Genomic DNA, 115343 nt, shown 5'->3' on the forward strand with positions numbered 1-115343 from the left:
TTCTTCCTGTAGAATGCCACCGAAACCTCCCTTGCGAAGCTGAGGCCGAGTGCCTCATCTCCATGAGAGGCAGGAAGGCGGAGAAAGGATTCGCCCGACGTCCAAAATTTTTTCAGAAGGCCCCACGGACGGCGCCGCTCGACCTGTCTTGCGCCTGTTGGATGTTCTGAAACGCGCGGAGCGGCATACCCCGCAGCAACCGCCGGTTGGCCGCAGGAGAGCGCTGATGGAATTCTCCTGCGATCCTAAACGTCTGTGGAGAGCGCCCCGGCGCCGTGCTCAGGTTTCTGGAAACCGCGCCTAAAGCGCTTATCCTTGGATGTGCTCTCGCCCTCCCGGGGCGGGAGAGGGGATACGCTTCACCCGCTTAAGCGCCGGCGCGTTGGTATAGGGGAGGCTTGACCGGGGCCGGATGGCCGTCACCTTTCTTGGACCGTCAATGTTCCACGACAGGAGCAGCCACCATGCGTGCCAGCCTGACGCGTACCAGCCTCGCCGCCGCGGCGCTCCTCTTCGCGCTGTCGGCCTGCGAGTCCTTGCAGCCGGACTATAAGAAGTCGTCGGCCACCCAGCTGAAGGGGAGCGAGATCTCGTCCCTGCTCACCGGGAAGTCCATCAGCCTGTCCAACGCGCGGGGCCGGTCCTACACCAACACCTTCGGCCGCGACGGGCGGGTGTTGATTTCCGGCGGCAAGGGCAACCTGTCCGGCGACTGGAAGGTGGCCGGCGACCGCTATTGCCTGACGCTGGACGAGGACAAGCGCGAGCAGTGCATGGACATCTACAGCGTCGGCGACGGAACCTACCAGATGGTCAATTCCGACGGCACGCTGCGGAATACCTTCAAGGTACAGTAACCGCCGTCACCAGATCGTACGGGCCAGCCGGTCGCCCTGCTTATTGAGGTTGTCGAACAGGCGGCGGGCGGTCGGCTCGTCGGTCCAGTCCTGGGGCTGGACCACGGCGCCCACGGTGTCCGGCCGGTCAGGCGCGCTTGGCCTTTGCTCGCCACCGGTCTCCCGGTTTGCTGATTCCAGCCCGTAGGCTCGTCCGTCCCGCACCTCCAGGACGGCGAAGCGGTTGTCCTGCTCGATCAGGCGGAAGCTGCCGTTTTCGGCGACGGTGCGCGCGTTGGCCATCGTTCCTGCCACTCCCTGTTTGTGGGTCCCCTCGACAACGATGCTGCAACCATGCTGCGGTGCGTTCGTCGCGGCACTTTTTTGCTGTGCAAATGAGAGTCGTTCGCACTATACAGGAGATGCACACCCCAGGGACGCCCGACCGCCATGCTCCAGACCGTTACGCCCCACGTCGCCACGTCGAAGACCACCAAGTTCCGCGCCATCGCCGCCACGGCTGGAGCCTACCTGCTGCCCGCGTCCGCGTGGGCGCAGGACAACGTGCCGCCTGCCTTGCCGACGGAGGTGCCCCCGGTCGCCACGGCGATGCTGCCGCATGACCTGTCGCCCTGGGGCATGTTCATGTCGGCAAGCCCCGTCGTGCAGGCGGTCATGACCGGGCTGGCGCTGGCGTCGGTGGCGACCTGGACCATCTTCCTGGCGAAGTCCGTCGAGCTGTCCAAGGCCAAGCGCCAGGCGCGCGCCGCGCAGGCGGCGCTGGAGCAGGCGCGGAGCCTGACCCAGGCGGCGGAGGCCATCGGATTCGAGAAGAGCCCAGCGACCGCCTTCCTGCGCGCGGTGATCGCGGAAGCGCACCAGTCCGCCGACGCCCCCTCCCTGGACGGGCTGAAGGAGCGCGCGGCGTCCCGCCTGGAGCGGATCGAGGCGGCGGAGGGGCGGCGCATGATGCGCGGCACCGGCATTCTCGCCAGCATCGGCTCCACGGCTCCCTTCGTCGGGCTGTTCGGCACGGTCTGGGGAATCATGACCAGCTTCGTCGGCATCGCGAAGACGCAGACGACCAACCTTGCCGTCGTGGCACCGGGCATCGCGGAGGCTCTGCTCGCCACCGCCATCGGGCTGGTCGCGGCCATCCCGGCGGTGGTGATCTACAACGCTTTCGCCCGGTCCATCGGCGGCTACCGCGCCCAGTTGGGCGACGCGTCGGCGGCGGTGCAGCGGCTGCTCAGCCGCGACATGGACCGCCGTGCCCTGCCCCGCATGTCCTCCAAGGCGGCGGAGTAACGGCGATGGCGGCGCGCCTGGACAACGGGGACGACCTGTCCGAAAGCCACGACATCAACGTCACGCCCTTCATCGACGTGATGCTGGTGCTGCTGATCATCTTCATGGTGGCGGCCCCGCTGGCGACGGTGGACGTGCCGGTGGACCTGCCGGCCTCCACCGCCCAGCCGCAGCCCCGTCCCGACAAGCCGCTGTTCCTGACCATCCAGGGCGACCATTCCCTGTCCGTGGGGGACGCGCCGGTGGCGCGCGGCCAGCTTGCCGCGGCGCTGGACGGCGTGACCGGCGGCGATAAGGGCGCCCGCGTCTTCCTGCGGGCCGACCGCAGTGTGGACTATGGCGCGCTGACCGAGGTCATGAACGACCTGCGCGCCGCCGGTTACCTGAAGATCGCGCTGGTCGGACTTGATGGTTCGGCCGCCAAATGAGCGCGGCACCCTTCCATGACGAGGATGGTCGGGACGGCCGGCCGCTGGCCCGCTGGGGCGGTAGCCTTCTGCTGGTGCTGGGCGCCCACGCCGCGGTCGGGATCGGCGCCATGTCCTGGCGCGTCGCCATGGACGAAGCCGCGGCTCCGCCCCCCGCGGTCATGCTGGATTTGGCCCCGTTGCCCGAGGTGGCCCCGCCGCCGCCCGCCGTGGAGCCGGTGATCCCGGAACCCGAGCCGCCGCCGGAGCCGGTGATCGAACCGCCGGAGCCGGAGCCCGTGGTTGAACCGGAGCCGATTCCGGAGGTGAAGCCCGAACCGCCCCCGCCGGTTCCGACCGAGGTGTCCCTCCCCGAACCGCCGAAGCCCAAGCCCAAACCGAAAGAACTGCCCAAGCCGCAGCCGCCCAAGGTCACGCCGCCGAAGCCGCAGGCCCAGGTGAAGCCGGCACCGACCCCGCCGCAGGCGACCACCGCCCAGGCCACCCCTTCTGCCCCAGTCGCCGCGTCGTCCCCATCGCCGGCACCCGCGGTCGCGCGCAACAGCACGGCGGTTCCGACCTGGCAGGGGCTCGTGCTCGGCCACCTGGAGCGGCACAAGCGCTACCCCCGCAGCGCCCAGCTGCGCCGCCAGCAGGGCGTGCCGCAGGTCCGCATCGTCATCGACCGGTCGGGCAAGGTGCTGTCGGCGAAGCTGGAGAAAAGCTCCGGCGTGGAGTCCCTGGACGAGGAAACCGTGGCCCTGGCGGAGCGCGCCTCCCCCCTGCCCGCCCCGCCGCCGGAGATGGCGCAGGACCGGATCGAGCTGGTCGTGCCTGTGCAGTTCGTGATGCGGTGAATACCCCCTCTCCCTGCGGAGCAGGGCGAGGGTTGAATCGCTGTGACCGCAGGGTGACAGGGATGGGGCATTTGGGAGTGCGCGGTTGACAGGGCAGTGGGTCTGACCCACCTTGTGCGGTGCAGCAAAAACAAGAACCCATCTCCTGGGGGAGACGCCTTCTCAATCCTTTGAGGAGGTCTCTGATGAACACGCCATTCAGCGTTGCGTCCGCTCTTCCAACCCAGCGTGAAGAGCGTGTCATCCGCCGCAAGGCAGCGTCTTTACGCGCAGCCCATATCCGTTCCCTGATCCGCCGCCTGGGCGCGGCGTTTGGCGGCCCGAGGGCCGACTTGGATACCGTCGTTCCTGGGACGGCGGGTGCGCGGCGGGCATAGCGCCCGCCCATTTTTTCAACATCACGGTGTACGCCCGGCGGCGGACCGCGCATGCGGCGCCGCGTGGGCTTGTTGTTTCTATGTGTGGAGTTTCAACGATGGAGAGACGAGCGGTCGCCCTGGGCGGCTTCGGTGGTTTCAACCTGCATGGTGCGGGCGTGCTGACGGCGCTGGGGCGCCTGGACGTGATGCCCGACCTGTTCACGGTGACCTCCGGACAGATCGTCGTGCTGGCCTCCTGGCTGCGCGGCGAGGACGTGCGCAGCCTGCTCCTGAATCACAAGGGTGCCTCCGGCGGGCTGCTCCAGGCCTGGCGGACGGCGATATTCGGCCACAGCGGCGTGTTCCGCCCGACGCTGCAGGAGCACGCCCGGCGCTGGCTCGACGTGCCGCTGTCGCCGGACGCCATGCTGGAGCGGCTGATGCCGGCGCGCCAGTATGCCCCGGTACGCGACCCCGACACGGTCGCGGAGGTTGCCCGGACGCTGAACGAGGCGGAGGTGGGCGTGGTGTTCAACACCTACGACTTCCGCGCCGGTGAGGGGATCCTGCACGGCAACCCGGCCGCCAAGCGGTTGATGGCCGGCGAGGTCGGGCTGGAGGACATCACGGCGGAGGCGGTGGAAAGCGCGCTCTGGCTCTACCTCTACGGCTTCGAGGAGGCGCCGGGCGGGCTGATCGACGGAGCCTACCACCGCAGCGTCATCCTGGCGGAGCTGCACGGCTTCGACGAGGTGACCGTCGCCGCCCCCTTCCCCGTCTCCTGGCTGGGCCCGGTGCCGCGCAACCAGCTGGAGGTCGAGAACTGGAAGATCCGCCAGTGGTTCGCGAACTCCTACAAGGCCGAGGTGGCGCGGCTGCGCCGCGTGATCGAGCTGATGGAGCGTGGCACGCTGAACGACCCCGCCTACCGGATCCGCAGCCTGACGGAGTTGCCGCTGCGCCGGCACTACGGCTATTTCGACTATTTCACGGAAAAAGAGGAGGTGTTCGAGGACGCCCTTCTCCAGGCGCTCGACCGGTTCGGCGAGCCGATGCAGATGTGCGTCGGCGCGGAGTGATCCGACAGCCCGGGTTGGGTGGAGGACCTTCGCGGGCGCTCCACCCGGCCCTTGCGGGTTAAGAGGGCCTGTCGACGGATTCGCTGACGACCGGGACGCCGTCGAGGTCGCGCGGCAGGTCGGCCGGGACGCCGGTCCGGAAGCGGACCGACAGGGCGTAGCCGTCGTCGACCTTCGCGACGTCGACCCGGTCCATGCCCGGCAACTGGCTGAGGGTCGACAAGTAACGGTCACGAGCGGCTTCAGCGGCTTCCTTGGCAACTGGCATCTGGACCTCCCAAGCTTTTGTAAAAAGTTGGTGACCCAAACAATATCAGTCAAGACCGTTATCCTTACGGAATCCGCCCGCATGGTCCATCCACCGGGCACGGGAAACCGTTGCACCGGTTCCGCCGTTCATTACAGGCGAATGTGACAACCCATCATGCCGGCGGATCGGAAGAGAGAGGCTTTATGGACGCGTTGGACCCCGTTGCCGAGGCGCGGCGGCAGGCCGGATTGGAAATCCAGGCGCTGGCGGAGGATTTCGAGCGCAGCGACGAATCCGCCTTCCGGCGCACCCGCATCGTCTGCTGGGTGGCCGTGGCGGTGGTGACGCTGATTTTGCTGGTTCTGCTGACGGCCGGCGCGGACTGGCGCTACCTGCTGGCCTTCTGGGTGGTGATCGTCGGCTTCACCGGGGCGGCCTACGCGGTGTCCACCCACCGCCAGCGGCAGCAGACCAGCCGCCTGCGCGCCCTGGCGACCCGCTGGCTGACCGGGGGGCTTACGGGCGGCGAGGCTGTTCCGCCGGTGTGAGGGCCGCCGGTTTGACCCCTACACCGTGTGCGAGCCGCGGCGCTTGCGGCGGGTCTGGAAGCGGTGGATGCGCTCGATGACGTCGCCCAGTTCCGCCGCCTCCTCGACCTCGCCGAGGTGGAGCAGGACGCGGATGTAGGTGTCGAGCAGGCCGAGCACGGCCTCCTCGTCGGTCACGCCGTAGGCGGCACGCCCCAGCGCGTCGACGATCAGCGTGCCGCTGTCGGCGAGCGCTTCGGCGACCACATTGATGGCCTCGTCGAGCGCGTCGTCGTCGTCCGCCGGGGCGTCGAGGACTGGGTCGAGGATGTCGGGGAAGGAAAGCCGGTCGGCGGGATCGGGATAGCCAGCCATGGGCAACTCTCCGGTGTCAAAGGCAGGAAGGCCCGCCGCGGACGAACGGTCGGTTCGTCGGCGTCAGGCGGCCTCCTGCAGGGGTGACTGGCGGGCGAGGCGCAAGGCCTGCTCCTGGGCCGTGCACAGGTCCGGGTAGCTGGCGGCGGGCCGTCCGTCGACGACGACGGCCCAGCCGCTCCGGATTCCGGCGGCCCTATACTGCAACGTAATGCTCCGGCCGGCGTCTTCCAGTGCCATGCGGAGCGGGGTCGTGAACGACCATGTCGGATGCTGCTGTGCCATGATCCTCCTCCTTCGAGGATCGTCGGGGGATACGGAAGGCCGCCTCAGGCGGCCACCCGGTCCGTGACGGAAGCCTCCCCGGCCTCCGCCTCTTCAGGCAGGCCGGCCCAGGGGACCAGTTCCCGCCCAGTGTTGGCGAGGCGCTTGGCCTCGATGTGGCCGACCACCGCGGTGCCTTCCTTGGCGATCCGCAGGATGTCGCCGTCCTCCGGGATCAGCGCCCGGTCCACGCCGCTGGCGCGGGCGAGGCGGGCGTGCGCCTCCAGATGCTCGATCGTGCCGTGCACCGGGACGGCGAAGCGCGGCCGGACCAGATCGTACATGCGCACGAGGTCGTCCCGCTTCGGGTGGCCGGAAACGTGGACCGGCGCGTCGGCCGGGGTCACCACGGCAACGCCCTTGGCCTTCAGATGGTCCTGGATGTCTTCCAGGGTCGCCTCGTTGCCCGGAATGGCGCGGGCGGAGAAGATCACCGTGTCGCCGGATTCCAGCCACAACTCGCGGTGGGCGTCGCGGGCGAGCCGGCTGAGCGCCGCACGCTCCTCCCCCTGGCTGCCGGTGCACAGGAACACGAGGTTCCGGCGCGGCGTCCAGGACGCTTCCATGATTGAGATGAACTCCGGCGCGGTGTCCAGGTAGCCGCTGGCGCGGGCCGCCTTCTCCATGCGCAGCATGGACCGGCCGACCAGCACGACCTTGCGGTCGTTGGCCTTCGCCGCCTCGGCGACCGCCTGCATGCGCGCCACGTTGGACGCGAAGCCGGTGACCGCGATGGCGCCCTTGCGGCCGCGGAAGGCCTCCATCAAGCCGGCGCGGGCGTCCGCCTCCGACCCCGTGGTGCCGTCCACGTTGGCGTTGGTGCTGTCGCACATCATCGCCAGCACGCCCTGGTCGCCCAGCCGCTTCAGCGCGGCGACGTCCATGGTCGGGCCGACCAGCGGGTTCGGGTCGAACTTCCAGTCGCCGGTGTGCAGCACGGCGCCGGCCTTAGTGCGGATCGCCAGCGACACCGGCTCGGGGATCGAGTGGGTGACGGTGATCGATTCCACGCCGAACGGGCCGACGTTGAAGGACGCCCCCGGCTCGAACACCCGGATGCGGACGTGGCGCAGGGCACCCGTCTCCTTCAGCCGGTCGCGGATCACGTGCGCGGCGAAGGGGGTCGCGTAGATGGGGCACTCGAGGCGCGGCCACAGGTGGTGGATGGCGCCGATGTGGTCCTCGTGCGCGTGGGTCACGACGAGGCCCACGACGTCGTCCATCCGCTCCTCGATGAAGGAGGGGTCGGCCATCAGGCTGTCGACGCCCGGCGCCTCGTCACCCATGAAGGCGACGCCCGCGTCCACGATCAGCCATTTCCCGGCGTGGCCGTAGAGGGCCATGTTCATGCCGATGCGCGAGCAGCCGCCCAGGGGGAGGAACAGGATCTCGTCGTCACCGGGGACCGGGCCGGGAGGCGGTCCAGAGGGAGTGCGCTTTTGCGGCGCACGGTTCTTGTTGTTGTTGCCGGCGCCGCCGTGGTCATGCGGGCGGTGCGGGAACTGGGGGCGGACTCCGCCCTTCGGCGCCGCACGGCGGCGCTTATTGTCAAACGTCATTCTACCTTCAGCTTCGTCACTCTCTGTGCCGGCATTCAACGCTGCCGGACGGGCGTGCATCGCGTGTCGATGCGGATCTGGACCTCCCCGGTCTGGCCAGCGGCGCCATGACACTGGGGAGGTGTCGAGGCAGCCTGCCGACGCGGGGGCCGGGGAGGAGGGGTTTCGAGCCAATATTTCAGGCGTTCGCGTCAGTCAAAGACCCATTACAGGTCGAAGACCGGGCAACGCAACCGAAAAAACGGCTCGGAAGGGAGATCGCCGAAAAGTACCGTCGTCTGCAACGGCCGTTTTCCGACAACGAAGCATATATGCGCCTCGCAACGGATGTTTCAAGGGACACGGGAAAGAGCGGCGACGGCGGTCGTCATGGCTGCCCTGCAAGAGGTTTATAAGGCCGGGTTTATAAGAAGCTGTGCATGTGTCAGGCGGAGCAGGACCCACCACCGAGCACGCAGAACTTCGCGCAGTGGCGGTGGTTCAGCTTCACCGCCCCATGGTCGAACTGCCCGCCGTGGGCGCGCGCCGCCTCGGCGAGGCTGTTGCCCATCTCGAAGCGGGGGTCGTAGGGCAGCAGCGTGCAGGGCAGGACGACGGCGCGCTCCGCCCCCTTGCGCTTCACCACCATGCGGCTGGAGGCGCACATCATCGCATCGGGCCTGAGCTTCAGGATGCCCCAGCAGGCGGTGGTGATCTCCGGCACCTCGGCCGTCTCGTCCATCTCCGGGAAAAGCACGAGCGCGTGCGGGTCGGCGGCGTCGAGGGCCAGGCCGTGCTCCGCGAACAGGCGGGCGTAGCCGGCGCGGAGCGCACCCTGATCCTCACGCCAGCGGGTGCGGCCGGCCACCGCGACGGAAAAGCCTTCGCGGACCAGCCAAGCCAGCCCGGTCATCGCCTTGGCAAAGCTGCCGGCGCCGCGCTCCTGGTCGTGCAGGGCCGCGCTGTGGTGGTCCAGGCTGACGCGCAGCTGCAGCCTGTCGCCGTGGCGCTCCCGCAAAGCCGACAGGGCGGCGCGGACCACGGGGCGCTGCATCGGGCGCATGGCGTTGGTCAGGACCAGCACGCGGAACCCGCGGTCGAGGCACAGGCCCGCCAACTCCGCCATGTGGCGGTTCAGGAAGGGCTCCCCACCCGTGAAGCCGATCTCCCGCACCGGCATCCGGTCGGCCGCGATCTCGTCCAGGAAGGGAAGGACGTCGCCCGGTTCCAGATAGGCCAGCCGGTCGTTGCGCGGGCTGGACTCGATGTAGCAGTGGCCGCAGGTGATGTTGCACAGGCTGCCGGTGTTGAACCACAGAGTCTCCAGCGCCGTCAGCGGAACGCTCGCCCGCCGCTCCCCCTTCGCGGTCCAGTCCGGGTCGGTGAATTTGGCGATCGGGGCTTGGGCAAGCGGGGCATCCAACGTCATCCTGGGTCCTGTGGCGGTCTTCGTCCAATCGTCGAGTGAAGATGGGCCGACTGTGCCCCACCGCCACTCACAACAGCGTGTGCCGGGTCCGGCCGGGAACCGCCCCCGGCGGGGATCGGTTGCGTCAGTCAGCAGAAGGGAGAGCGACATGTACACCCTGAAGGTGAAGGGCATGACCTGTGGGCACTGCGCCCAGAGTGTGACCCGTGCGCTGGAGGCGATACCGGAGGTGGAGCGGGCGCTGGTCGACCTGGACCGCGGAGAGGTCACCGTGGAGGGTAAGGCGGATCCGATGATGCTGGCCCGCGCCATCACCGAGGCCGGCTATGAGGTGGCGGAGGGATGAGACGGCGCGACCCTTCGGCGTGGCCCCTGTTGTCAGGGCACGCCCGGCAAACGGGCTCCGCAGAACGGACCATAACGGATTCGGGAGAAGCATCCCATGGCAGACTATGACAGCCGTTGGAGGAACGACCAGGGCTACCGTCGTGATGACGACCGCTGGAGCGACCGCGGGCGCAGCGACGATCAGCGCATGGGCCGCGAGGATTACGGCCGGTACGGGCGCGACAGCATGAGCGGTGCCGGCGGGCGGCAGCCCGGCTACGGCTATGAAGGTCGAGGGCGCGAAGGCTACGACTACGGCCGCGATTATTGGCGGCAGGAGGAAGGCCGCGGCGGATTCGGTCAAACCTCGGGTGGCCGCGATTACGGAAGCCGTGATTATGGCGGCCAAGGCTACGGCGGCCAAGGCTACGGCGGCCAGGATTACAGCAACCAGGGTTATGGCGGCCAAGGCTATGGTGGGCGCAGCTTCGGCAGCCGGGATTATGGCAGCCGGGATCGTGGCTCCATCGGCCAGGACTACGGCTCCCGCGGCTATGGATCCCGCGACTATGGGTCCGATTACGAGTCCCGTGGTGACTATGGCCAGGATTTCGGCGGATCCTATGGCTCGCGCGGCGGCATGGGCAGCATGGGGAGCGGCATGGGCGGCTTCGGCCGGTCGGATTACCGCGGCTCCGGCTATCGCAGCTCGGATTACAGGGGCTCGGACTACCGCGGGTCGTCCGACTATGGGCGCAGCCGGGATTACCGGGGCGACCAGGATCGCGGCTTCTTCGAACGCGCCGGTGACGAGATGGCCTCCTGGTTCGGCGACGACGACGCGGAGCGCCGCCGCCGGATGGACGCCCAGCGCGGCGACAGTGGCGCTGAGCATCACCGCGGCCGTGGTCCACGCGGCTACGCCCGCTCCGACGAGCGGGTCCGGGAGGACGTCAGCGACCGCCTGACCGACGATCCCTACATCGACGCGTCGGAAATCGACGTGACCGTCAGCAACTGCGAGGTCACGCTGTCCGGCACCGTCGACGACCGCCGGACCAAGCGCCGGGCCGAGGACATCGTGGATGCCATTTCCGGCGTCCGGCACGTGCAGAACAACCTGCGCGTCCGCCAGCAGACCTACGGCGGCAGCGGCACGACGGCCGGCGCCTCCGCCATGGCGGGTCTCGGCACCACCGGCACCGGGTTGGGCAGCATGAGCGGCACGGCCGGGACCACCGGGACAACGACCGCCAGCACCACACGGATGGGCACGGCGCGTTGATATAACCCCCTCTCCCAGCCCTGCTGGGAGAGGGAGGGGCCCGCCGCAAAGCGGTGGGAGGGTGAGGGAAAGGTTTCTCGGGGTGACCTAGCCCTCACCCTCCCACGCCGGAGGCGTGGGTCCCTCCCTCTCCCGCCGGGGGCGGGAGAGGGGACAGGTTTGCGGTTTGAGCCCTTACTTCCCCCCATTCCCATTCGTCTGGGTGCGCTGCTTGGCAGGTTTGGCGCCGCGGGTCAGGTTGTGGGCGGTGGTGACGAGGGCGATGTGGGAAAATGCTTGGGGGAAGTTGCCGACCAGACGCTTCGTGGTGCTGTCGTACTCCTCCGACAGGAGGCCCAGGTCGTTGCGCAGCGCGAGCACGCGCTCGAACAGGGCCACCGCCTCGTCCTGCCGTCCCTGGAGGACGTAAGCGTCGGCCAGCCACAGGGTGCAGGGCAGGAACACCCCCTCCCCGTCCGGCAGGCCGTCGTCGGCCTCCTCCGTGCGGTAGCGGAGCAGGAAGCCGTCCTGCAGCAGGTGCTTCTCCACGGCGGCGATGGTGCCCTCCACGCGCGGGTCGGTGATCGGCAGGAAACCGACGAGCGGGATGGCGAGCAGCGCTGCGTCCACGTGCTTCGCCCCGTAATACTGGACGAAGCTGTTCATGTCCGGCGAGAAACCGTGCTCGCAGACGTTCTGGTGGATGGCGTCGCGCAACGCCTGCCAGCGGTCGAGCGGTCCCTTCAGCCCGAACTTATGGGCGCTCTTCAGCATGCGGTCCACCGCGACCCAGGCCATCACCTTGGAGTGGGTGTAGTGGCGCGACTGGCCGCGCACCTCCCAGATGCCCTCGTCCGGCTGGTTCCAGACCGTTGCCAGATGGTCGATCAGCGCGCATTGCAGGCGCCAGCCCTGGTCGGTCACGCCAAGACCGCCCTGGCGCGCTTGGTGCACGGCGTCCATCAGCTCCCCGTACATGTCCAGCTGGAGCTGGCCGGCGGCGGCGTTGCCGATGCGGACGGGGGACGCGCCTTCGTAGCCGGGCAGCCAGGACACCTCCCATTCGTGGAGCCGCCGTTCCCCGCCAATGCCGTACATGATCTGGATCTGGTTCGGGCTGCCGGCCACGGCGCGCATCAGCCATTCCCGCCAGTCCCGCGCCTCTTCGTAGAAGCCGGCGTTCATCAGGGCCAGCAGGGTCAGCGTGGCGTCGCGCAGCCAGCAATAGCGGTAATCCCAGTTCCGCACGCCGCCCAGCTTTTCCGGCAGGGAGGTGGTCGGGGCGGCGACGATGCCGCCGGTCGGCCGGTAGGTCAGCGCCTTCAGCGTCACCAGCGAGCGCATCACCGCGTCGCGCCAGGGCCCCTCGAAGGTGCAGTGCGCGCACCACTCGTCCCAGAACTGAAGCGTGTCGCACAGGGCTGCCTCGGGATCGACGCATTCCGGCGACGGCAGGTGCGAGGGGGAGTAGGTCAGCACGAAGGGGACGCTCTCGCCCTCCCCCACCGTAAAGTCGGACACGGTGCAGAGCCCCTCGCCGCGGAAGAGCACAGGCGTGCGCAGCGTCACCATGTCGGGACCGGCGATGGCGCGCAACGTCTGCGGGCCGATGCGCGACACCCAGGGAACCGTGCAGCCGTAGTCGAAGCGGATGGTCATCTCCATCCGCATCGGCACCCGGCCGCGGCGGCCGCGCACGATGCGGACGATGTCCGACGCCTGCCCGCGCGGCGGCATGAAGTCCACCACCGTGACGGCGCCGTCGGCCGTCTCGTAGTCCGTCTCCAGGATCAGGCTGTCGCCGCGGTAGCGCCGGACCGGCCGGGCATTCGCGTCGCAGGGGCGCAGTTGCCAACGCCCGTGGTCGGGCGTGCCCAGCAGGGCGGCGAAACAGGCGTCGGAATCAAAGCGCGGCCAGCACAGCCAATCGATGGATCCGTCCCTCGACACCAGGGCCGCGGTTTCGCAGTCCCCCAACAGGGCGTAGTCCTCGATCCGGGCCGGCATGGATGTATCCGAACGTGGTTTATCGAACGTGCAACCCCTGCAACGACGGCCGGGGTCCGCGGGTTCCGCGCCGGGATCGCAATGAACGACTTGTCATGGAACCGGCCGCGCCCCGGCTGGTTGGCTCGGAAAAGCCTTTTCCTTCCGACCCGACAAGACGGAGAATCCCATGGCGAGCACGGCGTCCGACATCCTGGTGGACGTGCTGGTGAACTGGGGCGTGGACACGATTTTCGGCATCCCCGGCGACGGCATCAACGGCATCATCGAGGCCCTGCGCAAGCGCAAGGACGAGATCCGCTTCGTCCAGGTCCGCCACGAAGAGGCCGCCGCCTTCATGGCCTGCGGCTACGCCAAGTTTACCGGCAAGCTGGGCGTCTGCATCGCCACGTCGGGGCCGGGGGGCATCCACCTGCTGAACGGGTTGTACGACGCGAAGCTGGACCACCAGCCGGTGCTCGCCATCACCGGGTTGCAGTTCCACGACCTCGTCGGCACCTACACCCAGCAGGATGTGGAGCTGGACAAGCTCTATCAGGACGTCGCGCTGTACAACCAGCGCATCATGGGCGCCGCGCATGTCCGCAACATCGCGACGCTGGCCTGCCGCACGGCGCTGGCCCATCGCGGCGTCGCCCACATCACCATGCCCGTGGACTTGCAGGACCAGACGGTCAGCGAGGACATGCGGGCCCCGCGCAACGTCAAGGGGCACAACACCGACCTGTTCGCGCCTGAGTTGCCCGTCCCGTCGGAGGAGCAGACCCGGCGCGCCGTGGACATCCTGGACGCCGGGCAGCGCATCGTCATCCTGGCCGGCCAGGGCGCGCTGCGCGCCACCGACCAGCTGGAGCGGCTGGCCGACAAGCTGGGCGCGGCGATCGTCAAGGCATTGCTGGGCAAGGCGGCGGTGCCGGACGACAGCCCCTTCACCACCGGCCAAGTCGGGCTGCTCGGCACCGCGCCGTCGCAGGAGGCGCTGGAGACCTGCGACACACTGCTGATCGCCGGGTCGACCTTCCCCTACATTGAATATTACCCGAAGCCGGGGCAGGCCCGTGCCATACAGATCGACATCGACGCCGCCCGCATCGGCCTGCGCTATCCGGTGGAGGCCGGGCTGGTCGGCGACTGCCGGCTGGCGCTGGACATCCTGACCGAGCGGGCGAAGCCGCACCCCGACCGCTCCTTCCTGCAAAAGGCGCAGACCGGCAAGGCGGAGTGGATGAAACTGATGGAGGAGCGGGGGACGCGCACGGAATCGCCGATGAAGCCGCAGGTCGTCGCGTGGGAGCTGGGCAAGCGCCTGTCCGACACCGCGCTGGTCGCCTGCGACAGCGGCACCATCGCGACCTGGTGGGCGCGGCAGATTCCGGTGAAGCGCGGGCAGATGCACACGCTGTCGGGCAACCTCGCCTCCATGGCGCCCGGCCTGCCCTACGCCATCGCCGCGCAGATCGCCCACCCGGACCGGCAGGTGGTGGCCTTCGTCGGCGACGGTGGATTCTCCATGCTGATGGCCGATTTCGCCACGGCGGTGAAGTACGGGCTGCCGATCAAGGTGATCATCAGCAACAACCGCTCGCTCGGCCAGATCAAGTGGGAGCAGATGGTCTTCCTCGGCAACCCCGAGTATGTCTGCGACCTCCACTTCATCAACTTCGCCAAGGTTGCGGAGGCCTGCGGCGGCAAGGGCTTTACCATCACCGACCCGAAGGACTGCGGCGCTGTGCTGGACGCCGCACTCGCCCACCCCGGCCCGGTGGTGGTGGACTGCATCGTCGATCCCAACGAACCGCCGATGCCGCCCAAGGTCCAGGCCAAGCAGGCGATGCACTTGGCGGAGGCGCTGGCCCGCGGCACGCCGGACGCGCTGAAGATCGCCGCCACCGTCTTCAAGGACCGCGCCCGCGAGATCATCTGATACCGAAGGCGTTTGATGGCTTCCATCAAACGCCTTCGGTTCAAACCCGACAGCACATGGCGCAGCCATGTGCGAAAGGGTCATACGGCCGGCCATGGAACTGTTCATGCGCCGGCCGTATGAGGCGTTCGATTTCCTCATGTCGCCTTGCCGGGCGGGTGACGGGCGACGATGCACACCGCTTTTGACCGGCTTGATTGGCGGCGTTCTTTCCAGGGAACGCCGCCCCGTTTCGTGCGTTGGATCTTGCGGCACCACCGGCCCGGTTCGTCATCCCCCGGGCCGAAGCCCCGCTTTACTGGCGGGGTACGCCTGTTGCGCCGCAGCAAAGCCACCCGACTTGCGGTGGTGCCCCATCTCCCGCGCATTGGACATTGGGATACATCCTTCATTCTTGGGTGGATGGTCGGTCGCTCACGACGTCATCACATAGACGTATCATCGGTACGAAGACCAGAGGCAGGCGACGGATGCCGTGTTGTCGGAGTAGGTATTCGTGAACCGGCCCCGGACGGCCATTTGCGTCCTTGTGCGCATTTACGCCCATTTTCATTCTGATAAAGTCCAATTCTGTTCGCTGCTGGATCAACGTCTTCAGCGCTGAACGGGGCGCCAACGCGTCGGCCGGTTTGGCCAATTCCATCGTAAGCCGCGTACGGTATCGCGATCCATGGGGGGCGCCGTGTCGTCCACAGCCGCTTCGGCCATTCGCCGGAGCGGGAGTGGGTGGAGCATGGCGCAAGGAATGCGCCGCCTTGCGGCCGCCGAGGTTGTGCCGGGGAATTCCAATCACGGCAACGGCCAAAACACAGCAAAGGCAAAACTGCCGGGCACGTTCTGGAATCGGGGGCTGGACATGACAAAAGAATCGGCAATCAGAATGTTTCCGAAGGGGGGCGTGTCGGCCTCCTCCATGGCGCGCGGGGAAGACAGCGCCGTCGGCACACGCCGGTCGTCGCTTTTGCTCATCGACGGCAAGCCGATGACGCTGGAGAGCAGCGCCGCCTGGCTGGCCAACCATCTGCCGGGCCTGTCCGTCGTCCCGCTTCCGTCGGTCGACATGGCCTTGCAATCGCAAAAGCGGATGCACGATGTCGACGGGGACCATGTGTCCGTCATCCTGCTGAATATCGGAGCGGCCTACACGTCGGACCCGCGCGTCGCCGACGATCTCAGCCGGCTTGACGATGAATTCCCCAACGTCCCAGTCATCGTCATCTCGGACCGCGAGGAGGTCGAAGCCGTCGCCGAAGCGCTGGAGTGCGGCGTCCGTGGCTATATCCCGACGAGCATCTCGCTGCCCGTCGTCGTCGGCGCGATCTATCTGGTGCAGGCGGGCGGGATCTACGCCCCGCCCTACGCCCTCATGGAGACAAGCCGGCGGAGCACGTTGCGCCTGACGGACCACGCCATGCCCGGCAACAGCGCGATGCCCGGCTTCACGCGCCGCCAGATGCAAGTGCTGGCGTTCCTTCGCCAAGGCACCCCGAACAAGATCATCGCGCACGAGCTTGCGATGTGCGAGAGCACGGTCAAGGTCCATGTGCGGCACATCATGAAGAAGCTGCGGGCGACCAACCGCACGCAGGTCGCCTTCCTGACCGCCAGCCTGTTCGGCGAAAGCGGCGCCGGATACGTGTCGGAGCATGAGCACTGAACGGGGCATCACCGTTGCCCTGACCGAGGTTCCCGCAACGAAAGATGGCCGAGCCTGCGTCCGCGTCTCCGACGTGCGGGCGCAGCTCCCGCGCGGCTGCGTTCCGTGCGCATCGATCAAAGGCTTCGCGCAAAGGCTTCGCGATGACATCCATGTTTGACCTTCACGGGCGTCGCGTCTGGGTCGCGGGGCATCGCGGCATGGTGGGCTCCGCCGTCGTCCGGCGGCTCGCCCGCGAGCGTTGCAGCGTCCTGACCGTGGAGCGCTCGACCGTCGACCTGTGTCGGCAATCCGACGTCGAGGCCTGGGTCGCCGAGGCGCGTCCGGACGCGATCGTCCTCGCCGCAGCCAAGGTCGGGGGCATTCATGCAAACGACACCCGGCCCGCCGAGTTCATCCACGACAACCTCGCGATCGAGACGAACATCATCCACGCGGCGTGGCGGTCGGGGGTCGGGAAACTGCTGTTCCTCGGTTCTTCCTGCATCTACCCGAAATTCGCGCCGCAGCCGATGACGGAGGATGCCCTCCTGACCGGACCCCTGGAGCCGACCAACCAGTGGTACGCCGTCGCCAAGATCGCCGGCATCAAGCTCTGCCAAGCTTATCGGCGCCAATACGGGTGCGACTTCATCTCCGCGATGCCCACCAACCTGTACGGGCCGGGCGACAACTTCAGCCAAACGTCGAGCCACGTTCTGCCCGCCTTGATCCGCAAGATCCACGAGGCTGTCGCGCACGGGCAGGAGACGGTGGAGATCTGGGGCACCGGGCGTCCGCGGCGGGAGTTCCTGCACGTGGACGATCTGGCCGACGCCCTGGTTTTCATGCTGCGCCACTATTCCGGCGAGGAGCACCTGAACGTCGGCACTGGCACGGACGTGAGCATCGCGGAGCTGGCCCAGACCGTTGCCGATGTCGTCGGCTATCGCGGCCGCTTCTCGTTCGACGCATCAATGCCGGACGGAACCCCGCGCAAGCTGATGGATGTCGGCCGCCTAGCAGGTTTGGGTTGGCGCGCGCGCATGGATTTGCGCACCGGCATCGCCGAAACCTACGACTGGTACCGGGCCGCCCTCAGGCAAGGGTTGGTCCGCGCGGCGGCCGAGTGATCAGGCTGACCGCCGCGACGGTCCAAACGTCCCGACGCTTTCGTGCCGAACATCCATTGGGGGAGCACACGGCTCCACAGCAACATGAGGATTCGAACGTGAGCAAGACTGCGCTGATCACCGGTGTTACCGGGCAGGACGGTGCCTATCTGGCCGAGATCCTGCTGGACAAGGGCTATATCGTTCATGGCGTCAAGCGCCGCTCCTCATCCTTCAATTCCGCCCGTGTCGAACACCTGTACCAGGACCCGCACGAGAGCGGCGTTCGCTTTTTCATGCATTACGGGGACCTGACCGACGCGACCAACCTCATCCGCCTGGTCCAGGAGGTGCAGCCGGACGAGATCTACAACCTTGCCGCACAAAGCCACGTGCAGGTGAGCTTCGAGACGCCGGAATACACGGCCAACGCCGACGGGATCGGCACGTTGCGCCTGTTGGAGGCCATCCGCATCCTCGGCATGGAGGAACGGACGCGCTTTTATCAAGCCTCCACGTCCGAACTCTACGGCAAAGTGCAGGAGACGCCACAGCGCGAGACGACGCCCTTCTATCCGCGCAGCCCTTATGCGGCGGCGAAGCTCTACGCCTATTGGATCACGGTGAACTACCGCGAGGCGTATGGCATGCACGCCTCCAACGGCATCCTGTTCAACCATGAGAGCCCGATCCGCGGCGAGACCTTCGTGACGCGCAAGATCACCCGGGCCGTCGCCGCCATCCAGCACGGCCTGCAGGATGTGCTCTACCTCGGCAACCTGGACGCCAAGCGCGACTGGGGCCACGCCCGCGATTATGTCGAGGGGATGTGGCGCATGCTCCAGCAGCCGGACGGCGGCGACTACGTCCTGGCCACCGGCGAGGCCCATTCGGTGCGCGAGTTCGTGGAACTGGCCTTCGCCCGCGTCGGGAAGGCCATCGAATGGCGCGGCAAGGGCGTGAACGAGAAGGGATACGACGCGAACACCGGCGCGCCGCTCGTCCGCATCGACGAACGCTATTTCCGGCCAACGGAAGTCGATCTTCTGCTGGGCGATCCGTCCAAGGCTCACCGGGAGCTTGGCTGGCGGCACAGCACAAGCTTCACGGATCTGGTTAACGAGATGGTGGACGCCGACCTCCACCAGTTTGCGGTCAGCCTGGAATACGCCAAGCACCGGTTCGACTGACGGACGCTGCAACGGCATGCGGGCTGCGGACCGGTTGGTCCGCAGCCCGCATTTTTTTGTCCTGCGCCGTCCGCAGTCCCGATTACGACCGTGATCCGACAGGCTGCGATCCGACCGGCTGCGATGGGCGGCCGATGGAGTTGTAGCTGAAGCCGGCCTTCGCCATGTCGCCGGGATTGTAGATGTTGCGCAGGTCGATCATGACCGGCCGCTTCAGCAGCTTCTTGACCCGCTTCAGATCCAGCGCGCGGAACTCGTTCCATTCCGTCAGGATCGCCACGCAGGAGGCGCCGTCGAGCGCGGCGTAGGCGTCCTTGGTCCACTCCACGCCGGGCAGCAGCTTGGCCGCCTCCTCCATGCCCGCCGGGTCGAAGGCGCGCACGTGGGCGCCGGCCGCCTGCAGCGCCGCGATGATGTCGATGGCCGGGCTGTCGCGCATGTCGTCGGTGTTGGGCTTGAAGGTGACGCCCAGCACGCCGATGGTCTTGCCGTCCACCAGCCCGCCGCAGGCGGCGATGATGCGCTCGGCCATCTGCTTCTTGCGCTTGGCGTTGATGTCCACCACCGTCTCGATGATGCGCAGCGGGCTGCCCATCTGCTGCGCCGTGCGGACCAGCGCCAGCGTGTCCTTGGGGAAGCAGGAGCCGCCGTAGCCCGGGCCCGGGTGCAGGAACTTCTTGCCGATGCGCCCGTCCAGCCCGATGCCGCGGGCGACGTCGTGCACGTCCGCCCCGACCTTCTCGCACAGGTCGGCGATCTCGTTGATGAAGGTGATCTTGGCCGCCAGGAAGGTGTTGGCCGCGTACTTCGTCAGTTCCGCCGTCTCCAGCGAGGTCACCACGATCGGCGTCTCGATCAGGTACAGCGGCCGGTAGAGCCGGCGCATCACCTCGCCCGCGCGTTCGGAGGTGGCGCCGATGACGACGCGGTCGGGGCGCATGAAGTCGCCGATGGCCGAGCCCTCGCGCAGGAACTCCGGGTTGGAGGCGACGTCGAAGTCGGCGTTGGGACGGACGCGGCGGATGATCGCCTCGACCTCGCGGCCGGTGCCGACCGGGACGGTCGACTTGGTGACGACCACGGTGTAGTGGTCGAGGGCGGCGGCGATCTCCTCTGCGGCACCGAAGACGTAGGACAGATCGGCGTGGCCGTCGCCGCGGCGGGTTGGCGTGCCCACGGCGATGAACACGGCGTCGACGCCCTGCATCGCCTCCTTGAGGTCCATGGTGAAGGACAGGCGCCCCGCGGCGACGTTGCGCGCCACCAAGTCGTCCAGCCCCGGTTCGTAGATCGGAATCTCGCCGCGCTTCAGGCGCTCGATCTTGGCGGCGTCCTTGTCAACGCAGCAGACGTGAACGCCGAACTCCGAGAAGCAGGCCCCGGACACCAGCCCGACATAGCCCGTACCGATCATCGCAACGCGCATGGAGTCCCCTTTCCTTATTCTACACGCGTGTCGCACCAACCCTTCGCCCGCTTGGGACCGGCAGCATCCGGTCACCGACTGGTGTCCGGGGCCGGGGCTGGTGGGAGCGTGCCGCACACCCGTGCGTTCGTGGTTTCCGCGCAGCGGTCTTTGCGCAAGCAGCGTGCTGACCGGGCTGTGCCGCTGGGGCCGCGCCGCCACACGTCCAGGCGGCCGGCCGATGAAGGATGGCCAATGACATGTGAGCTGAAGTTTTGCACGGCGCCAACCGAACGGAGAAGTCGTCCAGAGGTCCTAATTACATTCCGACAATGATTTACTGCATGGAATTACTTCAGCGACCATGTACGGCATAGGGATGCTACGCATTTTTTGTGAATTGCCGGGCCGATGTCCCGGTTCCATCGCAACGACCGGGGCGCGCATCCTCCCTTCGGAGGAGGCCGGTCATCCGTGTTCATGATGCGCAATGCGTATTCGAACAAAGTGAGGAATGGCGCCGCGTCGGTTGCTGGCTGAAACTTGCAAACACTGAGGTTCGGCCGCGGCTTGTAGTTACGGGCCAGGATGCACGAAACGCCGAAGTGGGCGTTCATCCGCGTCGTTTCGTGTTCCGGAGCATCCAAAAGCAGCCATGGGCCACGTCGTTCGGGTGCCACTTTGTTCGAGTGAACGTGCGGCGGCGATCCCTTCCATAAGGAATCACCATGAAAGTCCTGATCTTTGCCCATCGCCTGGAAATCGGGGGCACGCAGTTCAACGCCATCGAACTCGGGGCGACCTTGCGGGACCAGCACGGCTTCGACGTCCTTCTGTGGGCCACGCCGGGACCGATGCTGTCGCTGGTCGAGCGGAAGGGCCTGCGCTATGTGGCGGCCCCGGACGCCCGGCTGCATCCCTCGCCGATGCGGATGCAGGCGCTTCGCGCCTTGGTGCGGCAGGAAAAGCCGGACCTGATTCATGCCTGGGATTGGTGGCAGGGGCTGGAGGCCTATTACGCGACCCACCTGCCCATGCGGGTGCCGTTGCTCGTCACCGACATGATGTTCGATTTCACCCGGGTGCTTCCCAAGGCGGTGCCGACCACCTTCGGGACACCGCAACTGGTCGAGCGGGCTGCGAAGGCGGGTTGGAAGCGCCCCGAACTTCTGCTGCCGCCGGTGGACGTGGTCCAGAATGCGCCCGACGCGGTGGACGCCCGCCCGTTCAGGGAACAGTTCGGGGTGCGCGACGACGAGATCACGCTGGTCACCGTGTCGCGCCTGGCCGAGTTCATGAAGGCCGACGGGATCATACGCACGGTCGAGGCCGTCCGCCGGCTTGGCCGGGATTTGCCCTTGAAAGCGCTGATCGTCGGCGACGGCGCGGCGCGTCCCCGGCTCCAGGCCATGGCGGACGAGGTCAACGCGGAGCTGGGGCGTGCCGCCGTCGTGTTGACCGGACCGCTGAACGATCCGAGGCCGGCCTACGCGGCCGCGGACATCGTCATCGGCATGAGCGGATCGGTCATGAGGGCCATGGCCTTCGGCAAGCCGGTGATCATCCAGGGGTGGCGCGGGTTCGCCGCGTTCTTTTCGCCGGACACCGCCTCCACCTTCCATTACACCGGAATGTATGGAACCGGCGATGGCGATCCGTCAAACCAGCGTCTCTCGGACGCGATCCGCCAGCTTGCGGGTGATGCGTCGCTGCGCGCCGAACTGGGGCTATTCGGTCGGGACTTCATCCTGCAGAACCACGCCCTCGACGTCGTGGCTCCGCGCCTGGCCCAATTCTGCCGGTCCGCGTGCGACGAGGCTCCGCGCCTGCCCGTGATCGCCAAGGATGCCTTGCGCACCGCGATGATTTACTGCCGGGAACGGCGATTTCTCACCCCGTCGCGCGACCTCCTCCCCACCGATCGCAAACCGCTCTGGAAACTTTCTTGAGCCCTGGGTGAGGGCCCTGGGCGTCGGTCCAGGCCGATCGGTGGCCGGTTGCCATTGCCATGGAGGGTCCGTTGAACTGGAGGTGGAACGACGCGGGGATCAGGCGTCGAGCGCTGTTCCTTCGATCCCCACGGATGCCATGGCGCCGCCCGCCCCAGGGACGCACCGCGTTCGGGGAGCAGGCCGACGGCGAAGGGGCGGTCACCGGCGTTTCCGCCTCGGCCATGCCGCATCACGCCGTGGCGGACGTCTCCACCAGCGAGATCAGGACGCGGTCCGTCCATGGAAGCGGCTTCGTGCTCGCGCTCCAGATGGTGCGGCTTTTCGTCCGGCTCGGTTCGATGGTGATCATCGCGCGCCTCCTGTCACCGGCCGATTTCGGCCTGGTGGCTATGGTCCTTCCGGTGGTCGCGTTCGCCAGTGCCTTTCAGGAGCTTGGGCTGGGGGCGGCGACCGTGCAGAAGGCGTCCGTGACCTTCCAACAAATCAGCACCCTGTTCTGGATCAACGCCGCGGCCAGCGGCGTGCTTGCCGCGCTCCTGGCCGTCGGCGCGCCTTACGTCGCGGCCTTTTACGGCAACGGGCAACTGACCGACATCACCATCGCCTTCGCCGGAATTTTGCTCGTCAGCGGCCTGGCCGCCCAGCATCTTGCACTGTTCCGGCGGCAGATGCGGTTCGTCGCCCTGTCCTTCATCGATTCCGCTGCGATGGTGACGGGCGTGGCCCTTGGGCTTCTGGCTGCTTGGTTCGGTGCCGGCTTTTGGGCGCTGGTCGTCATGAACGGGATGGAAGCGGCCCTTCGATTCATCCTGCTGTGGATCGTCAGCGGGTGGACGCCCGGCCGCCCCGGAAACTGGCGCGGCGTGGCGCCCATGGTCGCCTTCGGCGGCAACATGGTTGCCTCCACGGTCATCTTCTACGTTGTCCGGCACCTGGACAACATTCTGATCGGCAAATACTGGGGCGACATTGCCCTGGGGCTGTACAGCCGGGCCTACAATCTGGTGCTGCTGCCCATCGCCAACATCACCGATCCAGTCAGCGGCATCGTCATCGCCGCGCTGAGCCGCCTGCAAAACGATCCGGACCAGTACCGCGCCTATTTTCTGCGCGCCGTCTGTCTGACAGCGAGCCTTGGCATGCCCGTCGCCGTGTTCTGCATCGTCGAGGCCGAACTCGTCATCGGCATCGTGTTCGGGAAGCAGTGGCACGACGCCGTACCGATCTACACCGCGCTCGGCCCTGTCGCGATCGCCGCCACGTTCAATTCCTCCACCTACTGGGTATACGCCAGCCTGGGGAGGGCGGAACGGCAGCTCCGCTGGGCGGTGATCGCCAGTTCGACCTTCGCCCTGTCTTTCGTTCTCGGCCTTCCCTATGGGCCGATCGGCGTCGGCATCGCCTACAGCGGCGCCTTCTGCCTGCTCCAGCTGCCGAGCCTCGCCTACTGCTTCCGCGGGACGCCGATCCGGCTGAGGGACTTCCTGCTCATGGTCAGCGTTCCGGGCTTGGCGTCACTGGCGGCATCGGGTGCAACGCTGGTGGCACACCGGATGACGACCGTCGAGAGTCCGATCGCCGCGCTGGGAATAGCCGGCACGGTCTTCTCCGCCACCTACGGCGCGGCGTATCTCGCCCACCCCATCGGGCGGCAAAACCTGCAGCATATCCGAGGCATTCTGGAGGAGTTGAAAAGCCGCGTTCGCTGACGGGCCGGTGCGGACGTGCTTCGGACGCAGTTCAAAGCGGATCGCAATCCGCTTTAAGCGGTACGCAGAAACTACCACCCGGTATCGACCATCCTGCAAATTGGCAATTTGCCAATAGCTATATATTGCGATAGCGTTTTCAAATATAATTACGAAAGCCGTGCCATCCGGCGTTTAAAAAATAGCCATTACCGAGGACTTGCATCGACTGAAATTTTGGTCATCAGCACGATTTATGAAATGGTGGAAGCGCCCAGCGATTATCGGCGTCCGATGTTAGCCCAAATCCCGCAGAGGTTCAGTCTCAAGAACCATTGCTACACCGGCCAGGTCTCCGGCGAACGTCAAGCAACCGCAATCACCGGCCTTTGATGTGACCCCAGCTTGACAACGGATATGCACGCCAAAGGAGGAATGCAGAAATGATGGAGAGTCAGGCGCCGCAATCGAAACTTACAATCATGTTCGTTGACGAAAATAGTCTGACGCGTGATTGCTTTTCCTTGAGCATGAGTGTGCTGGACCGGGGCATTACGGTGCATGCCGTGCCGGCAATGGCGGACGCTCGCCAACTGGCCGGGCAGATTCCCCATGTCGACGCCATTCTCTGCAACTTCGGATCGAATAGGGATATCAAGCCGGCCATCCCGCAGGCCGTCCAGGAAACCGCGGCGGCCTTTCAGGGTGTTCCGCTCATCGTCGTGTCCGATTCCGATGACATCGCGACGATCCTCGAATGCCTCCGCATGGGGGTACGCGGCTACATCGTGTCGAGCCTTGGCCTTGGCGTGGCGCTTGAGGCCATCCGCCTCGTGGTGGCCGGCGGAACCTTCATCCCGGCCAGTTCCCTGAGCAAATTAGCGCCGATGCAGACCGGGAACGCCCCGGTCGGTCCTGCGGACGTGGACGGAATTGGTGGGCTCACCCCGCGCGAGATGGCCGTCCTCAACTGCCTGCGCGAGGGAAAGTCGAACAAGATCATCGCCTACAAGTTGGGCATGTGCGAGAACACCGCCAAAGCGCATGTGCGCAATGTCCTGAAGAAGCTGGGCGCGACCAACCGGACCGAGGCCGTCTACCTGGCCCATACCCGGCTTTCCAGTCCCTCGAACGCCGCCAACGGATGATTGGCCCGCGCTGAACCCCGCGCTCAACAAGGAGTTGGCCCATGGACAAGCGCATCGTCCCCGTACTGCTGTCGGGCGGAGCCGGCGTTCGCCTCTGGCCGATGTCGCGCGAACTGTACCCGAAGCAGTTCCTCAAGCTCTGCTCGGACAAGTCGCTGCTGCAGGAAACGGCCCTGCGCGTGGCCGACCGCGAACGCTACGCCGCGCCCATCGTCGTCTGCAATCACGAGCACCGGTTCATCATCGCGGAGCAGATGCGCGAGATCGGCGTGCAGCCGGACGCCGTCATCCTGGAACCGCACGCGCGCAACACGGCGGCCGCCTGTGCCGTCGGCGCCCTGCGCGCGCTGGCCGTCAACCCGGATGCGCTGATCCTCGTTCTTCCGGCCGACCACACGATCGGCAATCTTGCCGCCTTCTCGCAGGCGATCGACCGCGCGGCCGAGGCGGCGTCCGCCGGCCATCTGGTGACCTTCGGCATCGCTCCGACCGGGCCGGAGACCGGGTACGGCTACATCCGTCGCGGATCGCCCCTGCGGAACCAGCCGGACGTGCACCACGTCGTTTCCTTCACCGAAAAGCCGGAACGCGCGGTGGCGGAGCGGTACCTCGCGGAAGGCTCCTACAGCTGGAACAGCGGCATGTTCCTGTTGCCGGCCTCCACACTGGTCGACGAGTTGGCCCGATACGCTCCCACCGTCCTCAACGCGGCCCGCGCCTCGCTCGACCGCGGGCGGACGGACCTCGATTTCTATCGCCTGGACGCCGACTCCTTCGCGCAGGCACCGTCCATTTCCATCGATCACGCGGTGATGGAGCAGACCGACAAGGCGGTGGAGGTGCCCTGCGACATCGACTGGGCGGACGTGGGCAGCTGGGCGTCGCTCTGGCAGGTCGGATCGAAGGACCGGGACGGCAACGTCACGCATGGCGACGCGCTCACCTTCGGCGCCCGCGATTGCTACGTTCGCAGCGAGGGACCGCTGACCGCCGTTCTCGGCGTCGACAACGTCATCGTGGTCAACACCGGAGACGCCGTGCTGGTCGCCGCGCGCGACGAGGTGCGGAACATCAAGGCCGTGGTGGAGCATCTGCAACGCGCCGGTCGGACGGAACCGACCACCCATCGCCTCGTGCATCGGCCGTGGGGAAGCTTCCAGTCGATCCACGCCGGCGAACGCTTCCAGGTCAAATGCCTGACCGTCAACCCGGGAGCACGCCTGTCGCTTCAAAAGCACTATCACCGGGCAGAGCACTGGGTCGTGGTGAAAGGAACGGCGTTGGTCACGCGCGATCACGAGGAGCGGCTCGTCTATGAGAACGAGTCCGTCTACCTGCCCATGGGGTCCGTCCACAGGCTGGAGAACCCGGGCAAGGTGCCCTTGCATTTGATCGAGGTCCAATCCGGTTCCTACCTCGGCGAGGATGACATCGTCCGCATGGAGGATACTTACGGCCGGAATTAGAGACCGGGAATTAGAGTCCCGAAATCAGAGTCATTGCCGGCGCAACGGATGCGGCTGCATCCGCTGTGCCTTTTTTTTATCCGCGCCCCAGGATCGACGTCCAAATGACCATACTCTTTTCGAAGGATCGTGACGTTCCACCATGACCCACCATGGCGGTATTGCGTCGAATTACTGAATATATTCGCCCCGGCCGCGGCCCTAACATCGCAAAGCATCGCGGTGTCTTCGCAGGATGCCGCAAACCTCTTTTCTAGAATCCCGGTGTATTCATGAAAAACGACACAATGCCGTTTGTCGCTACCCGGCGGTCTGGGACAAGAACGACAGTGGACGCGGACGGTCACGCACCAACGCCGACGCCCTGGATCAATCTTTTGGGGGTGCGCGTGTCCGCGATCAACATCCCGACGGCGGTGGAGCGGATATTGACGGCCATCGATGCCGGGCAGAAAGGATACATCTGCGTCCGCGACGTCCATGGCATGGTGCGATGCCAAAAGGACACGCCGTTCCGGCACATCCACAATCGCGCCTTCCTCGTCACACCCGACGGCATGCCGCTTGTCTGGGCGCTGCGCCTGTCCGGTCACAAGGACGCGGACCGCGTCTATGGGCCGGACCTGATGCTGGCGCTTTTCGACCATGGCCAACGGCAGGGCATCAAGCATTTCCTCTACGGCGCGTCACCGCGCACCGTCGCCCTTTTGAAGCAGAAGCTTCTGGAAAAATTTCCCCACGCCAGGATCGTGGGCACCTATTCGCCTCCGTTCCGCGACCTTACCGACGACGAAGAGCAGACCATCGGCGCCATGATCAACGAATCCGGGGCCGATGTGCTGTGGGTCGGGCTGAGCACCCCGAAACAGGAGCTGTGGATGGCGCGCATGCGGCAGCACCTCTCGGCGTCCATGCTCATCGGTGTCGGAGCGGCCTTCGACTTTCACGCGGGCGTCAAGCGGCAGGCGCCGCGCTTCATCCAACGCAGCGGCTGCGAATGGATCTTTCGCCTCGCCTGTGAACCGCGCAGGCTGTGGCGCCGCTACGCCGTTGCCATACCCAGCTTCATCCTGCTGACCCTGTCGCAGCTTTGCAGGCTCAAGGAGTTCCGCATCGATCCGGAGGCGGCGGGCGACGTGCCGGTGCCCGCCGGCCGCAGGGAGCCTCTGGATCGATAAGAACCGCACCGATGATGGATGCTTCATCGGTGCGGCGCAGTGGCATGCCGTTCTTGTCCGGATTTCGCAAGCCGGATTTCGCACGTCGGATTTCGCTAGTTCGATCAAGCGCAAACGGCGCTCCTGCACACGTCGACCGCGAGCGTCGCCTCGTCATTCTTCGCAGAAAATCGCTCGTCAGTCTTTTGGCATGCCAAACGGATATCGCGAAAGCAAAAGCGTTGGGAGGTTCGGATGCCGAATGCGGATGAGCAGAGGATCGACCTTAAGGTCGCTGCGGATCATCACTTTGCGCGCGACTACAGCGAATCCCGGAGCGGCCCGCTCGGCCGCGCCGTCACCCCGACCATGGGACATCTGCTCGTCAACACGTCATTGCTTTTGAGCGACGTGGCGTCCCTTGTGGTTTGCCTTTCGATCGTGAAGGCCGTGGTCGGCGATACCGTCGATCTGGACATGCTGACGCGGACCGGCGCACTGATCAGCATGATCTTGCTGGCTCTGTTCTATTGCGCGTCCCTTTACCCGGGATATCGCATGTACGACCACGAGCACCTGAGCCGGCGTCTGAAGATCTTTTTCGACGTCGGCGCCGTATCGTTTCTGATCTTCGCCATTTCGTTGAGAGATTGGCCAACCGCCTTTGCCATCCTCGGCTTCCTGGTTCTTGCGTCGATGGTCCAGCCTCTGGTTCGGTCGGCCGTCCGTGCCTTGCTGCACCAGGCCGGTTGCTGGGGAGAGGGAACGGCGCTGATCGCCGGCCCGGCACTGACGCCTGTCCTGCGCGAGTATTTCCAGAAGAATTGGCACTATGGCGTGAATCCGTTGCCATGGACCTCCGCCCACGGCTGGCCGCACACCGCTGGCGGCTCGTCCCAGCCCCCATGGTATCGGAAGCCGGACGTCGTGCTGGTGGCGCCGGACCAGATCGCCCATTTTTCGGATTTCGGCGCGATCCGCCGGGAGTATCGCGAGGTCATCGTTCTGGCGGATACCCCGCACGTCAAGATATCGGGCCTCCAGCCCAGCCAAGTGCGGGGGCACATCGGCCTGCGTCTCGGCAGTTCGCCGGAGGGCCGGCGCCACCGGCTGCTGCGCCGCGCCACCGACATCATGATCGCCCTGCCCGCCATCCTGCTGTTTGCCCCGGCGTTGCTGCTTGCCGGCCTGGCGATCTGGATGGTCGATCCCGGCCCGGTGATCTACCGGCAAGCGCGCGTCGGATTGGCCGGGCGCATTCTTCACATCGTGAAGCTCAGGACCATGTACCGGGATGCCGATGAACGGCTCCGGCATCTGCTGGAAACCGACGAGGCTGCGCGCCGGGAGTGGTCGACCTATTTCAAGCTGAAGAACGACCCCCGAATCCTGCCCTATGTCGGACGCTTCCTGCGGGCGACGAGCTTCGACGAGCTTCCCCAGCTGATCAACGTTCTGGTGGGCGACATGAGCATTGTCGGTCCCAGGCCCTTCCCCGAATACCACCTGGATGCCATGCCCATCGAGTTTCGCGACAAGCGAAGCACCGTCTCTCCAGGACTTACCGGCTTGTGGCAAATATCGGACAGAAGCAGCGCTAGCGTCGAGACCGCGCAATGCCTGGACTCGTTCTACATCGACAACCGATCCATCGCGTTTGACTGGCTGATCATCATCAAGACCGCGCTTGCCGTCATTCGTTGCAAGGGCTCTTGAGGAGATCCGGTCGCGCCTACGAAACGAACCGGCACAAGCCCCGTGCGCTGCCCGGCCGGCGGGCGTCCCGATCACACGGATCCGCCCCCGACCCAGGGCGGCAACGAAGAGAGGAAATCAGGTTATGCACGAACGGAAGCGAGTTCTTGTTACCGGTGGCGCCGGGTTCCTCGGCTCCTTCTTGTGCGAGCGGCTGCTTGCCGACGGGCACGAGGTCCTCTGCGTCGACAACTATTTCACGGGGTCGCGCGAAAACATCGCCCACCTGCTTGACGACCGGAACTTCGAGGTGCTGCGCCACGACGTGACGTTCCCGCTCTACGTCGAGGTGGACGAAATCTACAATCTCGCGTGCCCGGCTTCGCCCATCCACTACCAGTTCGACCCCGTCCAGACCGTCAAGACCAGCGTGCACGGGGCGATCAACGTGCTCGGCCTTGCCAAGCGGACCAAGGCCAAGGTCTTCCAGGCTTCGACCAGCGAAGTGTACGGCAACCCGTCCATCCATCCGCAGCCGGAGTCCTATTGGGGCAACGTCAACCCGACCGGCCCCCGCGCCTGCTATGACGAGGGGAAGCGCTGCGCGGAGACGCTGTTCTTCGACTACCATCGTCAATACGGCGTCCGCATCCGCGTGGCGCGCATCTTCAACACCTACGGGCCGCGCATGCACCCCAACGACGGCCGCGTCGTTTCCAACTTCATCGTCCAGGCCCTGCGCAACGAACCGGTAACGATCTATGGCGAGGGCACGCAGACCCGCTCCTTCTGCTATGTGGACGACCTGATCGAGGGCTTTGTGCGGCTGATGAAGGCCGATGATGACGTGACGGGCCCGATCAATTTTGGAAACCCCGGAGAGTTCACCGTCCGGGAATTGGCCGAGATGGTGATCGAGATGACCGGGTCCCGATCCCGGATCGAGTTCAAGGCGTTGCCGCAGGACGATCCCCTGCAGCGGAAGCCGGACATCACCAAGGCCCGCGAAAATCTCGGCTGGCACCCCACCATCCCGCTCGCCGAGGGGCTCGAAAAAACGATCGCCTTTTTCGAAAAGAGGCTGCGGGACATGCGCTAGGCGCCGCAACCGGCCTTATGCTTTCCAATCCCTTGTTGGGCCTGCGTTTTCGGACGGGGACGCAACGATTGGCCGCCTGATTTCCGACCCGTCCGCTTCCCCGGAAAGGCGTCTCCGCGGCCTAAATTAAGCGGTATCTGAGACATATTTATGATAAAATGAGTCTTGTTTGTGAAGCAATAAAGTGGTAAACGAAATGATTCATAAATCGTTAATTTGTCGATTTCTATGTTCATGCGACGTTATTGCTTTGCCTGTTCGCTTGGCATCGCGACTAACAATAGCAAACATTGGAATTGGAGTAATCAGATGGCCAAGTCTACTCTTCCCGTTCGTTGGGCCCCGCCCGCGCTGAAGGCCGGTTACACGGTGATCGACCTGAGCAAGACGGGATCGCAAGACTGGTTCCAATTCGCTCCGGACGAAGATGTTGTGTTCATCGCGTCCAACACCACGCGAACCCTTCCGCGCCTGCAGACCAGCGGCGGTCACAACATCGTTGTGGTCGGCGGGGAATACACCCCGGCTGCCGGGACCTCTGCCGACGCCACGCTGAAGTTCACCAATGTGACCGGCGAGGTATGGGTCGAGGGCGTCCATATCGACAATAAGAATGTCGAGCGCGATGCGATCGCGGCGTCGAGCGCCAGCGGCAAGAACGCCACCATCACCATCCAGAATTCGCGCATCGACAACGTCAGCGGCCACCAGTCGGGCGTGCACGGCGACGTCTTCCAGCCGCACGGCCCCATCGGCGACCTGCGCATGTTCAACGTCACGGGCGAGACCTCCTTCCAGGGCTTCTTCCTGGCGCCGCAGAACCACATCAGCTCGGTGACGATGGAGAACGTCGACATCGACTATCTGCCGGGCGTGGAATCGCAGAGCTGGGCCTACTACTTCGTCGACAATTCGACGATGGGCTCCCTGTACCCCGTCTCGCTGAAGAACGTGTACGTCGACGAGCGCTCCGGCCAGCACGCCGAGCAGAACTCCGTTTTCCCGCCGGCTTCCCTGGGCGGCGCCGTCCGGTCCGGCGACACCATCACCTGGCCGACGCTCCCCTACAAGGGATCCATGACGGTGGGCGATCCGAAGACCGCGACCGGGGACTTCGTCGACAACTCTTCCGTCGGCCTGGGCTACACCCGCGACCTCAGCGCGCAGGTCGTCTATGCGCCGACCGATGGATCGACCACGCCCACCTCGCCGACCTCGCCCACTCCGCCGACGTCCCCGACCCCGCCGACCGATGGTTCGACGACGCCCACCACCGGCTCGACGAGCATCACGGTCAACGCCTCGGGCATGGCCGCGGGCGGCGTGAACGCCCACTTCAAGCTGCTGGTCGACGGCAAGGCGGTCGGCGAGGGCACGACCACCAGCACGGCCAAGGATTTCATCTTCAAGACGGACGTGACTTCGGGCCAGGCCCACAAGGTGCAGATCCAGTACGACAACGACGGGGTGGTCAACGGCGTCGACCGCAACCTGATCGTCAACAAGATCACCATCAACGGCCACGCCGTGAACCCGACCGACAGCAACGTCTCCTACGACAAGGGCGCGCTGGACGGTGTGGACGTGATCAAGGGCCAATCGGGCATGTGGTGGGGCGGTACGCTGATCGTCAGCGCCGACCAGTCCTACTTCCCGACGGGATCCACGACGCCGACGGCGCCGTCCACCGGCACCACGAACGCGGCCGCGATCACCGTGAACGCGTCCGGCTCCTCGGCGGGCGGCGTGTACGCTCACTTCAAGCTGCTGGTCGACGGCAAGGCGATCGGTGAGGGCACGACCACCGGCACGGCCAAGGATTTCACTTTCAAGACGAACCTGACCGCCGATCAGGCGCACAAGGTGCAGGTGCAGTACGACAACGACGGTTCCGTCAACGGCCAGGACCGCAACCTGACCGTCAACAAGGTGACCATCAACGGCCACGCGGCGAACCCGACCGACAGCAACGTCACCTACGACAAAGGCGCGTTGGACGGCGTCGATGTGGTCAAGGGCCAGTCCGGGATGTGGTGGAACGGCACGCTGGTCGTGAGCGCGGATAAGAGCTGGTTCCCGGCCTCCGCCACCACCGCCGGCACGGCCACCGCCCAGTCGCTGGACGGCGCGACCAACCTGTGGACCCACGTGGCCACGCAGGACGCGCAGGCGGCCAACAGCGGCACCGCTGATGCGGCGGTCCACTACGACCTGCACAACAGCACGGCCGTTGGTGAAACGGCGGCGCACACGCTGGCGCTCGATCACGACCACCTGCATCATCACCAGGACTTTGCCGCCTAAAGCGAACTTCCGTTCGCTTTAGATTCAAATGGCCTCATGTGCCGGCCGGGCTCCGGCCGCACGTGCGGCCGGGACTGCGGTCGCAGTCCAAAGCGAACTTCCGTTCGCTTCAACACCAGGGCATCGAAAACTACGGGAACGCCGGCAGTCATTCTGCCGGCGTTTTCTTTTTGCTGCCGCTCATGGCCGCGAATGGCCACGGCGGGCCGCGGAAGAGGCCGCCGCGCCCGTCCATGGGCCGCTCTTTACGTCCCAGGGCTTAGCCAACCTACAACCACCGGCCTTCCTGCGGATTGGGATCGTTTCGACGCAGCCCCGACACGATAACGTGGAATCGAAACAAACGCCTTTCGCATCGGAATAACAAACATGCCCATTTCAAACGACGTGCGTCTGGGCGACAACACCCGCATCTTCCAACCTGATCTTGTGAACCTTTACGGCTGCACCATCGGAGACGAGACGAAGGTCGGTGCTTTCGTGGAAGTACAAAGGGGCTGCTCCATTGGCGCCCGCTGCAAGATCTCCTCGCATTCCTTCCTGTGTGAAGGCGTCGTCATTGAAGACGAGGTGTTCATCGGCCACGGGGTGATGTTCATCAACGATCCCTTCCCCCGTGCCACCACCGCCGAAGGCCGGCTGCAGGACACGGCCGACTGGGCGGTCGTGCCGACCCGGGTCCGGCACCGGGCGTCGATCGGGTCGAACGCCACGATCATGTCCGGCATCACCATCGGGGCCAATGCCCTTGTCGGCGCCGGGGCCGTGGTGACCCACGACGTCCCGGACCATGCAATCGTCACCGGCGTGCCCGCCCGGGTCGTCGGCGACGTCCGCCACCGCTCCGACTGAGTGTCCGGCGGCCTGCTCCGCTCCACGAAGCGGATGCCTCGGTTCGGCGCAGCCGGTCATGGAACCGTCCGGCGCTCCGACGGAATGCCATCAAAAAGCCGGTTCGGCACCGGCGGACATCATGCGAGGGTCTGATGATCAAAATCGGCATTATCGGCTACGGCTATTGGGGCCCCAACCTCGCCCGCTGCTTTTCCGAAGCGGACGGTTCCCAGGTCGCCGCGATCTGCGACGCGTCGCCCGAGGCCCGGGCCCGTGCGGCCAAGCGCTATCCCGGCATCTCCATCGTCTCCGATCCGCAGGAGGTGATGCGCGATCCCACCATCGACGCGGTTGCCATCGCGACGCCGGTCCGCACCCATTACGGCATCGCTCTGGAGGCGCTGTGCAGCGGCAAGCATGTGCTGGTCGAAAAGCCGATGACGGAAACCTCCGACCAATCACGCCGCCTGATCGATGAAGCGGCAAAGCGCAACCTCGTCCTGATGGTCGACCACACCTTCGTCTACACCCCGGCGGTCCGCAAAATCCGGGAGCTGGTGGCGCGCGGCGACCTGGGCGACATCTACTACTACGACTCCATCCGCGTGAACCTGGGCCTGTTCCAGCGCGACGTGAGCGTGCTGTGGGACCTCGCGGTCCACGACCTGTCGATCCTGGAATATGTGCTGGGCGACCAGCCCGTCGCGGTGTCCGCCAACGGCGCCTGCCATTTCGTCGGCACGCAGGAGAACACGGCCTACGTCACCCTGTTCTTCGGCTCCGGCACGATCGCGCACGTCAACGTCAACTGGCTGGCGCCGGTGAAGGTGCGGCAGACGCTGATCGCCGGCAGCCGCAAGATGATCATCTACGATGACCTGGAGCCGGACGAGAAGGTCAAGGTCTACGACAAGGGCGTCACCGTCGCCAACAGCACGGAGCAGATTTACGAGTCGCTGATCGGCTACCGCTCCGGCGACATGTGGGCGCCGCAGCTTGCCACCACCGAGGCGCTGCGAACCGAGGCGGACCACTTCATCGCCTGTGTGCGCGACGGGGAGACGCCCATCACCAACGGCGCCGCCGGACTGCGCGTGGTCAGCCTGCTGGAGGGGGCCAGCCTCTCCATGAAGCATCGCGGCGGCCCCATCGATCTCGACGTCATGCGGAGAGCCTCGTGATCCCCTATCTCGATCTTCAAAGCCAGTACCGCTCGATCCGTCCCGAGGTCGAAAAGGCCGTTCTGGATGTTCTGGCGAGTGGCCAGTATGTCCTCGGGGCGCCGGTTGAGGATTTCGAGAAGCGGTTCGCCCGCACCTGCGGCGTCCGTCACTGCGTGGCGGTCAACACCGGAACGTCGGCCCTGCATCTGGCGCTGCTGGCGGCCGGCATCGGACCGGGGGACGAGGTCATCACCATTCCGATGACCTTCATGGCAACGGTCGCGGCGATCGTCTACACCGGAGCAAAGCCCGTTCTGGTGGACATCGATCCCCACAGCTGGACCATGGATCCGGCCAAGGTGGAGGCCGCGATCACCCCCCGGACCAAGGCGATCCTGCCGGTGCACCTGCACGGCCAGATGGCCGACATGGCGCCCCTGCTCGACATCGCCCGCGCCCATGGTCTGACGCTGATCGAGGACGCCTGCCAGGCGCACGGCGCCCGGTACCGCGGCCAGACGGCCGGGAGCCTCGGCGATGCGGGCTGCTTCAGCTTCTATCCCGGCAAGAACCTGGGAGCGGCCGGAGAAGGCGGGGCGCTGGTCACCGACCGGGACGACATCGCCGAAAAGGCGCGCCTGTTGCGCGACTGGGGCCAGACGGTGCGATACCGCCACGACGTCATGGCCTTCAACTACCGGATGGACGCCATCCAGGGGGCCGTCCTTGGCGTCAAGCTGTCCCACCTCGACGGCTGGACCGAGGCGCGCCGCGCCGCCGCCGCCCAGTACGACGAGCATCTGGCCGACGGAGGGATGGCGCTTCCCGCCCGCATCGAGGGGCGCCGCCATGTCTACCACGTCTACGCCGTTTGCGTGCCGGAGCGCGACCGGATCCGCGGGCTGCTCAACGAGGCGGGGGTCAGCACCGGCATCCACTACCCGATCCCCATCCACCTCCAGCCGGCCTGCGCCGATCTCGGCTATGGCCCCGGCGACTTCCCGGTCACGGAACAGTTCGCGCGCGAGACGCTGTCGTTGCCGATCTTTCCGGAAATGACCGGGGAGCAGATTGCCGACGCTGCCAAGGCGCTGCGCAGCGCCGTCGCGACACTGGCCGGCTGAGCGGCCGGCAACGGGGAGATGCGCGGATGACGACGCTTCCGCCAGGAGCCGCTCCGCCGGGATTCAACCCGGCCCGGCTGGTCGCCCTCATGCGCGCGGGGGTTGAGCGGTGCGGGCTCGACCTCCGCGGCATCACCGTCCTCACCGAAGCGGCGTCCGGTGCCTACGCCAGCACGGCCATCCTCGCCGCGCTGGCCGGGGCGGACCGGGTTCATGCGGTGGTGAAGGACACCGCCTATGGCTCGGCGGAGGCCGTGCGCGCGGAGGTCGAAGGTTTGGCCGCCATGGCCGGCGTGGCCGACCGCCTGCGGATCGCCACCGGCGATCCCGTGGAGCTTGCCGCCGGCGCCGACCTCGTCACCAACAGCGGCCACGTCCGGCCGATCGATGCCCGGTTCATCGAACGGCTGCCCGACCACGCCGTGATCGCGCTGATGTACGAGGTGTGGGAGTACCGGCCGGCCGACATCGACCTTGCCGCCTGTGCGGCGCGCGGCATCCCGGTGGTCGGCGTCAACGAGCGTCACCCGTCGGTTGACGTCTTCTCCTTCCTCGGGCCGTTGGCGGTGCAGGAACTGCACGCGGCGGGGATTCCCATTTACGGAAGCCGCATTGCCCTGCTGTGCGACAACCCTTTCGCTCCGTTCATCGAACGCGGTCTGACGGGAATGGGGGCGGAGGTGCTGACGGTGGACCACCCCGGCTCCCTGCCGTCCAGATGCTGGGACGCCGTGCTGGTTGCCCTGCGTCCGCGCGGAGCGCCGGTGTTCGGGGCCGACGACGTCGCGCGGGTTCGTCGTCAATCCCCCGGAACGGTGCTCGTTCAGTATTGGGGGGACGTCGACCGCGACGCGGTGCATCAGGTCGGCCTGCCGCTGTGGCCCCCGGCCGCACCCCGTCCCGGTCACATGGCCGTCCTGCTGTCCGCCATTGGCCCGGACCCCATCGTGCGCCTGCAGGCCGGCGGCCTGCGCGCCGCGGAGTGGGTGCTGCGCAACGGCGTGGCGTCCTGCCCGCCCGGAGGCATCGCGGAATTGCTGCCCACGCCTTCGGCCTCCTCGTCCCCAACGGGGGATGAGAAGGCCTGGGCGTGAACCAAAAAACCAACCATATCGCTGGAGACGTCGCAAGATGGACCTGAAGAACAAACGGATCCTGGTGACCGGTGGGGCGGGTTTCGTCGGGTCGCACATCATCGACCTGCTGCTCGATGAGGGGTGCAGCCGGGTGTATGCCCTCGACAACCTGGTCCGCGGCAACCTCGGCAACCTGGCGCCGGCCCTGGCGTCCTCGCGTGTCGAATTCGTGCAAGGCGACATCCGCGACCGGGCTCTGGTCGACCGGCTGGTGGGCGAATGCGACGTGGTGTTCCATCAGGCGGCGCTGCGCATCATCCATTGCGCGGCAGAGCCCAGGCAGGCGATGGAGGTCATGGTCAACGCGACCTTCGACCTGCTGGAGTCCTGCGTGAAGCACAGGATCGAGAAGGTCGTGGCCGCGTCCTCCGCGTCCATCTACGGCTTGGCCGAAACCTTCCCGACGACCGAGGGGCACCATCCCTACGCCAACCGCACGCTGTACGGAGCCGCGAAGCAGTTCAACGAAGGCCTTCTGTCGTCCTTCAACGACATGTACGGGCTGGATTATGCGGCGCTCCGCTACTTCAACGTCTATGGCCCGCGCATGGACATCCACGGCAAGTACACCGAAGTGCTGATCCGCTGGATGGACCGGATCGCCGCCGGTCAGCCGCCGGTGATCTTCGGCGACGGCTTGCAGACCATGGATTTCGTCCATGTCCGCGACGTGGCGCGTGCCAACATCCTGGCCGCGCGGACCGACTTCGGCGACGCCGAACCGTCGGGCCGCGTCTTCAACGTGGCGAGCGGCATCGAGACCAGCCTCCTGCAACTGGCGCAGGCGACCGCCAGGGTCATGGGCCGGCCCGATCTGGTTCCGGTGCACGAGGAGGAGCGCAAGATCAACCCGGTGTCGCGCCGTCTCGCCTCCACGGATCTGGCGCGGCGCGTTCTCGGCTTCGAGACGTCCATCAGCCTGGAGGAAGGCTTGGCCGGTCTCGTCGCGTGGTGGCAATCGCAGAAGGTGGATGCGGCATGATCCCCCTCACCAAGCCCATGGTCGGGACCGCCGAGGCCGAGGCGGCCGCAACGACCATCCTGTCCGGCTGGCTGACCCAGGGCCCGGAAGTGGCGGCGTTCGAAGCCGACTTCGCCCGCACGGTCGGCTCGCCGCACGCCTGCGCCGTGTCGAACTGCACCACGGCGCTTCATCTCGCGCTGCTGGCGGTGGGGGTGAAGCCCGGCGACGAGGTGATCACCGTCAGCCATTCTTTCATCGCCACGGCGAACGCGATCCGCCAGTGTGGGGCGGTCCCGATTTTCGTGGATGTGGAGCCGGACACCTTCAACATGCTGCCGGACGCGGCCGAGGGGGCGATCACGCCGAAGACGCGCGCCATCCTCTGCGTCCATCAGATGGGCATGCCCTGCGACCTGACGCGGATCGCGGCGATTGCCGCGGCCAACGGCGTTGCGCTGGTGGAGGACGCGGCCTGCGCCATCGGAGCGGAGATCCGGATCGACGGCGCTTGGCAGCCGGTCGGCCAGCCGGTCGGCGATGTCGCATGCTTCTCGCTCCACCCCCGCAAGGTCATCACGACGGGGGAAGGCGGCATGCTGACCACCCGGTCGGACGCTCTGGACCGCCGTTTCCGCCTGTTGCGCCAGCATGGCATGGACATCAGCGACCGTGAGCGTCACTCCGCCCGCGCCGTGACCTTCGAGTCCTACGCCGAGCCGGGTTTCAACTACCGGATGACCGACTTCCAGGCCGCCATCGGCCGCCACCAGTTGCGGCGTCTTCCGGAGATCGTGGCGCGCCGGCGGGAGCTGGCCCACGGCTATCGGCAACGGCTGGCGGATCTGGTCCCGGAGGTCGCGCCCGCGCACGAGCCGGAATGGGCGCGTTCCAACTGGCAGAGCTATTGCCTCCGCCTTCCGACCAGGGTCGACCAAAAGGCGGTGATGCAGGCCATGCTGGATGCCGGCGTCGCCACCCGCCGCGGCATCATGTGCACCCATCGCGAGCCGGCCGGCGCCGACATCCCCGTTCGCCACTCCCTCCGGCAGTCGGAGTTGGCGCAGGACCACGGCCTCATCATTCCGCTCTACCCGCAGATGACCGATGACGACCTCGACCAAGTGGTGGACGCGTTGCGTACCGCCCTGGGCAGGGCCGCTTCCGCGCCGGGGGCCGGCCATCCGGGCGCTGGCCGTCCGGGCGCCGCCCGCGCTCGCGTCCCCGTCAGCAATCTACGGACGACCGCGTGAGGAAACCCCCGAACCCGGAGGCGAGCGCGATGCCACGCCCCACCTACAGCGTCATCATCAACAACTACAATTACGGCTCTTTCATCGAGCGGGCCGTCGACAGCGCCCTGGCGCAGGATGCGGAGAATGTGGAGGTGATCGTCGTCGACGACGGCTCCACCGACCATTCCCGCACCGTGCTGGAGCGGTACCGGCCGCAAGTCCAACTGGTTTTCCAGGAAAACCGCGGCCAAGCCGGCGCGATCAACGCCGGCGTTCTGGCCAGCCGCGGCGACATCCTGTGCTTTCTGGACGCAGACGATTGGTGTGCCATGGGAAAGCTGTCCGCGATCGGAGCCGCCTTCGCCGCCGATCCGCGCCTCAGCCTCGTCTACCATCGCCTCCAGCCGGTGCTGTCCGACGGGACCTTCACGCTGAAGCCGATCCCGCGGACCCTCTGCTCGGGTGACCTGAGGCGCCGTCTGGCCCGGTCCGCCGGCTGGTGGCCCTTCCCGCTGACGTCGGCGGTCGCCATCCGGCGCGCGGCGTGGAACGAGGTCGGCCCCATTCCCGAAAGCTTCCGGATATCCGCCGACGCCTGGCTCGTCGGCATCTACCCGTTCGTCGGCCGGGTGGCCGCGCTGCCGGAGGTGCAGGGCTACTACCGGATCCACAACAACAGCTGGTATCGGAGCGTCGACGACGCGGACATGCTGCGCAAGCGGATGTCCCATTGGGAGAGCACCGTCGAGGTGACCAACCGCTTTCTGGCGGACCACGGCCAGCCATGGCGGCTCAACCTCGACAACCACTTCCCACATCGCCTCGCGGCCCTGCGGCTGTCCGGGGGCGATCCCCTGCAAGGCATGCGGCTGCTGGTCCAGGGCCTGCGCTTTGGCGGCGAGCCCAACCTGTTGCGCCGCGCGCGCAATGTGCTCCGCCTGGCGCCCGAACTGATCGGCACCGGTCCGCCCGGCATAAGGGAGCATTCCTGATACCGGGTTTGCGGATCGATCGCACGGAATTTTCCGTTTCCGACAAATGCTCCAAAAATCGTCGCTGCATCATTCAAGTACTCATTTTTGAGGAATTGGGCATTCCGAAGATATGGACGATGCTCGTCGCCTGACGCACCCAAACGTTTGGGGCGCCGGCGCAAGCTTGGTGGGAGTCTCGGTATGGCGGTTGTCGAACGCGTGCCTTCATCGCCCCTGAGTGCGACGTACAATCCACCGTCCGACAGGGACTTGTCGGTGACTCCCTGGCTGTCCCGCATGATCCGGATGTACTGGCAACAAAAGTACATCCTCCTTGCGTCCGTCGTGCTGTTCGTCGGCATCGGTTACGCGCTCGTCCAGCGCATGCCGCCGCTGTATCGCGCGACGGCGACGCTGATGCTGGATCCTCATCAGCGAACGGTGATCGACGTGGCCCAGGTGGTCACGCCGTTCCGGCCCGACGAACTGTCGATCGAGAGCGAAATCCAGGTTCTGCAGTCGTCAGACATCGCCCTGAAGGTCATCGCCAAGGCACGCCTGGACCAGTCGCCCGAATTCAGCCCGGCGGCCGAGCGCGCGTTAATCGCCAGGGAAGAGAGGGAGGCGGCAAGGCGCATGAGCAGCCTTGAACCGCCCACGACCCTGGAGGCGTTGCTCACCGACCTTCGTGACCTGTGGGCGGAGGGCAAGCGGCAGCTCGGCGCGCTCTGGGGCGTCGACGTCGAAATCCCCAATCCGGCCCGGGACGCGCGGCGCGACCAGACCGTCATGCTCGAACGGTTCGAATCCGCGCTCCAGGTCGGCCCGCTGGGCCACTCGCGCGTGATCGGGGTGACCTTCACGTCGCAGGATCCCGTGCTCGCGGCCAGGGTCGCGAACACCATCGTCGAAACCTACCTGGCCCAACAGGCGAGTGGCCGGCTGAAGGACACGGAGAAGGCCAACGACTGGCTGGAGCAGCGCGCCCATCAGTTTCGCGGCGAGGCCGAGCAGGCGCAGAAAGCCTATCTCGACCGGCTGACGAAGGCGCAGCCGACCGCCGGCGTGGACGTCGAGCTGCTGCGCAGCCAGTTGCTCGACCTGAACCGCAGCATCGCGCAGGCCGAGGCCGACTACAAGGCGGTCCGCGACCGGCGGGAACGGCTGGAAAAGATGGTGGCGAGCGGCGACCTCGGCAAGCTGGCGGCCGAGTCCAAGTCGGAGAACCTGGAGGCGATCCGCCTTCAGACCGTCATTCTGGAACGCCGGCGGGCCGAACTCGCCCGGCAACTCGGCGACCGGCATCCCACGATGTCGGCCTTGAACGCCCAGATCGCCGCGATTCGCCAGTCCATGAACGGCGAGGCCCAGCGGCTGGTGTCGGACACCGCCGCCGAGGAAGGGGCGATGAAGAGCCGCCTGCAGGCGCTGCACGAAAACGCCCAGCGAACCCAGGAAAGGCTGCGCATCTTCCAGGAAGCCAAGGCCGAGATCAGCACGCTCGAACGGGAAGCGCGGAGCAGCGAGGAGATCTACAACACCTTCCTGACCCGCTACAAAGGAACGAGCGCGGCCCCGCTGGTGCAGCCGGAGGCCTGGGCCGTGTCCACGGCGCTGCCGCCCGCCGATCCCGCGCTGCCCCGGGGACGGATGATCCTCGTCCTCGCCGGGCTGTTCGGGCTGGGCCTCGGCGGCGCGGGCGTCACCCTGCGTGAACTGCTGCAGACCGGGATGAGGAGCAACGACGAGATCGAGGACCAGTGCGGTCTGCGTGGGCTGGGTCTGTCCCCGTCCCTGCCGCGCCGCGTGGCCAGCCGTCGAGACGTCGTGCGGTATGTGCTGGAAAACCCGCGCACTCCCTTCGCGGAGTCCATTCGCATCATCACCAGCAACACCCTGGCCCTGCTTCAACCCTGCGACCGCGGCGTCGTCATCAGCGTGGGGTCGGCGTGGCAGCATGAAGGCAAGTCGACGGTCGTGGCGTCCGCCGCGACGCTGCTCGCGATGAGCCGCTTCCGCGTCCTGGTGATCGACGGCGACATCCGCAAGCCGTCGCAGCACGACCTCTTCCGCCTGCCCAACGGTCCGGGCCTGAGCGAATACATGAGCGACACATCGGACGAAATGCCGGTCCCGCAGATCAGCCCGGAAACCGGCATCCATCTGGTGACCAGCGGCACGGTCGGCCTCACCGACGCGCGGGCTCCCCTGTACCTCAACCATGGCGACAAGCTGCAGCGACTGATCGATTGGGCACGCCACTACTACGACATCATCCTGATCGACATGCCGCCCTGCATGCCGGTGGTGGACGCCCGGATCATGGCGTCGTTGAGCGACCGCTGCATCTTCGTGTCGCGCTGGCGCTCCACACCGGTCAGCAAGATCAAGTATTCGCTGCGGGAACTGAAGGCGGCCGGCGCCGACATCGCCGGATTGGCGCTTGTGCAGGTGGATGTGCGCAAGCATGCCGCATCCGAATACGGCGACAGCGGCATCTATTTCAAATACGGCCGCCAGCGACCGCGGGAGCACTGACGCCCTAGCCTTCCCATAGAAAGAATCGGCTTCTGACAATACGCCCGGCGGAAGGGGAAACCATGCACCCAGAGATCACCGACGCAGCGCGCAACGTCGGCCCCACCACGGCCGTCCCGGCCAAGGTCGCGATCGTCTACCGGATCGTCCCTCACTACCGCGTCGCCTTCTACAAAGGGCTGAGCGCCTTCCTGGCGCGACGCGGGGTGGAGTTGACCCTGTTCGGTGGGCAGCCCCTGCCCGAGGAGGCGTTCGAGGACTGCGGCGGGCACATCGACTGCCACGTCGTCGCGCCCAACCGGTACGTCCACAAGCAGATTTATTACCAGCCTCTGTTCAACAGGCTGAAGGACTTCGATCTTGTGGTGATCGAACAGGCGAATTCGGCCCTGTTGAATTACCCTCTGTTCCTGCGCCGGATGCTGGGCATCGGGCCTCGCCTGGCCTTCTGGGGGCACGGCGACGACCTGCAGCAGCAGGCGCCCGCCCGCCTGCGCCGCGCGATGAAGCGCTTCCTGTCCTGCCGCGTGGACCACTGGTTCGCCTACACGGACTCCGTGAAGTCGATCGTGCGGGGCATGGGCTTTCCGGACTCCCGCATCACCGTCGTGCAGAACGCCATCGACGTGTCGACGACCCTGGCCCTTGCGGAGGAACTCACACCGGCCGGCCGCGGTGCCATACGCGAACGGCTTGGGCTGCCCGACGCACCGACCGCCGTGTTCTGCGCGCGCCTGACGGAAGGCAAGGGACTGCCCTTCCTGATCGCCGCGTGCGAGCGCGCCCGCGCGCGCATCCCCAACCTGCATCTTCTCGTGGTCGGCGAAGGGCCTCTCGGCCCCTGGCTGGACCGGCAGGCTAGGGACAAGCCCTGGATCCGCCCGCTCGGTGCGCGTTACGGGCGCGAGAAGGCGGAGATACTCAGCACGGCCGAGGTGTTTCTGCTGCCGTCCTTCGTCGGGCTGTCGATCCTCGATGCCTTCGCCGCCGGGTTGCCCGTCCTCACCGCCGACTTCCGGAACCACAGCCCGGAGGTGGACTACCTCCAGGACCGGGTGAACGGGCTGTTCGTCATGGGCCAGCCGGACCCGAACACCTACGGGGCCGCGATCTCCGGCGTCCTCACCGACGACGCGTTGCGCGGACAGCTCCGTGAAGGCGCCTTCCAGACGGCCCGGCACCGAACAGTGGACGCCATGGTGAGCAACTTCGGAAGCGGCATCCTCCAGGCCCTGGACGCGGCCGGCCGGCTCAGGCACCGCGCCGAAGAGCCGGCCGCATCGACATGGTCCGTGCCATGAGCCCGTTCCGCCAGTCGGGCGCGGGCCAGTCGGGCGCGGAGGCCGATGCCGCGCCGCGCCTGACGGTCCTGTCCTGGCCTTACCGCCGGCGGGGCGTCACCAATCCCTACACCCGTCGCCTGGGGGAGGCGCTGTCGGACCAGGGGCTGTGCGTTCGCGAGTTTTCCGCCTGGGCTCTCCTGACGGGCCGTGTGGACGTGTGGCACATGCATTGGCCGGAGGGCACGCTGCGCAGCCCGAGCCGCTTGCTCGGCCTGCTGCGCCTGACCCAGTTCATGCTGCTTGTGGCCGTCGCCCGGCTCCGGAACGTGGCCTGCGTTTGGACGATGCACAACCTGGAGAGCCACGAGCGCGCGCACCGGGATCTGGAACGTCGGCTGTGGAGATTCCTGATCCCACGGCTCGACGGGATCATGCTGCTGTCGCGGGCGTCGCGCGACCTTCTGCTTGAGCGCCATCCCGCGGCGCGGGAGGTGCCCTGCCACGTCATCCCGCACGGCCATTACCGCGGCAGCTACCCGGACACCGAGACCCGTTTGTCCGCGCGCGCGACCTACGGCTGGACGTCGGGCGAGCGGATCGTCGCCTTCGTCGGGCGCGTGCGCGCCTACAAGAACGTGGACGCACTGATCACGGCCTTCCGGGCCATGCCCGACCCCGATCTGCGCTTGGTGGTTGCCGGCGACGCCGACGATCCGGACGTGGGCCGGCGCCTGCGGCAGGCCGCGGCCGACGACGCGCGCGTTCGCCTCGACCTCGGCTTCGTGCCGGATGACGCGATCCAGCGTCCGCTCAGGGCTGCCGATCTTGCGGTCCTGCCGTACCGCGACGTCCTTAATTCCGGCTCCGCCATCCTGGCGCTATCCTTCGATTGTCCCGTGCTGGTGCCGGAGCGCGGCGCCATGGGCGAATTGCGCGAGCGCGTCGGCGCACCGTGGGTGCAATGCTACACCGGCGCGCTGACGCCTGAGACGCTGCGCGATGCGCTCGATCAAGCCGCCCGCCGGCCGGAAGGTGCGCCGGATCTCTCCGCGTTCGAGTGGTCGGCCATCGGCCGGCAGCTCGCGTCCTTCTACCGGGCCATCCATCGCCGGAACGACGCCGCGCGGCGGGAGTCGCGCGCGCGGCCGATCGAGCCGAACCACGAACTCTGATCAGGGAGCCCCGCGCTTGGCGTTGTCTGACTGGAATTCCGCCGTTTCCGGCGATGATCCGCGGTACGGCACCGCAACGGCCAGCGGAATCGACCGCCGCGCATCGTCCCGCAGCCGCGATGATCTGGCCATGGCGTGGGGGCAGGTCGTCCTCGCGGCGAGCCTTGCCTACCTGATCCTTCAGCACAGCCCGTTGAGCGGCGACGGGGGCGAGTTCGCAACGGAAAGCTCCGGCAACGGCACCCGCCAGCTGGTGTGGATGGCCCTGTTCGCCGCCTCGGTTCCGTTGGCGTGGCTGGCGCGCGAGCGGCTGCGGTCGGCGCTGCTGCGGCTCTGGCCGTTGTGGCTGGCGCTCGCCTGGTGCTGGACGAGCGTGGCGTGGTCGGCGGCACCGTCCGTCAGCGTCAAGCGGCTGGTGCTGGCGACGATCATCGTGCTCGTCTGCGTGATCGCGGTGAGCGCGGTCGGCCGGCTGAGCGTCGTCTGGAGGACCATCGCGCTGACGCTTGCGGGGATCGTCGCGATCGACATCGCCGTCGCGCTGCTCGTGCCCTCCCTGGGGCGGGCGCCGGACGGCAGTTTCGTCGGCATGCACACCACCAAGAACACCGCGGGTGCCTTCGCGTCCATCACGATCCTGATCTGGTCCTGCTGGATGATGACGGCCGCAGGGGCGCGATGGTGGCGGGCGTCGATCATCGTCTGCCTGTGCGCCCTGGTCTTCCTGGCCGCGACCGGCAGCAAGACGTCGCTGGGGGCCGTGGGGCTGAGCGGAGCCATCGCCTTTTTCCTCGGCTATTCCCTGCGGGCCGGTCCGCTGTTCGGCGCGCTCGCCGCCAACCTGATGCTGGCCGGCGGTGCGGTCGTGGCGCTTGTCGTCGCGCTGCTCTCTCCCCGGAGGGTGCTGCTCGCGCTGTTCGGAGACGCGACGCTGACCGGGCGGACCGAACTCTGGGCGTTCCTGTGGCAGTTCATCGACCGCCGGTTCTTCACCGGGATCGGCTATCAGGCGCTGTGGATGACCGGTTCCATCGGGCTGCTGGAGCGCTGGCAGCCGACCTTCCTGAATTGGGCGATCCAACAGGCGCACAACGGCTATCTGGACGTGCTGCTGACCGTCGGCGCCGTCGGGCTGGCGCTGGGCATCCTCGTGCTGCTGTCGGCGCTTTTCATGAGCCTGGCGATGGAGCGCCGAAGCGACGCCCACGGCTACGGCATCCTTGGGGCCGCCCTCGTCATCTTCGCGATGTTCCACAACATGACGGAAAGCTCGCTGCTGCGGCCGGACCACATGGTCTGGGGCATGACGGTTCTGGCGCTGGCCTGCGCCGCGCTGCCGCGCTACGACGCGTCCCGGTAGGCCGCGCGCGCCACTTCCACCTTGGCGGGCCAGCTCAGGTTTGACGCAACGGCGATGGCCCCCTGGCGCAGCCGATTGAGCCGCGCGCGATCGCGGTCGAGCGATGCGACCGCATCGGCCATGGCGGACACCGTCGCTTCGGGGTCGGTGACCGGAACGCGAATGCCGCAATCGTCGCTCACCAGCGTCGCGGCGCCGTGCATGTCCAGGCAGACGACCGCACAGCCCCGGCCGACCGCTTCGAACAGCTGCATGCCCAGCGATTCACGCAGACTCGTGAACAGCATGACGTCGTGGTCGTCGTAGCTGGCGCGCACCTCGTCCCATGGCAGGCGCCCTTTGTAAACGACTGTCCGCTCCAGGTCGCGCCGGCGGATCTCCGCTTCCAGCCATGACCGGTCGGGGCCGTCGCCGATCACCGTCAGGGTGGCGTCGATCCGGTCCCGCAGATTTTGCATCACGTCGAGGGCAAGCCCCATGCCCTTCCGCTTGATGAGGGAGCCGACCCAGATGAGCTTGAGTGGGCCGTTCCCTTGAACCGGCAGATCCTCATGGGTGCGCAGCCAGCCGTCCGGCACGGCGCTGTCCCACAGGAAGCGGACCTTGCTCGCCCCCATCGAGGTCACCAGCGCCTCGGTCTCACGGTTGGTCACGAACACCGTACGGGCGTTCGAAATCGTCCGACCGGCGCCGAACGCGATCGCGGACATATGGTGGACGATGAAGGAGCGCAGTTTCTCGTTGCGCCATTGCGGCCCGAAATAGCGTCGGAACCCGTCCGGGGCCGTTTGCCCCCCGCCGACCGGACCATAGAAGAAAGGCTTGCCCAGCTGCCACAGTTTGGACCCCAGCTGCAGGCTCCCCCAGCTGACATGGTGGACGGCGTCGAAGTCGATGTCGCGGTCAAGGCTCCGCGCAACGGACAGGATACGGCTCTGCCAGTCCAGATAGACGGGATAGCAGGTGCCGAAGACGCTCCGGGACAAGCGGTCGGGAACCTTGAGCTTCGGCACGTAGACCGGCCGGAAGTTCGGAATGGGATTGCGCGCCAAGTAATCGTCGATGACCGCCTGATTTCCGGCCTGCGTGATCACCCACACCTCTTCCCCGAGCTTCGCGAGATGCGTGCTCCAGTTCCAGCCGATGCCGGCCTCCGATCCCCGTCCGGGGGCGCAGTCATATGCGGACACCAGGATTTTCATGGCAGGACACGGTGTTCGTTGAGCGGATGAACCTGAAGAGAGTCAATATATGAAAGGCGCCATCGCCGCCGGAACGACGTATCTGATTGAACAGCCTTCGCTTCCGTGCAAAACATGTTGCGCTTTTCCTGACAAGGTGTTGTTGATATTCGGCGCAATCGTCGGCGGTATTTTCGAGTTGCAGGAAACAGCATCTTTTCGATCTGCGCAACACGTCATTCGATGGACTTGCCGAAAGCCGTCAATCCTTCAAAATAATTAGGCAATAATGATGTCGACGGCCCCTTTCCGTATTTATGCCCACCCCAAGCATATGAAAGGGCACGGCGGGCCTCGTTCAATGTCATCGGCCATAGCCTTGCGGAGCACGCGGGCGCGGAACGCCGCGTCAGGTTGATGATGCCGTACCGCAGGACTCCAGTCTTTGGTCCGCATCGTCATCGCGACGCCGAAAGCGGGAGAGGCAAGTCTCCGTCAGGACTGCAGTCCGAAATTCAACCGCGGCACATAGGAATATCAGCATCAGCGAGACGGGCCAGCGCCGGCCGAGGCGCGGGAGTGCCGCCGTATCTTTCGGAGCGTCCGGCAAGGACGAGGTCATGCGGGTGAAGCTGAAGGGTTAGCCTCAACATGGAGGGCACCATCAATTCGAACTTGCCTCGGATCCGCACCAACTATCCAATAGTGCGCACCTAAGGATCCTGCAGTCAGAGAAACCTTGGAGAATGCGAATGGAAACGCGCAAAACCGACGTGAACCACGATGCCACGCCCCCCGCCGGCGATGACTTGGAACGGCGGAAATTTCTGGCGACATGCGGAAAATTTGCCGTGGTGACATCGCCCGCCGTTACGACGCTTCTGTCCACGTCGCTGACATCGAACGCCATCGCCAAATCCCATGGCGGACGAGGAGCGAAGGGCAACAATGGCTATGGCAACGGTGGCGGCGACGGAATTCCGGGACATTCCGGAAAACACCATTACGACAACGATCGCTGAATCCGCGGCAGGCAACCATTCAGCGCGGCGAACGGGCGACGAACGGAATGCCAGCGGTGCACCATGAGCGATACCGCCCGGTGACAGGCACGTCCTTCGCCGTCATCGGTCGGCGCGCCGTGCTTTTCCATGAAGCGCGGCAGCTGCTGTTCGAATTGAACGACAGGGCAGCGTTTGCGTGGTGCCGGATTGCTGACGGAGCCACGGTCAACTCTGTCGTCGCCGCCATCATCGACCGTGGACTCCCCTTTCCGACCGCGCGACGCCAGGTCGAAGAGGACTTGTCCGGGTGGATCGACCAGGGATTGCTTGTTGCCGCCACAGACGTTCGGCAGCAGCGGGTGCTGGTCGGCAACCGCTGCGTCGAGATTTGCTACGGCACCGACACGCTGGCCGACATCGCGGAACCGGAGTTCCGGAACTTGGACGCGGCGAACCGCGCCCCGGACCGGCGGTTCGACGTGGTTGAACAGTCAGGAGGCTTTCTTCTGCAAGCCGACGGAGAGGACGCCGTTACCGGCCATCGCGACGAGTTGGTCCCGGCACTCAGGGCCGCGCTGATGGTGGATGCGTTGCGCTCCGCGCGCTATGAGGTCGCGCTGCATGCGGCCTGCATGATCTCCGGCCCGAACGCCGTGCTGATCAGCGGCAGCCCGGGGACGGGGAAGTCCACCCTCGCCGTTGCCCTCGCGCACGCGGGTTTCGGCTATGGCGGCGACGATGTTGCGCTCCTCCACGCCGACGGACGCGTGACGGGACTTCCCTTCGCGCCGGCTCTCAAACGTGGATCGTGGCCCCTTTTGGCGCCGTACTGGCCCGAAATCGGCGACGCACCGGTCCACGTCCGGCCGCACGACCGGCAGGACGTGCGCTATCTCCCGAACATCCCCATCACCGAGCCGGGGCCGCGTGAGGTGCGCTTGTTCGTAAGCCTCCACCGGCAGGAAAGTCCCTCGCCCACCTTGGAACCGCTGGACCCGATCGACACGCTGCGCGAACTCATCGGCGGCGCGTTCTCGCAGGACGAACGCCTGAGCACGGGCGCGTTCCGAGCGATCCACAGAGCGCTCGCGTCGGCGGAATGCGTCCGCCTGACCTATTCCGATCTGGACGCCGCCGTGGACGTGCTCCGCGGGGCGTGCCGATGATGGCCCAATCGCCGTTCGAAGCGCTGGTCGCATGCCTTCAGGGGCGAGCGCCCGCCGAAGCGGACTGGCTCGGCATCGTCGAGGCCGCCAACCATTATCTTGTGACGCCGGCGCTGTTCCACTCCCTGCCACGGTGGGAGGGTGCGCCCGTGCCCAGGGATGTTCTGGACTATCTCGGCTTCATTCATGGCCGGAACCGCGAACGGAACATGCGGCTGCGCGCGCAGGCCGCCGAAGCCATCGAAGCGCTGAACCGTTGCGGCGTTCGCCCACTCCTCCTCAAGGGTGCCTGTGTCCTCCTGACCGCGCCCGACGACACCATGGGCGCGCGCGTTCTGACCGACCTGGACATCGCCGTGCCGCGGGAGCGGATGCCGGTTGCCTCGGCGTGCCTCGCGCGCCTAGGGTATGAGGCGCTTCCCGACGCTGTGGGCGAGCACGCCCTGGCGGCGTTCGCACGGCCCTGCGACGCCGGGGCGATCGACCTGCACTTCCGGCCGCCGGGTCCGGAAGCCTTTCATCATCCCGAACGATTGGCCGAAAGCGCCACCGCGATCTGCGTCGGGAACGGACTGGCCATGTTGCCCTCGCCCACCTTCCGGGCGCTTCATCTGGTCGTGCACGACATGCTGCACGACCAGCAGACCGTGACGGGGGCCATCGACCTTCGTCACCTTTGCGACCTTGACGCGCTGGCCAGGATGCCGGACGGCATCGACTGGAAGGAGTTGGCCGCACTCATGCCCGAAGTGGCGGGGCGAACGGCGCTGCAAACCCAGCTGCTGGCTTTGCGCCGGCTTTTCGGGACGACCACGCCGCTCACCCCATGGTGCCGCATCCGTCCCTTCCTCCAACACTGGAGACGGATGCAGCAGGCCTGCCACCCGGCGCGAATCGAGATGATGCGCACGGCCTATCGAACCCTCTACAAACGGCCAAGATCCCTTCTCCGGACCGTCGTCCCGGGGCGCATCGAGGGCTGATGCGGCCATCCCTGCTGGAAGCGGGCCGATCGCGTCCCACCGCGTGGTGTCTGAGGCGTGAGGCTGGCCCGCCGGAGCGCTCCCCCATAGCTGGCGCAGGCGGGCCGGCCGTTCGGGAGCGGCGGTCACCGTGTTCTTCGGCTAAGTTGAGGTTGCTTAACGACCATCAACCAAGACGGAGACCACGATGACCGAGGACAGGATCGCTCTTCAGGAGCTGATTGGGAAGAGCGCCGATGCCGACTTTCTGCGCGAGATGGTCGGCTTCGCCGCCCAGCGCCTGATGGAGCTGGAGGTGGAGAGCCTGTGCGGCGCCGGGTATGGCGAACGCAGCGAGGACCGCCAGACCAAGCGCAACGGCTACCGGGAGCGGACCTGGGAGACGCGCGCCGGGGCCATCGACCTGCGCATCCCCAAGCTGCGGCGCGGCTCCTACTTCCCGGCCTTCCTGGAGCCGCGCCGCACCGCGGAGAAGGCGCTAATCGCGGTGATTCAGGAGGCCTACGTGCAGGGCATCTCGACGCGCAACGTCGATGATCTGGTCAAGGCGATGGGCATGACCGGCATCTCCAAGAGCCAGGTCAGCCGCCTGTGCCAGGACATCGACGAGCGCGTGCAGGCGTTCCTGAACCGGCCGCTGGAAGGCGACTGGCCCTTTGTGTGGCTGGATGCGACCTACGTGAAAGTGCGCCAGGACGGCCGCATCGTCTCGCTCGCCGCCATACTGGCCATCGGCGTCAACAGCGATGGCCGGCGCGAGGTGCTGGGGCTCGGCCTCGGGCTGTCGGAAGCCGAGACCTTCTGGACCGATTTCCTGCGCACCCTCACCCGCCGGGGCCTACGCGGCGTAAAGCTGGTGATCGCCGATGCGCATCTCGGGCTGAAGGCCGCCGCTTCCAAGGTGCTGGGCGCCACACTTCAACGCTGTCGTGTTCATTGCATGAGGAATCTCCTCGCCTGCGTCGGCAAGGCGCACCAGACGATGGTCGCGGCCACCATTCGCACCGCCTTTGCCCAGGAGACCGCTGAGGCGGCGCATGAGCAGTGGCGCCGGGTGGCCGACAGCCTGCGGCCGCGCTTTTCCAAGCTGGCGGCGCTGATGGACGAGGCGGAGTTCGACGTGCTGGCCTACATGAAGTACCCCAAGGACCTGCGCACCAAATTGCACAGCACGAATCCTCTGGAGCGGCTGAATGGCGAGATCAAGCGGCGCACCAACGTCGTCGGCATCTTCCCTGGCGAAGGGGCGGTTGTGCGCCTCGTCGGCGCCTTGCTGCTGGAGCAGCATGATGAATGGGCGGTGGCCCGGCGCTACATGACCATGGAAAGCCTGGCCGAGCTGTGCCACCCTCACACCCCTGATCCGCTGTCCATCGCAGCGGAGTAGACCGGCGGCCTCAACCCGCCGAAGAGCACAGAGGCCCCCTCAGACACCACGCCTCGGGGCACGATCAGCGGGCCCTGTTGGAAGTGGTCTGGGTCAGGCCAGCGTCCCCCCGGCGTGGACCGTCCGGATCGCCCAGGCGATGGTCTTCAAATCATGATCGTGCGTGATGATTCCCCGGACGTTGGCGCACACGGAGCCCAACCCGGCGGCGGACGCACGGCGTTCCGACAGGACGAGGATCGACAGGTCGGGACGCATGTCGAGAATGCCGGCGATCAGAGCCATCGCTCTCGGGTCGGCCTGCATGGCGCCCTCCATCCGCGCGATGACCACGTCGCACCCTTTGGCGGCATCGATATTGCCGGTGTCGTGCGGCAAGGGAATTACAAGAATATCCTCGGCCTCTGAAGCCAAGGCCCTGGTTAAACTTTCGCGAAACAAGGTTCTCTGGTCGATGAGAATGACCGAGATTCGGGGGTTTTCAAGGCCGCTCGTTTGTTGATCCATAGCTGGCTGCCAGAGTGCCCGCCTGAACGGGGGATGGGTTGCGCATGGACATATTTTTTATGGCCGGCGCACCATCGCGATATTGCCAATTGGGATAAGCAGCGCGGCGAATCGCTCTTTCTCCTTTATCAAATCGGCTGAATCGGCCATCCACCCTCTGGCTGTGTGGAGGGCGTGGTGCCCAGCCGGGCCTGCACCTGGAACGCTTGAAAACCAAGGGCAGGCGGATGGCCGATGCCGTCCGCGGTGCGGTCGCGAGCGCCTGGTGCGCACCATTACCTTTGGTTATGGGGGTATGGCTTACGCGATTGTCTTTCAAAACGGAAACACAGTTACAACAATGCATCATTTCCAAAATAGGTGGTAGAGATCTGATATTTACATGCAGCGATATGCGCTTGTTTGCTGTTGACGGATACGGAAACGTGCGGTGCTATATCTACCGTATAAAGTCGGCATGGCCAGGAACGATCACCAGCGTGTGAATGCTCAGCGTTTTTGGAGTGATAAAGTAAAACGAATCGATGCCTTCCCCTTAACCACCCATCGCGAGATCAGAGGCTATATATCCATTGGGAGTGCATTCAAAGAATCCGTTCAATTTAAGTGATGCGATTGTATTGCAAGCACCCGAAAGAGTTGCTGGCGCGGAATTGTCATCGGAAGGGGTGAGCCGGGGGCGCCTTGTGACCGGAACAAGGCGTGGTGGAAGAAGAAAGCCCGTTTGGGGAACTGGGCGCGGATTGACTTTCTATGCCGCGCCGCCGCATGCGTGCTTGTCCTTGCTTCCAACCTCCCGGCGACGTTTGGGGGATCAACCGCGCACGACACATGAACGCGGGAAGCACGTATGGAGGACGGTTTATGTGTTCACAACAATGCTCTATGCCAGTTCCGGAGGCCTTCGACCCGCAATTCCTCAGGTCGCAGGTCTCCGCAGAACGAAAGGCGGGCGCGACCGTGGATGCGGACAAGGTTGTGCAGAGCATGACGAAACCCCGCAGTACCAAGAACATCACCGTTCTATTGCTCGACGACATGCTGCTCACACGGGAGTGCCTGTCGATGAGCATCAATCTCTGCGATCGTGGTGTGCATGTGCTGACCGCCGCCTCCGCGGCGGACGTGCAGCATCTGCTCCACGGCGAAACGGCACCCGATGTCGTCCTCTACAATTGCAGCGCGTTGGCCCCGCCCGAAACGGATTTCGCGGCCAGGCTCCGGGATGTCGTTGCATGCTTGGGAGATACGCCGCTGATCGTGCTGTCCGACCGGGAAGACGGGGATACCGTCCTTGAGGCTTTCCAACTCGGCGTCCGCGGCTACATATCCACAGCCGTCGGCCTTTCGGTTGCGCTGGAAGCCATTCGCCTCATCGCCGCCGGCGGAACCTTCGTGCCGCCGAGCTTCCTGCACCAGCTCATCCAGGACCAGGGCGCATTGCCGGGCCGCGCCGCCGAGGACAGCGCCCCTTCACCCGGGCCGAACGGGACGGCCGTCTTCCGCCAGGCTGCGGAAACGCCCTTGTATGGACTGACGCCCCGCCAGCTTTCCGTCCTGGAATGCCTGAAGGAAGGAAAGCCCAACAAGATCATCGCGCATGAACTCGGCATGCGCGAAAGCACGGTCAAGGTCCACGTGCGCAGCATCCTGAAGAAGCTGGGCGTGACGAACCGCACCGAAGCGGTCTACCGCACCATGCGCCAGCCGGACGCATGAATGGCCGGGACATGGCGTCGGGCGTCACGCCGCTCGCATGCGCCGCTCTGGCCTACGGACCACATCAAATCATGATCAGTTCATGTTCGGGAGGACGGTGGCGCCGCTGTGAATTTGCCGCAAGGCGCTGATGACGCTTCCGAGAGGAACGGAGCTGGCGATCATCCCGCCCAGGCCCATCGCCATGCCATTGCGAACCATGTTCGGGTTGACGGTGTCGGCGAGCACGGCCACGGGAGGATGAGAATCGTCCCGCAACAGCGCTTTCAGCAGCTGGTTGGTCGATCCCTTCGTCAGGCTTGCGCGGCCGATGCACACCAGGACGATATCGGCGTCGCGCTGGACCGTTTGCAAGTCCGCCAGGGCCTGTGCGCAGCGCCAATGCCTCATCACCACGTCGCCGGCCTGCGCATTCACCGCCGTCGCCAGGCTCTCCCCAAAAAGGGCACGGTCGTCGATCACGGCAACGGCGATTTCCGCGCGACCGCCCGGCTCGCCGCCGCCCCGCTCCGGAGCATACGGCGCAGTCCTGTTATGAACGCTGGCCGGGGGACCGGAACCAACCATAATGGCTTCCCGATTCCAACATCACGGAAATCGCCTGTGCGCTCCTCACGCAGCGGAGGCAGAACGGAAACCTATAGACTTTCGCTTCTTCGTAATAGGTGTCATTTTGGATTAAAGAGAGTTTACAATCATATTGGCCGCTTACGCGGAAAAATAGTGTTGCAATGAAATGATCGCCTAATCGTTCAGACCTCCACTTTCTTGGCGTTTTCACCTTCACAACGTACCACGGAGGAAGAGTGGACTTCGCCGCATCCATCGCTTTAGCATATCGTCGATCGATAAACGCTTGCCTATTCGGTGCCGGTGTGTTGGCAGCCGCGCCAAGTGATTGCCATCGCCCCTCCGCGGAAGCTCACAGCACGCAAAGGCCATGCCCATGGTCAAATCGCCGTGCCGATCTTTCATCGTCGGCCTGTTCCTCGCGTCGGTCGCCATGCCGTCGGCGCGCGCCGCGACCGATGGTCCGGGTGGTCCCGGCTACGGGCGTCAGCTGACCGAAGACATTTGCGGCGAGTGCCATCGCGTCTCCGCGATCCCGACCGCCAAGCGCCCGCCGATGCAGGAAGATCTCGCCGCGCCGGACCTGACGGAACGGATGCGCGATCCCAGCATGACCGAACTGGCTCTGCGCAGCTATCTGCAGATCTCCCACCCCGTAATGCCGAACATCCGGCTGAACCGGGACGAAACCGACGATATCGTGGCCTATCTCATGTCGCTGAAGGGAGGCGCGCGATGAAGGCGCAACCGGTCGCGGCCTTTCCGATCGTGCTGCTTGCCCTCTCGTCGACGGTTTACGCGGCGGACACGGAGAACGGCCGGCGCATCGCCGACCGCTGGTGCACGTCCTGCCACGTCGTGTCGGGCCGCGGATCGACCACCAACACTCCCGGCGGAACCGACGCGGTGCCAACGCTGGCCAGCATCGCACGGGATCCCGCCCGGGGACCGAACTGGCTGCGGCAGTGGTTGACCTCTCCACACCCGCCGATGCCGGACCTGAGCCTGTCCCGGGCGGAGATCGACGACGTGGTGGCTTACCTGCAGACCCTGTCCCGCTGAGGGGGCCGGCGGGTCGGCGGGTTCACGACCGCTTGGCCGCCGCTTGGCGACGTTCATACCTCCCAGCGAGGGGCACCATGAAGGCGATGATCCTGCCGCAGCCGCGCACGGTCCTGGTCCCGGCGGTGCTGCCCGATCCCGAGCCGGGGCCGGGCCAGATCCTGATCGGCGTTCATACCTGCGCTGTGTGCCGGACGGATTTGCACGTCATCGATGGTGAACTGCCGCATCCCAAGCTGCCGCTCGTTCCCGGACACGAGATCATCGGGACCGTGCTGGACACCGGGCCGGGCGTGGAGCGTTTTCGGACCGGTGACCGCGTGGGCGTTCCATGGCTCGGCTGGAGCTGCGGGGAATGCGTCTATTGCCGTTCCGGGCGCGAAAATCTCTGCGATCGGGCGCGCTACACCGGCTACCAAATCGACGGCGGGTATGCCGAGATGACCGTTGCCGACGCCCGCTACGCCTTTGCCATCGATCCATCCTACACGGACGCGGAGGCTGCGCCGCTGATGTGCGCCGGCTTGATCGGCTATCGGGCGCTCCGCATGGCCGACGGGGACGCGGTGACCAAGGCGGAACGCCTTGGACTCTACGGATTTGGAGCGGCCGCGCACATCATCATCCAGGTCGCCCGGCACCAGGGACGGCGGGTCTTCGCCTTCACCCGCACCGGCGACGACGCGGCCCAGGCACTGGCCCGGGAATTGGGAGCCGTGTGGGCCGGTGGGTCGGAAGAGGAGCCACCCGAACCATTGGACGCGGCCATCCTGTTCGCACCCGTCGGTGCGCTGGTGCCGATCGCGTTGCGCGCGGTCGTGAAGGGCGGTGTCGTCGTTTGCGCCGGCATTCACATGAGCGACATCCCATCCTTTCCCTACGAAATCCTGTGGGGCGAGCGGATGGTGCGCTCGGTCGCCAATCTCACCCGGCGCGATGGGGAGGAGTTTTTGGCGCTCGCGGCCCGCGTCCCCGTGCGCACACGAACCACGTCCTTTCCCCTCACCCAGGCGAACGAGGCGGTCGACGCGCTCCGGCGCGGCATCATCAGCGGTGCCGCGGTGCTGACCGTTTGACGGCTCCGCGCGCCGCGTCGGTGAGAAGACCGACATGTGCAAACCGACATGGGCGGGGCACACCCCGTCCATAGTGCGGAGTGCGGTCAGGAGATTTGATCGCAGGTATTAATCAAACAGGCCCGAATTGCTATGGCCCAACCACTAATCGCGATTCCCGCCAATCGATCGATGTATTAGAATTCCCAGTTGGAGATAAACATACAGAAATAAAATGGCTGCGCGGGGCCACGTAGCAGGGCATTCCGTCATAAGAATATCCGTGACGATGACGCCGATCCCACAGCCTCCAAGTATACAATATTCAGGGAGGTCATCGTCATGCGAACCGGGCACCTTCCGCGTTTGCCATATTCGCTGCTGACAAGCCACCGGATGCTGCTTGCGGTCACAACCGTGCTCGCCGTGTCGACGGGGCCGGGCGCCGCCGCGCAGAGCGACGAACCCAGCGACGAATGGAGAAACGTCCGCCCTTCCGCGCTGGATCCCCCAGGCAGCGGCCGGACGGTGCAGCCGGACGATCCATTCATGCTTCCCTATCTCGCCGCGGAAGCGATGCCTGGATTCGCCGGCCTGCCGACCCCGCTGGTCGTCGTCGTCAGTCCACCGACCAAAGCCGGCTCAACGGCGGTTTCCGAAACCTATGTTCAGATTTCCAGAATGCCGCCGAACGCCACACTGTCGCGTGGCCGCAATCTCGGCAACGGCACCTGGCGGGTGCCGCTCGACGAACTGCCCAATCTGGCGATCACCCTGGCCCCGGATCAGATCGGAACGACGCGGCTGAGCGTCACGGCAATCAGCGAGCACGGCGGTGGTCTGGTCGGTCAGCGTAGCGTCGACCTGGATGTGCAGATGCGCGCCTTGAAAGCCACAAACGCCGCGATCCCGCAACGCGACGTCGACGTCGCGAACCGGGTGACCCAGTCGGCAAGCTCGGCGACGACGGAAACGCTTGCGTTGCGCAGCGTCGACCCGCCGGTCCGCCCGGTGCCGGAAGCGCGGCCGACCGCGCAACCCACACCGCCGTCGGTGGTGGCCATGGCGGTGCCCAGCCTGCCGCCGCATCCGCCCGTCAGCACGACGGTGCCTGCGGATGCGCAACGCTTGCTCAAGCGCGGCCAGGAACTGTTCGCACAAGGCGATTTGGCGGGGGCGCGGCTCTTCTTCCGGCGGGCGGCGGCCGGCGGCAGCGCAGAAGCGACCCTGGCTCTCGGCAAGACCTACGATCCCCTCGTGCTCGAACGGATGCATGTGCGCGGCCTGTCGCCCGACCCCGAGCAGGCCGTTCGTCTCTATGGGGAGGCGGTGGCGAAAGGCGTCGGCGACGCCGACGGCCCACTGAAGGAACTGACCGGCTGGTTTGCCACCCATCGCAAATAGTCGCCTGCGAGCCGTCCGCACTGTGCGCCGACGCCGCACTCCGACGCCGCACTCCGACTGGGAGACCATTCATGAAAAAACTCCTGCTCATCGCCGGGCTGGCGAGCGCCGCGATGATCGCCACGGTCTCCGCCGAGCCCGTCCGCCGCCCGACCGGGGCGGACGGCGACGCCTCCCTTGCCGAGCGGATGAACGCCAACACCGTGGCGGTGATTTCAGGCACGCCGGGGGGAACCTATTTCCGCATGGCGAGCGACATGGCCTTTATCCTCGACAACGGCGACGATCTGCGCATCCTGCCGGTGCTCGGCAAGGGGGCCGGGCAGAACGCCTACGACGTGCGCTTCCTCAAGGGCATCGACCTCGGCTTCGTGCGCACCGACACCATGGACCAGCTTCGTCAGGACCCGCGCCTGCGCAACATCGACAACCAGCTGGTCTACGTCGCGCGCCTGTTCAACGACGAGCTTCACGTCATTGCCCCGCGCGAGGTCACCGACTACCGCCAGCTTGCGGGCAAGAAGGTCAGCTTCGACGTGTCGGGCAGCGGAACCGACACGTCCGGCCGGCTGATGTTCCAAGGACTGGGCATAAAAGTGGACGCGATCAACGTCGACCAGCCGACGGCGATCAACATGCTGAAGAGCGGTGAGATCGCCGCCATGGTGTCCGTGGCGGCGAAGCCGGTTGCCGTTGTTTCATCGATCAACGACGAACGATTCCATTTCCTTGAGGTCCCCTATGCGGAACCGCTGGAGAAGAACTATTTCCCAGCCGTGTTGACCGGCGACGATTACCCGAAGCTCGTCAAGCCCGGCGAGACGGTCAACACCGTCGCGGTGGGCACGATCCTGGCCACCTACAATTGGCCCGAACGCACCGACCGCTATCGCCGCATCGCGCGGTTCATCGATTCCTTCTTCTCGAAGATCGACGAGTTCCAAAAGCCGCAGCGCCATCCGAAATGGCAGGAGGTGAACCTCGAAGCCACGGTCGGCGGCGGGTGGAAGCGTTTCAAGGCGGCCGAGGACTGGCTCAGCGGCCACCACGACGCCCGCCCGGTCTTGTCGGCGGAGGCGCGTCAGAGCCTCGGGCAGGTCATCCAGCAGACCGCGCCCAGCCTGCGGGCGAGCGAGCGCGACCGGCTGATCGATGACTTCCTGAAGTGGCGGACCAGCCAGCCGCAGTGAGGGGCCGGGAGTGAGGTGCCGGCGGGATACTTCAGGCCGACCGGCGCGCCGCCCAGGGGGGCACAGCGGCCTGCGCCGCCGCTTGCCAGGGGACGATCTGGATGACGGCGCGGGCTTCGAGGCCGCCGGTCGTGCGCAGCCGGTCGATGACGGTGAGCGGTTCGTCCTCCTGCGGCAGGCCGGGCTGCGTCAGCAGGTAGCGGTGGTTGTTCGCGGTCACCGCCCAGCCCGGCGGCTCCGCCGGACGGCTGGTCGCCACCGTGGTCACAGGTTCCGAGACGAGCCACGCGCCGTCCTCGATGCTCCACCCGATCAGGCGGCGCTGCCGGCCTCCGACGTCGAGCCACGCCCAGGCGCGGAGGTGGGTGGTCAGGCCGGTGTCGAACTGGACGATCATGTGGGTCATCCCTCGGTCGTTGGCGTCGTGGTTGGCATCGTCGGTTGATGAGCCCACATTACATGTTCTTGTTTTGTTCGGATAGAGGAAAAGTTGCCGCCCCAGCGGATGGCCGGCTACCTCTGATGGAGGATTGCCGGCACCGGGCTGCTTTGAAAGAATCGGGGGGAAATCTCCTCAGCACCTCTCCTCCGCACCAGGGAGGCGGCCATGCGCTGGGCAACGCTCGCGTTCGCGTGGATGGTGGTGGCCTGCGCCACCAACGAACAGGCCTGCGCCGGACGTGATCCGGATGGCTACGAACGCTGCATCCATCAGCGGGAGCAGGCGCAGCGGGAATCGCAGGACCGGGTCCGCAGCTTCCAGAGCGGCCAGAGCGTCTGGACCGGGAGCATCCATCCCCCGACCTGCGTCGGCCGCACCTGCTACTGAGCGGTCTTTGCCATCCACTGCCGACTCAGAACTTGAACACGGCCTCCATCCCGACGAAGTGGGTCGTCTTGGCCGGGCCGGTGTCCTTGATGAAGGCGCCGGGCTTGAAGATGGAGTAGGAGACCAGTCCCTCCACCGTCCGGCCGGCGCTGTAGGACAGCACCAGTTCGCCCTGCGTCCCGATGTAGCGCGCCCCAGACCCGGCCCCAGAGCGCAGGAGGCCGCCGGTCAGGTCGTACACGCCGTCGTCCAGGCTCTCCCGCCAATAGGCGATGGCCGAGGCGTTGAGGCTGAACTCCTCCGACAGGGCGAGGTCGACGGACGGGTGCAGGTTCATCAGGTTGAAGGGGCCGACCGGCGTCAGCTCCCCGAAATACTTCGCGCGGGGGAACAGCGGGTTGAAGGTCTCCAGCGTGCCGTCGCGCGGGTTGGTGTCACCGCTGGCGATGTTGGCCTTCAGACCGAACCGCGGCTGCAGCGGCAGGCTGTCCATGCGGTACCCGGTGTCGGTCGCCAGCGACCAGGCCTGGATGCTGCCGGTGCCGAAGCTGCCGAACTGGCCCATCGCCTCCCAATTCCAATCCCAGCCGTCGGCCTTGCCGAAGAAACGGGTGCCCAGCGTGTGCCTCTCCTCCCGCCCCGTGCCGGCGTCGAAGGACGCGCGGTCATTGCGGTAGCCGATGTAGTAGGCGTCCAGGCCCGTGGTGCCGCCCCAGCCGAGGTCGAGGGGGCGCGTGGCGTAGAGCGCCCAGGCGGCGCGGCGCCCGTCGCGCTCGTCGTCGAACAGCTTCGGCGAAACGCGGACCGGCCGGCCGAGGAAGGCGTCCACGCGCCAGGGGCCGGCCGTGACGATCCCGGTCACCGCGTCGAAGGAGCGCGGCACGTTCGCGCCGTAGCGGATGGAGATCAGCCGCTCCGACCCGTAGGACAGCATCTGCCGGCCGATGCGCAGCGTCCCCTGCGCCTCCCCCAGGGGTGCGTTGAAGTCGGCGAAGCCCTGCATCAGGTCGATCCGGTCGGCGTCCGGCTGGGCCAGCGGTTCGAGCTTGCCCACAGCGTCGGCCAGGATCAGCTGCCCGAAGACGCGGAACCCCTGCCCTACCCGCAGGTCGGCGTAGGGCAGCACGCGCCAGAACCCATAGGCGTCGTTCTGCGGGTTGTCCTGGCCCCAGCTGCTGTTGCGGATGGCCTCGAAGCGCAGCCGGGTCTCCTGCCCGAAGGACAGGGACGCGTACCCGTCGGAGGTCAGGGGGGTGGCCTTGAACGGCTCCCAGAAGGCGCCAGTGCGCGCGTTGGGGTCGAGGAGGTAACGGTAATCCTCGTTGAAGCGGGTGTTGGTCAGGGGCGGCGGTGCCGGATCCGCTGCCCCCGCCGTGCCAGACCCCACCATGTTGGTCACCAGACACAGGGCGAGAACCGCCGCCCCGACGCGCGCCCTCATGATGCCTCCCCGCGGTGGCGGTCGAAGGCGAGGAAATGCGCGACCGCGGGCGGCTCTGTGCCGCGGTGGAAGGCGCGCGCCTCCTCCTGTAGGTCGGCGTCGGCGCGCGACACGCGGCGGTGCTGGCGCTGGTGCTCGGCCCAGGATTCGACGAAGAACCACTCCAGCACGCGCTCCGGATCGCCGGAGTCCTGGCTGACGCCCCAGGCGTAGGCGCCGTCGCGCCGCCGCTCCTCCGCCACGCGGTGGAGCGCTGCCAGGAACCGGTCCTGGTCTTCGGTCGCGATGCGGTACTCGATGGTGATCATCACCGGGCCGCGGTCGCCGCGGATGGGCTCCGCGGTCAAAGGTTCCGGCCAGTGGTTGGAGGGCATCAGGTCGGCCTCGCCGGCCGGCAGGCGGACGCGGTGCACGACGGCGGCGACAAGGAGAAGCCCGGCCGCGCCGGCCCACAGGGTGGCCGGAACGCCGATGGCCTCCGCGAGCGCGCCCCAGGCGAGGCTGCCGGCGGTCAGCGCGCCGTTGAAGACGGTCAGGTAGAGCGCCAGCCCCCGCCCGCGCACCCAGTTGGGCAGGATGGACTGGGTGGTGGCGTTCAGCGTCGTCAGCACCGCGATCCAGGCCGCACCCGCCACCAGCAGAATCGGGATCGCCGCCCAGCGCGGCGGAGCCAGCGCCAGGAAGACCATCACCAGCGCGGTGATCACGGACGCCCCGAGCATCAGGCCGTCCTGTCCGACCCGGTCGCGCACACGCGGCAGCAGCACGGCGCCGCCGATGGCGCCCGCCCCCACCGCGCCCAGCAACAGTCCGTAGAAGCCCGGCCCGCCGCCGAGGATCTTGCTCGCGACGATGGGCAGCAAGGCCCACAAGGCGCTGGCGCAGGCGAAGAACAGGCCGGCGCGCAGGAAGACGCGGTGAAGCTCCCGGCTGGCGCGGGCGTAGCGCAGGCCGGCGCGCAGCGCGCCGCCGAACTGCTCCGACAGCTCGTCGCGGGCGTCGGGCTGGCGCTTCCACCAGAACAGGGCAATGATCACCGCGACGTAGGTCAGCAGGTCGACGCCGTAGGTGACGGCCGCGCCGAAGGCGGTGAGGATGGCGCCGCCGGCCGCCGGGCCGATGGCGCGGGAGATGTTGATGCCCAGGCTGTTGAGGGCGACCGCGCCTTTCAGCTCCGACCGCGGCACCAGTTCGGGCACGATGGACTGCCAGACCGGGGCCATCAGGGCGGCGCCGATACCGCCGAGGAAGGTCAGCCCGACGATCGACATCACGCTGGCCGTCCCCGCCGCCGCCTGGAGCAGCAGCGCGAGGCTGACGCAGCCCAGACCGATCTGGATGACGATCAGCATCCGGCGCCGGTCCAGGATGTCCGACAGCACGCCGGCCGGAATGGCGAGCAGGAAGATGGGCAGGGAGCCCGCCGCCTGGATCAGCGCCACGGTGGCGGGGGAGCCCGACAGGTCGAGCACCAGCCACGCGCTGGCCACATCGCGCATGAAGGTGCCGATGTTGCCCAGCACCGTCGCCGCCCACAGGACGGCGAACAGGCGGTTGCGCAGGGGGGCGAAGGCGCCGGCCCGCTGTGGGGTGGGGGGTGGTGCGGTGCCCGACCCGGGCACGGCTTCGGCGGTCATGGCCCCCTCCGCTGTCGGTGCACCAGCGCCGCCGCGGCGGCGAAGCCGCCGACGATCGCGAGGTGTTCCAGGAAGGTGGCGGTCTGGTGGGCGCGGTCGATCCCCTCGTAGGTCCAGAAGGCGTGGGCGATCAGCGTGGCGACCACGGTGAAGCCAGCGAGCAGGCCGGCGCCCAGCCAGCACCAGCGCCGCGTCAGGAACAGCGCCGATCCGCCGAGCTGCGTGACGATCACCGCCGCGGCGACCAGCGCCGGGGAGCCCAGGCCGAGCCCGGCGGCCTCCGCCGTCGCGCCGTCGAAGTCCAGCAGCTTGACGATGCCGCTGACCGCGTAGGGCGCCGCCATCGCCAGCCGCGCGAGCAGCCCCAGGGCCGGCCAGTCGAGGATCGCGGCGATGGGCTGGGGCGCGCTGTCCCGCGCGCGCCCTCCCCTCATTCCACCCAGCGTTTCGGTCATTCCGTCCCCTCCCCTCACACGGCCCAGCAGCCGCAGCCGAAGGCGCCCCAGAAGCTGCGCGCGTTGGCCACCGGCACGTCCGTCGCGAGGGCGGCGGCGTGGTCGTGCCCATGCACCGCGCAGCCGGAATGGCAACCGCATTCCGAAGCCTGTTTCTGCGTCGTCTTGGGATCCTGGTAATAGCCGCCGTAGAGCGCGACCGGCGACCAGTCGGGCATCGGCTTGGGCAGCGCCGGGGCCATGGTGCCGTAGTCGCCTTGGCCGTGAACGACCTTGCCGCCCAGCAGGGTCAGGACGGAGCGGATGTGCGCGATGCGGTCCTCCGGCACCGACAGGTAGTCGTCGCTGAGCAGCGCGGCGTCGGCCAGCTGCCCGGCCTTGATCTGGCCCTTCTTGCCCTGCTCGTTGGAGAACCAGGTGTTGGCCTCCGTCCACAGGCGGAGCGCCGTCTCGCGGTCCATGCGGTTGGCCATGGGATAGAGCGAAAGGCCGCCGACCGTCTTGCCGGTGACCAGCCAGGACAGGGAGACCCAGGGGTTGTAGCTCGCCACGCGCGTCGCGTCGGTGCCCGCGCCGACCGGCAGGCCGGCGGCCAGCATTTTGGCGATGGGCGGGGTGGCCTCCGCCGCCTTGGCGCCGTAGCGCTCGACGAAATACTCGCCCTGGAAGGCCATGCGGTGCTGCACGGCGATGCCGCCGCCGAGTGCCGCGATGCGGTCGATGTTGCGGTCGCTGATCGTCTCCGCGTGGTCGAAGAACCAGTTCAGCCCGTGCAGCGGGATGTCGCGGTTGACCGTCTCGAACACGTCCAGCGCGCGGCCGATGGTCTCGTCGTAGGTGGCGTGCAGCCGCCAGGGCCAGCGCTTCTCCGCCAGCAGGCGGACCACCGGCTCCAGATCGGCCTCCATGTTCGGCGGCATCTCCGGCCGGGCGACGCGGAAGTCCTCGAAGTCGGCGGCGGAATAGACCAGCATCTCGCCGGCGCCGTTCAGGCGGTAGGTGTCGTCGCCGTGGCCGGGCTTCACCGTGGAAGACCAGGTGGCGAAGTCCTGCAACTCCTCCTTCGGCTTCTGGGTGAACAGGTTGTAGGCGATGCGCAGCGTCATCGCGCCGTCGGCGTGCAGCTTTTCGATGATCGCGTAGTCGTCGGGGTAGTTCTGGTAACCGCCGCCGGCGTCGATCACACTGGTGACGCCCAGGCCGTTCAGCTCCCGCATGAAGTGCCGGGTGGAGTTCAGCTGGTATTCCGGCGGCAGCTTCGGCCCCTTGGCGAGGGTCGAATAGAGGATCGTGGCGTTCGGCTGGGCGAGCAGCAGGCCGGTCGGGGTGCCGGCGGCATCGCGCACGATCTCCCCGCCCGGCGGGTTCGGCGTGTCCTTGGTGTAGCCGACCACACGCAGCGCCGCGGCGTTCAGCAGGGCGCGGTCGTAGAGGTGCAGGATGAAGACCGGGGTGTCGGGGGCGACGGCGTTCAGCTCGTCGATGGTCGGCAGGCGCTTCTCCGCGAACTGGTGCTCGGTGAAGCCGCCGACCACGCGGACCCACTGCGGCGCCGGTGTGCGGTCGACCTGGGCGCGCAGCATGGCCATGGCGTCGGCCAGCGTCGGCACGCCGTCCCAGCGCAGCTCCATGTTGTAATTCAGGCCGCCGCGGATGATGTGCAGGTGGCTGTCGATCAGGCCGGGAACCAGGCGGCGCCCCTTGGCGTCGATAACGGTGGCGTTCGGCGCCGCGGCGGCCCGCGCCTCGGCCTCGCTGCCGACGGCGAGGAAGCGCCCGTCGCGGATCGCCACGGCCTCGGCCTGCGGATTCTCGCGGTCGAGCGTGGTAACCTTGGCGTTGATGACGATGAGATCGGTGGCCGTATTGGCGGAGGGCATGGCGGCGCTCCCGGTTCGGGACGTGATGGAGGACAGGATGGGGGCGGCGAGCAGGGACGCGGCGGCGCTGCCGGCCATGGCCCCGCGGCGGGTCAGCCCGGTGAGACGCGGCTTCACGCGCGTTCGCCCGTGGCGGGCTTGTCGGGAGCGTTGCCCCCAGCCTGCGGGCCGAGGACGTGGCGGGCGCAGTCGGTTTGGATGAAGGCGACGACCGGCTTGCCAGCGACCAGCCGCTTCACGACCGGCACGACCTGCTCGCCGACCAGCATGCCGAGCAGGCCGATCAGCGCGATGGTCGGCGGCGCCGGCGAGCGCACCCCGATGAGCGCGTAGATGACGCCGACCAGGATGCCGGCGCCGAGCGAAAGGAGATAGGGCATCATCGCGATTGTCCTTGCAGCCGGTGGGCCGTCGGTGGCCTTCAATCGGTGGCGAATCCGCACGGCCGCGCCCCACCGGTCGCGGGCGCGGCCGGCGGGGCGGACCGGAACGGTGTCGCCTTACGCCGCGGCGCTGTGGCCGCCTTCCGAGGCGCCGAACATGGTCTTGGCGTAGATGATGCCGAGGCCGTAGGCGCCGCCGTACTTCTTGGCGATGCCGGTGGTCATTTCGTAGGTCTCGGTCCGCGCCCAGTCGCGCTGGAGTTCGAGCATGTACTGGAGCGAGGTCATCGGGCGGACGCCGGCCTGGATCATGCGATCCATGGCGCGCTGGTGCGCCTCGGCGGAGACGTCGCCGCAGGCGTCGGAGATCACGTAGACCTCATAGCCCTGGTCGATGGCCGACAGGGTCGGGCCGACGATGCAGACCGACGTCCACAGGCCGCAGAACACCAGACGGTCCTTGCCGATGGCGTTGATGCGCTTGATGACGTTGGCGTCTTCCCAGGTGTTCATGGAGGTGCGGTCGGTCACCTCGGCGTTCGGGAAGGCTTCGGTGATCTCGGAGAAGATCGGGCCGGAGAAGCTCTTCTCCGCGACCGTGGTCAGGACGGTGGTGACGCCGAAGCCGGCCGCGGCGTGGGCGACGAGCGCCGTGTTGGTCCGCAGGGTGGTGGCGTCGATGGAATGGGTCGCGAAGGCCATCTGCGACTGGTGGTCGATCATGACCAGCGTGTGGTCGCGCGGGGACAGCAGGGTCTTGCCGGGGGTCGCCGTGGCGGTGATGCTCATCTCTCTTCCCTCTTTTCGTTCATCGTCTGGAGCGATCCGGGCCGGAAGCGATCCGGTCGATGAGCGGCAGCATGGGGAAGGTCGCCGAAAGGCGACATTGAACTTGCGTTTTCCAGGTCTATACCAACGTATAATCGGCCATGTGCGGCCCGGCGGCGTTCTCGCCTGGATTGGCGGGCAATCGCCTGAAGGACCTATCCTACCCACACCAGAAGATCGGCCAACCCGAGCCAATAGATCAGCATCCCCTCTTCTTTGCAGAGCCACAGCGATGCCGAAACCTGCCGTGCCCGGCGACCAGCTGCTTCTTCCTTCCCTGTCGCCGGGACCAACGCAACTAAGGCTTGCCGCTGGAGTCGTGCTGGCCCTGGTCGTGGCGGCGGCCCTGGCCTACCCCAACGCCGAGCAGCCGTTCCCGGCCGGAACCGTCCTGTTGCCGGCCTACGCCGCCGTCGTGCTGACGACGGAGTCGATCACCGCGGCGCTGCTGTTCGCGCAATTCTCCACGCAACGGTCGCCGGCCCTGCTCGTGCTGGCGGTCGGGTATCTCTTCACGGGGCTGATGATCGTGCCCTGGGCGCTGACCTTTCCGGGCGTCTTCGCGCCGGACGGGCTGCTCGGCGCCAACCTGCAGAGCACCGCCGCGCTGGCCGCTCTGCGGAGGGTGGGATTTCCGCTGTCCGTCCTGGCCTACGCGCTGATGAAGGACCGGGTGCCGGAGACGAACGCCCGGTCGCGCCCGATCGTCCTGGGCGCCGTCGCGGCGACGCTGGCCGCCGTCCTTGCCGCGGCCGCGGTCGCCGTCGAGGTCCCGTCCGTCCTGCCGCGCTTCATGGTCAGCGCCAGCGAGACCACGGACCTGTGGCAGGCCATCCCGGCGGCGGCGCTCGTCCTCTGCGGCGCCGGCCTCGCCGCCTTTGCGTGGCGGTGGCGGCGGCTGTCGGTGCTCGACCTCTGGCTGGTCGTGGTGCTGTGCGCCTGGGCGATCGAAACCTTCCTGCTGGGATTCGCCGGCGGGGGACGGTTCAGCGTCGGCTGGTGGGCGGGGCGGAGCTACGGCCTAGCCGCGTCCTGCGTGGTCCTGGTCGTCCTGATGGCCGAGATCACGACGCTCTACGCCCGAATTGTCCGGTCGATGGCGGCGGAACGCCGCGTGCGCGAAGCCAAGCTGGCCAGCCTGGAGGCGTTGTCCGCCGCCATCGCGCATGAGGTGAACCAACCGCTGGCGAGCATGGTGACCAACGCCGAGGCGGGCCTGCGCTGGCTGAACCGGCCGGCGCCCGACCTGGATGAGGCGCGGGAGGCGCTGGCCTGCATCGCCAAGGACGGCCACCGCGCCGCGCGCGTGATCGAGGGAATCCGCGCGGCCTTCCGCAAATCGCCGCAGGCGCGGGTCCCGCTGGACATCAACACCATCGTCCAGGACACGCTGAAGCACGCGCGCGGCGACCTGCGGGCCAACCGCGTGTCGGTCTTCACGGAGTTCGACGGGACGCTGCCCTGGGTGAACGGCAACCCCGTGCAACTCCAGCAGGTCGTGCTGAACCTCGTCGCCAACGCTGTCGACGCCATGGGCACGGTCACGGACCGGGCGCGCGTGCTGCGCCTGCGATCCACCCGCCAGGGAACCGGCAGTGTCCTCGTCGTCGTCGAGGATTCCGGCAGCGGGCTGGAACCGGAACAGGAGGAGCGGCTGTTCGAACCTTTCTTCACCACCAAGCCGAACGGGAGCGGCATGGGCCTGACCATTTGCCAGTCCATCATCGAAGCGCACGGCGGGCGGCTGTGGATGACCGGGAACCACCCCCATGGTGCCGTCTTCCAGTTCACGCTGCCCATCGACCAGGACTTCGTCCAAGACAGTGCCAGGGAGGGCGCCAGTGACGGGGCCAGGGACGGGGGCTGGAACCACGCCGCGCCGGCCGCGGAGCGCGCCCGATGACGAACGACCCGTCCTTCGTGTGCATCGTCGACGATGATGCCTCGATCCGCCAAGCCCTCGCCGGGCTGCTGCGCTCGGTCGGGTTGACGGTCTTCGCCTACCCGTCCACCGAGGATTTCCTGGCCGACGCGCGGCCCGATGGTCCGGGCTGCCTCGTGCTCGACGTGCGGCTGCCCGGCCAGAGCGGGCTGGAATTCCAGAGGGAGCTGGAGGGGATGGGCATCCATCTTCCGGTCATCTTCATCACCGGACATGGGGACATCCCCATGTCGGTGACCGCGATGAAGGCCGGCGCGCTGGAGTTTCTGACCAAGCCCTTCCGCGACCAGGACCTGCTGGACGCCGTGCACAAAGCCATCGAACTCGACCGGGACCGGCGGCGGGACGATGCCGCGCTCAGCGAACTGCGTGAGCGTTTCCAGTCGCTGACCCCGCGGGAGCGGGAGATCATGCTGCTCGTCGCCGCGGGCCAGCTCAACAAGCAGATCGCCGCCGCGCTGAACCTCAGCGAGATCACCATCAAGGTCCACCGCGCCCAGGTCATGCGCAAGATGCAGGCGAAGTCCCTGCCCGACCTCGTCCGTATCGCGGACAAGGTCTCGGCGACGCCATTCCGCTTCACCGGAGCTGAATTATAGAGACGGCTATTTCGGCAGCTTCACGATGTTGAACCAGTAGTTTTCCAGCCCGCTGATCACGGAGAAGAAATCCTGGAGGTCCAGCGGCTTGGTGACGAAGCTGTTGGCGCCGAGCTGGTAGATGGCTTCGATGTCCTGCTGCACGTCGGAGGTGGTCAGCACCACCACGGGGATGCCGCGCAGGTCCGGGTCCTTCTTGACCTCCGCCAGCACCCCGCGCCCGTCCATGCGGGGCATGTTGAGGTCGAGCAGGATCAGGTCCGGCCGCCGTGCGTGGGCGTGGTGCGCGCCCTCCCGCCGCAGGTAGGCCAGCGCCTCCACCCCGTCCACGGCGTGGTGCACGTCGCAGAGGATACGCCCCTCCCGAATCGCCCGCTTCGCGAGGCCCGCGTCGGCGGGATCATCCTCGACCAGCAGGATGTGGAAGGGCGCGTGGGGCAAACCGCTCATGGACCGGCCTCCTGGCTGACGGCTGGCAGATTGACGACGGGCAGATGGATGCTGAAGGCGCTTCCCTGGCCGGGGTCGGAGGACACGGTGATTCGTCCGCCCAGCCGTTCGGCCATCTTCCGTGCGATGGGCAGGCCCATGCCGGTTCCCGAATGCTCCGTCCGGCCGTGCAGCCGGCGGAACACCTGGAAGATTTGCTCATGATAGCGCGATTCGATGCCGATTCCGTTGTCGCGCACGGTCAGGACCGCAAAGCCGCCGCCCTCCCGCGCCCCGACGTGGATGTCCGGCGGGCGGTCCGGGTGCCGGTATTCCAGCGCGTTGCCGATGAGAACCACGAACATCTCCCGCAGCCGTCGCCGGTCGGCCATGACCTGGGGCAGCGGGTCGCGCCGCACCCGGCCCCCGACGCCGTCCAAGGTCCGCGCCAACGCGTTCAGCGCGTCGTCCAGCGCATCGTCGGCCCGCACCGGGTGGTCCGGCAGCGGAATGCCGGTCTCCGCGACGAAGATCTGCACGTCGCTCAGCAGCGCCTTGAGGCGCCGGGCGCCCTCCACCACCTGGCCCAGCAGGGCTGCGCGCTCCTCGTCCAGGCTGGCGCCGATCTCCCGTTGCAGGAGCTGAGCGTAGCTGCCCATGGCGCGCACCGGTTCCTGGAGGTCGTGCGCGGCGGCGAAGGCGAACTGCTCCAGCTCCTTCTGGGCGAGCGCCAGCTGCTCCGCCTTGCGGTCGGCGTCGCGGCGGGCATGGTTGAGTTCGGCGGTGCGAAGGTCGACCAGCCGGGCCAGCGTGGCGCGCCGTTCGGCCAGCAGCAGGATGACGATGACGACCAGGATCCCGATGCCGCCGACCGCCAGGACCAATGGCCCCCGCTCCGCCTGCGCCCGCGCCGCGGCGGCCCAGCCTTCGACCGGGACGACGGCCAGTTCCCAGTCGCCGTCGGCGGCGTGGACGCGCTCCACCACCGGCTCCAGCGCCAGCACGGCCTCCTCTCCCGCGAAGACCATGCCGCCGGCCCGGCGCAGGGCCACGCGGTAACGCTGCGTCAGCCCGGACAGGTTGGCCTCGTTCAGGATCGGCGGCAGGTCGAAGGCCGCCCCCACCGCGCCCCAGGGCTTGCCGTCCTTGAAAAGGGATTGCCGGGCGATCAGCCCGATCCCCCCTTGCAGCAGCTCCACGGGCCCGTGGGTCGCCACGTCCCGTGTCGAAATCGCGCGGCGCACGGTGTCCGCGAAACCGGGCCGGGGATCCTTCAGCAGGTCGTGCCCGACGACCTTCGCGTTGCCCGCGTCCATCGGGTTGACCAGACGGACGACGAAATCCGGTGCGACGGAGACGTTGCGGATGCCCGGCATCGACCCCGGCAACGCCTCGGCGAAGGCCGGGAATTCGTCCTCCAGCCCGTCTCCGGACAGCTCGACCGTGACGAAGGCGCCGAGCCCCCGCACCAGCGCAAGGCGCTTGGCGATGGCGCCGCCCAGGCTGCCGGCGAAGGGCGTTGCCGCGATTGCGGCGCTGCTGCGCACATCGAGGGTCGCCGACCGGAGCCGGACAGCGTCCAGCCAACCCCAAACGGCCATCAGGACCAGGACCGTCACCGCCACCAGCAGGATGGTCGTCGGCCGTTCCCGACAGCGGGCGCCCCAGTCCTTCCACCGGGCGGGATCCCGGGTCCCGGTCGTGCCGGTCATGGCGCGGACGCCTCGTGCCGGGGAAGGACGATGTGGAAGCGGCTGCCCCGTCCAGGTTCCGACTCAACCCAGATCCGGCCGCCGTGATGCTCCACGATCTTCTTGCAGATGGCCAGCCCGACCCCGGTTCCATCATATTCGTCGGCGCTGTGCAGCCGCTGGAAGATCCCGAAGATCCGCTCGAAATGCTCCGGGGCGATGCCGATGCCGTTGTCCTCGACGGTGAAATGCCAGCCCGCCGCCTCGCCGGAGCAGCCCAGGCGGATGAGCGGCCGGCGTTCCGCCGCCCGGTACTTCACCGCGTTGCCGATCAGGTTCTGGAACAGGCGCGTCAGCTCCACGTCGTCGCCCCAGAGCGGCGGAAGGTCGCGGGCGATCTCCACCACGGCGCCGGCCTCGAAGATGGCGGCCTCCAGGTTGTCGCGGGCGGTCGCGACGATGGCGTCGGCCACGTGCAGCGCGAAGGGGCGCGTCTTGCGCCCGACCCGGCTGTATTCCAGCAGGTCCACGATCAACCGGTCCATGCGCTGGGCGCCCATGCGGACGAATTCCATGCATTCCCCGGTGTCCGCATCCAGCTTGCCGGCGAGATCCCGCTGGACCAGCGTCAGATAGCTGTTGATCGTGCGCAGCGGCTGGCGCAGGTCGTGCGAGGCGACGTAGGCGAAGGCCTCCAGTTCGGCGTTGGAGCGCTCCAGTTCCGCCGTCTTCGCGCTCAATTCGGCTTCGGCCAGCCGCCGCTCCGTGATGTCGTGGATCAGCGACAGCAGGAGCGTCCGCCCATTCACCTTGATCGGGCTGCTGTAGACCTCGACGTCCCGGATCGCGCCGGAGGCGAGGCGGTGGCGGAAGTGGAAGTGGGTGCGCTCCTCCGTGGCCGCCCGTTCGATTTCCGCGCGGATGTCGTCGGCGGACCAGATGTTCAGGTCGGCCACGCGCATCGACCGCAGCCGGTCCAGCGTATGGCCGTAAAACTCGGCGGCGGCTGGATTCGCGTCCACGATGCTGCCGTCGGCCGGGTCGATCAGCAGCTTGATGGCCGAGTTGGCGACGAAGATCTGTTCGAACAGCTCCTGCCGTTCGCGCAGCACCTGTTCGGCGCGCTTGTGCCCGGTGATGTCGGTGTGGGTGCCGACCACCCGTTCCGGCGCGCCGCCCGGACCACGGCTGACGACGATGCCGCGGTCCAGGATCCACTTGTACCCGCCATCCTTGCAGCGAACCCGGTGTTCGTTGGCGTAGAAGGGCGTTTCGCCGGACAGGTGCCGATCCAGGTCGGCGTGAACGGTGGCGAGGTCGTCGGGGTGGACGCGGCGCTCCCACTCCTCCAGACGATCCGACAGTTCGTCCTCGCGGTAGCCGAGCATCGCCTTCCAGCCGCGGGAAAAGAAGACGGTGTTGCTGCGGGCGTCCCAGTCCCACACGCCGTCGCCGACCGCTTCCAGCGCCAGCCGCCAGCGCTCCTCGGTGCTGGCCAGCAGGTCCTGCGTCGCTTCCAGCCGCCGGTGGTGCCGGATTTGCAATCGGATCAGCCAGGCGATCAGCAGGATCGCCACCATTCCCGCAACCGCCACCAGCGTGGTGCCGAGCAGGACCTTGTCCCGCCGCTCCACATAGTCCGCCATCGCCTCTTCCCATCCCAGGCCGACGATGGCCACCAGCGGGTAATCCCGCAAGCGCCGGTAGGCGACGATCCGGCGGATGCCGTCGACCTCGCTCGCCAGATAGTGGATGCCGGCGGGCGGCTGCGCGGGATCGAGGTAGGGGCGGTCGACCAGGATGGTTCCCACCCCCATGCTGTCCGCCGGTGCCGCCGACGACCGGGCGCGGACCACCCGGTCCATGCCGACCAGCATGACCGACCCCTGCTGGCCAAGTTCGCTGGGGCCGTAAAACCGGGTCAGGTCGTCCGGAAACACGGACAGCACCATGACGCCGCCGAAGGAACCGTCAGGTGCGTCGATGCGCCGGGTGAACTGGATCGACCACCGCCCCGATATGCGGCCGAGAACCGGCTGGCTGATGAACAGCCGGTCCTCCGCGGACCGCAGATGGACGCGGAAATGCTCGCGGTCGCTGAGGTCGACCCGCTCCTTCGCGGGGGCGAGGTTGGAGAACAGAAGCTTTCCGTCGGCGTTGACGGCGCTGACGTGGAAGGCCAAGTCGGCGTACAGCGTCTTCTGCCAGTTCTGCGCCTTGGCGAGAAAGGCGTCGGGGTGCATGGCGAATTCGTCGCGCAGGTGCACCAAGGCTTGGTCGAGCCGGCGGATGGTCTGCCGGATGTTCTCGTCGAAGGCGCGGGCAAGGTTGGCGGCTTCGGCCTCCTTCGCCTGGACGATGTCCGCGCGCTCCCGATCCAGGCTGTCGCACGTCACCCAGACGCCAGCCCCGACGAGCGCCATCCCGAGCAGCACGACGAAGAGCGGAAGCAGGGCGGTTGCGTTTCTCCAGCGCCCAGCCTTCACCGGCGGCGACAGGGTGCCGTTGGGGCCATCGTCCGCGTCGAATGTCTGTGCGTCCATCATGGGTTCAACCTCCCGCGGCAGTCGCGGCCCATCACCAATGCGGCGTCATCCCGGGACCATCGTCTCCGCCCGGGCGCGTTCCCTATCCGCGGGCTCCGGGTCGTCCGCGACCACGCGGTTGCGCCCGCCGCCCTTCGCGGCGTAGAGCGCGCGGTCGGCGCGGCCCAGAGCCCGGTCGATCGACGCGTCGCTGTCGCGGCAGCCGGCGACGCCGATGCTCACCGTCATGCGCAGCGTTGCATCCCCCAGCGGCACGGGCATGTCGCCGAGCCGCTGTCGCAGCCGCTCCGCCACCTCCACCGCTTCGGCGAGGCTGGTTTCCGGCAGCACCATCGCGAATTCCTCCCCGCCGAGCCGGCCGAGGTGGTCGGTTTCGCGCAGCTCCGACCGGCACAGATCGGCAAGCCGGCACAAAGCCTCGTCTCCGGCGGCGTGCCCGTGGGTGTCGTTGATCGCCTTGAAATGGTCGATGTCCAGCATCAGGACCGACACCGGCCGGGCGTAGCGGCGCAGGCGCGACAGCTCCCCTTCCGCCAGCTCCAGGAATCGGCGACGGTTCCACAGGCCGGTCAGCGGGTCGGTCGTCGCCATGCGGCGCAGTTCGGCCTCCACCCGCTTGCGCTCGGAGATGTCGCGCACCACCGCGGTGTAGAGCATGCCGTGCGGGTGCTGGAGCTTGGCGATGGAGACCTCGGCCGGGAATTCCCGGCCGTCGAAGGTCACGCCGGTCACCTCGCTGCGGTCCGTCATGGCGCGCGTCGGCACCGGCGCCTGCGCGAAGTCCGCGATCGCCCGGGTGTGGTCGGTGCGCAGCCGCTCCGGGATCAGGAGCCAGAGCGGGCGGCCGACGATCTGTTCCGCCTGGTAGCCGAACAGACGCTCGGCGGCCGGGTTGAACAGGGTGATGTTCAGGTTCTCGTCGGTGGTCAGGATGGCGTCCTGGGCCAGTTCGATGATGCCGGCCAGCCGCTCCTCCGACAGGCGCAGCTGCTCTTCCAGGCGCTTGCGGGCGATGGCGTGCTGGATGGCCCGCCAGACCAGCGGCCCGTCGGCCTGCCCCTTGACCAGATAGTCCTGCGTCCCCGCCGCCAGCGCCTGCAGCGCGAAGTCCTCGTCGTCCAGACCGGTCAGCACGACCAGCGGCAGCGACGGCACGTCGCCGCGCATGCGGCGCACCGTGTCGAAGCCGAAGCTGTCGGGCAGCGACAGGTCGAGCAGCACGACGTCGCAGGCGTTGCGCAGCAGGAAGGCGCGCGCCTCCTGCAGCGTCGTGGCGCGGGTTAGGATGAAACGGCGGGCATAGGGGCGCAGGGTCCGGATGACGAGACCGGCGTCCGCATCGTCGTCTTCCACCAGCAGGATCGCGGTGGTCGTGGAAGGTAAGTGCGCGTCCATGAGCGGTGGTCCTTAACCCGCGTATGGTTCCAGGTCGTCAGCGCGGCAGGCGGACGACGCGGAACCAGTATTCCTCGACACTGCGGATCGCCTCGAAGAAGGCGTCCATGTCCATGGGTTTGGTGATGAAACTGTTGGCGCCCAGCAGGTAGCTGGCATTGACGTCGCGGTCCACGTCGGACGTGGTCAGGATCACGACGGGAATGCTCTTCAGCTCGTCGTTGCCCTTCATCGCCTCCAGCACGCCCCGGCCGTCCAGCCGCGGCATGTTCAGGTCGAGCAGGACGAGATCCGGCCGCGGCGCGTCGGCGAAGCTCCCTTCCCGCATCAGGAAGGCCAGCGCCTCCACGCCGTCGCGGACGTGGCTGACGCGGCAGAAGATCTTCCCGTCCTTCAAGGCCCGCTTGGCAAGCCCGGCGTCCGCCGGATCATCCTCGACCAGGAGGATTTCGAACGCGGCGTCTTCGGTTTTCGTGGGCTCTCTCATGACAGGCCTCGAAGGCGGGAGTGGGGAAGGACGAGGGAGAAGGTGCTGCCGATGCCCGGTGAGGATTCGACGGTGATCCGTCCGCCCATCCGCTCCGCCATCTTGCGCGCGATGGCGAGGCCCATGCCCGTTCCGGGATGCTGCTCACGCGAGTGGAGGCGGCGGAACACCTCGAAGATCTGCTCGCGGTACTGCGGTTCGATCCCGATGCCGTTGTCCCGCACGTCGATCACGTCCTGGTTCGCCAGGCGGCGGTGGGCGATGGTGATCTCGGTGGCGCGGTAGGGGTGGCGGTATTCGATCGCGTTGCCGAGCAGCACGACCAGGATTTCCCGCAGGCGCCGCTCGTCGGCCATGACCGCCGGCATCGCCTCGACCGTCACCGTGGCGCCGGTCTCGCGGACGCGGTTGGCCAGGGCGACCAGGGCCGCCTGCGCCGCATCCTCCACCGGAACCGGCTTGACCGACAGGGCGACGCGGTCCTCCGCCAGGAACAGCTGGACGTCGCGCAGAAGCATCTTCAGCCGGGCGGCGCCGTCGACGATCTGGCGGATGAAGTCGGCCCCTTCCTCGTCCACGCTGCCCGCGAAGTGGCGCTCCAGCAGCTGGGTGTAGCTGGCGATGGCGCGCAGCGGCTCCTGAAGGTCGTGGGCGGTGACGTAGGCGAAGCGCTCCAACTCGCGGTTCGCGCTGTCCAGTTCCCGCGTGCGGCGCACGACGAGCCGCTCCAGCGTCTGGCGCCGGCTCAGCACCAGATGGGCGAGCGCCTCGGTCATCAGCGCCAGCAGGGTGAATGCGGCGACGAAGGCCGCGTAGGCGCGGTCGGCGCGCGCCGCGGCCATCCAGCCGGCGCGCGGGGCCAGCGAGAACTCCCACGTGCCGTCGGTCAGCGTGATGCTTTCGGTGATGGGCGCGTTGCGGAGCACCGAGGCGTCGCCGGCCACCACCACCCCGCTCTCCGCCCGCAGCAGGAAGGACAGGTCGGCAGGCAGTGCGTCCAGGCGGGCATCGTCGAGAATGGGTTGCAGGTCGAAGACCATGCCGACCGCTCCCCAGGGGCGGTCCGGGCCGAAGACGATCTGGCGCGCGATCAGGCCGCGCCCGCCCTGGATCAGGTCGACCGGGCCATGCACCGTCACGTCGCCCGATACCAGCGCGCGCTGCACCGTTTCGGCGAAGCCCGGACGCGGGTCGGACAGGAGGGCGTTGCCGATGACCTTCTTGTTGCTCTCCAGCGGGTAGACGTTGGCGACCACGAAGTGCGGTGCGGTGGAGATGTTGCGCACGCCGGGAACGGACCGCCGCAGCCCCTCCGCGAAGGCCGCGAACCGGTCGTCCAACGCGCCGGCCCTCGCCTCCACGTCCACGAAGGCGGTCAGTCCGCGCACCAGCGCCAGGCGCTCGTTCACCGCGCTGGACAGGGCGCTGGCCACGTTGACCGCCGTGACGGCCACCGTCGCCTTCCGTTCCGCGATCAGGTAGCGGATATAGAAATGCTCGGCCCAGACGAAGGCGACGGCCAGCAGGACGGTGACGACGGCCATCCCGACAAGGTGCAGCCCGTGGCGACGCATCGGCCCGGCCGCAGTCTGGAGGAGCGGCGTCACGGCATGCCCCCATGCACAACCGACACGGGCCGCACGGGCAGGGTGAAGCGGAAGGCGCTGCCCTCGCCTTCCACCGATTCCACCCAGATGGCGCCGCCGTGATGCTCCACGATCTTCTTGCAGACGGCCAGCCCGACGCCGGTGCCCTCATACTCGTCGCGCCGGTGCAGGCGCTGGAAGATGCCGAAGACGCGCTCCAGATGCTCGGGCGCGATGCCGATGCCGTTGTCGCGGATGTCGAACACCCAGTGCCCCCGGTCGCCGTCGCGGGCGCAGGCGACGGTCACGACGGGGGCGCGGTCCGGCGTGCGGTACCTGACGGCGTTGCCGATCAGGTTCTGGAACAGGCGGATCAGCTCGTTCTCGTCGCCGTCCACCGTGGGCAGCGGCCCGTTCACCGTGACCGTCGCCGACGCCTCCGCCACCGCGACCTGGAGGTTCAGCAGCGCCGTGTCCACGAGGTCGCCCAGCGGCACCGGCCGGAAGGCCTTCGCCTTGCGCCCGACCCGCGAATATTCCAGAAGGTCGACGATCAGCCGGTCCATCCGCTGCGCCCCGTCGCGGGCGAACCCGATGAACTCCGTCGTTTCCTCGTCCAGCTGCCCGTCCAACGACCGTTCCAGCAGGGCGAGGTAGCTGTTGATGACGCGCAACGGCTGCCGCAGGTCGTGCGAGGCGACGTAGGCGAAAGCCTCCAGCTCCGCGTTCGACCGCTCCAGCTCCACCGTCTTCAGGCGCAAGCCCTCTTCAGCCAGCCGCCGTTCCGTGATGTCGTGGATCAGCGACAGGAGCAGCCGGCGCCCGTTGACCTGCACCGGGCTGACATAGACCTCCACGTCGCGGATTTCGCCGGACGCCAGACGGTGGCGGCAATGCAGCGTCCGGCCGCCCTCCTCCCCGGTCCCGCCCTGGGCCCAGGACGTGTCGGGGGCGGCGCCGGGCGCGGCGGGCGCGCTGATGTCCGCCAGCCGCAGCCCGCGCAACGCGTCCAGGGCATGCCCGTAGAAGGCCGCGGCGGCGGGGTTGGCGTCGACGATGAGGCCGCTGTCGGGGAGGCCGCCATCGGGATCGATCAGCAGCTTCACCGCGCCGCTGGCGACGAAAATCTGCTCGAACAGGGCGTGGCGCTCCAGCAGGGCCTGCTCGGCGCGCTTGCGCTCGCTGATGTCCACCATGGCGCCCACGATGCCCGCGGGCTTGCCGCCGTTGCGGCGGAACACGGCCTTGGACACCACCACGTCGCGCAGCACGCCGTCCACGCAGCGGATCCGCGATTCGAAGGTCTGCGTCCGGCCGCTCGCCAGCAGGTCGCGGTTCGCGGCCTCGTCCAGTTGCGCCAGCTCCTCCGACGCGAGGTCGGACAGCATGCGGCCGAACAGAGCCTGCCGGTCGAGCCCCAGCCAGTCCTCCAGCGCCGTGTTGGCGTCGATGAAGAAGCCGGACACGTCCTGGATGAAGATCGGCACCGGCACGGTGTCGAGGAGCACGCGCTGGAAGGCGATGCGGTCGTTCAGCGTCTGCTCCGCGCGGCGGCGGACCGTGACGTCCTCGATCAGCCAGACGAAGCCGAGCGTCGGGTCGTCCGGGCGGATCTGGCGGCCGATGATCCGGCACCAGACCTCGGCCCCATCGGCGCGGCGCATGGGAATGGTGTCGGCGAAGGTCTCGCCCTGCCGCATCATGGGATAGGCGCGGCGGCCGATGTCGTCGTAGACCGCCTCGTCGCCGTAGATGATGCGCGTGCCGGCCCCGACCATCGCGTCCATGGACCATTGGAAGATGTCGGTCATCGCCTCGTTGGCGCGCAGGACGCGGCGCCCATCGTCCACGATGAAGATTCCGACGGGCGCGTTGGCCAGGATCGCGTCCAGGCGGGCCTTCGAATCCGCCAGTTCGGCGTCCGCCGCCTTGCGCTCGGTGATGTCGGAATGGGTTCCGACCATGCGCAGGGCGCGACCGTCCGGCCCCCGGTCCACCACGCGGCCCCGCCCGAGGATCCAGACCCAGGAGCCGCCCTTGGCCTGCATCCGATACTCGCAAAGGAAGCTCTGGGTCCGCCCGCCGAGGTGGTCTTGCAGGACGCGCCGCATCGTTTCCCGGTCGTCGGGGTGCGTGCGTTCCTCCCAGACGCCGATGTCGGACGTCACCTCGCCCGGCTCGAACCCCAGCATGGATTGCCAGCGCGGGCTGTAATAGGTGGCGCCGGTCTGGACGTTCCAGTCCCACAACCCATGGCGGCTGGCGTCCACGGCCATTTGCAGCCGTTCCTCGCTCGCCTGAAGCTCGCGCTGGAGGCGCATCCGCTCGGTGACGTCGTGCTGGATCGCCAGGATGGCCGGCAAGCCGGTGGCCGGGTCGGACACCGCGCGCAGCGCCACCTCGTGCCAGCGCTCGCCGTGGCCCGTCATGGCCCGGATCACCGCCGTGCTCTCCCGGCTGTCGGCGAGATCCCGGCGCAGCGCGGGGCCTTGCGCCGTGTCCGTGAAGGTGGCGACGAACCGGTCCGAATCGTCGGGCATCACCGCGTCAAAGGCCAGTTGGGCCGCCGGGTTGCGCATCAGCACGGCCCCGTCGTGGCGGTAGAGCGACACCATCTCCGGCGAGTGGCGCAGGGCTTCCAGGCTGCGGCGCTCCGCATCGTCGGATCCGGCCTCCGCCGCCACGCGCCCTTCGACCAGCAGGACGGTCCGGCCCTCGAAGGGCCAGCCGGAGCACAGGCAGTCCACCGTCACCGGACGGCCGTTCGGGAAGAAGGTCCATTGCTCCCGCACCGTCTCGCCGCGCGCGAAGGCCTCCCCGTACAAGGCGAAGCGGGTGCGCGAGGCCTCCGACAGCGAGGATGCGAAATCGCGCGCGACGAGCGACGGCATGTCCGCCGCCCCCCACAGGGCGCAGGCGCTGCCGTTGGCCCACAGCATGCAGCATCGGTCCGGGTCGAACAGCCAGACCGGGGACCGCAGCGACTCCAGTGTCGGAAGGCCGTCACCGGCGCTGTTCTGTGCGGACGGATCCAGAAAAGGATCGGCCGAAAACGGATCAGATGGGCGAGTCTTGATCAATGGAGCCAAAGAAGCCGGTGTGTTTCGCGGATAGATCAGACACTCAACAAACACTTGAGTGCCCGGAATTCCCTTCAGAATGCCCGGTCAACACAACCTGTCTATTGGCAAAATGTCACATCTACGCTTTTAAAGTTGCTTTAACCATTTTTCGAGAAAGAAATGGAGCCGGCTGCAACAAAGAATTACCGAAGGACGTCTGGTAGAATTTTACATTGTGGGGTGCAGACCTGTCGCCTGTTGTCCGTCACCCGACGGGGCGGCGGGGCAGCGGGCGGTCGGGCGACGGCAGGTCCGGGCGGTCCCGCGCCTCCAGGGGGCGGTCGGGCCGCTTTCGGGCTTCCTCCGGCGGCAGCAGCTTGAACCAGAAGAAGGCATGACCCGGCAGGGTCACGGTGTAGGGCGCGTCGGCAATGGCCGGGAACGGCGTCGCCGCGAACAGGTCGACGGGCACGCAGCCGGCGTGTCCGGGCAGGTCCAGCGAGGCGGCCTGGGCGGTTTCCGACAGGTTGGCGACGCACAGGATCGTTTCCTGCCCATACTCGCGCAGATAGGCGATCACCGCCTTGTTTGCCGGCTTGACGAAGGCGATGCCGCCGCGCCCGAACGCCTCGTGGGCGTTGCGCACGCTGATGATCCACCGCATCCAGTTCAGCAGGGAGGAGCGCATGGCGCGCTGCATCTCGACGTTGACCGCCTGGTAGCCGAACAGCGGGTCGGAGATCGGCGGAAGGTAGAGCGCCACCGGATCCGCCTGGGAGAAGCCGCCGTTGCGGTCCGGCGACCACTGCATGGGCGTGCGCACCCCGTCGCGGTCGCCGAGGAACGGGTTGTCGCCCATGCCGATCTCGTCGCCGTAATAGACCACCGGCGTGCCGGGCAGCGAGAACAGGAGCGCGTTCATCAGCTCGACCCGCCGCCGGTCGCCGGACAGCAGAGTCGCCAGGCGGCGCCGGATGCCCAAGTTGATCCGCAGGCGGCGGTGCGTCGCGTAGAATTGCCAGAGATAGTCCCGCTCCTCCTCGCTCACCATCTCCAGCGTCAACTCATCGTGGTTGCGCAGGAACAGCGCCCATTGGCAGCTGTCCGGCAGGTGCAGCGTGCGTTCCAGAATGTCTTCGACCGGCCCGCGGTCCTCCTGCGCGACGGCCATGAACAGGCGCGGCATTAGCGGAAAGTGGAAGGCCATGTGGCATTCGTCGCCGTGGCCGAAGTAGGACAGCGTGTCCTCCGGCGGCTGGTTGGCCTCGGCCAGCAGCACGCAGTCGGGGTTGCGCCGCTCCACCTCCCGCCGGATCATCTTCAGGACGGAATGGGTCTCGTCCAGGTTCTCCCCATCGGTGCCCGGCCGTTCCACCAGATAGGGGACGGCGTCCAGGCGGAAACCGTCCACGCCCATGTCCAGCCAGAAGTTCAGGATCTTCTTCACCTCGCGCACGACCAGCGGGTTGTCGAAATTCAGGTCCGGCTGGTGGGTGTAGAAGCGGTGCCAGTAATAGGCGCGGGCGACGGGATCCCAGGCCCAGTTGGAGACCTCGGAGTCGAGGAAGATGATGCGGGCCTCGTCGAACTCGTGCCCAGTGTCGCTCCAAACGTAGAAATTCCGCTCCGGGCTTCCCTTGGGCGCCCGCCGCGCCCGCTGGAACCAGGGATGCTGGTCGGAGGTGTGGTTGACCACCAGTTCGATGATGACGCGCAAACCGCGCGCGTGCGCCGCCTCGACGAAATCGCGGACATCGTCGAGCGTGCCGTAGGCGGGATTGACCCCGGTGTAGTCGGAAATGTCGTAGCCATCGTCGCGCAGCGGCGACGGGAAGAAGGGCAGCAGCCAGATGGCGCTCGCCCCCAGGTCGACGATGTGGTCGAGGCGCGCGGTCAAGCCCGGAAAGTCACCGATCCCGTCGCCGTTCGAATCGCTGAAGGCACGAACATGCGTCTGATAGATGACGGCGTCCTTGTACCAAAAGGTTGGCTCGTCTGCGACAACAGTTCGTTCGGCAATGCGGATCCGCGGGGACTTACGATCGCTGGTCATGCTTCTTCAATGTATTGTTGCACCGGATCGGTCCCCGCGTTTTGGCTGCCCGGACAACAGCGTTTCGCTCTTTTGGTTGCATGACATGATTTTCATGAGCCGCCGCGGGGGCGCCGATCCAGGCATCCGGACACGGAAACGCCGGAGCCCGCGGTGCGGACCCCGGCGTTGCGCTGCGAGGAGGGGGACAGTGCTACCGAGTGCTACCGGTCTTCGCCTTTGCTACCCTCACCCTTGTGCTGGTCCATGTAGGTGTGGGTGTGGTGGTGGACGTTGCCGTCCTTGTCCTTGTATTCGCGCTGCTTCAGGTCGTCTCCGCCGGACGCCCCACCGGACGCGCGGTCGCTGCCGGAATGGGAGGCCTGCTGGCCGTTCTTGTGCTCGCCCCTCTGGCCGCCGGATTGCCCGCCTTCATGGGCGCGCTCGTTCTGGCCACCGCGTTCGGACCGTTCCTGCTGCTTGCCGCCTTGGGCCTTCTCCCCTTGGGCCTTCTCCTGCTGTCCGCCGCGTGTGTGCGAGGCGCCCTGCTTCTGGTTCTCCTTGGTGTGCGGTTGCGGCTCCTGGCTGTCCTTGTGGCCGTGCTTCCCCGTACCTTGCTGAGCCATGAGAGACTCTCCTCCTGGATTTTTCATCGTTCACCCGGCCCTGCCTAGGGCGTGGGTAGGAGGGCAAACCCACGGCGCGCCAAGCCGTCCCGGAGATTTCGCGTCAATCCCCCACCCGGGCAGTGCCCGATGGGCAGGCGCCTCAGGCCGCTTCGAACTGTCGGCCTATCCAGGCGTCCACCGCCTCCGCGTCGAAGCGGCGGTCCAGCGGGACCGCGTCGACCGCGGCGCGGCACAACTCGATGAAGGCGCGTTCGGCCCGGTTCATCTTGGCCGCGGGGTTCCACAGCAGGTGGATGTCCACCGGCGCCACCCCCTCCTCCGGCGGCAGGGGCCAGAGCAGCCCGTCGCGCACGTCGCGCTCCGCCACATGCTGCGGCAGCGGGCCGATGCCGAGCCCGGCGACGATCATGCGGCGCACCTCCTCCAAGTTCACCGAGGCGCCGACGACGCGGCTCTCGATCCCCTCCTGCGCGCGGAAGACGGCCAGCGGCGACAGAACGCCGCCGATCTGGTCGGAGGTGAAGGAAACGAACTTTTCCCCGCGCAGGTCGTTCAGCGACAGGTCGCGGCGCCCGAACAGCGGGTGGCGCGGGCCGCAGTAGAAGCGGAAGAGCTGGCGCAGGAACAGCGCGTGCTCGACCAGCGGCGGCGGCTCGCGCATCAGGCAGATGCCGAGCGACCCCGTCTTCTGCTGGATCGCCGTGTGGACGTCGGCGCTGGCCATCACGTCCAGCCGGAAGGTCACCTGGGGATGGGTCGCGTGGAATCGTTCCAGCATACGGTCGAACAGGTGCGAATGGATCCGGCTGGCGAGCAGGATGCGGACGTGGCCGGAAATCTCCTCCCGGATGTCGCGGACCAGAACGCCGAATCGGGAGATGTTGCCGTAGATCTCCAGCACCTCGGCGTAGATGACCTCACCCGCCTCGGTCACGCGGAAGCGGCCCTGGCCGCGCTCGATCAGCGAGCGGCCGAGCTGGTCCTCCAGCCGCTTCAGCGCTTGGCTGACCGCCGGTTGGGTCAGGCACAGGCGGGTCGCCGCGCGGGTGACGCCCTGCTCCTGCACGATCACCATGAAGGTGCGCAGCAGGTTCCAGTCCAGATGCTGGCCGAGCCGATCCAGGTCGCGTGTCGCCATCGACGAAGCCCCACCCCATAAATCTGATTTATGTCCTGGATGAGGATTATCGATTTGGCGGGGGATGAGAAGCTGAATTGTAATACCGGCGTAGTCAGCGGTCGATGCCCCAACCGATCAGCACAGACAAAATGGTGGGGCATAGTCCAAAGGTCTGGGATGTCCCCAATTCTTGACGGGGATTTTATGGACCGGCCGGACGACCGCGCGGGGAAGTGGTAAGAACGGAGTCGACATGCCCGCATCCCATGAGGATGGGCGGAGCATTGCGGCCGCGAACCGGGATGCGATCCTGGACGCGGTGACGATGCTGCGCGAGGAAGGAGTGCGCCTGCTCGCCGATCTGGTCCGGTTCCCGAGCCTGCTCGGGCAGGAGGGGCCGGCGCAGGACCATATGGAAGGCGTCTTCCGGGACCTCGGCCTGGAGATTGACCGCTTCGCCATTGATGAGGAGGCGCTGAAGGCCCAGCCCGGCTGGTCGCCCTCGCTGATCTCCTACGAAGGGCGGGAGAATGTGGTCGGCATCCACCGGCCGCGCAACGCCACAGGCAAGTCGCTGATCCTGAACGGCCACATCGACGTGGTGCCGACCGGCCCGGCCGAGCTGTGGTCCGCCGGCCCGTTCGAGCCGGTGGTGCGCGACGGCCGCCTGTACGGCCGCGGCGCCGGCGACATGAAGGCCGGCATCGTCGCCTTCGTCATGGCCTTCAAGGCGCTGAAGAGCCTTGGCCTGCAGCCCGCCGCCCCGGTCTTCCTGCAAACGGTGGTGGAGGAGGAGTGCACGGGCAACGGCGCGCTCGCCTGCGTCGCCCGCGGCTACAAGGCCGACGCCGCGGTGATCCCGGAGCCGTTCAACCACACTCTCCAGATCGCCCAGGTCGGCGTGATCCGCTGCGAGCTGGAGGTGACCGGCCGCCCAGCCCACGTGCTGGACACCGGCGCCGGGCTGAACGCCATCGAGGCTGCCCATCGCCTGCTGACGCACCTGAAAAAGCTCGAATCGGCCTGGAATCACCCGGAAGGGCGGCACCCGGCATACGCCCACCATCACCACCCCTACAACCTGAACGTCGGCCGCATCGACGGCGGCGAGTGGGCGTCCTCCGTCCCGACCCGCTGCCGGATGGAGCTGCGCTTCGGCTTTCCGCCGGGCCGCGCCGCGGCGGACGTCAGCGCGGAGATCGAGCGCACGGTGGCCGAGGCCTGCCGCACCGACGCCGACCTGAAGGGGATCGAGGCGCGGATGATCTTCCGCGGCTTCCAGGCAGAAGGCTGCGTGATCGACCCCGACCACCCGATGCTGGAGGCGCTGGACGCCGCCCACCGGTCGATCTTCGGCACGCCGGCGCCGAAGCTGGCGCAGACCTGCACGACGGACGTCCGCAACTTCGTCCTCTACGGCGACACGCCGGCCACCTGCTACGGCCCGGAGGCGGAACGCATCCACGGCATCGACGAGTCGGTGTCGCTCGACAGCCTCGCCAAGGTGACCGCCGTGCTCGCGCTGTTCATGGCCGAGTGGTGCGGGCTGGAGACTGTTTCCTGAGTTTCAAACAAAGAATAAGGAGGCTTCCTACATGAGCAACCGTCTGCGGTATATTCGGCAATCTCTGACCGCCGCGGCGCTCGCCGCCGCGCTGGCCACCCCGGCCCTGCTGTCCGCCCCCTCCGTCGCGGTCGCGCAGGAGCGCGGCGGCACGATGAATATCATCGTCCAGCCGGAGCCGCCGCTTCTGGTGCTGGGCCTGAACCAGCAGGGACCGACGCAGACGGTCGCCGGCAAGATCTACCAGGGCCTGCTGACCTACGATTTCAACCTGAAGCCCCAGCCGGAACTGGCCGAGAGCTGGGAGGTTTCCCCGGACGGCAAGGTCTACACCTTCAAGCTGGTGAAGAACGCGAAGTGGCACGACGGCAAGCCCTTCACCGCCGCCGACGTGGTCTTCTCCACCTCCAAGATGCTGATGGAGACCCACCCGCGCGCCCGCGCCGTCTTCGCCAAGTGCGAGAAGATCGAGGCGTTGGACGACTACACTGTCCGCTTCACCCTGAAGGAGCCGTTCGGCCCGTTCCTGCAGTCGTTCGAAGTGTCCTCGGCGCCGATCATGCCGAAGCACATCTATGACGGCAGCGACTACAAGGCCAACCCGGCCAACGCCACGCCGATCGGCACCGGCCCCTTCAAGTTCAAGGAGTGGGTCAAGGGCTCCTACATCCACCTCGTCCGCAACGACGAGTATTGGAAGGCCGGCAAGCCCTACCTGGACGACATCTATTTCCGCGTGATCCCCGACGCCGCCTCGCGCTCCGTCGCCGTGGAGCAGGGCACCGTCCAGCAGACCCAGTTCAACGACATCGAGACCTTCGACGTCCCGCGCCTGAAGCAGCTGCCCAACGTCGAGATGACGACCAAGGGGTATGAGTTCTTCGCGCCGCTGTCCTGGATCGAGATCAACACGCGCAACAAGCCGCTGGACGACAAGCGCTTCCGGCAGGCGATGATGCACGCCATCGATCGCAAGTTCATCCGCGACAAGATCTGGTTCGGCCTCGGCCGCCCGGCGACCGGCCCGGTGAACTCGGTCACCCGCTTCTACGAGCCGGGCGTCAAGAAGTACGACTTCGACCCGAAGAAGGCCGAGGCCCTGCTTGAGGAGGCCGGCTACAAGAAGGGCTCCGACGGCACCCGCGCCAAGGTGAAGCTGCTGGTCATGCCCTATGGCGAGACCTGGACGCGCCTTGGCGAGTACATCAAGCAGGCGATGAAGCGCGTCGGCGTCGACGTGACGCTGGAGACGACGGACAGCGCCGGCTGGGTCAACCGCGTGTCCAACTGGGACTACGACCTGACCTTCAACTTCGTCTACCAGTACGGCGACCCGGCGCTGGGCGTGTCGCGCACCTACGTGTCGGACAACATCCGCAAGGGCGTAATGTTCTCCAACACCATGGGCTACGCCAACCCCGAGGTCGACCGCCTGTTCGCCCAGGCCGCCCAGACCAACAAGGACGAGGAGCGGCAGCAGCTCTACTCCGCCGCCCAGAAAATCCTGGTCGAGGACGTGCCCGTCGCCTGGCTGCTGGAGATGGAGTTCCCGACCTTCGTGGACAAGCGCTTCAAGAACGCGATCACGACCGCCATCGGCGTGAACGAGAGCTACGACAGCGTCTACATGGTCAAGAAGTAAGGGCGCGATTGCCCCCACCCTTCCCACGCTGCGCGTGGGCCCCTTCCCTCCCCCGCTTTGCAGGGGAGGGAGTATCGGGCGAAGCGGCGGCAGTTCCCTCCCCTGCGAAGCGGGGGAGGGTTAGGGAGGGGGCAATAGGTCGCCGCAGGAGTGCTTACATGCCCCGCATCGCCGTGTTCATTTCGCAACGGTTGGTGAAGGCGGTGTTCGTCGTTTTGGCGATCGCCGTGTTCAACTTCTTCCTGGTCCACGCGGCACCCGGCGATCCCGCCGCGGTGATGGCGGGAGAGGCCGGGGCCGCCGATGCCAAGTTCGTCGAACAGCTGCGCCAGCAGTTCGGCCTCGACCGGCCGCTTTACGAGCAACTGGGCACCTACATGGGCAAGGTCGTGCAGGCCGACCTCGGTTACTCGTACCGGCAGCAGCGCCCGGTCTTCGACCTGCTGATGGACCGCCTGCCCGTCACCCTGTCGCTGACGCTGACCTCCTTCGTGCTGGCGCTGATCGGCGGCGTGGCGCTGGGGACGCTGGCGGCGATGCGCGCCGGGACATGGTCGGACACCGCCATCACCGTGGTGGGCCTGACCGCCTACGCCACGCCGATCTTCTGGATCGGGCTGATGCTGATCCTACTGTTCTCGGTCAACCTCGGCTGGCTGCCGGCCTTCGGGACGGAGAGCATCGGCGCCGGATACACCGGCTGGGCGGCCTTAATGGACCGCGTGGAGCATCTGGTGCTGCCGGTCGTGACGCTCGGCCTCTTCTACATGGCCGTCTACACGCGGCTGACCCGCGCCTCCATCCTTGAGGTGCGCGACATGGACTTCGTCAAGACGGCGCGGGCCAAGGGCCTGCCTGAATGGCGCATCGTGTCGGTCCACATCCTGCGCAACGCTATCCTGCCCGTCATTACGGTGGCGGGGTTCCAGGCCGGCCACCTGATCGGCGGCTCCATCCTGATCGAGACCGTCTTCGCGCTCCCCGGCATCGGGCGCCTCGCCTTCGAGGCCGTGTTGCAGCGCGACTATCAGGTTCTGCTCGGCATCTTCCTTCTGACCTCGGTGGTGGTGGTGATCTTCAACCTGCTGACCGACCTGATCTATTCGCTGGTGGATCCGCGCATCGAGGTGGCACCATGACCGCCGCTGTCATTACTCCGTCGCGCCGGGGCTCCGGCTTCTGGCGCGCCTTCGCCCGCAACAAGGGCGCGGTGCTGGGGCTGGCCTTCCTGCTGCTGATCGTGCTGATGGCGATCTTCGCCGACGTGCTGTTCCCGACCAGCCCCTGGGACATGACCGCCGCCCCGTTCGAGCCGCCCTTCTCCGAGGACGCTCTGCTGGGCTCCGACACGCTGGGCCGCGACATTGCGGCGGGCATCGCGCACGGCGCGCGGGTGTCGCTGCTGATCGGGCTGACCTCCACGGCGGTCGCCGTGTTGATCGGTGTGTGCCTGGGCGCCGTCTCCGGCTTCTACGGCGGTTGGGTGGATGACGCGGTGATGCGCTTCACCGAACTGTTCCAGACCATCCCGAACTTCGTGCTGGCCGTCGTGCTGGTGGCGATCTTCACCCCGTCGCTGACCTCCATCGTGCTGGCCATCGCCATCGTGTCCTGGCCGCCGCTGGCCCGGCTGGCGAGAGGCGAGTTCATGAGCCTGCGGAGCCGCGAGTTCGTGCAGGCGGCCGTGACCACCGGGCAGTCGAACCTGACCATCATCTGGCGCCAGATCCTGCCGAACAGCCTGTCGCCGATCATCGTGTCGGCCTCCCTGATGGTGGCGACGGCGATCCTCCTGGAAAGCTCCCTCTCCTTCCTCGGGCTCGGCGATCCGAACCTGATGAGCTGGGGCTACATGGTCGGGGCCGCCCGCACCGTGATCCGGCAGGCCTGGTGGATGAGCTTCTTCCCCGGCATCGCGATCCTGCTGACCGTGCTCGCGCTCAACCTCGTGGGCGAAGGGCTGAACGACGCGCTGAACCCCAAGCTGGCGCGGAAGGGCCGGGCATGATGACCGTGAGCAACAGCAACGCCTCCCTCCTCGACGTCCGCAACCTGACGATCGACCTGCCGCGCGGCGCCGACCGGCCGTTTGCCGTGGAGGACCTGACCTTCACGCTGGAGCGCGGCGAGATCCTCTGCGTCGTCGGCGAATCCGGCTCCGGCAAGTCGATGACCGCGCACGCGGTGATGGGCCTGCTGCCGAAGGCGGTGAAGGTGTCCTCCGGCGGCATCCGCCACGACGGGACCGACGTTCTGAGCCTGCCGGAGCGCGACCAGCGCGCGCTTCGCGGTGGCCGCATCGCCATGATCTTCCAGGAGCCGATGACGGCGCTGAACCCGCTGATGCGGGTCGGTGACCAGATCGACGAGGTGCTGCGCTACCACACCACGCTCGACCGCGCCGCGCGCCGGGCGCGGGTGGTGGAACTGCTGGCCTCCGTCGGCCTGCCGGAGCCGGACCAGCTGCGCCGCAGCTACCCGTTCCGACTGTCCGGCGGGCAGCGGCAGCGCGTGATGATCGCCATGGCGCTGGCCGTCGAGCCGGACGTGCTGATCGCCGACGAGCCGACCACCGCGCTGGACGTCACCACCCAGAAGCAGATCCTGGAGCTGATCCGCGACATCCAGGTCAAGCGCCGCATGGGCGTGATGTTCATCACCCACGACTTCGGTGTGGTGGCGGAGATCGCGCACCGCGTGGCGGTGATGCAGAAGGGCAAGCTGGTGGAGATCGGCCCGGCGGCCGAGGTTCTGAACCGGCCGCAGCACCCCTACACCCGCCAGCTGATCGCCGCCGTCCCGCACCTGATCGAGCACCGCGAGGCGTTCGGCGATGAGCGCAAGCCCGTGCTGACGGCGGAGAAGGTGTGCAAGACCTTCCACATCGGCGGCGGCTTCTTCGCGCCCAGCCGCAAGGTGGTGGCCGGCAACGCGCTGTCGCTGACCATCCGCCAGGGCGAGACGGTCGGGCTGGTCGGCGAGTCCGGGTCCGGCAAGTCCACGCTGGGCCGGTCCATCGTCGGGCTGATCAAGCCGGACAGCGGCCGGATCATGTTCGAGGGAGTGGACCTGCTGTCCCTGTCGCGGACGGCCTTCCGGCCCTACCGCCGGCACGTGCAGATGGTCTTCCAGGATCCCTACGCCTCGCTGAACCCGCGCCACACCGTGGGCGACATCATCACGCAGGGACCCGTCGCCTTCGGAGAGGACCGTGGCCGGGCGCTGGAGAAGGCCAAGGCGCTGCTGAAGCTCGTCGGCCTGGACGCCTCCGCGGCGGAGCGCTTCCCGCACGAGTTTTCTGGCGGGCAGCGGCAGCGCATCTCCATCGCCCGCGCGCTGGCGCTGGAGCCCAAGCTGCTGATCGCGGACGAGCCGGTGTCGGCGCTGGACGTGTCGGTGCAGGCCCAGGTGCTCGACCTCCTGGAGGATTTGCGGCACCGGCTGAACCTGTCGATGCTGTTCATCACGCACGACCTGCGCATCGCCGCGCAGATCTGCGACACCATCGCTGTGATGCAGAAGGGCAGCATCGTGGAGATCGGCCCGGCGCGCGACGTGTTCGGCAACCCGCAGCACGCCTACACCCGCCAGCTGCTCGACGCCATCCCCGGCAAGGGCTGGACCATTCCGGAGGACGTGATGTCCACTGGCCGGCACGGCGCCGCCCTGCGCACGAGCGCCTGAGGACGGGCCGGTGAGGATCGCCGTCATCGGGGCCGGGGCCATCGGGGGGCTGATCGCCGCGCGGCTGACCGCCGCCGGCCTGCCGGTCCCGTTGGTCGCCCGGCGCCGGACGCTCGACACGCTGCGGCGGGAGGGGCTGTCGGTCGAAGGGCCGGCGGGCCGGCCCGTCACGGTGAGGCCGGAGGTCACCGACGACACGCTGGCGCTCGGCCCCCAGGACGCGGTGGTGCTGGCCGTCCCCGCCCCGACCCTGCCGGAGGTCCTGGAGCTGCTGCCCCCGCTGCTCGGGCGGGAGACACGGCTGGTCGTGGTGGTCGGCGGCGTGCCCTGGTGGTTTCCGGCGGGAAACGGTCGGGACGCCCGGCCGCTGGCGTCGGTGGACCCCAATGGGTTGCTGTGGAACGCCATCCCGGCGGAGCGGATCATCGGCGCGGTGCCGCGCATGGCGGTGGAGCGGCGCTCCGCCACCTATCTGCGGCATCTCGGCGGTCTGCGGCTGGCGCTTGGGCCGGCGGGGGGGAGCCAGGAGGTCGGTGACCTCGTCACGCTGTTCGGGGCCGGCGGCTTCAACGCCGTCGCGGCGGACGACATCCGGGCGGAGGTCTGGGACGCGCTGCTGCCGCCGCTGGCCTTCGGCGCGCTGGGGATCGCCAGCGGGCTGTCGGCCCTGGAGATCGTCGGCAGGGTCGACCTGCACCCGACGCTGGAGGCGCTGGTGCGGGAATTGGCGGGTCTCGCCGCGGCGTTTGGCCATCCGATGACCGTCGGGCTGGACGAGCTGTGGACGCTCGCCCAGCAGCCGGGCCGCATCCGGCCGGACCTGACGGCCGATCTCGGCGCGCGCCGGCGGGCGGAACTGGAGGCGGTGCTCGACGCGCCGCTGGAATTGGCGGCGCGGGCGAGCGTGCCCATGCCGACCCTGAACACCTTGCGGGCGCTGGTCCGCACCAAGACACAACGATAAATCAGAATACGGGATTAGGGACCATGTCTGAGCTGCGCATCGATGGCGACCGCCTGTGGCGGACCCTGATGGACCTTGCCAAGATCGGCGCGACGCCGAAGGGCGGCCTGTGCCGGCTGGCGCTGACCGACCTCGACCGGCAGGGGCGCGACCTGTTCGTGTCCTGGTGCGAGGCGGCCGGCTGCACCGTCACGGTGGACGAGGTCGGCAACATCTTCGCCCGCCGGCCGGGCCGCAACCCGGATCGCCCGGCCGTCTGCATGGGCAGCCACCTGGACACCCAGCCGACCGGCGGGCGCTTCGACGGCATCTACGGCGTGCTGGCTGGGCTGGAGGTGATCCGCAGCCTCAACGACCAGGGCATCGAGACGGACGCGCCCATCGACCTGATCGTCTGGACGAATGAGGAAGGCGCGCGCTTCTCCCCGCCCATGCTGGGCTCGGGTGCGGCCATGGGCGTCTTCACGCTCGACCACGTGCTGGACATCCGCGACACCGACGGGGTGCGGCTGGGCGATGAGCTGGCGCGCATCGGCTACAAGGGCAACGTCCCGGTCACCGGCCACGTCATGGGCGCCTATTTCGAGGCGCACATCGAGCAGGGCCCGGTGCTGGAAGCCGAAGGCTTCGAGATCGGCGTCGTCACCGGCGCCCAGGGTCAGCGCTGGTACGAGGCCACCGTGACGGGCCGTGAATCCCACGCCGGCCCGACGCCCATGCGGCTGCGCCGCGACGCGCTGGCCGGGGCTGCGGTGATGATGGAGGCGGTGGAGGCCATCGCGCTGGAGGTTGGCGGCGACGCCTGCTCCACCATCGGCCGCGTGCAGGTGCATCCGGATTCGCGCAACGTCATCCCCGGCCGGGTCTGGTTCACCATCGACCTGCGAAACCCCGATTCCGACGCGCTGGCGCGCATGGACGCGATGCTGCGCGAACGGCTGGCGGCCATCGCCGACAAGCGCGGCCTGACGCTGGAGCTGACGGACTTCTGGGCCTTCCCCACCACGCCCTTCGCGCCGGAGCTGGTCGGGCGTGTGCGCGAGTCAGCGGTGCGCCGCGGCCTTAGCCACCGCGACATCGTGTCCGGGGCCGGGCATGACGCGGTCTATGTCGCCCGCAAGGTGCCGACGACGATGATCTTCATCCCCTGCGAGGGCGGCCTCAGCCACAACGAGGCGGAAAACATCCGCCCCGACCACGCCACCACCGGCTGCGCCGTGCTGGCCGACGCCGTGCTGGCGACGGCAAAGTAACGCCTTCCTCTCCCTCTCCCCTCTGGGGAGAGGGGCGGGGTGAGGGGGCGGCCGCAGGCCGTCCAAGCCCTGCAATGAGCATGCGTTGACGCCCTTTCGGGCGCCCCCTCACCCTAACCCTCTCCCCTCTGGGGAGAGGGGACAGAATCAGGAGCCCCATCCATGCGTTATGTGTTTGCCGAGGCCCAGCTGCGCCATCGTCCGCCCACCTTTCTGGTGCGCGGCCAGCCGAAGCCCTGCCCGGAGAAGCCGGAGCGGGCCGAGGCGCTCGTCGGCTCCCTGAAGGCCCGCGGCGCGGTGGTCGAGGAGCCGCCGTCCTACGGCGCCGGGCCGCGGGCGGCGGTGCATTCGGCCGACTACCTGCGCTTCCTGGAGACGGCCTACGCGCGCTGGTCGGCCCTGCCCGACGCGGCGGAGGTCATCGTCCCCAATGTCCACCGCAACACCGACATGGCGGAGTACCCGACGGGCATCGTCGGGCAGGCCGGCTGGCACATGGCGGACACCGCCTGCCCCATCGGCCCCGGCACCTGGGAAGCCGTTTGCGGCGGCGCCGACACCGCCGCCCACGCGGCGACGCTGGTGGCGAGCGGGCAGGAACGGACGGCCTACGCGCTGTGCCGCCCGCCGGGGCACCACGCTTCCCGCGACATGGCCGGGGGCTTCTGCTACATCAACAACGCGGCCGTCGCGGCGCAGGCGATGCTGCCGCTCTACGCCCAGCAGGGCCGCGCGCCGCGCGTCGCCATCCTGGACGTGGACGTGCACCACGGCAACGGCACCCAGGCGATCTTCTACGACCGCGACGACGTGCTGTTCATCTCCATCCACGGCGATCCCAACAACTTCTATCCCTGGTTCGCCGGCTATGCGCACGAGCGCGGCAAGGGCGTCGGTTTGGGCAGCAACCTGAACATCCCCCTGCCCATGGGCACGGAAGAGGCGACCTTCCTCGACGCCGTGGACCAGGCGCTGGCCCAGGTCTCCGCCTTCGGGCCGCAGGCGCTGGTGCTGTCGCTGGGCTTCGACACCTTCATCGGCGACCCGCTGGCCTTCTTCAAGGTCACCACACCCGGTTTCGGCCTGCTCGGCCGCAAGATCGCCGGGGCCGGCCTGCCGACCGTGCTGGTGCAGGAAGGCGGCTACGACTGCGACGCGCTCGCCGCCAATCTGGCGAGCTTCCTGGACGGCTTCGGGGGAGAGGGCAGATGATCGGCGCGGAAATCCTCGTCAAGACTCTGATCGCCAACGGGGTGGACGCCTGCTTTGCCAACCCCGGCACGTCGGAATTGCACGCGCTCGCCGCCTTCGATTCCATGCCCGGCGTGCGTTGCGTGCCGACCCTGTTCGAGGGCGTGGCGACCGGGGCGGCCGACGGCTACGCCCGCATGACCGGCAAGCCGGCGGCGACCCTGTTGCATCTGGGGCCGGGGCTGGCGAACGGCCTCGCCAACCTGCACAACGCGCGGCGCGCCCGCGTGCCGCTGCTGAACATCGTCGGCGACCACGCGACGTGGCACCGCCGGTTCGACGCGCCGCTGACCTCCGACGTGGAGGCGCTGGCCGCGCCGATGTCGGGCTGGGTGCGCACGGTGCCGGACGCGGCCTCCGTCGCGCGCGACACGGCCGACGCCATCCGCGCCGCCCTGACCCCGCCGGGGCAGGTCGCGACGCTGATCCTGCCGTCGAACTCCTCCTGGGACGAAACCCCGGCGGTCGAGCCCATCGCCGTGGCGCCGCCCGCTCCGGCCGCGCCGGACGCTGGTGCCTTGCGCGCAGCCGCCCAAGCGTTGCGGGGCGGGGCGCGCGTCGTGCTGCTGCTGAACGGTGCGGCGACCAGCGCCGCTGGCTTGGCGCTCGCCGGCCGGATCGCCGCCAAGACCGGCGCCAAGCTGTTCGCCCACACCGGCGCCACCCGCATCGAGCGTGGCGCCGGGCGGGTGGCGGTGGAGCGCCTGCCCTACCCCATCGACCTTGCCATCGCGGCGCTGTCCGGGGCCGCGCACGTCGTACTGATCGGCGCCACGGAGCCCGTCGCCTTCTTCGGCTATCCCGGCAAGCCGAGCCGCCTCTATCCCGACGGCTGCCGCATCCACGACCTCGCCCCGCCGGGCATTGACGCGCTGGCCGCCCTGCGCCAGCTGGCGGAAGAGGTGGGCGCGGCCGGTGAGGCGGAGCCGACGCTGTCCCTCGCCCTGCCCGGCCTCGCCACCGGAGCCCTGAACGCCGACAGCATCGGGCAGTCGCTCGCCGCCTTGCTGCCGGAGGGTGCCGTGGTGGTGGACGAGGCGCTGACCTCCAGCACCATGGCCTACACCCCCTGCGCGGGAGCCCGGCCGCACGACTGGCTGACCATCACCGGCGGGTCCATCGGCATCGGCATGCCGCTGGCGCTGGGTGCGGCCATCGCCTGCCCCGGCCGCAAGGTGGTGAACCTGCAGGCCGACGGCAGCGGCATGTACACGCTGCAAGCCCTGTGGAGCCAAGCGCGCGAGAACGCCGAGGTGGTGACCATCGTCTTCGCCAACCGCCGCTACGGCATCCTGCAATGGGAGCTGGGCAACCTCGGCTTCAAGGAAATGGGCGAAAACGCGCGCAACTGCACCGACATCGGCCGGCCCGATCTGGAGTGGGTGAGCCTCGCCCGCGGCATGGGCGTGGAGGCCGGGCAGGCCACGGACGCGGAGAGCTTCAACCGCCTGCTGAAGGCCGCCTTTGCGCACAAGGGGCCGTTTTTGATCGAGGCGGTTATTTGAGACTCCCCTCTCCCCTCCGGGGAGAGGGTTAGGGTGAGGGGGCGCCCGCAGGGCGTCAACGCGCTGCAATGAGGCTGCGTTTCCGGCCTGCGGCCGCCCCCTCATCCCAACCTTCTCCCCGGAGGGGAGAAGGAGTTTTAAAAGGGAGGAACTGCATGTCCAAGAAAACCACCCGCAAGGTCATCGTCACCTGCGCCGTTACCGGCTCCATCCACACGCCGAGCATGTCGCCGCACCTGCCGGTGACGCCGGACCAGATTGCGACGGACGCGGTCGCGGCGGTGGAGGCTGGCGCCGCTATCGTCCACCTGCACGCCCGCGACCCGAAGACCGGGCAGCCGACGCAGGATCCCGGCCTGTTCGCGCAGTTCCTGCCGCGCATCAAGCAGGCGACCAAGGCGGTCGTGAACATCACCACCGGCGGCAGCGCCGCCATGACGGTGGAGGAACGGCTTCGCCCCGCCACGCACTTCCAGCCGGAGGTGGCGTCGCTCAACATGGGGTCGATGAACTTCGGCCTGTACCCGATGCTGGACCGCTTCAAGACGTTCGAGCATGACTGGGAACAGCCTTATCTGGAGGGCAGCCGGGACCGCGTCTTCAAGAACACCTTCGCGGACATCGAATACATCCTGAAGACCTGCTCCGGTAACGGCACGCGGTTCGAGTTCGAGTGCTACGACATCTCGCACCTCTACACGCTGGCCCATTTCCTGGACCGCAAGCTGGTGACGCCGCCGCTGTTCGTGCAGTCGGTGTTCGGCATCCTCGGCGGCATCGGCCCGCATCCGGAGGACGTGATGCACATGAAGCGCACCGCCGACCGGCTGTTCGGCGACCGGTATGTCTGGTCGGTGCTGGGTGCGGGGCGCAACCAGATGCCCATCGCGGCACAGGCCCTGGCGCTGGGAGGCAATGCGCGCGTCGGGCTGGAGGACAACCTGTGGGCCGGCCCCGGCCGTCTCGCCAATTCCAACGCGGAACAGGTCACCATCCTCCGCAAGCTCATCGAAGGGTTGGCGCTGGAGGTCGCGACGCCGGAGGAGGCGCGCGCGATGCTCGACCTCAAGGGCGGCGACGCCGTGAATTTTTGACGTCCTGACCGAAAGCACATCCCGATGATCAGCCGCGCACGGGCGCTGGACTTGGCGCTCGTCGCCATGATCAGCGTCGCCTGGGGCCTGAACTGGCCCGCCGTCAAGATCATGCTCTCCCAGATCCCGCCCTGGACGATGCGCAGCATCAGCTTCGCGGCCACGGCGGCGGTGCTGTTCGCCGTCGCCCGCTGGCGCGGCGAATCCCTCGCCGTGCCGCGCGCAGAACGGGGGCCGCTGGTTGCGGCGGCGCTGCTGAACATCGCGGGGTTCAACATCCTGGCCACCTTCGGGCAGTTGAACATGGCGACCTCCGGCGCCGCCATCATCGCCTACACCATGCCGGCCTGGGGGACGCTGCTGGCGATTCCGCTGCTGGGGGAACGGCCGGGCCGGCTGCAGTGGCTGGGGCTGTTGTGCGGCTTGGCGGGGCTGGGCGTGCTGCTGGGGCCGGATCTGGCGCGGCTGGGCGCCTTGCCGCTCGGCCCCGCCTTCATGCTGGGCGCGGCCTTGAGCTGGGCGCTCGGCAGCATGGTGCTGAAGCGGACCCGTTGGACCATCGGCTCGGCGGCGGTCAACGGCTGGCAGTTCGCCCTGTCGCTGCCGTTGACGCTGCCCATCGCGCTGGCGCTGGAGCCGGCACCCACCCTGGCGCTGGAACCACGCGTGGCGGTGGCGCTCGCCTACCACCTTCTGATCTCCATGGCCGGCGGCTATCTGCTGTGGTTCGCCATCCTGAAGCGGATGAGCGTGGCACAGGCCACGGTGAGTTCGCTCGTCGTGCCGGTCATCGGGGTCAGCGGCGCCATCCTTCTGCTGGGCGAGACGCCGCCGCTGCGCACCTATGTGGCGCTGGCCCTGATCGTCGGAGCCGTCCTGTTGGTCGTCCTGGTCGGCAACCGCCGCGTACCGGCCGCCACCAAGCCACTTGCTGAGCCGGTTCCCGACCCGCAGCGGGCGTCCTGACCCGTCTGCCTATACCTTCGCATGATACTCGGCGTGGCGTTTGGGAGGGTATGAGAAAGATTGTTACATAAGCGGTGAAACATCGCAGCGGCCGTCGGGGAGCCGCCAGGGGGAGACATGGCAGACAGCCTTTCGGGACTCCACGGCTCCTTCCGGCGAACGGCCGCCTTGCGACGATGCCCACTTCCCTTGCCCGCATTGGCTGCCGCTCTGGCGCTGGCCGCCTGCCAGCAGCAGGCTTCCTCCAAACCCGCGGCACCGCCGCCCGCCCCGGTGACCGTCGCCAAGCCGGTGGTGAAGACGATCACCGAGCGGGACGAGTTCACCGGCCGGTTCGACGCCGTCGCCGCCGTGGAGATCCGGGCGCGCGTCGGCGGCTATCTCGCGTCGGTGAACTTCACCGACGGCGCGATGGTCAAGGCCGGCGACATGCTGTTCGTGATCGACCGCCGTCCCTACGAGGCCGCCTTCACCCAGGCGAACGCGGAGGTGGCCGCGGCGCAGACGCGACTGGACTTCGCGCGGGCCGAGTTGGACCGCACCGAACGGCTGGCCCGTTCCGGCAACGCGCCGGAGAGCAAGCTGGACGAAAACCGCCAGAACTTCCTGGCCGGGCAGGCCGAGCTGAACGGCGCCCGGGCGGCGCTGGAGAAGGCCCGGCTTGACCTGGAGTTCACGCAGATCAAGGCGCCCATCTCCGGCCGCATCGGCCGCAAGCTGGTCACCGAAGGCAACCTGATCAACGCCAACGCCACCCTGCTGACCACGGTGGTGGCGATCGACCCGATCTATTTCTACTTCGACGTCGACGAGCGCAGCTACGACGCCTATGTGCGCCAGGGCCAGAACACGGAGGGGGCGACCTCCCCGCCGGTCACCGTGTCGCTCGGCGACGGGCGCGAGGCGCCGCGCGACGGAAAGCTGGACTTCATCGATAACCGCATCGACGAAGCGACCGGCACCATGCGCGTCCGCGCGATCCTGGACAACAAGGACATGCGCTACACGCCGGGCATGTTCGGCCGCATCAGCATCCCCGGCAGCGACGCCTACCAGGGGGTGCTGATCCCGGACGAGGCCATCGGCGCGGACCAGGATCGCCGCTTCGTCTATGTGGTGGCGGAAGACGGGTCCCTGCACCAGCAGGTGGTGCGGCCGGGACCGCGCATCGACGGGTACCGCGTGGTCCGCCAGGGGCTGAACGGTGGCGAGACCATTGTCGTCAACGGCATCCAGCGCATCCGGCCCGGCGCCAAGATCGCGCCGCAGCCGACGACCCTGCCGCCCACGCGGACCGCTGGCAACGGAAACGGCAACGCCCCCCCCGGTCCGGGGACCACGGTGAAGGAAGGCGGCGACGGCCAAGGAAGCAAGACGGCCAGCGGAGCCGCCCCATGAGGTTCGCGCACTTCTTCGTGGACCGGCCGATCTTCGCCTCGGTGGTGTCGATCGTCATCGTGATCGTCGGCATGATCGCCTACACCGCCCTGCCCGTGTCGGAGTACCCGAGCATCGCGCCGCCGACCATCGTGGTGCGCGCCTCCTACCCCGGCGCCAACGCGGAGACGGTGTCCAACACCGTGGCGACCCCGCTGGAGCAAGAGATCAACGGGGTGGAGAACATGCTCTACATGTCCTCCTACTCCACCGGCGACGGCGCCATGGCGCTGACCATCACCTTCAAGCTGGGCACGGATCTCGACACCGCGCAGGTGCTCGTGCAGAACCGCGTCGCCATCGCCACCCCGCGCTTGCCGGAGGAGGTGCGGCGGCTCGGCATCACCACGCGCAAAAGCTCGCCCGACCTGATGATGGTCGTGCACATGCTGGCGACGGAGCCGGGCTACGACCAGCTCTACATCTCCAACTACGCGCTGCTGCGGGTGCGCGACGCGCTCTTGCGGCTGGACGGGGTCGGCGACCTGACGGTCTTCGGGTCGCGCGAATATTCGCTTCGCGTCTGGCTGGACCCGGAGCGCATGGCGACGCTGGGTCTGACCGGCGGCGACGTCGTGCGGGCCTTGCAGGAACAGAACGTCCAGGTGTCCGGCGGCGCGCTGGGGCAGGAGCCGGCACCGAGCGACAACGCCTTCCAGTTCACGGTGACGACCCAGGGACGCTTCGACGACCTGCGCCAGTTCCGCAACGTGATCGTGAAGTCCACCCCCGACGGCCGGCTGATCCGCGTGCAGGACGTGGCGCGGGTGGAGATGGGGGCGCGGGAGTACATCACCAACAGCTACCTGAACGGACAGCCGGCGGTGGCGCTGGCCATCTTCCAGCGGCCGGGGACGAACGCGCTGGCCGCGTCCCAGGAAATCATCGCGAAGATGGAGGAGCTGAAGCGCGACTTCCCCCGGGGGATCGACTACCGCATCGTCTACAACCCGACGGAGTTCATCGGCGAATCCGTGGCGGAGGTCTACAAGACGCTGTACGAGGCGGTGGCCCTGGTGGCGCTGGTCGTGCTGATTTTCCTGCAGAGCTGGCGCGCCTCCCTGATCCCGATCCTGGCGATCCCGGTGTCGCTGATCGGCACCTTCGCGGTGATGGCGGCGCTGGGCTTCACGCTGAACGTGCTGACGCTGTTCGGGCTGGTGCTCGCCATCGGCATCGTGGTGGACGACGCCATCGTGGTGGTGGAGAACATCGAGCGCAACATCGCCCAAGGCCTGTCGCCCCGCGACGCCGCGCACGAGACGATGGACGAGGTTGGCACCGCCGTCATCGCCATCGCCATCGTGCTGTCGGCGGTGTTCATCCCCACCGCCTTCATCCCCGGCATCTCCGGCCAGTTCTACAAGCAGTTCGCGCTGACCATCGCGGTCGCCACGCTGCTGTCCGCCTTCAACTCCCTGACCCTGTCGCCGGCGCTGGGCGCCATCCTCCTGAAACCGCATCAGGAGCACCACGCGCGGCGTGGGCCGGCGCGGTTCCTGGGTTGGTTTGCCGACCGCTTCAACCGCGGCTTCGATCGCATGGGCAACGGCTACGCCGGATCGACGCGCTTCCTGGTGCGGCGCAAGGGGATCATGCTGGGGTTCTATGTCCTGCTGATGGCCGGGACCGTGTACCTGACGACCAGCGTGCCGACCGGCTTCATCCCGCAGCTCGACCGCGGCTACGCCATCGTGGTGATCCAACTGCCGGACGGCTCCGCCCTGTCGCGCACCGACGCGGTGGTGCGGCGCGCGTCGGAGATCATCAAGGAGACGCCCGGCGTGCGGAACGCCGTGGCCTTCGCCGGCTTCTCCGGCGCCACCTTCACCAACGCCACCAACTCCGGCGTCATCTTCGCGAGCTTCGAGCCCTTCGAGGAGCGGGTGCACAACCACCTGCCGGCGAGCGCCATCATCGGGAACCTGTACGGCCGCCTCCAGTCCATCCAGGAAGCCTTCATCATCGCCATCCCGCCGCCGGCGGTGCCGGGCATCGGAAACTCAGGCGGCTTCAAGATGCAGCTGGAGGACCGCGGCGGTATCGGCGTGCGCGCCCTGCTCGCCTCGGCCTACGAGGTGATGGGAAAGGCGCAGGGCACGCCGGGGCTGGTCGGCGTCTTCACCACCTTTACCGGCAACGCGCCGCAGCTGTACCTGGAGATCGACCGCGTCAAGGCGCAGATGTTGAACGTGCCGATCGCCAACGTGTTCGAGGCCTTGCAGGTCAACCTGGGCTCCGCCTACGTCAACGACTTCAACGCCTTCGGCCGTGTCTACCAGGTGCGCGCCCAGGCCGATCAGGCCTACCGCATGGACCGGGAGGACATCGAGCGCCTGAAGGTGCGCAGCGCCAACGGCGCGCTGGTGCCGCTGGGCACGCTGGTGAACATCGTGGACGTGGCCGGACCGGACCTCGTCCAGCGCTACAATATGTACCCGTCGGTTCCCTTGCAGGGCAACGCGGCGCCCGGCGTGTCGTCGGGGCAGGCGCTGGAGACCATGGCCGGGCTGACGCGGGACACGGTGCCGCCCGGCGTGTCCTTCGAATGGACGGAGCTGGCCTTCCAGCAGAGCCAGACCGGCGACACGGCCATCTACATCTTTGCGCTGGCGGTGCTGTTCGCCTTCCTGGCGCTGGCGGCGCAGTACGAGAGTTGGTCGCTGCCGCTCGCCATCATCCTGATCGTGCCGATGAGCGTGCTGTCGGCGATGGTCGGCGTGTCGATCCGCGGGCTGGACAACAACATCCTTGTGCAGGTGGGCCTGATCGTGCTGATCGGCTTGGCCGCCAAGAACGCCATCCTGATCGTGGAGTTCGCCCGCCAACTGGAGGCGGAGGGGCGCGGCACCGTGGACGCGGTGGTGGAGGCCTGCCGGCTGCGCCTGCGCCCCATCTTGATGACCGCCTTCGCCTTCATCCTGGGCGTGCTGCCGCTGGTGATCGCCACCGGCCCGGGGGCGGAGATGCGCCAGGCGCTGGGCACTGCGGTGTTCGCCGGCATGCTGGGCGTCACCTTCTTCGGCCTGTTCCTGACCCCGGTGTTCTTCGTAACGATCCGCCGGCTGGTCAGCGGCCGGAGAAAAACTGAGGTTGCAAAGCGGGAGCACGCCCCGGCGCCAGGGGAGTGAGGGGGCTTTGCAATAGCTCGCGCATTCTCACCCTCTCCCGCCGGAGGCGGGCGAGGGGAATTATGGCGTCACCCCCGCGGCCCGGCCTTCGCGCCGCGGGCGGTCTGGTCCGCGGCGCGGGCTCGTTCGAGTTCGATGTGGGTTCGGGCGGCGATGCGCATCAGGCGGTCGGTGGCGGCGAGAAGGGCGTCGTAGCGGGCCGGGGAGTCCGACGTCAGGAAGGAATCGAACTCGGTAAGGAACGAGGCGATCTCGCTGCTGACCCGCCAGCGCAGTTCCGGATCGATTCCCGGAGAACGGGCCGGCGCCGGGCCCGGCGTCGCGCTTTCGGGGGCTGGTGCCGGGACCGGTGCCGCGGCGGGCGTGGGCGCGGCCTCCTCCCTGGACTCGCCGTTGCTGGCGGGATTGTCGGTGGGACGGTTGATGATGTAGCGGATGGCGGGGCCGGTGCAGCCGTAGTCGCGCGCGATGCTCGCCAGCGATTCACCCGCCGCGTGGCGTGTGCGGATCGCCGACCAGTCGCCATGGGGTATCTTTCCCTTTTCGCGTGCTTTTGCCATCACCCTCACGTCCAAGGCACCTCGAAACGCCAAGGGAAGCCCTTCCGCGCCCCCGCGGCCGGGCCGACTCTAGCATAGCCGTTTTCTTACGGCATGTTTTTCTGCCAATAGGCGGGATCAGCCAATCGGCGCGCCCGAAAGGGCCACCCCTTTTGGAAAAATGGCATTTTACGCAAAAACGGCTTCGGGTCGTCCCAGGCGAGGCCGGATTTCGCCTCGCAGCGCAGCACCCAGCCGAGCCAGTCCGACCACGCAATCCCTTCGGCGCGCGCCGCCGCGAAGTCCTTCACCACGTTGCACCAGCCGACACCCGCCCGCGCCCGCGCCGCGGCGGGGCGCGTCTGCCCGGTCAAATCCTTATAGACCAGCGCCGGCAGGTTAACGCCGGCCAGGGCGCCGGGAAAATGCCAGAGGTTGAAGCGCGGATTGATCTCCAGCAGGTGAAGCCGCCCGTCCGGCCCGCGCTTGAAGTCGAACTTCGCGACCCCGCGGAGGTTCAGCCGGTGCGTCAGGCTGCGGCCAAGTTCTTCGACATCGCTTGCATCGGTGATCGTCAGCGCCGTCGTATGGCCGTAGGCGTTGGGGTAGGTGCGGATTTTGCGGCCGGTGAACTCCCCGGCGATGGCGCCGCCCGCGTCCACATAGACGTGGTAGCTCTCGATGCGGGATTCGGGGCCGGGAATGATCTCCTGCGCCAGGAAGTTCCGGCCGGAGGCGGCCATCCGGGGCCAGAGATCCCGCATGGCCGCCGGGCTTTCCACCTGGCGGGCCTTGCCGAGTTCGCCGATCTCGCGCCAGACCGTGTCGCGCCGCGTCGCCGGCTTCACGATCAGCGGGAAAGCGAGGTCCAGGTTCGGCGGGACGGGGCTTTCGCCGGGGCGCAGGTGGCGGGTCGCCGGCACCGGCAAACCCATCCGCTCCGCCAGCGCGTGGAAGCGGTTCTTGTCCACCAGATCCTCGACCAGATCCGCGTCCGCCACCACGAAGCGGAAGACTTGACCCAGCGTCTCGCGGTGCCGCGAGATGACCAGCAGATGCTCGTCCTCCTCATAGAACAGGATGGGGGGCACCGGCTGCGCCGCGCCGAGGCGCACCAGTTTTTCCACGAGCACGTCCGTGCGTTCGGAAAAATCCACCCACGGAAGCACCGCGCGGGTGAAGCGCGAGTGGACGGTCGGCGAACCGGGCGCCGTCACCGCGACGCAGGACGCGCCGGCCAGCCCGATCGGGCGCAACAGATTCATGCTGCCCATGACGAAGGCCAGCGGCCTTTCACGGGTTCCCTTCCCTTGGATCGTCTTCATTCTGCGGCATCACCCCTTGCGTGGACGCGCCTGCGATGGACGAAAGGCCGTTCCTGGCGTCATACGCCACGGCCTTTTGTTATCTTACCGTGAAGGAAACGATGGCAATTCCGGCGCCCAAAAAGAAATCAGCATTCAGGCGACTCCCTTTGCGATGGGCTGATCTCGGTGGTGTAAGACAGTGGAAGGGCTTGACGTCCGGTCGGGCGCCTGGTGGCTGGACGCGTCAGGTTGGATCGCAGGCCGCGGGGGGCACTGCACGTTGTCCCGAGGCGCTGCCGGCGCGGGGGATTCCCAAGGTGAACAGCGCGCCCTCCACCAGTCGCAGAAGGTCGTCCCGCGCGTTGCACAGCGGCTGCCGCCCCCATTGCCGCGGGTGGGTGAGGATGTAGCCGGGACCGACGCCCGCGCGCAGAGCCGGCTGCGGAAGCTCGGGTTTCCAGAAATTGGGATGGTAGGTGTCGGCGACGCGCAAGCCGAAGGGCCGCATGAGGTCGGCGTCGTAAGCCTCGACCTCGATTCCCTGGGCGGCGCGGAAGGCGCGGTCCTGGAGGAGGACGACGTTGGTGACGCCCAGCGCCCGGTTGGCGAAGTCCCCATGGCTCGCCGCCACGCGCAGGGGCAGCCCGGTCCGCTCGCGCAAGGCGGCGAGGTTGGCGGCGAACCGCTTCCGCGCCGCCGGGATCAGGTCGTCGACCTGGGCCGTGCGGTTGGCGCCCCGCTCCTTGGCGATGGTGGCCAGCTCCTCGTAATGGTAGCCGACCTCGTGGCCAGCGGCGGCAAGGTCGCGCATGATGCCCACATCGACCGTAGAGAGGCGGAAGAAATAGGATCCCCGCATCCCGGCCCGCTCCTCGGCGGCGGCGAAATCCAGGCAAAGCTCCGGGCTGCTGTCGATGTCGTGGCGCAGGACGAGCACGCGGCGGCCGTCCTCCTCCATGCCATCCTTCAGGTCCTGGTAGAAGGCGCCGATGGTCGTGCCGTCGTAGCCCATCGCGCGGGCGAGGCCGAGCAGACGCTCGTAGTCGACCATGCGGTCCGGCATGACATAGTCCCGGTACAGGCGTTTCCAGACGGTTCGGATCATTGCGGTTTCTCCGTTGTGCCGCCAACCAGACTCGATGCGACCGCCGGGCTGCGCGGGGCCAGAATCCGTTCGTAGAGCTGGATCAGGGTCCGCTGCTCGTTTTCCCAGCTGTAGCGGGCGCGGATGGCCTCCCGCCCCCGCCGGCCCATGGCTTCGGCCTCTTCCGGATGCGCGAAGATCCAGTCGATGGCGGCGGCGACCGCGTCCGTGTCGCAGGGCGGCACGCACAGGCCGCAGCGGCTCTCCTCGACCACGCTGCGCATGTAGGGGAAGTCGGCGACGATCAGGGGGATGCCGGCCGCCATGTATTCGTACAGCTTCACCGGCTGGGCTTCCTGGTAGTTCCGCGTGGGGTGGTAGAGCACCAGCCCGACGCGCGATTCGCCCAGCAGGCGCTTCACGCCGGCGCGGTCCTGGCGGCCCCGGTAATCCACCCGCGGCCAGCCAGGCAGCGCTTCCATGCGCTGCTGCAACTCCGTGGAGCCCATGCTTCCGGCCATCAGCAGCGTGGCCTCCGGGGAGCTGCCCACCTTCCCAATCGCCTCCACCACCTCCACCGCGCAGCGGGTTTCCGTGATGGTGCCGACGAAGGCCACGCCCCGGCGCTCCGCGTAGGGCGGTGCGTCGTCGTCGGCGAACTCCGCCGCCATGGCGAAGTTCTGGACCAGGACGGTTTTGCGCGCCGGGAAGCGCTGCCCGATGATCGGCGTGGCGGCGACCACCCCGGACATGGTCTTGCCCGCGGTCCATTCCAGAACGCGCGCGACGCCGGCCAGGACCGGCCGCAGGCGCAGCGGAATCCAGGCGCGGGTCATGAGGTCGCGCGGCAAGTCCTCATGGACGTCGTAGATCACCGTCTTGCCCATCAGCCGCAGCAGCAGGCCGCCGGGGATGAGTTCGGGGTCGTGGAAGTGATAGACGTCGCCCTTCTGCCGGATGGCCGCGCGAAGGACCGAAAAGCCGGTCTTCAGCAGGCGCGGCAGCAGGCCGACCGGGCGTTCCACCGCCACGATGTCCACGCCTTGGCGGCGGACCGGGCGGCCGTCGGCCGTGCGGTAGCGGTTGTCCGGAATCACCAGCGCGACGTCGTAGCCGGCCTGCGCCAGGCCGACGCATTCCTTGGTGAAGATCCGGGCGTCGTCGGCAAAATGGGTGGTCGTCAGGTGGACGACCTTGACGCGGTCCGATCGTACCGAACGGTCCGGCATGGCTGTGGCTCCTCCCATCGTCGGAACGGCCTTGGGATTGCCACTTTGCTTTCTTATGCATTTTGGCGCAATGTTCTTATCGAAGTACACGTTTGAACGCGTCGCATGCTCCCCTCCGGTGGGACGCCGTCTTTCGGTGGTCCTCCCACGGCGCGGCGGCCTCATCCCTTTTCGAGCGGCGCGCTTCGCCTCCGCCCTGCGATGATAAGACGGCAAAAGAAAGGGAGCGAGGGTCATGGAGGCCACGTTGCGCGCGCATCCGGCGCGGCACCCAGGCACCGGTCTGCTGGCGCGGATGCGCGAGGACGCGCTGTCCATCGAAGCCAGCTTCATCCTGTTCGTCTACGCCGGCCGCTACAAGATGCTGCCGGAGTTCCAGGGCTCGCCCGTGGACCTGACGCTGCTGTTCTTCATCCTCGCGGTCGGGCTGACCGTCTGGGGCATTTTTTCGCGCCGGCTGAAGCCGATGCCGCTCGACCTGCCGAACATCCTGATGCTGTCCTTCACCGCCTTCGGCGTCATCAGCGTCTTCTGGTCGAGCCTGGAGCCCAAGAACGTCGACAAGGCCTGGCGCTTCGTCCTGATCGGGGTCAGCAGCTATTTCCTGGTCGTCGTCCTGGCGCAGGACCTGGAGCGGAGGCGGCGCATCGTCCGCCTGATGATCGGGTTCAGCATCGCCCTGCTGCTCTACTACAGCACCTACCGCTGGGTGCTCGGCGTCGATCCGAACGACATGGAGAACGCGGGGCGGGTCAACGGCAACAACTACATGGAATACGGCGCGCACGCCGCCATCCTCTTCTACGCCTGCCTGTCGCAGGTCATCCTGGGGCCACGCCAGCGGCTGACCCTGGCGATCGCCGGCGCCGTGCTGGCCTTGTTCGCCCTGCTGCTGATCGGCGCCCGCGGCTATCTGGTCTTCGCCGTGCTCAGCATCTCGCTCGCCGCGGGAAGCCTGCTGCTGTCGCCGCGCGGCCTTCTTACGGGAATGCGGCGCCTGCTGCTCCTCGTCACCGCACTGGTCGTGCTGTGCTGGGCCGGCTATGTGGCGATGAAGGCCTATGAGGGCGCGACGGGAGCGTCGCAGCAGTTCTACACGCTGGAGCGCATCCGGCTCCAGACCTCAAACGAAAGCACCCATTCGCTGGACATCCGGGAGGAGGCGCAGGATCTGGCCTTCCGGCAATGGCTGGCGCGCCCGCTGCTCGGCTGGGGCATGGGCGAATTCCGTCTCCAGCACAGCCTGGACTATCCGCACAACCTGTCGCTGGAAGTGCTGATGGAAATGGGGCTGGCGGGCGCCTGCCTGTTCTTTCCGGTGCTGATCCTCGGCGTCGCCACCTGCGTGGCCATGGCCCGCGACCGCCGGCTGGACTGGACGGACATGACGCTCGCGCTGCTGTTCCTGACGGAGTTCATCTCGCACACGACCGTCCAGGGCTACCTGCCCGATGACCGCATCTACTTCGCCTACCTCGGCCTGATCATGGGCTGGCGGCATTGGGCCCGGCGCGATGCGCGGGCGCCGAAGCGCGGCTGATTCAATTGCAGAAAACCCCTCTCCCTTGAGGGGAGAGGGGCTTTTCAGCTGTTGAACGTCCTCAACAGGATCTCGTACAGCCCGACCTTGCGCAGACCTGCCTTGATTGCGGCGCGCAGGGGGGCGGGGAGCCCGGCGAGGCGGCGGGGCTTGATGCCCGCGCGGCGGGTCTTGGCGAAGGCCAACGCGTCGTTGTAGGGGACGCGGCGCACCGACAGCGTTTGACTCGCGGTGTCCAGCAGCATGAAGGTCGCCCGGCGCTCCGCGGTGCGCGGTTCGCCGACCGTACCGGGGTTGACGAGGTAGTAGGAGCCGGGCCGCAGCGCGACCTCGTCGCCGTCTTGGGCGAGAATGTCATGGGCGAGAATGGCGCCGTCGCGGTATTCGTGGACGCCTAGGCGGTGGGTGTGCCCATAGGCGCAGACCCGCGCGCCGGAGGGGTGCGCGATCAGCGCCTCGAAGCTCAGGCGGCGCTTGTCGTCGCCGTCGAGGCGGACCAGCTCGCAGCCGATGTCCGGATGCAGGGCACCGTGCACCGCGACCAGGTGGCCGTCCACCGCCACCTTCAGGGGAAGAGCGGATAGCCACGCGGTGACGTCCGCCGGGAGGTGCCGGCGGGTCCAGGACACGGCGCGGATGGCGCGGGCGCTGAACCCGTCCGTGCCGATCTGGCCCGTGACGGCCCGGTCGTGGTTCCCGGCCACGCACAGCGCGCCGGCGTGCCGCAGCAGGGCGACGCAGACGCAGGGATCGGTGTTGTAGCCGACGATGTCGCCCAGGCACACCAACCGGTCCACGCCCTCCTCCGCGATCGCGCCGAGCACGGCTTGAAGCGCTTCAAGGTTGGCGTGGATGTCGGACAGGATGGCGATCTTCACGGTGGAGCCTCCGCCCTCAGGCCGAGGGGCACGCGCTGGACATCGGATCGTGGAGCTGGGGTTCGTAGGACAGGTGACGCACCGTGTCGGCCGACCCGATGTTGAACAGTGCGTCCAGGATCGTCAGGCAGGGCTGGAAGGCGTCCGGCCCTTGCCCCGGCCCCGACCCTTGATGATAAGACTGCGGCGTGAATTCGCGCACCCACAGGTCGATGCCCGCGTGTTCGAATTTCGCCGGGTGCTGGTAGTTCTGCCCGCCGGCGCCGGAGAGGTAGGTGTCGCCACCCACCGCCTTCACCAGATCGATCAGGCGCTCGTCGCTGGTGGACTCCACCGCGAACGCGCTCGACAGTTCGAAGCGGCAGGACAGGCCGAGATGTTCGGCCAGCAGCATCGCCGCCCGCATGTTGAAGGCGGCCAGCAGGTCGGTGTCCGCCTCCAGGATGCGGTCCACCAGCGCCATCACCGGTTCGAAATGCGGCGTGCGGCGGTAGGTGTGCAGCAGCGTCGCGCGGTGGCGCCGGCGCCAGTCCTCGTCGGCGAACCGGACGTCCCGGATCAGCTGCCGCTCGGACCGGCGGACGGGCGCCGACAGCCAGTCGCCTCCCGTCGCCGAGTGGATCCGGGTGCGGTGGACGAAGCTCCTCCCCTGGGGCAGTTGCGCGTCGTCCAGGAAGACGAACACGTCGGCGTTGGCGATTTTCGCGAAATAGCCGAGCCATGGCAGGTAGTTCGGCTGGTGAATGGCCACTCGGACGCGCGTCTGGGTCATGTCGCTCCCACCCATCCCGCTAGATGAGGAATTTGGTGTCGTCGGCTGGCAGCATATCGGCGAAAACCTTCGGGAAGTTGGTCGTCATGTAGCGCCGCAGCTGTTCGGAGCGGCGGTCGCGCAGGACCTCCCAGAACTGGTCGAGCTGGTTGACCCCGCCCCACCATTCCGGATGCAGCAGCAGCTGGATGCAGGGGCGCCCTTCGGCGAGCCAGCCCATCAGCGGCTCGTAGAAGGCGAAGCTTCGCCGCGAATCCGACAGGTAGGACCGCGCGTCGAACAGGCGGGAGTCGTAGGCGCTGAGGAACCGTTCGTAGCGCCGGCCGAGGTTGCCGCGCGACGCGCGGTGGAAGCTGATGGTGCGGTCGATCGGCAGGACGCAGGCGATGACCCAGTCCAGCGTCTTGGCGATCGCCTCCTCCTCCGTGCCGGTCAGCTGCTCGTCGATGTGGAGGCCGACGCAATGGCCCATGCCCTGCAGGGAGCGGATGATGCCCAGCGTCTCCGGCACGAAGAAGGAGTAGGTTTCCGCGTTGAACTGGAAGAAGAAATTGCCGCGGACCCCGTGCTCGTGCTCGATCTCGCCGAGCCGCAGGGCCATCCCCGGTGAGATGTCCACGTCGTGCCGCAGGAAGAAGCACCGGCTGTGCGGCACGGCGCCGGTCGCGTGATAGTCGGCGAAGGTGGCGAAGCGGTAGCCGCGCGCCTGGGCCGACGCAAGGATGTGGCGGAAGGTTTCTTCGCCAAAATCGGGGCCGAAATCGGGCACTGGATCGGGAAGGGTGTCCGAAACCGCGCTGACGGGAGGCGCGGGAAAATCGGCGACCAGCAACCCGGCGTCGGGAAACAGTCCTTGGGCTTCGTCGGAAATCTTCATTTGGCACCCGTGTCGTCGGTGGGCGATGCAAGGTCGGTCGCGCGCGTTGCGGCGCAGCCAGCGCGCCTTACGGCGTCCTCGGGGTTCCGCCCCCAGCGGGTTCGGGCATGGTTTCCTCCCTCTCAACCCATTGTTTGAGCGTTCTTTTTCGGAATCTTACTTTTCACGTCCGCCAGCGGCAAGGATGCGAAAAGATAAATACATAAGAGGCGAAAAGAGGGCAGCGGTGCAGGCGACGCCTTACACCGCGCAGACGGCCTCATGGCCGAACACCCGGTCCCGGTACCAGTCGTAGGTGCGCTGCACGCCGCTCCGCAGATCGACCTGCGAGCGGTAGCCGGTGGCCTCCACGGCCCTGCCCATGTCGGGTGCCCGGCGGGCCGGGGAGCCCGGCGTTTCCGGCAACGCGGCGATGGGATTGTCGCGCCCCACCACGTCGAGCACGGTTCGCGCCAGATCGCCGATGCGCACCTCCGGCGTCTGGGTGCCGATGTTGAAGGTGTCGTTGGCGCAGGCTGGCAGCGCGGCCATGCGGATCAGGTACTCCACCGCGTCGTCGACGTAGCAGAAGGACCGGCTGTGCTCCACGCTCGCCACCTCCAGCGGCGCGCCGGCCGGAAGGGCGTGGGCCTTCTCCAGCAGCTGCGGGATGACGTGCGACAGCCCCATGCGCGGGCCGTAGACGTTGTGGAAGCGTACGATGGTGAAGGGCACGCCGGAGAAGCGGCACATCGCCTCCCCATAGAGCTTCGACAGCATGTAGGTGGTGCGCGGCTCCGTCAGGTCGCCGGCGGTCAGCGGCGTGTCCTCCGGCGTCGGAACGGGAATGCCGAAATGCTGGAGCGTGCCCGCGTAGATCTCGCTGGTGGAGGCGAAGACCAGCCGGCCGAGGGCCGCTTGCCGGCGCGCCAGCGCCAGCACCGTCTCCAGCATGGCGACGTTGGCCGTCAGAACCTCGTAAGGGCGGGAGCGGACCTGGGCGACGCCGATGATGGCCGCGAGGTGGAACATCTGGGTGTAGTCCGTGTCCATCGCCGCGGCGACGGAGGCGTCGCGCAGGTCCGCCTCCAGCATCCGCACATGCGGGCGCGCCAGCAGCTCCTCCAACGCCTCGTCCCGCACGCCGCGGGCGTGGTTGTCGAGGATGTCCACCGCGAAGCCCCGGTCGGCCAGGGTGCGCGCAAGATGGCAACCGATGAAACCGGCCCCGCCGGTCACAAGCGCTTTCAGCATGATTCCCCCATCATGATGCCGCGGCCAATGGCGGCGTGGCGGCAACCGAGGTCGCGCAGCTGGTGCCGCTGGGTGTCCGTCAGGACGTTGTTGGCGTCGACCACCACGACCGCGCTCCCCTTCAGCCAGGCCGCGAGGTCGAGGCGGCGGTAGGCGGGCGATCCTTGGGTGAAGACCACGGCGTCGAAGCCGTCGGCGTCGGGCAGGCTGCCGCGCACCGGTCGTTGCAGCTCCTCCCACCAGGTCACAAGCGGGTCGTGCGGCGTGACCTCCGCTCCATCCCGTTCCGCCGCTTCGACAAAGGTCTGGGCCGGCGAATAGCGGGTGTCGCCCACATCCTCCCGGTAGGAGACGCCGAGCAGCAGGATGCGCTTGCCCGCCAGCGATCCGCCGAGCAGGCCGCGCAGCTTGTCCAGTGCGACCAGAGGCATGGCGGCGTTGGTCCGCACCGCCTCCGTGCAGAAGGGGAAGGCGAGATCCTCGCGCTCGAACAGCGCGCGCGCGGCCACCGCGGCGAACAGCGGGTCCTTGGTCAGGCAATAGCCGCCGACGCCGAAGCCCGGCTGGCGCATGTTGGCGTGGGTCGGCCGCATGCGCACGGCGTTCACGATCTCGAACATATCGATGCCCACGGCTTCCGCGAAGCGACCCCATTCCTCCATGAAGGCGATGGTGACCGCGCGGTAGCTGTTCTCCAGCACCTTCGCCGTCTCCGACGCGGTGGTCGAGCCGAGGCGGGTCAGCGGGTAGTCCGTCACGTTGATGACCGTGGACAGGAAGCGTTCGCAGGCATCCGCCGCCTCCGGCGTCGTGCCGGCGTAGACCCGCCAGTAGTTGACGATGGAGTTGTAGTATTGCGCGCCGGGCATCACCCGCTCGTAGGAATGGGCGAGGCGCACGGAGTCCGGCGGCAGGCCGCGCGCCTCCAGCCCGGCGGCCAGCCGCGGCGCGATGACGCGCTCGCAGGTGCCCGGCGGCACGGTGGTCTCCACGATCACCAATGCGCCCGGCTTCAGCCGCGCGGCCAGAGCGTCGATGGCGCGCTGCATGGCGGCGAAGCGCACCTCCGGCCGCGGGGCCGACCAGTCGATGTCCAGGTTGATGTCCACCAGCACGATGTCGGCGTGCGCAAACACCCCCGCGTCGTCGGTGGCCATCAGGTTGCCGGCCTCGTGCGCGCGGGCGAGCGCTTGGTCCAGCTCCGGGTCGGCGCCGGGAAAGGGCATCTCGCCGGCGGCGATGGAGGCGATGCGGTGGCGCCCGGCCTCGTTGGGCAGGTCCACGCCGACCACGCTGTAGAGCGGCCGCCCGTCGGCGCCGCGCGCGTTGGCGACCGCGATCGCCATGGCCGACCCGACGAACCCCAGCCCCTGCACGCAGACGACCGGCCGGCCTTTTTCCAATTGGCCTGTGTCGAGCATGGCGACCGATGGCGCGGCCGGTGTCTCACAACAGTTCATAGGCAATTTCACACCTCGCTCAAGGTCTTGCGCGCCAACGGGCCGGGCGGCCGGGCCGGGGCCTCAGGTCGCCGCGGCGGCGGCGATGAAACGGGACGCCAGGACGCGATAGTCGTGGTTCTCCTGCACGAAGCGCCGCCCGTTCTGGCCGAGTGCGGCGCGTTCGGCCGGCGCCATGTGGACCAGCTGCCGGATGACGCCGGCAAGCGCTTCCGGGTCTTCCGGCGGCACGGTGAAGCCGCAGGCCCCTTCGCGGGCGAGGTCGTTGCTGGCGTTGCTGCATTGGACGACCGGGCGGCCGGCCAGCATGTAGTCGAACATCTTGTTGGGCGACACGCCGAACCGGTACAGCGGGCTCTTGGGCCAGGACACGACCAGCGTGTCCATCTGTTGCAGGAACCCTTGCACCGTCCGCTTCGGGATCACGCCGACGAGGTGGAAGTTGTCCAACCCCGTCGCCTCGACCCGGGCGCGGAATTCGTCGGCCCCTTGCCCGCCCCCGGCCAGGACGAAGGACACCGGCTCGTCTTTCAGCAGCGCGGCGGCCTCCAGCACCGTCCCGATCGCATCGGCCATGTTGATGCCGCCGGCATAGCCGACCAGGAAGCGCCCGCGGGCGCGCTCCGCCGCGATGTGGGCGGCGACCGGTTCCGGCAGCTCGGCGGGTCCGGCCTTCTGGAAGGCGGCGACCGGGATGCCGTTCGGCACATGCACGAACTTGCGCAGGTCCATGCCGCGTTCGGCCATGTAGTCGCAGACGTTCGGCAGGATGGAGATGACGGCGTCGGCGTTGCGGTACGCCCGGTCCTCCGCATGCTGCAGCAGGCGGATGTAGGGATGGTTCGGCGAATAGCCGCCGAGCAGCATGGGCGTCAGCGGCCACAGGTCGTGCACCTCGAACACCAGACGCGCGCCGACCATGCGGGCGATCCGCTCCCCCGGATAGATGTCCAGCGGGTAGGTGGAGGAGCAGATGACCACGTCCGGCCGTTCCTCCCGCGCGATGCGGCCGGCGTAGGCGGTGAGCTTGGAGACGAAGGTCAGGATGTTGACGATCCGGTTCACCCCGTTGCCCTGGTAGGGCCGCGTCCGCAGCCAGCGGAAGCGGACACCGTCCTCCTCCGTCACGGCGAGGTCGGTGTCGGCGACGGGCTGGGTGCTGCGCAGGTGTGAGAAGCTCGCCCCCACGATGGTGACCTTGTGCCCGTCCGCCACCCATTCGCGGGCCAGGTAGAAGGGCCGGTATTCCATGCCCATCAGGTCCGAACCCGCATAGTGGTTGATCAGCAGA

At 67.5% G+C, this 115343-nt stretch carries 97 protein-coding genes (2 of these 97 only partly in view); 58 read left to right on the forward strand and 39 right to left on the reverse strand.

All coding sequences use genetic code 11. The features are described 5' to 3' along the window. On the reverse strand, positions 1 to 20 hold the 5' end (the start) of the coding sequence (locus tag M2351_RS15700; RefSeq protein WP_264657055.1) for a YgaP family membrane protein. The gene continues 187 nt to the left of window position 1, outside the view; only the first 20 of its 207 coding nucleotides appear in the window; it begins with the start codon at positions 18 to 20; its stop codon lies beyond the left edge, outside the window. Between the two features lie 444 nt (positions 21 to 464). Between M2351_RS15700 and M2351_RS15705 the strand changes: the two genes are divergently transcribed. Further along, positions 465 to 857, forward strand: coding sequence for a hypothetical protein (locus tag M2351_RS15705; RefSeq protein WP_264657056.1), 393 nt, complete (start codon positions 465 to 467; stop codon positions 855 to 857). 6 nt (positions 858 to 863) lie between these two features. Here the strand turns inward: M2351_RS15705 and M2351_RS15710 are convergent, their stop codons facing one another. Then, positions 864 to 1139, reverse strand: coding sequence for a hypothetical protein (locus M2351_RS15710; RefSeq protein WP_264657057.1), 276 nt, complete (start codon positions 1137 to 1139; stop codon positions 864 to 866). A 147-nt stretch (positions 1140 to 1286) separates the two neighbouring features. Here M2351_RS15710 and exbB point away from each other — a divergent pair, with 147 nt between their 5' ends. The 4 genes from exbB to M2351_RS15730 all read left to right on the forward strand — a co-directional run bounded on the left by exbB (position 1287) and on the right by M2351_RS15730 (position 4846). Further along, positions 1287 to 2144: a tonB-system energizer ExbB gene (exbB, locus tag M2351_RS15715; protein WP_264657058.1), complete on the forward strand. Its 858-nt coding sequence runs from the start codon at positions 1287 to 1289 to the stop codon at positions 2142 to 2144. A 5-nt stretch (positions 2145 to 2149) separates the two neighbouring features. Next, positions 2150 to 2572, forward strand: a complete 423-nt coding sequence (gene exbD / locus M2351_RS15720; RefSeq protein WP_209764859.1) for a TonB system transport protein ExbD — start codon at positions 2150 to 2152, stop codon at positions 2570 to 2572. Continuing rightward, a complete protein-coding gene (locus tag M2351_RS15725; RefSeq protein WP_264657059.1) occupies positions 2569 to 3408 on the forward strand; it encodes an energy transducer TonB family protein in 840 nt (279 codons plus the stop codon). The genes exbD and M2351_RS15725 overlap by 4 nt, the downstream gene beginning before the upstream one ends. Before the next feature lie 475 nt (positions 3409 to 3883). Then, entirely contained in the window at positions 3884 to 4846 is a 963-nt protein-coding gene (locus M2351_RS15730; protein WP_264657060.1) for a hypothetical protein, read from the forward strand. Between the two features lie 58 nt (positions 4847 to 4904). On the opposite strand, the gene M2351_RS15735 is transcribed toward M2351_RS15730, so the two are convergent. Then, on the reverse strand, positions 4905 to 5114 hold the full coding sequence (locus M2351_RS15735) for a hypothetical protein (protein WP_264657061.1): 210 nt from the start codon (positions 5112 to 5114) through the stop codon (positions 4905 to 4907). A gap of 185 nt (positions 5115 to 5299) precedes the next feature. Between M2351_RS15735 and M2351_RS15740 the strand changes: the two genes are divergently transcribed. Next, on the forward strand, positions 5300 to 5644 hold the full coding sequence (locus tag M2351_RS15740) for a hypothetical protein (protein WP_264657062.1): 345 nt from the start codon (positions 5300 to 5302) through the stop codon (positions 5642 to 5644). 18 nt (positions 5645 to 5662) lie between these two features. Here M2351_RS15740 and M2351_RS15745 read toward each other — a convergent pair whose 3' ends face one another. The 4 genes from M2351_RS15745 to M2351_RS15760 form a co-directional block, all read right to left on the reverse strand. Next, a complete protein-coding gene (locus M2351_RS15745) occupies positions 5663 to 5998 on the reverse strand; it encodes a hypothetical protein (protein WP_264657063.1) in 336 nt (111 codons plus the stop codon). Positions 5999 to 6061: 63 nt separating this feature from the next. Beyond that, complete coding sequence (locus tag M2351_RS15750) at positions 6062 to 6283, reverse strand: hypothetical protein (protein WP_264657064.1); 222 nt, start codon at positions 6281 to 6283, stop codon at positions 6062 to 6064. Between the two features lie 44 nt (positions 6284 to 6327). Further along, positions 6328 to 7881, reverse strand: a complete 1554-nt coding sequence (locus M2351_RS15755; protein ID WP_264657065.1) for a ribonuclease J — start codon at positions 7879 to 7881, stop codon at positions 6328 to 6330. A 424-nt stretch (positions 7882 to 8305) separates the two neighbouring features. Beyond that, positions 8306 to 9289 (reverse strand): radical SAM protein, encoded by a 984-nt coding sequence (locus M2351_RS15760; protein ID WP_264657066.1) that lies wholly within the window; start codon positions 9287 to 9289, stop codon positions 8306 to 8308. Positions 9290 to 9437: 148 nt separating this feature from the next. On the opposite strand from M2351_RS15760, the gene M2351_RS15765 reads away from it, so the two are divergent. Next, positions 9438 to 9635, forward strand: a complete 198-nt coding sequence (locus M2351_RS15765; RefSeq protein WP_264657067.1) for a CopZ family metallochaperone — start codon at positions 9438 to 9440, stop codon at positions 9633 to 9635. A 96-nt stretch (positions 9636 to 9731) separates the two neighbouring features. Further along, complete coding sequence (locus M2351_RS15770) at positions 9732 to 10901, forward strand: BON domain-containing protein (RefSeq protein ID WP_264657068.1); 1170 nt, start codon at positions 9732 to 9734, stop codon at positions 10899 to 10901. A gap of 174 nt (positions 10902 to 11075) precedes the next feature. On the opposite strand, the gene M2351_RS15775 is transcribed toward M2351_RS15770, so the two are convergent. Beyond that, positions 11076 to 12887, reverse strand: a complete 1812-nt coding sequence (locus M2351_RS15775) for a glycoside hydrolase family 15 protein (RefSeq protein WP_264657069.1) — start codon at positions 12885 to 12887, stop codon at positions 11076 to 11078. A gap of 169 nt (positions 12888 to 13056) precedes the next feature. Between M2351_RS15775 and M2351_RS15780 the strand changes: the two genes are divergently transcribed. The 4 genes from M2351_RS15780 to gmd all read left to right on the forward strand — a co-directional run bounded on the left by M2351_RS15780 (position 13057) and on the right by gmd (position 18749). After that, the gene (locus M2351_RS15780) at positions 13057 to 14811 is read left to right on the forward strand and encodes a thiamine pyrophosphate-dependent enzyme (RefSeq protein WP_264657070.1); all 1755 of its coding nucleotides are present in this window, start codon (positions 13057 to 13059) and stop codon (positions 14809 to 14811) included. A 733-nt stretch (positions 14812 to 15544) separates the two neighbouring features. Then, positions 15545 to 16468 (forward strand): response regulator transcription factor, encoded by a 924-nt coding sequence (locus tag M2351_RS15785; RefSeq protein ID WP_264657071.1) that lies wholly within the window; start codon positions 15545 to 15547, stop codon positions 16466 to 16468. Positions 16469 to 16611: 143 nt separating this feature from the next. Further along, a complete protein-coding gene (fcl, locus tag M2351_RS15790) occupies positions 16612 to 17580 on the forward strand; it encodes a GDP-L-fucose synthase (RefSeq protein WP_319801896.1) in 969 nt (322 codons plus the stop codon). A gap of 98 nt (positions 17581 to 17678) precedes the next feature. Then, positions 17679 to 18749 carry a GDP-mannose 4,6-dehydratase gene (gene gmd, locus M2351_RS15795; protein WP_264657073.1) on the forward strand — a complete coding sequence of 357 codons (1071 nt, stop codon included), beginning with the start codon at positions 17679 to 17681 and terminating at the stop codon, positions 18747 to 18749. An 82-nt stretch (positions 18750 to 18831) separates the two neighbouring features. On the opposite strand, the gene M2351_RS15800 is transcribed toward gmd, so the two are convergent. Further along, on the reverse strand, positions 18832 to 20175 hold the full coding sequence (locus M2351_RS15800) for a UDP-glucose dehydrogenase family protein (protein WP_264657074.1): 1344 nt from the start codon (positions 20173 to 20175) through the stop codon (positions 18832 to 18834). Between the two features lie 707 nt (positions 20176 to 20882). Between M2351_RS15800 and M2351_RS15805 the strand changes: the two genes are divergently transcribed. From M2351_RS15805 to M2351_RS15895, 19 genes are all read left to right on the forward strand, one after another. Then, entirely contained in the window at positions 20883 to 22103 is a 1221-nt protein-coding gene (locus M2351_RS15805) for a glycosyltransferase family 4 protein (RefSeq protein ID WP_264657075.1), read from the forward strand. A 134-nt stretch (positions 22104 to 22237) separates the two neighbouring features. Next, positions 22238 to 23815, forward strand: coding sequence for a lipopolysaccharide biosynthesis protein (locus M2351_RS15810; protein WP_264657076.1), 1578 nt, complete (start codon positions 22238 to 22240; stop codon positions 23813 to 23815). Between the two features lie 422 nt (positions 23816 to 24237). Continuing rightward, the gene (locus M2351_RS15815; RefSeq protein WP_264657077.1) at positions 24238 to 24942 is read left to right on the forward strand and encodes a response regulator transcription factor; all 705 of its coding nucleotides are present in this window, start codon (positions 24238 to 24240) and stop codon (positions 24940 to 24942) included. Between the two features lie 41 nt (positions 24943 to 24983). Further along, on the forward strand, positions 24984 to 26408 hold the full coding sequence (locus M2351_RS15820) for a mannose-1-phosphate guanylyltransferase/mannose-6-phosphate isomerase (RefSeq protein WP_264657078.1): 1425 nt from the start codon (positions 24984 to 24986) through the stop codon (positions 26406 to 26408). 389 nt (positions 26409 to 26797) lie between these two features. Further along, entirely contained in the window at positions 26798 to 27586 is a 789-nt protein-coding gene (locus M2351_RS15825; RefSeq protein WP_264657079.1) for a WecB/TagA/CpsF family glycosyltransferase, read from the forward strand. 234 nt (positions 27587 to 27820) lie between these two features. Then, positions 27821 to 29281 carry a sugar transferase gene (locus M2351_RS15830; protein WP_264657080.1) on the forward strand — a complete coding sequence of 487 codons (1461 nt, stop codon included), beginning with the start codon at positions 27821 to 27823 and terminating at the stop codon, positions 29279 to 29281. A gap of 124 nt (positions 29282 to 29405) precedes the next feature. Next, positions 29406 to 30359 carry a UDP-glucuronic acid decarboxylase family protein gene (locus M2351_RS15835; RefSeq protein WP_264657081.1) on the forward strand — a complete coding sequence of 318 codons (954 nt, stop codon included), beginning with the start codon at positions 29406 to 29408 and terminating at the stop codon, positions 30357 to 30359. 309 nt (positions 30360 to 30668) lie between these two features. Beyond that, positions 30669 to 32663 carry a carbohydrate-binding domain-containing protein gene (locus M2351_RS15840; RefSeq protein WP_264657082.1) on the forward strand — a complete coding sequence of 665 codons (1995 nt, stop codon included), beginning with the start codon at positions 30669 to 30671 and terminating at the stop codon, positions 32661 to 32663. A gap of 369 nt (positions 32664 to 33032) precedes the next feature. After that, complete coding sequence (locus M2351_RS15845) at positions 33033 to 33515, forward strand: acyltransferase (protein ID WP_264657083.1); 483 nt, start codon at positions 33033 to 33035, stop codon at positions 33513 to 33515. A 134-nt stretch (positions 33516 to 33649) separates the two neighbouring features. Then, complete coding sequence (locus M2351_RS15850; protein ID WP_264657084.1) at positions 33650 to 34678, forward strand: Gfo/Idh/MocA family protein; 1029 nt, start codon at positions 33650 to 33652, stop codon at positions 34676 to 34678. After that, positions 34675 to 35784: a DegT/DnrJ/EryC1/StrS family aminotransferase gene (locus tag M2351_RS15855; protein WP_264657085.1), complete on the forward strand. Its 1110-nt coding sequence runs from the start codon at positions 34675 to 34677 to the stop codon at positions 35782 to 35784. The genes M2351_RS15850 and M2351_RS15855 overlap by 4 nt, the downstream gene beginning before the upstream one ends. Before the next feature lie 26 nt (positions 35785 to 35810). Then, positions 35811 to 36878, forward strand: coding sequence for a Rossmann-fold NAD(P)-binding domain-containing protein (locus M2351_RS15860; RefSeq protein ID WP_264657086.1), 1068 nt, complete (start codon positions 35811 to 35813; stop codon positions 36876 to 36878). Between the two features lie 37 nt (positions 36879 to 36915). Continuing rightward, positions 36916 to 37902, forward strand: coding sequence for an SDR family NAD(P)-dependent oxidoreductase (locus M2351_RS15865; protein ID WP_264657087.1), 987 nt, complete (start codon positions 36916 to 36918; stop codon positions 37900 to 37902). After that, positions 37899 to 39134 carry a DegT/DnrJ/EryC1/StrS family aminotransferase gene (locus M2351_RS15870; RefSeq protein ID WP_264657088.1) on the forward strand — a complete coding sequence of 412 codons (1236 nt, stop codon included), beginning with the start codon at positions 37899 to 37901 and terminating at the stop codon, positions 39132 to 39134. Before M2351_RS15865 ends, M2351_RS15870 begins: the two co-directional genes overlap by 4 nt. Before the next feature lie 29 nt (positions 39135 to 39163). Beyond that, positions 39164 to 40108, forward strand: a complete 945-nt coding sequence (locus M2351_RS15875) for a glycosyltransferase family 2 protein (RefSeq protein WP_264657089.1) — start codon at positions 39164 to 39166, stop codon at positions 40106 to 40108. A 279-nt stretch (positions 40109 to 40387) separates the two neighbouring features. Further along, positions 40388 to 42628 (forward strand): GumC family protein, encoded by a 2241-nt coding sequence (locus M2351_RS15880; RefSeq protein WP_264657487.1) that lies wholly within the window; start codon positions 40388 to 40390, stop codon positions 42626 to 42628. Between the two features lie 62 nt (positions 42629 to 42690). Further along, positions 42691 to 43929, forward strand: coding sequence for a glycosyltransferase family 4 protein (locus M2351_RS15885; protein ID WP_264657090.1), 1239 nt, complete (start codon positions 42691 to 42693; stop codon positions 43927 to 43929). Then, on the forward strand, positions 43926 to 45083 hold the full coding sequence (locus M2351_RS15890) for a glycosyltransferase family 4 protein (RefSeq protein WP_264657091.1): 1158 nt from the start codon (positions 43926 to 43928) through the stop codon (positions 45081 to 45083). Before M2351_RS15885 ends, M2351_RS15890 begins: the two co-directional genes overlap by 4 nt. 16 nt (positions 45084 to 45099) lie before the next feature. Further along, positions 45100 to 46443 (forward strand): O-antigen ligase family protein, encoded by a 1344-nt coding sequence (locus tag M2351_RS15895; protein WP_264657092.1) that lies wholly within the window; start codon positions 45100 to 45102, stop codon positions 46441 to 46443. Here the strand turns inward: M2351_RS15895 and M2351_RS15900 are convergent. Then, complete coding sequence (locus M2351_RS15900; protein WP_264657093.1) at positions 46425 to 47645, reverse strand: glycosyltransferase family 4 protein; 1221 nt, start codon at positions 47643 to 47645, stop codon at positions 46425 to 46427. The two genes, M2351_RS15895 and M2351_RS15900, sit on opposite strands and share 19 nt — an antisense overlap. Positions 47646 to 48376: 731 nt before the next feature. Here M2351_RS15900 and M2351_RS15905 point away from each other — a divergent pair. The 4 genes from M2351_RS15905 to M2351_RS15920 all read left to right on the forward strand — a co-directional run bounded on the left by M2351_RS15905 (position 48377) and on the right by M2351_RS15920 (position 52164). Beyond that, positions 48377 to 48646, forward strand: a complete 270-nt coding sequence (locus M2351_RS15905) for a hypothetical protein (protein WP_264657094.1) — start codon at positions 48377 to 48379, stop codon at positions 48644 to 48646. A 47-nt stretch (positions 48647 to 48693) separates the two neighbouring features. Next, entirely contained in the window at positions 48694 to 49794 is a 1101-nt protein-coding gene (locus M2351_RS15910; RefSeq protein WP_264657095.1) for a hypothetical protein, read from the forward strand. After that, positions 49791 to 50777, forward strand: a complete 987-nt coding sequence (locus M2351_RS15915; protein WP_264657096.1) for a nucleotidyltransferase family protein — start codon at positions 49791 to 49793, stop codon at positions 50775 to 50777. Before M2351_RS15910 ends, M2351_RS15915 begins: the two co-directional genes overlap by 4 nt. 187 nt (positions 50778 to 50964) lie before the next feature. Continuing rightward, complete coding sequence (locus M2351_RS15920; RefSeq protein WP_264654291.1) at positions 50965 to 52164, forward strand: IS256 family transposase; 1200 nt, start codon at positions 50965 to 50967, stop codon at positions 52162 to 52164. Positions 52165 to 52257: 93 nt separating this feature from the next. Here the strand turns inward: M2351_RS15920 and M2351_RS15925 are convergent, their stop codons facing one another. Beyond that, positions 52258 to 52671: a hypothetical protein gene (locus tag M2351_RS15925; RefSeq protein WP_264657097.1), complete on the reverse strand. Its 414-nt coding sequence runs from the start codon at positions 52669 to 52671 to the stop codon at positions 52258 to 52260. Between the two features lie 960 nt (positions 52672 to 53631). On the opposite strand from M2351_RS15925, the gene M2351_RS15930 reads away from it, so the two are divergent. Next, positions 53632 to 54390 carry a LuxR C-terminal-related transcriptional regulator gene (locus M2351_RS15930; protein WP_264657098.1) on the forward strand — a complete coding sequence of 253 codons (759 nt, stop codon included), beginning with the start codon at positions 53632 to 53634 and terminating at the stop codon, positions 54388 to 54390. 75 nt (positions 54391 to 54465) lie between these two features. On the opposite strand, the gene M2351_RS15935 is transcribed toward M2351_RS15930, so the two are convergent. After that, positions 54466 to 54852 carry a DNA-binding response regulator gene (locus M2351_RS15935; RefSeq protein ID WP_264657099.1) on the reverse strand — a complete coding sequence of 129 codons (387 nt, stop codon included), beginning with the start codon at positions 54850 to 54852 and terminating at the stop codon, positions 54466 to 54468. A gap of 484 nt (positions 54853 to 55336) precedes the next feature. Here M2351_RS15935 and M2351_RS15940 point away from each other — a divergent pair, with 484 nt between their 5' ends. The 5 genes from M2351_RS15940 (at position 55337) to M2351_RS15960 (ending at position 59671) form a co-directional block, all read left to right on the forward strand. Next, a complete protein-coding gene (locus M2351_RS15940) occupies positions 55337 to 55699 on the forward strand; it encodes a cytochrome c (RefSeq protein WP_264657100.1) in 363 nt (120 codons plus the stop codon). After that, positions 55696 to 56022: a c-type cytochrome gene (locus tag M2351_RS15945; RefSeq protein ID WP_264657101.1), complete on the forward strand. Its 327-nt coding sequence runs from the start codon at positions 55696 to 55698 to the stop codon at positions 56020 to 56022. Before M2351_RS15940 ends, M2351_RS15945 begins: the two co-directional genes overlap by 4 nt. Positions 56023 to 56099: 77 nt before the next feature. Next, positions 56100 to 57098, forward strand: coding sequence for a zinc-dependent alcohol dehydrogenase family protein (locus M2351_RS15950; RefSeq protein WP_264657102.1), 999 nt, complete (start codon positions 56100 to 56102; stop codon positions 57096 to 57098). Between the two features lie 321 nt (positions 57099 to 57419). After that, positions 57420 to 58481, forward strand: coding sequence for an SEL1-like repeat protein (locus M2351_RS15955; protein ID WP_264657103.1), 1062 nt, complete (start codon positions 57420 to 57422; stop codon positions 58479 to 58481). 71 nt (positions 58482 to 58552) lie between these two features. Continuing rightward, entirely contained in the window at positions 58553 to 59671 is a 1119-nt protein-coding gene (locus M2351_RS15960; protein WP_264657104.1) for a TAXI family TRAP transporter solute-binding subunit, read from the forward strand. Between the two features lie 31 nt (positions 59672 to 59702). Here M2351_RS15960 and M2351_RS15965 read toward each other — a convergent pair whose 3' ends face one another. Next, on the reverse strand, positions 59703 to 60077 hold the full coding sequence (locus M2351_RS15965; RefSeq protein ID WP_264657105.1) for a hypothetical protein: 375 nt from the start codon (positions 60075 to 60077) through the stop codon (positions 59703 to 59705). A gap of 201 nt (positions 60078 to 60278) precedes the next feature. On the opposite strand from M2351_RS15965, the gene M2351_RS15970 reads away from it, so the two are divergent. Further along, positions 60279 to 60500, forward strand: a complete 222-nt coding sequence (locus M2351_RS15970) for a hypothetical protein (RefSeq protein WP_264657106.1) — start codon at positions 60279 to 60281, stop codon at positions 60498 to 60500. A gap of 25 nt (positions 60501 to 60525) precedes the next feature. Here the strand turns inward: M2351_RS15970 and M2351_RS15975 are convergent, their stop codons facing one another. From M2351_RS15975 to M2351_RS16000, 6 genes are all read right to left on the reverse strand, one after another. Continuing rightward, positions 60526 to 61941: an alginate export family protein gene (locus tag M2351_RS15975; RefSeq protein WP_264657107.1), complete on the reverse strand. Its 1416-nt coding sequence runs from the start codon at positions 61939 to 61941 to the stop codon at positions 60526 to 60528. After that, positions 61938 to 63578: an MFS transporter gene (locus tag M2351_RS15980; RefSeq protein WP_264657108.1), complete on the reverse strand. Its 1641-nt coding sequence runs from the start codon at positions 63576 to 63578 to the stop codon at positions 61938 to 61940. The genes M2351_RS15975 and M2351_RS15980 overlap by 4 nt, the downstream gene beginning before the upstream one ends. Continuing rightward, entirely contained in the window at positions 63575 to 64033 is a 459-nt protein-coding gene (locus M2351_RS15985; protein ID WP_264657109.1) for a DoxX family protein, read from the reverse strand. The genes M2351_RS15980 and M2351_RS15985 overlap by 4 nt, the downstream gene beginning before the upstream one ends. A gap of 14 nt (positions 64034 to 64047) precedes the next feature. Beyond that, on the reverse strand, positions 64048 to 66030 hold the full coding sequence (locus tag M2351_RS15990; RefSeq protein WP_264657110.1) for an amidohydrolase: 1983 nt from the start codon (positions 66028 to 66030) through the stop codon (positions 64048 to 64050). After that, positions 66027 to 66296: a XapX domain-containing protein gene (locus M2351_RS15995; RefSeq protein ID WP_209764937.1), complete on the reverse strand. Its 270-nt coding sequence runs from the start codon at positions 66294 to 66296 to the stop codon at positions 66027 to 66029. Before M2351_RS15995 ends, M2351_RS15990 begins: the two co-directional genes overlap by 4 nt. Before the next feature lie 117 nt (positions 66297 to 66413). Further along, positions 66414 to 67085 carry a hydrolase gene (locus tag M2351_RS16000; protein WP_264657111.1) on the reverse strand — a complete coding sequence of 224 codons (672 nt, stop codon included), beginning with the start codon at positions 67083 to 67085 and terminating at the stop codon, positions 66414 to 66416. 271 nt (positions 67086 to 67356) lie between these two features. Here M2351_RS16000 and M2351_RS16005 point away from each other — a divergent pair, with 271 nt between their 5' ends. Both M2351_RS16005 and M2351_RS16010 read left to right on the forward strand, forming a co-directional pair. Further along, positions 67357 to 69027, forward strand: coding sequence for an MASE4 domain-containing protein (locus tag M2351_RS16005; protein ID WP_264657112.1), 1671 nt, complete (start codon positions 67357 to 67359; stop codon positions 69025 to 69027). Beyond that, a complete protein-coding gene (locus tag M2351_RS16010; protein ID WP_264657113.1) occupies positions 69024 to 69665 on the forward strand; it encodes a response regulator transcription factor in 642 nt (213 codons plus the stop codon). The genes M2351_RS16005 and M2351_RS16010 overlap by 4 nt, the downstream gene beginning before the upstream one ends. Positions 69666 to 69671: 6 nt before the next feature. On the opposite strand, the gene M2351_RS16015 is transcribed toward M2351_RS16010, so the two are convergent. From M2351_RS16015 to M2351_RS16060, 10 genes are all read right to left on the reverse strand, one after another. Then, entirely contained in the window at positions 69672 to 70115 is a 444-nt protein-coding gene (locus tag M2351_RS16015) for a response regulator (RefSeq protein ID WP_264657114.1), read from the reverse strand. Then, positions 70112 to 71806, reverse strand: coding sequence for a sensor histidine kinase (locus M2351_RS16020; RefSeq protein ID WP_264657115.1), 1695 nt, complete (start codon positions 71804 to 71806; stop codon positions 70112 to 70114). The genes M2351_RS16015 and M2351_RS16020 overlap by 4 nt, the downstream gene beginning before the upstream one ends. Further along, entirely contained in the window at positions 71803 to 74331 is a 2529-nt protein-coding gene (locus M2351_RS16025) for a PAS domain S-box protein (RefSeq protein WP_264657116.1), read from the reverse strand. Before M2351_RS16025 ends, M2351_RS16020 begins: the two co-directional genes overlap by 4 nt. A 45-nt stretch (positions 74332 to 74376) precedes the next feature. Then, positions 74377 to 75726: a GGDEF domain-containing response regulator gene (locus tag M2351_RS16030; RefSeq protein ID WP_264657117.1), complete on the reverse strand. Its 1350-nt coding sequence runs from the start codon at positions 75724 to 75726 to the stop codon at positions 74377 to 74379. A 37-nt stretch (positions 75727 to 75763) separates the two neighbouring features. Next, positions 75764 to 76213 carry a response regulator gene (locus M2351_RS16035; RefSeq protein WP_264657118.1) on the reverse strand — a complete coding sequence of 150 codons (450 nt, stop codon included), beginning with the start codon at positions 76211 to 76213 and terminating at the stop codon, positions 75764 to 75766. Continuing rightward, positions 76210 to 77820 carry a sensor histidine kinase gene (locus M2351_RS16040; protein ID WP_264657119.1) on the reverse strand — a complete coding sequence of 537 codons (1611 nt, stop codon included), beginning with the start codon at positions 77818 to 77820 and terminating at the stop codon, positions 76210 to 76212. The genes M2351_RS16035 and M2351_RS16040 overlap by 4 nt, the downstream gene beginning before the upstream one ends. Next, positions 77817 to 80738, reverse strand: coding sequence for a PAS domain-containing sensor histidine kinase (locus M2351_RS16045; protein ID WP_264657120.1), 2922 nt, complete (start codon positions 80736 to 80738; stop codon positions 77817 to 77819). Before M2351_RS16045 ends, M2351_RS16040 begins: the two co-directional genes overlap by 4 nt. 388 nt (positions 80739 to 81126) lie before the next feature. Then, the gene (gene treS, locus M2351_RS16050; protein ID WP_454464587.1) at positions 81127 to 82914 is read right to left on the reverse strand and encodes a maltose alpha-D-glucosyltransferase; all 1788 of its coding nucleotides are present in this window, start codon (positions 82912 to 82914) and stop codon (positions 81127 to 81129) included. Between the two features lie 203 nt (positions 82915 to 83117). Further along, a complete protein-coding gene (locus M2351_RS16055) occupies positions 83118 to 83519 on the reverse strand; it encodes a hypothetical protein (protein WP_264657121.1) in 402 nt (133 codons plus the stop codon). A 142-nt stretch (positions 83520 to 83661) separates the two neighbouring features. After that, complete coding sequence (locus M2351_RS16060; protein ID WP_264657122.1) at positions 83662 to 84660, reverse strand: LysR family transcriptional regulator; 999 nt, start codon at positions 84658 to 84660, stop codon at positions 83662 to 83664. A gap of 235 nt (positions 84661 to 84895) precedes the next feature. On the opposite strand from M2351_RS16060, the gene M2351_RS16065 reads away from it, so the two are divergent. From M2351_RS16065 to M2351_RS16125, 13 genes are all read left to right on the forward strand, one after another. Further along, positions 84896 to 86206 carry a M20 family metallopeptidase gene (locus M2351_RS16065; protein ID WP_264657123.1) on the forward strand — a complete coding sequence of 437 codons (1311 nt, stop codon included), beginning with the start codon at positions 84896 to 84898 and terminating at the stop codon, positions 86204 to 86206. A gap of 31 nt (positions 86207 to 86237) precedes the next feature. Continuing rightward, positions 86238 to 87848: an ABC transporter substrate-binding protein gene (locus tag M2351_RS16070; protein ID WP_264657124.1), complete on the forward strand. Its 1611-nt coding sequence runs from the start codon at positions 86238 to 86240 to the stop codon at positions 87846 to 87848. Between the two features lie 158 nt (positions 87849 to 88006). Further along, positions 88007 to 88987 carry an ABC transporter permease gene (locus tag M2351_RS16075; RefSeq protein ID WP_264657125.1) on the forward strand — a complete coding sequence of 327 codons (981 nt, stop codon included), beginning with the start codon at positions 88007 to 88009 and terminating at the stop codon, positions 88985 to 88987. Continuing rightward, on the forward strand, positions 88984 to 89856 hold the full coding sequence (locus tag M2351_RS16080) for an ABC transporter permease (RefSeq protein WP_264657126.1): 873 nt from the start codon (positions 88984 to 88986) through the stop codon (positions 89854 to 89856). The genes M2351_RS16075 and M2351_RS16080 overlap by 4 nt, the downstream gene beginning before the upstream one ends. Further along, positions 89856 to 91532: an ABC transporter ATP-binding protein gene (locus M2351_RS16085; RefSeq protein ID WP_454464590.1), complete on the forward strand. Its 1677-nt coding sequence runs from the start codon at positions 89856 to 89858 to the stop codon at positions 91530 to 91532. Before M2351_RS16080 ends, M2351_RS16085 begins: the two co-directional genes overlap by 1 nt. Before the next feature lie 10 nt (positions 91533 to 91542). Then, positions 91543 to 92496, forward strand: a complete 954-nt coding sequence (locus M2351_RS16090; protein ID WP_264657128.1) for a ketopantoate reductase family protein — start codon at positions 91543 to 91545, stop codon at positions 92494 to 92496. 23 nt (positions 92497 to 92519) lie between these two features. After that, positions 92520 to 93749 (forward strand): Zn-dependent hydrolase, encoded by a 1230-nt coding sequence (locus M2351_RS16095; RefSeq protein ID WP_264657129.1) that lies wholly within the window; start codon positions 92520 to 92522, stop codon positions 93747 to 93749. 162 nt (positions 93750 to 93911) lie between these two features. Then, positions 93912 to 94961, forward strand: a complete 1050-nt coding sequence (locus tag M2351_RS16100) for a histone deacetylase family protein (RefSeq protein ID WP_264657130.1) — start codon at positions 93912 to 93914, stop codon at positions 94959 to 94961. Further along, positions 94958 to 96505 (forward strand): acetolactate synthase large subunit, encoded by a 1548-nt coding sequence (locus M2351_RS16105; protein WP_264657131.1) that lies wholly within the window; start codon positions 94958 to 94960, stop codon positions 96503 to 96505. The genes M2351_RS16100 and M2351_RS16105 overlap by 4 nt, the downstream gene beginning before the upstream one ends. Positions 96506 to 96660: 155 nt before the next feature. Then, positions 96661 to 97599: a BKACE family enzyme gene (locus tag M2351_RS16110; protein WP_264657132.1), complete on the forward strand. Its 939-nt coding sequence runs from the start codon at positions 96661 to 96663 to the stop codon at positions 97597 to 97599. A gap of 24 nt (positions 97600 to 97623) precedes the next feature. Then, positions 97624 to 98565: a DMT family transporter gene (locus M2351_RS16115; RefSeq protein ID WP_264657133.1), complete on the forward strand. Its 942-nt coding sequence runs from the start codon at positions 97624 to 97626 to the stop codon at positions 98563 to 98565. A 189-nt stretch (positions 98566 to 98754) separates the two neighbouring features. After that, positions 98755 to 99963, forward strand: coding sequence for an efflux RND transporter periplasmic adaptor subunit (locus tag M2351_RS16120; protein WP_264657134.1), 1209 nt, complete (start codon positions 98755 to 98757; stop codon positions 99961 to 99963). After that, a complete protein-coding gene (locus M2351_RS16125; protein ID WP_264657135.1) occupies positions 99960 to 103133 on the forward strand; it encodes an efflux RND transporter permease subunit in 3174 nt (1057 codons plus the stop codon). The genes M2351_RS16120 and M2351_RS16125 overlap by 4 nt, the downstream gene beginning before the upstream one ends. 68 nt (positions 103134 to 103201) lie before the next feature. On the opposite strand, the gene M2351_RS16130 is transcribed toward M2351_RS16125, so the two are convergent. From M2351_RS16130 to M2351_RS16145, 4 genes are all read right to left on the reverse strand, one after another. Then, positions 103202 to 103693: a hypothetical protein gene (locus M2351_RS16130; protein WP_264657136.1), complete on the reverse strand. Its 492-nt coding sequence runs from the start codon at positions 103691 to 103693 to the stop codon at positions 103202 to 103204. A gap of 86 nt (positions 103694 to 103779) precedes the next feature. Next, a complete protein-coding gene (locus M2351_RS16135; protein ID WP_264657137.1) occupies positions 103780 to 104997 on the reverse strand; it encodes a carboxylate--amine ligase in 1218 nt (405 codons plus the stop codon). A 226-nt stretch (positions 104998 to 105223) separates the two neighbouring features. Next, positions 105224 to 106084 carry a polysaccharide deacetylase family protein gene (locus tag M2351_RS16140; RefSeq protein WP_264657138.1) on the reverse strand — a complete coding sequence of 287 codons (861 nt, stop codon included), beginning with the start codon at positions 106082 to 106084 and terminating at the stop codon, positions 105224 to 105226. Beyond that, positions 106081 to 107292, reverse strand: coding sequence for a glycosyltransferase family 4 protein (locus M2351_RS16145; protein WP_264657139.1), 1212 nt, complete (start codon positions 107290 to 107292; stop codon positions 106081 to 106083). The genes M2351_RS16140 and M2351_RS16145 overlap by 4 nt, the downstream gene beginning before the upstream one ends. 235 nt (positions 107293 to 107527) lie before the next feature. Here M2351_RS16145 and M2351_RS16150 point away from each other — a divergent pair, with 235 nt between their 5' ends. Continuing rightward, positions 107528 to 108832 (forward strand): O-antigen ligase family protein, encoded by a 1305-nt coding sequence (locus M2351_RS16150; RefSeq protein WP_264657140.1) that lies wholly within the window; start codon positions 107528 to 107530, stop codon positions 108830 to 108832. A 44-nt stretch (positions 108833 to 108876) separates the two neighbouring features. Here M2351_RS16150 and M2351_RS16155 read toward each other — a convergent pair whose 3' ends face one another. From M2351_RS16155 to M2351_RS16180, 6 genes are all read right to left on the reverse strand, one after another. Continuing rightward, positions 108877 to 109710, reverse strand: a complete 834-nt coding sequence (locus M2351_RS16155) for a metallophosphoesterase family protein (protein WP_264657141.1) — start codon at positions 109708 to 109710, stop codon at positions 108877 to 108879. Between the two features lie 16 nt (positions 109711 to 109726). Continuing rightward, entirely contained in the window at positions 109727 to 110482 is a 756-nt protein-coding gene (locus M2351_RS16160; RefSeq protein WP_264657142.1) for a WbqC family protein, read from the reverse strand. A 19-nt stretch (positions 110483 to 110501) separates the two neighbouring features. Next, positions 110502 to 111359 (reverse strand): hypothetical protein, encoded by an 858-nt coding sequence (locus M2351_RS16165; protein ID WP_264657143.1) that lies wholly within the window; start codon positions 111357 to 111359, stop codon positions 110502 to 110504. A gap of 240 nt (positions 111360 to 111599) precedes the next feature. Further along, a complete protein-coding gene (locus tag M2351_RS16170) occupies positions 111600 to 112592 on the reverse strand; it encodes an NAD-dependent epimerase/dehydratase family protein (protein ID WP_264657144.1) in 993 nt (330 codons plus the stop codon). Then, the gene (locus M2351_RS16175; RefSeq protein ID WP_264657145.1) at positions 112586 to 114013 is read right to left on the reverse strand and encodes a nucleotide sugar dehydrogenase; all 1428 of its coding nucleotides are present in this window, start codon (positions 114011 to 114013) and stop codon (positions 112586 to 112588) included. The genes M2351_RS16170 and M2351_RS16175 overlap by 7 nt, the downstream gene beginning before the upstream one ends. A gap of 102 nt (positions 114014 to 114115) precedes the next feature. Next, positions 114116 to 115343, reverse strand: partial view of a glycosyltransferase family 4 protein gene (locus tag M2351_RS16180; RefSeq protein WP_264657146.1) — the 3' portion only. It continues 8 nt past the right edge of the window; 1228 of the gene's 1236 nt are visible here — the last part of the coding sequence; its start codon lies beyond the right edge, outside the window — the gene reads right to left on this strand; its stop codon occupies positions 114116 to 114118.

It is taken from the genome of Azospirillum canadense, assembly GCF_025961225.1.
GTDB classification, from domain to species: domain Bacteria; phylum Pseudomonadota; class Alphaproteobacteria; order Azospirillales; family Azospirillaceae; genus Azospirillum; species Azospirillum canadense.

Excerpts from the sequence above, each read along its gene's own strand:
- M2351_RS15705 (WP_264657056.1), top strand. The coding sequence starts at position 465 with ATGCGTGCCAGCCTGACGCGTACCAGCCTCGCCGCCGCGGCGCTCCTC.
- M2351_RS15710 (WP_264657057.1), bottom strand. The coding sequence starts at position 1,139 with ATGGCCAACGCGCGCACCGTCGCCGAAAACGGCAGCTTCCGCCTGATC.
- exbB (WP_264657058.1), top strand. The coding sequence starts at position 1,287 with ATGCTCCAGACCGTTACGCCCCACGTCGCCACGTCGAAGACCACCAAG.
- exbD (WP_209764859.1), top strand. The coding sequence starts at position 2,150 with ATGGCGGCGCGCCTGGACAACGGGGACGACCTGTCCGAAAGCCACGAC.
- M2351_RS15725 (WP_264657059.1), top strand. The coding sequence starts at position 2,569 with ATGAGCGCGGCACCCTTCCATGACGAGGATGGTCGGGACGGCCGGCCG.
- M2351_RS15730 (WP_264657060.1), top strand. The coding sequence starts at position 3,884 with ATGGAGAGACGAGCGGTCGCCCTGGGCGGCTTCGGTGGTTTCAACCTG.
- M2351_RS15735 (WP_264657061.1), bottom strand. The coding sequence starts at position 5,114 with ATGCCAGTTGCCAAGGAAGCCGCTGAAGCCGCTCGTGACCGTTACTTG.
- M2351_RS15740 (WP_264657062.1), top strand. The coding sequence starts at position 5,300 with ATGGACGCGTTGGACCCCGTTGCCGAGGCGCGGCGGCAGGCCGGATTG.
- M2351_RS15745 (WP_264657063.1), bottom strand. The coding sequence starts at position 5,998 with ATGGCTGGCTATCCCGATCCCGCCGACCGGCTTTCCTTCCCCGACATC.
- M2351_RS15750 (WP_264657064.1), bottom strand. The coding sequence starts at position 6,283 with ATGGCACAGCAGCATCCGACATGGTCGTTCACGACCCCGCTCCGCATG.
- M2351_RS15755 (WP_264657065.1), bottom strand. The coding sequence starts at position 7,881 with ATGACGTTTGACAATAAGCGCCGCCGTGCGGCGCCGAAGGGCGGAGTC.
- M2351_RS15760 (WP_264657066.1), bottom strand. The coding sequence starts at position 9,289 with ATGACGTTGGATGCCCCGCTTGCCCAAGCCCCGATCGCCAAATTCACC.
- M2351_RS15765 (WP_264657067.1), top strand. The coding sequence starts at position 9,438 with ATGTACACCCTGAAGGTGAAGGGCATGACCTGTGGGCACTGCGCCCAG.
- M2351_RS15770 (WP_264657068.1), top strand. The coding sequence starts at position 9,732 with ATGGCAGACTATGACAGCCGTTGGAGGAACGACCAGGGCTACCGTCGT.
- M2351_RS15775 (WP_264657069.1), bottom strand. The coding sequence starts at position 12,887 with ATGCCGGCCCGGATCGAGGACTACGCCCTGTTGGGGGACTGCGAAACC.
- M2351_RS15780 (WP_264657070.1), top strand. The coding sequence starts at position 13,057 with ATGGCGAGCACGGCGTCCGACATCCTGGTGGACGTGCTGGTGAACTGG.
- M2351_RS15785 (WP_264657071.1), top strand. The coding sequence starts at position 15,545 with ATGGCGCAAGGAATGCGCCGCCTTGCGGCCGCCGAGGTTGTGCCGGGG.
- fcl (WP_319801896.1), top strand. The coding sequence starts at position 16,612 with ATGACATCCATGTTTGACCTTCACGGGCGTCGCGTCTGGGTCGCGGGG.
- M2351_RS15800 (WP_264657074.1), bottom strand. The coding sequence starts at position 20,175 with ATGCGCGTTGCGATGATCGGTACGGGCTATGTCGGGCTGGTGTCCGGG.
- M2351_RS15805 (WP_264657075.1), top strand. The coding sequence starts at position 20,883 with ATGAAAGTCCTGATCTTTGCCCATCGCCTGGAAATCGGGGGCACGCAG.
- M2351_RS15810 (WP_264657076.1), top strand. The coding sequence starts at position 22,238 with ATGCCATGGCGCCGCCCGCCCCAGGGACGCACCGCGTTCGGGGAGCAG.
- M2351_RS15815 (WP_264657077.1), top strand. The coding sequence starts at position 24,238 with ATGATGGAGAGTCAGGCGCCGCAATCGAAACTTACAATCATGTTCGTT.
- M2351_RS15820 (WP_264657078.1), top strand. The coding sequence starts at position 24,984 with ATGGACAAGCGCATCGTCCCCGTACTGCTGTCGGGCGGAGCCGGCGTT.
- M2351_RS15830 (WP_264657080.1), top strand. The coding sequence starts at position 27,821 with ATGCCGAATGCGGATGAGCAGAGGATCGACCTTAAGGTCGCTGCGGAT.
- M2351_RS15835 (WP_264657081.1), top strand. The coding sequence starts at position 29,406 with ATGCACGAACGGAAGCGAGTTCTTGTTACCGGTGGCGCCGGGTTCCTC.
- M2351_RS15840 (WP_264657082.1), top strand. The coding sequence starts at position 30,669 with ATGGCCAAGTCTACTCTTCCCGTTCGTTGGGCCCCGCCCGCGCTGAAG.
- M2351_RS15845 (WP_264657083.1), top strand. The coding sequence starts at position 33,033 with ATGCCCATTTCAAACGACGTGCGTCTGGGCGACAACACCCGCATCTTC.
- M2351_RS15850 (WP_264657084.1), top strand. The coding sequence starts at position 33,650 with ATGATCAAAATCGGCATTATCGGCTACGGCTATTGGGGCCCCAACCTC.
- M2351_RS15860 (WP_264657086.1), top strand. The coding sequence starts at position 35,811 with ATGACGACGCTTCCGCCAGGAGCCGCTCCGCCGGGATTCAACCCGGCC.
- M2351_RS15865 (WP_264657087.1), top strand. The coding sequence starts at position 36,916 with ATGGACCTGAAGAACAAACGGATCCTGGTGACCGGTGGGGCGGGTTTC.
- M2351_RS15870 (WP_264657088.1), top strand. The coding sequence starts at position 37,899 with ATGATCCCCCTCACCAAGCCCATGGTCGGGACCGCCGAGGCCGAGGCG.
- M2351_RS15875 (WP_264657089.1), top strand. The coding sequence starts at position 39,164 with ATGCCACGCCCCACCTACAGCGTCATCATCAACAACTACAATTACGGC.
- M2351_RS15880 (WP_264657487.1), top strand. The coding sequence starts at position 40,388 with ATGATCCGGATGTACTGGCAACAAAAGTACATCCTCCTTGCGTCCGTC.
- M2351_RS15885 (WP_264657090.1), top strand. The coding sequence starts at position 42,691 with ATGCACCCAGAGATCACCGACGCAGCGCGCAACGTCGGCCCCACCACG.
- M2351_RS15890 (WP_264657091.1), top strand. The coding sequence starts at position 43,926 with ATGAGCCCGTTCCGCCAGTCGGGCGCGGGCCAGTCGGGCGCGGAGGCC.
- M2351_RS15900 (WP_264657093.1), bottom strand. The coding sequence starts at position 47,645 with ATGAAAATCCTGGTGTCCGCATATGACTGCGCCCCCGGACGGGGATCG.
- M2351_RS15905 (WP_264657094.1), top strand. The coding sequence starts at position 48,377 with ATGGAAACGCGCAAAACCGACGTGAACCACGATGCCACGCCCCCCGCC.
- M2351_RS15910 (WP_264657095.1), top strand. The coding sequence starts at position 48,694 with ATGCCAGCGGTGCACCATGAGCGATACCGCCCGGTGACAGGCACGTCC.
- M2351_RS15915 (WP_264657096.1), top strand. The coding sequence starts at position 49,791 with ATGATGGCCCAATCGCCGTTCGAAGCGCTGGTCGCATGCCTTCAGGGG.
- M2351_RS15920 (WP_264654291.1), top strand. The coding sequence starts at position 50,965 with ATGACCGAGGACAGGATCGCTCTTCAGGAGCTGATTGGGAAGAGCGCC.
- M2351_RS15925 (WP_264657097.1), bottom strand. The coding sequence starts at position 52,671 with ATGGATCAACAAACGAGCGGCCTTGAAAACCCCCGAATCTCGGTCATT.
- M2351_RS15940 (WP_264657100.1), top strand. The coding sequence starts at position 55,337 with ATGGTCAAATCGCCGTGCCGATCTTTCATCGTCGGCCTGTTCCTCGCG.
- M2351_RS15945 (WP_264657101.1), top strand. The coding sequence starts at position 55,696 with ATGAAGGCGCAACCGGTCGCGGCCTTTCCGATCGTGCTGCTTGCCCTC.
- M2351_RS15950 (WP_264657102.1), top strand. The coding sequence starts at position 56,100 with ATGAAGGCGATGATCCTGCCGCAGCCGCGCACGGTCCTGGTCCCGGCG.
- M2351_RS15955 (WP_264657103.1), top strand. The coding sequence starts at position 57,420 with ATGCGAACCGGGCACCTTCCGCGTTTGCCATATTCGCTGCTGACAAGC.
- M2351_RS15960 (WP_264657104.1), top strand. The coding sequence starts at position 58,553 with ATGAAAAAACTCCTGCTCATCGCCGGGCTGGCGAGCGCCGCGATGATC.
- M2351_RS15965 (WP_264657105.1), bottom strand. The coding sequence starts at position 60,077 with ATGACCCACATGATCGTCCAGTTCGACACCGGCCTGACCACCCACCTC.
- M2351_RS15970 (WP_264657106.1), top strand. The coding sequence starts at position 60,279 with ATGCGCTGGGCAACGCTCGCGTTCGCGTGGATGGTGGTGGCCTGCGCC.
- M2351_RS15975 (WP_264657107.1), bottom strand. The coding sequence starts at position 61,941 with ATGAGGGCGCGCGTCGGGGCGGCGGTTCTCGCCCTGTGTCTGGTGACC.
- M2351_RS15980 (WP_264657108.1), bottom strand. The coding sequence starts at position 63,578 with ATGACCGCCGAAGCCGTGCCCGGGTCGGGCACCGCACCACCCCCCACC.
- M2351_RS15985 (WP_264657109.1), bottom strand. The coding sequence starts at position 64,033 with ATGACCGAAACGCTGGGTGGAATGAGGGGAGGGCGCGCGCGGGACAGC.
- M2351_RS15995 (WP_209764937.1), bottom strand. The coding sequence starts at position 66,296 with ATGATGCCCTATCTCCTTTCGCTCGGCGCCGGCATCCTGGTCGGCGTC.
- M2351_RS16000 (WP_264657111.1), bottom strand. The coding sequence starts at position 67,085 with ATGAGCATCACCGCCACGGCGACCCCCGGCAAGACCCTGCTGTCCCCG.
- M2351_RS16005 (WP_264657112.1), top strand. The coding sequence starts at position 67,357 with ATGCCGAAACCTGCCGTGCCCGGCGACCAGCTGCTTCTTCCTTCCCTG.
- M2351_RS16010 (WP_264657113.1), top strand. The coding sequence starts at position 69,024 with ATGACGAACGACCCGTCCTTCGTGTGCATCGTCGACGATGATGCCTCG.
- M2351_RS16015 (WP_264657114.1), bottom strand. The coding sequence starts at position 70,115 with ATGAGCGGTTTGCCCCACGCGCCCTTCCACATCCTGCTGGTCGAGGAT.
- M2351_RS16020 (WP_264657115.1), bottom strand. The coding sequence starts at position 71,806 with ATGACCGGCACGACCGGGACCCGGGATCCCGCCCGGTGGAAGGACTGG.
- M2351_RS16025 (WP_264657116.1), bottom strand. The coding sequence starts at position 74,331 with ATGATGGACGCACAGACATTCGACGCGGACGATGGCCCCAACGGCACC.
- M2351_RS16030 (WP_264657117.1), bottom strand. The coding sequence starts at position 75,726 with ATGGACGCGCACTTACCTTCCACGACCACCGCGATCCTGCTGGTGGAA.
- M2351_RS16035 (WP_264657118.1), bottom strand. The coding sequence starts at position 76,213 with ATGAGAGAGCCCACGAAAACCGAAGACGCCGCGTTCGAAATCCTCCTG.
- M2351_RS16045 (WP_264657120.1), bottom strand. The coding sequence starts at position 80,738 with ATGCTGTGGGCCAACGGCAGCGCCTGCGCCCTGTGGGGGGCGGCGGAC.
- treS (WP_454464587.1), bottom strand. The coding sequence starts at position 82,914 with ATGACCAGCGATCGTAAGTCCCCGCGGATCCGCATTGCCGAACGAACT.
- M2351_RS16055 (WP_264657121.1), bottom strand. The coding sequence starts at position 83,519 with ATGGCTCAGCAAGGTACGGGGAAGCACGGCCACAAGGACAGCCAGGAG.
- M2351_RS16060 (WP_264657122.1), bottom strand. The coding sequence starts at position 84,660 with ATGGCGACACGCGACCTGGATCGGCTCGGCCAGCATCTGGACTGGAAC.
- M2351_RS16065 (WP_264657123.1), top strand. The coding sequence starts at position 84,896 with ATGCCCGCATCCCATGAGGATGGGCGGAGCATTGCGGCCGCGAACCGG.
- M2351_RS16070 (WP_264657124.1), top strand. The coding sequence starts at position 86,238 with ATGAGCAACCGTCTGCGGTATATTCGGCAATCTCTGACCGCCGCGGCG.
- M2351_RS16075 (WP_264657125.1), top strand. The coding sequence starts at position 88,007 with ATGCCCCGCATCGCCGTGTTCATTTCGCAACGGTTGGTGAAGGCGGTG.
- M2351_RS16080 (WP_264657126.1), top strand. The coding sequence starts at position 88,984 with ATGACCGCCGCTGTCATTACTCCGTCGCGCCGGGGCTCCGGCTTCTGG.
- M2351_RS16085 (WP_454464590.1), top strand. The coding sequence starts at position 89,856 with ATGACCGTGAGCAACAGCAACGCCTCCCTCCTCGACGTCCGCAACCTG.
- M2351_RS16095 (WP_264657129.1), top strand. The coding sequence starts at position 92,520 with ATGTCTGAGCTGCGCATCGATGGCGACCGCCTGTGGCGGACCCTGATG.
- M2351_RS16100 (WP_264657130.1), top strand. The coding sequence starts at position 93,912 with ATGCGTTATGTGTTTGCCGAGGCCCAGCTGCGCCATCGTCCGCCCACC.
- M2351_RS16105 (WP_264657131.1), top strand. The coding sequence starts at position 94,958 with ATGATCGGCGCGGAAATCCTCGTCAAGACTCTGATCGCCAACGGGGTG.
- M2351_RS16110 (WP_264657132.1), top strand. The coding sequence starts at position 96,661 with ATGTCCAAGAAAACCACCCGCAAGGTCATCGTCACCTGCGCCGTTACC.
- M2351_RS16115 (WP_264657133.1), top strand. The coding sequence starts at position 97,624 with ATGATCAGCCGCGCACGGGCGCTGGACTTGGCGCTCGTCGCCATGATC.
- M2351_RS16125 (WP_264657135.1), top strand. The coding sequence starts at position 99,960 with ATGAGGTTCGCGCACTTCTTCGTGGACCGGCCGATCTTCGCCTCGGTG.
- M2351_RS16130 (WP_264657136.1), bottom strand. The coding sequence starts at position 103,693 with ATGGCAAAAGCACGCGAAAAGGGAAAGATACCCCATGGCGACTGGTCG.
- M2351_RS16135 (WP_264657137.1), bottom strand. The coding sequence starts at position 104,997 with ATGAAGACGATCCAAGGGAAGGGAACCCGTGAAAGGCCGCTGGCCTTC.
- M2351_RS16140 (WP_264657138.1), bottom strand. The coding sequence starts at position 106,084 with ATGATCCGAACCGTCTGGAAACGCCTGTACCGGGACTATGTCATGCCG.
- M2351_RS16145 (WP_264657139.1), bottom strand. The coding sequence starts at position 107,292 with ATGCCGGACCGTTCGGTACGATCGGACCGCGTCAAGGTCGTCCACCTG.
- M2351_RS16150 (WP_264657140.1), top strand. The coding sequence starts at position 107,528 with ATGGAGGCCACGTTGCGCGCGCATCCGGCGCGGCACCCAGGCACCGGT.
- M2351_RS16160 (WP_264657142.1), bottom strand. The coding sequence starts at position 110,482 with ATGACCCAGACGCGCGTCCGAGTGGCCATTCACCAGCCGAACTACCTG.
- M2351_RS16165 (WP_264657143.1), bottom strand. The coding sequence starts at position 111,359 with ATGAAGATTTCCGACGAAGCCCAAGGACTGTTTCCCGACGCCGGGTTG.
- M2351_RS16170 (WP_264657144.1), bottom strand. The coding sequence starts at position 112,592 with ATGCTGAAAGCGCTTGTGACCGGCGGGGCCGGTTTCATCGGTTGCCAT.
- M2351_RS16175 (WP_264657145.1), bottom strand. The coding sequence starts at position 114,013 with ATGCTCGACACAGGCCAATTGGAAAAAGGCCGGCCGGTCGTCTGCGTG.